This window comes from Micromonospora sp. NPDC048830, assembly GCF_043198215.1.
Taxonomy (GTDB): domain Bacteria; phylum Actinomycetota; class Actinomycetes; order Mycobacteriales; family Micromonosporaceae; genus Micromonospora.
Map to the genome: position 1 here is coordinate 1 of NZ_JBICUP010000033.1, position 82,568 is coordinate 82,568.

Below are 82,568 nucleotides of genomic sequence, written 5' to 3' on the forward strand. Positions count from 1 at the left end.
CTTCCGGGACGGTGGATCAGGTGCGGTCCGAGCTGGGAATCCAGGGCCTGGCCCCGGAGGAAAATCCCCCGGATTTATCCGTGGGGATCGTTAATACCGATTCCTCCCCGTGTGGCGGGATTGCCCCGGCAGCATGGCAGGTCGGTCCGGGCGCGGGGAACCCGGACGGCCCGGCCGCCGGGGGCGCCCACCGGCGGCCTCGTTCGACCAGGCAGGCTGGACCGTATGCGCGAACCATGGGTGGTGGGGGTCTCCGGGGCGTCGGGTACGCCGTACGCGGCGGCCGTCATCCGCGGGCTGCTCGACGCCGGCGAGCCGGTGGACCTGATCGTCTCCCGGGCCGCCCGGTTGACCGTCCTCGACGAGACCGGGCGGGGTTTCCGCGACGGCCACTGGGCGGACGACCTGGCGGCCTGGCTCGGGCGCGACCTGACCGGCGACGACGTGCGGCACTGGCCCGCGGGCGACCTCGCCGCCGGCCCCAGCAGCGGCTCCTACCGGGTACGCGGGATGGCGGTCGTCCCGGCCAGCACGGCGGCCTGCGCCGGCATCGCCATCGGGCTCTCGAAGGATCTGCTGCAGCGCGCGGCCGAGGTCAACCTCAAGGAGCGCCGGCCGGTGGTGGTGGTGCCCCGCGAGACGCCGGTGACCCGCAGCCACCTGGAGCACCTGATCGCGCTGCTCGACGCCGGGGCGGTGGTGCTGCCCGCGAGCCCCGGCTTCTACGGCGCCGGGGCCTCCGCCTCGGCCCAGCAACTCGTCGATTTCGTGGCCGGCAAGGTGCTCGACGCGCTGGGCGTGCCGCACACCCTGTTCCGGCGTTGGGCCGGCGAGTTGGGCGCGGGCCGCGCCTGAGCCGTCTGAGTTGGGCGCGGGCCGCGCCTGAGCCGTCTGAGTCGGGCGCGGGCCGCGCCCGAGCCGCCGCGCGTGGGCCGGCTGGTGAACCGCCGCGCGTGGGCCGGCTGGTGAACCGCCGCGCGCGGGCCGGCTGGTCAGTACATTCCGGCGTTGGCCGGGCCGCCGCCGGGCCCCGGGGAGGTGGCCGGACCGGCGTTGCGGGACCTGCCCATGTCGTCCGTCTCCTCCAGCATGCCCTCCCCCTCGAGCAATGCCCGCACCTCGGATTCCCGGAACCGCCGGTGCCCGCCTGGAGTGCGGATGCTGCCTATCCGGCCGGCCGCCGCCCATCTGGTCACGGTCTTCGGGTCAACCCGAAACAGCGCGGCTACCTCACCCGGTGTCAGCAGGCGATCTCCAGTGTCCACAGCCCCCTCCTCGCGTCGACGAAGCCCCCGGCTGAACACACTGCCCCCGGCCGGTGCGAGCCCAGAGCCGTCATGAGGGACGTATGGCAATTACAGCACCAGCGACCTGGCCTGTCCGCCAAACGCGAAAAACGCACTGAGTGGGAAGTTAGTCAATGGTACCGGCGCTGCTCCCTCTGTACACCTCGTCCGGGGACTCTCACCCGCTGTCATGTGCAACGTGAACCGAATGCCGAACGTTACGCGCGAACGACTAGGGTCACAGGACGTGGACGCGATCGACCTGAGCCTCGTGGAGCTGCTGCGTGGCAACGCCCGACTCTCGTACGCCGAGCTGGCCCGCCAGGTCGGCCTGTCGGCCCCGGCGGTGCACGAGCGGGTCGGCAAGCTGGAGTCCAGCGGGGTGATCCGGGCGTACCGGGCGGAGGTGGAGCCCGAGGCGATCGGCCTGGGCGTGACGGCGCTGATCGGCATCGTCGAGGATTCCGGCGGGGACACCGACGACGTGCTGGAGGCGTTCCGGCGGATGCCGGAGATCGAGTCCTGCTACTTCATGGCCGGGGTCGAGTCGTTCCTGCTCAAGGCCCGGGTGGGCACCATCGCCGAGCTGGAGCAGTTGATCGTCAGGCTGAACCGGACGCCGGGGGTGGCCTCCACCCGGACGGGGATCGCCCTGTCGACGAAGTGGGAGAACCGCCCCCAGCCGATCGAGCCGCCGTCCGCCTGACCGGGCCCGTCCCCGCGGCTGGTGGCTTCGTCCCGTCTCCCAGGGATACGGTGCGGCGATGACGAACCCACCGCGGGGTGCGGCCGTGGTCACCGGGGCTGCCGGCGGGCTCGGCGGGGCGATCTCTCAACGTGGTCTCCCTCGCCGGGCTGATCGCGCCGCCCGGCGAGACGGTCTACGCGGCGAGCAAGCACGCGCTGCTCGCGTTCAGCCTCGGCACCCTCGCCGACCTGCGGACGGCCGGCGTGCGCGACGTACACGTCTCGTGCCTGTGCCCGGACGGGGTCTGGACGCCGATGCTGCACGACAAGCTCGACGATGCCGGGGCCGCGGCCTCCTTCACCGGGTCGCTGCTCACGCCGGAGCGGGTGGCCGCACGGGCGGCGCGGCTGGCCCGCCGCCCGCGCCCGGTGGTCAGCCTGCCGCGCTGGCGCGGTGCCCAGGTACGGCTCCTCGACGCCTTCCCCCGCCTCGCCCTCGCCCTCACCCCGGTGGTGCGGGCCGTCGGGCGGGCCGGCCAGCGCCGGCAGGCCCGCCGGGGCCGACCGGACGCGAGTCCTCCTCGCTTGTAACGTTGCCGGCGTGACTTCTCTCGACCGGTGCGACGAGGCCCGCCGCACGTGGGTGACCGAGGCGATCGCCGCCGTCGACGCCGACGCCAACCGGTCCGCCGACACCCACCTGCTGCCGTTCCCGCTGCCCCGGGAGTGGGGGATCGACCTCTACCTCAAGGACGAGTCGGTGCACCCCACCGGGTCGCTCAAGCACCGCCTGGCCCGCTCGCTGTTCCTGTACGGGCTGTGCAACGGCTGGATCGGCCCGGAGACGACGATCGTCGAGGCGTCCTCGGGCTCGACGGCGGTCTCCGAGGCGTACTTCGCCCGGATGCTCGGGCTGCCGTTCATCGCGGTGATGCCCGCGTCCACGTCGCCCGAGAAGATCGCCCAGATCGAGTTCCAGGGCGGGCGCTGCCACCTGGTCGACGACCCGGCCAAGGTGGTGGTCGAGGCCCGCTGGCTGGCCGAGGACACGGGCGGCCGCTTCATGGACCAGTTCACGTACGCCGAGCGGGCCACCGACTGGCGGGGCAACAACAACATCGCCGAGTCGATCTACACGCAGCTCGCGCTGGAGCGGCACCCCGTGCCCGCCTGGATCGTGGTGGGCGCGGGCACCGGCGGCACCAGCGCCACCATCGGCCGGTACACCCGGTACCGCCGGCTGCCGACCAAGCTCTGCGTGGTCGACCCGGAGAACTCGGCGTTCTACCCCGCCTGGCAGGCGGGCGACTGGTCGGTGCGCACCGGCCGGGGCTCCCGGATCGAGGGGATCGGCCGGCCGGGCGTGGAGCCGTCCTTCCTGCCCGCCGTGGTGGACCGGATGGTCCAGGTGCCGGACGCCGCGTCGCTGGCCGCCATGCGGGCCGGCTCCGCCCTGCTGGGTCGGCAGGTCGGCGGCTCCACCGGCACCAACCTCTGGGGGGCGTTCGGCCTCATCGCCGGGATGCTCGCGCAGCGCCGTACCGGCTCGATCGTCACCCTGATCTGCGACCCCGGCGACCGCTACGCCAACACGTACTACGACGACCACTGGGTGGCCGAGCAGGGCCTCGACCTCGCCCCGCACCTGGCCACGATCGACCGCTTCCTCGCCACCGGCGCCTGGCCGGAGTGAAAGGAAGGGCCCCTTCCTAACGCCTGCGGTAGAAGAGGGCGCCCCTCTCACCGGGCGCCCGGGCGCGGCCCGGCGGCAGGGCGGGGAACGGGGGCGGGAGCGTCAGCGCGGATCGACGCGCTCGGCGAGACCGGGGTAGCGGATCACCCAGCCGTCCGGGTCGACGTCCAGGTCGGCGGTGAACGTGTCGCTGGCGAAGCGGATCCGCCCCGGGCCGAGGGCGGTGTAGACCTGCTCGGCGGCGACCACCGCCAGGCTGGGCACCAGCACCCACGCCACGGTGACCCGGCGGGCCGTCTCCGGCGCCGCAGGGACGAGCCCGAGCCGGCGTACCGGCAGGATGTTGAACAGCGGCGAACCGCCGAGGTCGACGTCGACGGCGTCGACCAGTCGGCCCGGGTCGTCGGTGCCGGGCAGCCCGGCCGGGGGGCGCCCGGCCGCCCGCAGCGCCGCGTCCAGGTTGCCCTGCTCCGACGCGGTCACCCGCCACCGCCCGTCGCCCGCCTCCAGCCGTACGCCACGCTGCCAGCCCGCGCCCTCCGCCTCCACCTCCAGCCGGGTGGTGACCCAGTCCGGGCCGGTCGTCAGCTGGTAGCGGCAGGTGTAGGAGACCGGATCGACGGCGAGCGCGACGCCCCGCGCCCGCAGCCCACCGCCCTCGTCGAGCACCGCGTGCTCCGTGCCGGCGGTGTCCGTCCGGGTCCAGAAGATCGACTTCGGCATGGTCGCCATGAACCGGACGTTACGCCGCCGGCCCGTCACCGGCAGCACATGCGGGAACGCCGCCGCGGAGCGCGGGCTCCGCGGCGGCGTTCCGGGTGTCGTGCGGGATCAGTGGGTACGCGCCGGCGGCCGCCCGCCGAACCCGCGCCGGTCCTCGCGCGGCCGGTCGTCCCGGCCGCGCCCCTCCGGGCGGAAGCCGCCCCGCCGGTCCCCCGTGGTACGCGGGTCGCCGCCCCGCTCGGGGAAACGCCGCTCGCCGTGCGGGCGGTCCCCGTAGCGGCGCTCGCCCCGCTCGTCGCGATCGCCGTAGCCCCGCTCGTCGCGGTCGCCGTAGCGGCGCTCGCCGTGCGGGCGGTCCCCGTAGCGCCGTTCGCCCCGCTCGTCGCGGTTCCCGTAGTGCCGCTCGCGGTCGGCGAAGCGGCGCTCGTCGCGATCACCGGAACGGCGGTCGCCCGCCGGCCGGTCGGCGTACCGTCGTTCGCCCCGCCCGTCCCGCTCGGCGAAGCGGCGCGGGCCGGACGGGCGGTCGCCGTGCCGGCGCGGGGCCGGGGGCTCGTCGCGCACGGGGACGCCGCTGGGCTCGCGGGCGCCGGTCAGCTCGGCCAGCGCCGGGTCGCCGGCCCGGACCCGGGTCTGCGCCGGCTCGACGCCGGCCTTCTCCAGCATGGCGAGGGTGGTCCGCCGCTGCTTGGGCAGCACCAGCGTGGCCACCGCGCCGGACTCGCCGGCTCGGGCGGTACGCCCCGCGCGGTGCAGGTAGTCCTTCGGGTCCTTCGGCGGGTCCACGTGCAGCACCAGGGAGACCCCGTCGACGTGGATGCCCCGGGCCGCCACGTCGGTGGCGACCAGCACGCTCATCCGGCCCTCACGGAACTCGGCGAGGGTGCGGGTACGCATCCGCTGGGTCTTGCCGCCGTGCAGCCCGCCGGCCCGTACGCCGACCGCGGCGAGCTGCTGGACCAGCCGGTCCACCCCGAGCTGGGTACGGGCGAAGATCATGGTCCGGCCGGCCCGGGCCGCGATGGACGCCGCCACGGCGAACTTGTCGTGCGGCGGGATCAGCAGCAGGTGGTGGTCCATGGTGGACACCGCGGCGGTCGGCGGTGCGGTCGAGTGGGTGACCGGGTCGGTCATGAACCGCTTGACCAGCGAGTCGACGTCACCGTCCAGCGTGGCCGAGAACAGCAGCCGCTGGGCGTCGGCGGGGGTCTTCGCCAGCAGTTCGGTGACCTCCGGGAGGAAGCCCATGTCGGCCATCTGGTCGGCCTCGTCGAGTACGGTCACCTCGACGTCGTCCAGGTGGCAGACGCCCCGGGCGATGAGGTCGGCCAGTCGTCCCGGCGTCGCCACGACGATCTCCACGCCCCGGTTGAGCGCGTCGATCTGCCGGTCGTACGGCACGCCGCCGACGGCGGTCTTGAGGAACACGCCGACCGCCTTGCCGAGCGGCATGAGCGCGTCGTTGACCTGCATGGCCAGCTCCCGGGTGGGCACCAGCACCAGGGCCTTCGGGCGCAGCGGGCGGGCCCGCCCGCCGTCGGCGACCCGGACGATCACCGGCAGGCCGAAGGCGAGGGTCTTACCGGAGCCGGTCTGCCCCCGGCCGAGGACGTCCCGCCCGGCCAGGGCGTCCGGGACGGTGGCCCGTTGGATCGGGAACGGGGTGGTGATGCCCTGCCGGTCGAGCGCCCGGACCAGCGGCCTGGGCAGCCCGAGCCCGGCGAAGTCGACGTCGGCTTCGGCTTCGGTCGTCACGTCGGCCTCGTCGACCCGGGCCGCCCCGGTCGGGGCGTCCACGGCCCCGTCGGGGGCGGTGTCGGCGCTTCCGCCGGTCGGGGCATCCACGGCCTCGGCGGGGACGGCGTCGGCGCTCTCCCCGGTCGGGGCGTCGAAAACGGACGGGAACGTGCTGGGATCAGCAAAGGTGGTCAAGAAATGCCTTTCGAGCGGGGCGCATCTTCGCGATGGCCTGCCGCAGCTGAACGCCGCCGAATCGCCCGCAAGACCGCCCATGGGCGCGCAACACACGCGCCGGGTCAGTGATCACGACAAGTGTACGGCGGCGCGGCGAACCCGCCACCTGACCGTCGGACGGTAGTGGGCGGGCTCACCTCCGCGTCGGGCCGGCGTCAGCCGTCGATGAGTCCGCCCATCATGCCGTGCATCGCGTCCCCGGCGACGAGCACGACGAGCAGCCCGATCGCGACCAGCAGGATCAGCGACGCCACCAGGACGACCACCACCCTCCGGGTGCTGGACGGGGGCGTGGGCGAGTCCGCCCAGCCCTGCGCCAGGATGTGCCCGGTCAGCGAGCCGGAAGTCTCCGCCGCGCCGCCGGTCGGAAGGGCGACCGTGGCGAACCCGGGCCCGTCCGTGTCGTACGCGGCGTTGGCCAGGTCCACCGACGCCGGGTCCGGCCGGCCGCCGGAACCCCGGGCCGGGGCGTGGACCGGCGAGGCTCCGCCGCTCGGCGGCGTCGACCAGGCGACGGTGGGGGACGCGCCGTACGTCGTGGGCCCGGGGGTGGCCGGGGTCGTGCCGGGGGTGGGGTCGTGCGTGGTGGGCGTGCTGCTGGTCGACCAGGCGACGGTGGGGGATGCGCCGTACGTCGTGGAGCCGGGGGTGGCCGGGGTCGTGCCGGGGGTGGGGTCGTGCGTGGTGGGCGTGCTGCTGGTCGACCAGGCGACGGTGGGGGACGCGCCGTACGTCGTGGAGCCGGGGGTGGCCGGGGTCGTGCCGGGGGTGGGGTCGTGCGCGGTGGGTGTGCTGCTGGTCGACCAGGCGACGGTGGGGGACGCGCCGTACGTCGTGGGCCGCCCGGAGGGGGCCGGGGCCGCGCCCGGGGTGGGGTCGTGCCGGGTGGCCGGGCTGCTGGGCGGCGGCCAGGTGGGCAGCGCGGGCGCCGGAACGACCGGCGCCGGTGAGGTCGGTGCCTGCGCCGACGCGGTCATCGGCGGCGGCGGGAACGGCGGGGCCGGCCTCGGTGCGGGCGGCGGTGGTGCCGGCGGTACCGGCGGCGCGGGCGGCGGGCTGGGCGGACCAGGCACCGGCGGTGGGCTGGGTGGCACGGGACCGGGGCCGGGCGGCGGCAGCGGCCGGGGGCCCGGCGGGTGCGGCCCGGGCAACGGCGGCGTCGGCTCGGGGACTGGCGGCTGCGGCGACGGCGGGACGGGCCCCGGCACGGGTGGCGTGGGCGGTACGGGGCCGGGCACGGGTGGCGTGGGCGGTACGGGGCCGGGCACGGGCGACGGCGGATGCGGCGCCGGGGCGGGCTCCGGTTCCGGGGTGGGCGGCGTGGGCGGCTCGGCGGGCTCCGGGGGCCGGGCCGGCTCCGGGGGCTCGGGGTTCACCGGGGTCGACCGGTACACCTTGGCGCCGCCGGCCACCCGCCCGGCGGCCCCGTCCGCCTCGGGGGTGGAGACGCGCAGGCCCGGTACGGAGGCGCTGGCCCGGGCCGCGCTGGCCGCGCCGGCTCGCTGGCTCGGGACGGCTGGGGCGGCCGCGCCACCGGGTGCCGCTGACCTGGCCGCGTCGGCGGATCCAGCCGGTGTGGACGCCGGGACCGCGTCCGGAGCTGGCGGCTGGGCAGAGTCCGGCGCGCCGGCACGGTACGTGGTGCCACCTCCGCCGATGGCCGGCAGCGCCACCCCTTCCGGTCGTGCGGTGACGGTGGCGACGCTGGCTCGGGCCCGGGCGGCGGTGGCCGGCACGGAGGCGCTCCCGGCCGGCTCGGCCCGGCCGTTCTGGGGCGCCCCGGCGGTCAGCGGACGGTCAGCCGAACCGCCGGCGAGCAGGGCATCGGCCGGGCCGGTCGTACGGTCGGCGGGGCCGGAGTCTGCTGTCCGCAGCGGAACGTCTTGCTTGCCCATGGTCGCCCTCCGTGCCCACGCTCGCCCCTCCGGCCACGGCGTCGGGCCAGAGGTGTCTCCGTGTCACGGTGCCACATCCCCGCCCGGCCGCACAGCCGGAGTGGACGGTTGCGGTCAGCTGGGGCTCGTCGAGGGGTTCGGCGACGGGCTCGGCACGGGGGTGCCGGACGTCCCGGCCGGCGTCGGCGACTGCGACTCCGACTCCGCCGGCGGTTCGCTGGACGACGACGGGCTCGGCGCCGAGGTGGACGGTGCGGTGGTCGGCGACCCGGTGGGCGCGGGCGTCGCGGTCGTCGGCCGTGGGACCGGCCTCGTGGGCAGACTCGGCTTCGCGGGAACGCTGGCGCTCGGGCTCGGCTGCGGCGGCTTCGTCGTCGTCGGCGAGGGGGTCGGCGTGGCCGGGGCGGGCACCGCCCCGACGACCCGGGTGGCGGCGTACATCCGGGACCAGGCGACCTGGGAGATCTTCACCCGCTGGCCGGTCGTGGGCGCCTGCACCATCTTGCCGCCGCCGATGTACATCCCCATGTGGTAGATGGTCGTCCAGCTGCTGCCCGAGGCGAAGAAGATCAGGTCGCCGGGGAGCATGGCGTCCCGGCTAACGGTGCGGGCGCGGGTGGCGTAGTACTGGTCGCGGGAGACCCGGGGCAGCCCGTAGTAGCCCGCCGACCGGTACGCCGCGTACACCAGACCGGAGCAGTCGAAGGTGTCCGGCCCCTCGGCGGCCCACTCGTACCAGTCGCCGAGCTGGGCCAGGGCGTAGCGGACCGCGGCCAGGGCGGTGGGGTGCGCGACGAGGCCGTTGGCGCTCTGGCCCTGGACGTACGACTCGCCGAGCCGCTGCTCCGCCGCCTCCTGCTGGCGCTCCAGCTCGATCAGCTGCTCGGCGTTGTCCCGGCGCAGCTTGACCAGCTTCGCCTCCTGCTCGTGGAGCGACTTCTCCACGGCGGCGTACTGCTCCCGGACGGTGCGTACCCGGGTGTCGGCGGCCGTCCACGCCTGGTTCGCGATCTGCTCGGCGGCGCGGGCCCGGCTCAGCTCGCCGGCGGCGGCGGTGGTGGCCCCGTCGGCCTGCTCGCCCCGGCTGAGCTGCTGGAGCATGCTGAGGCTGTGCAGGTCCCGGGCGAACTCGCCGGGCGGCAGGGCAGCGGCGGCCTTCAGCGCGGCGGCCGCGGCGGCGTCGGCGCCCTCCTGCGCCCGGGCCAGGTTGTCGCGGGCGGTCTTCAGGTCACGGTCGGCGGTGGCGAGCTGGGCCTCCGCCTCGGTGCGTTGCTGGCGCAGCCCGAGCAACTGGTCGCCGAGGAGCCCGACCTGGGCCTCGGCGCTCGCGATGGCCATGGCGAGCGGGCCGTTGCCCAGCGGCGACACGGGGGCTCCGGGGCCGGGGGTGCCGGTCAGCCCGCCCGGACCGTTCGCGCCGGGCAGCTGCACGCCGCCGACGGCCACCGGGCGGGACCCGGTGTCGGGCACGACGTTGGGCAGCGGCGGTTCGGCGTACGCGGGGGCGGCGATCGCCGCGGCGGCGACCGCGCTGAGCAGGGCGGACCAGAGCGCCGGCCGCAGCACCGGGGAGATCAGCGGCCGCCACCGTCGTTGCCGTCGTCGTCCCTGCCCGCTCTGCGCCATTCCGCTCCCCGTCCGGCGTGGTCCAGCCGCGCCACTGCCGCGCGGCGCGTCGCGGCGCCGACGAGATGCGGGCCGCCCCACCTGTCTTACCGCACCAAGGCAACGATGTCGATGCGCGGAGGGTAACGACCGGCTGAGAGTACCGGTGAAGTACGTCGCTGCGGCCGACCGGTCGGTGGGCCTGTCGGCGATCCGACGTACGCTCGACCCGGACCACAGGTGGAAGGGACGTGGCTTTCGATGGACGCCGGACTCAAGCGCGAACTCGAGGCGAAGGTGTACGCGGGGGAGCGGCTGACGCGCGAGGACGGGATCGCCCTCTACTCCAGCGACGACCTGACCTGGTTGGGCCGGCTGGCCCACCACCGGCGCACCGAGCTGAACGGCGACCGGGTGATGTTCAACGTCAACCGGCACCTGAACCTGACGAACGTCTGCTCGGCGTCGTGCGCGTACTGCTCCTTCCAGCGGAAGCCGGGCGAGAAGGACGCCTACACGATGCGTATCGACGAGGCCGTCCGCAAGGCGAAGGAGATGGAGGACGAGCAGCTCACGGAGCTGCACATCGTCAACGGCCTGCACCCGACCCTGCCCTGGCGCTACTACCCGAAGGTGCTGCGCGAGCTGAAGGCGGCGCTGCCGAACGTCAAGCTCAAGGCGTTCACCGCGACCGAGGTGCAGTGGTTCGAGAAGATCAGCGGCCTGCCCGCCGACGCGATCCTCGACGAGTTGATGGACGCAGGGCTCGAGTCGCTCACCGGCGGCGGCGCGGAGATCTTCGACTGGGAGGTCCGCCAGCACATCGTCGACCACGCCTGCCACTGGGAGGACTGGTCGCGCATCCACCGGCTGGCCCACGCCAAGGGCATGAAGACCCCGTCGACCATGCTCTACGGCCACATCGAGGAGCCCCGGCACCGGGTCGACCACGTGCTGCGGCTGCGCGAGCTGCAGGACGAGACCGGCGGGTTCGTGGTCTTCATCCCGCTGCGCTACCAGCACGACTTCGTGGACTCGGCGGACGGCAAGATCCGCAACCGGATCCAGGCCCGGACGACGATGGCCTCGCCGGCCGAGTCGCTGAAGACGTTCGCGGTCTCCCGGCTGCTGTTCGACAACGTCCCGCACGTGAAGTGCTTCTGGGTGATGCACGGCCTGTCGGTGGCCCAGCTCTCGCTGAACTTCGGCGTGGACGACCTGGACGGTTCCGTCGTGGAATACAAGATCACCCACGACGCCGACTCGTACGGCACCCCGAACACCATGCACCGGGACGACCTGCTGCACCTGATCTGGGACGCCGGCTTCCGGCCGGTGGAGCGCAACACCCGCTACGAGGTCGTCCGGGAGTACGACGCCGCCCCGTCGCCGGCGGAGCGGCGCGCCGAGCCGCAGCAGGTCTGGGCCTGAGCCGGCCCGACGACATGAGCGGGACGGATCAGCGCAGCCAGAGCGGGTTTCCCCGGCGGGACGCCGATGGGCGGGTCGTCGCGTTCGGCGACCTGCTCGGGGTGAGCCTCGCCGGCCTGGTCATCGGGCTGCTCGCCCTGCTGGTGCTCGACTGGGGCTTCGCCACGGTCGGGGCGGGCGAGTTCGGCCGGGCCAACGGCTGGCTGGCGATCATCCTGCCCGCGTGGCTGTTCTGGGAGGACTTCCGGGCCTGGGAGTTCGGCGCCGCCCGGGTCGTGGCCGCGGTGGCGGCCGCCGTGCTCGCCGTGGTCGGCGGGCTGCTGGTGGCCGACCTGGTCGCCGGGCTGCCGTCGCTGCTCTCCGGCGGGCTCGCGGCCGCGGCGTTCACCCTGGTGTACGCGGCGGTCTGGTTTCATGGCGTGCACTGGCTGGCCGGCCGGACGGGCTGAACGACGGGGCCAGGCACGCCCGCCGGCTGAACCATCCGCCCGGGCGGTCCCGGCGGGGAACGGAGAGGGAACGTGAGCGCGGCGGTCAAGTACACGCTGGGTCGGATCGGGCTGTTCGCGGTGATCATCGCGGCGCTCTGGCCGGTCGAGCTGGACATCTTCCTGAAGCTGATGCTGGCGCTGGTGTTCTCCGCCGCCCTCTCGTTCTTCCTGCTCCGCGGCTGGCGGGACGAGATGGCCGAGGAGATGGCCGGGGCGGCCGAGCGGCGCCGTGCCGAGAAGGAGCGGCTGCGCTCCGCGCTGGCCGGCGAGGACGAACAGCCGGGCCAGCGGCCGGCCGACGACGAGCGGTGACCGTGGCGCCGCCGCGGGCGGCGGCGCCACGATCGACCTTCGGGGCGACTACCAGTTGGTGGAGCCGGGGATCTGCGGCCACGGCCGGTTGTCCGGCTTGATCAGGTACGCGATGCCACCCGACCCGCCGGCGACGGTGCCGTTGGCCCGGTAGCGCTTGGTGCGCAGCCAGATCTGCTCGAACTGTTCGCGCTTGTAGACGTTGCGGACCTCGGCGTTCGAGGAGGACGCCGGGTCGTTGACGATCACGTCACCGTCGGCGGTGAAGCCGACGATCACGAAGAGGTGGCCGGAGGTGCCGTAGTTCGACCCGTCGAGCTCCTCGGCGAGGAACGACTGCGAGGTGATCACCGGGATGCCGGCCTTGATGAAGCGCTCGACCTCGTCCAGCGAGTGCAGGCGGGTGACCCGGGCGTCGATGCCGGGGAAGGTCGCCGCGTACGCGGTGTTGAAGGGCCAGTTGCCGGCGCCCTCGTACTCGCTGTCCCAGGTCATCCGGGCGGCGTGGGCGACCTGCGGATCGGTGTAGCCGGGGGTGATCCAGGACATCTCGCCGGCGGACGGCAGCTTGCCGTAGTACTCCAGCACCATCGTGGTCGACGTCGGGCTGCACCAGACCTGGCCGCCGCCGCCCCACTCCGGGTACTTGCCGCGGTGGATCATCTGGGAGCGCGGCGGCACGGGCAGCTCGGTGCCCCACGCGATCCCGCCCTGGCTCGGCGTGACGGTGAACCGGTCGGGCACGTTCGAGCTCATCGCGCCGAGCATCCAGACCCGGGGCGACGCGGCCTGACCGGGCTTGCGGTACAGGCTGAGCCGCAGCTGGTACGACCGCAGCAGCACCCCGGCGTCGGCGTCGTCGATGGAGAACGTGTCCGTCCAGATGGTCGACCAGGGGTCGCCCTGGCCGTCCAGGGTGGCCCGCTTGATGTCCTGGTCGCCGGAGGCCCAGCGACCCATCACGTACCACGGGGTCTGGTTGCCCGTGTTGTAGGTGCCCTGGAGCTCGACCTGGAGCCAGGTGCCGGCCGGGGTGTCGGCGTTCCAGGACGCGACCAGCTCCGTCGCGTCGAAGCCGACCTGCGTCTCGGGCGAGGTCCAGGTGGCGTACTCCCAGGTCCCGGTGGCGCCGCTGTGCTCGTCGGTGAACTCGGTGGTGCCGGCGGGCCGGTCGATGGTGATCCCCGTGCGGTGACCGGGGAGGGCCTGGGTGCCGAGGTGCTCCCCGGAGTGCCAGTCGGGGTACGCGGACCACTCCTGGAAGGTGATCTGTTCGTCGTGCGCCACGACCGGCAGGTTGTTGTCGGCGTGGGCCGGCACGGACGTGCCGGCGAGGGTGAGCGCGGCGACGCCGGCGAGGGCGACCGCGCGCAGAGATCTCATGGCCATGGCAGCTCCCCGGGGAAACGGCATCATTGCTGGTCACTATCCCGCTCGGCGGGAAGTTTCGCCAGATGCTTCCGGACGGAAAATGATTGCCGGCGGGAGGATCGGGTCGGGATGGATTGCACAATGAAAGATGTTGATATGACCATGTGACGGGTGGTGAAGTGTTCATCACGAAACGGGATCTCCCCGTGCCCAGAGGAGGTTGTCCATGGGCTTCCCCGCCCCCGTCCGCCTGCGTCGCGCGCTGGTGCTCGCCGCCGCCGCCGGCCTGGGTCTCGTCACTGTGGCCACCGGGCCGGTCTCCGCGCGGCCCGCCCCCGAGCCCGCCACCGACTCGGCTTCCGCCCCGTACCGGGTGCTCGGCCCGCGTACCCTGGCCGACCGCAACGCGGTCGCCCGCACCGGTGCCGCCATCGACTACGTCGAGCACGGCAAGCTGCATGTCACGGCCACCGGCGCCGAGGCGGCGGCGATCACCCGGCTCGGCTTCAAGCTGGAGAAGGAGGCCCTGCCGGCCCCCGGCGACGTCGGCACGTACGGCTTCCCGTCCGCCGACTCCAACTACCACGACTACGCCGAGCTGACCGCCGCGGTGAACAAGGTGGTCACCGACCACCCGGCCATCGCCCGCAAGTCCAGCATCGGCCGGTCGTACGAGGGCCGCGACCTGATGGCCGTGAAGATCTCCGACAACGTCGGCACCGACGAGAACGAGCCGGAGATCCTGTTCAACTCCCAGCAGCACGCCCGCGAGCACCTGACCGTCGAGATGGCGATCTACCTGCTCAACCTCTTCACCGACAACTACGGCACCGACACCCGGATCACCAACATCGTCAACACCCGGGAGATCTGGATCGTCCCCACGGTCAACCCGGACGGCAGCGAGTACGACATCGCCACCGGCTCGTACCGGTCCTGGCGGAAGAACCGGCAGCCCAACAGCGGCTCGTCGTACGTCGGCACCGACCTCAACCGCAACTGGGGCTACAACTGGGGCTGCTGCGGCGGCTCGTCCGGCTCCACGTCGTCGGAGACCTACCGCGGCCCGTTCGCCTTCTCCGCGCCGGAGACCCAGGCGCTGCGCAACTTCGTCAACAGCCGGGTCGTCGGCGGGGTGCAGCAGATCAAGGCCAACATCGACTTCCACACGTACTCGGAGCTGGTGCTCTGGCCGTTCGGCTACACCACGGCGAACACGCCCACCGGAATGACGCTGGACCAGTACAACACCTTCGCCACGCTCGGCCAGCGGTTGGCGGCCACCAACGGCTACACCCCCGAGCAGTCCAGCGACCTCTACATCACCGACGGCGACAGCCTCGACTGGATGTGGGGGGTGCACAAGGTCTGGGCGTACACCTTCGAGATGTACCCCAGCTCGTCCTTCGGCGGCGGCTTCTACCCGCCCGACGAGGTGATCTCGCGGGAGACCGCCCGTAACCGGGAGGCGGTGCTGCTGCTCTCCGAGTACGCCGACTGCCCGTACCGGGTCATCAACAAGCAGACCCAGTACTGCTGACCGGACGCCGGTGGGGCCCGGCCCGCGCTGACGCGGGACGGGCCCCACGTCGGCGAGGTGCGGCCGGGGGGTGCGCTACCGTGGCAGCGACCAGCCCGCAGCGAAGCCGGTGCGAACCCGGCGCTGTCCCGCAACTGTGATGCCCCAGCGGCGTCCGCCCTGCCCGGGGCGGGCGCGGGCGTCGGCCCGCGAGGGCCGGCCCCGACCCAGGCGTCGGCCGAGCGGCCGGCGCCGACGTGTGTGGGGACGAGCCAGGCCGCCTGCGGCGCGGTCGCGACACGCGCCTTCGAGGAAGGGCGCCTCGCGGACGGGCGCCCGGCGACGCGGCTCCTGTCGGCGAAGCACCAGGCTCCTCGACCGACAGGAGGACAAGTGTTCCGACGTACCCCCCGGCTGTTCGCCGCGACCCTCGCGGTGGCCGCGCTCGCGCTCGGCGCCTGTGCGGAGAAGGGCTCCGACGCTCCCGCCCCCGGCGCCAGCTCGGCCGGCGCCGCCTTCCCGGCCACCGTCGGCAACCTGACGCTGGAGAAGCGCCCGGAGAAGATCGTCTCGCTCTCGCCGTCCGCGACCGAGATGCTCTTCGCCATCGGCGCCGGCAAGCAGGTCACCGCCGCGGACGACAACTCGAACTACCCGCCGGAGGCGCCGAAGAGCGACCTGTCCGGCTTCCAGCCGAACGCCGAGGCGATCGCCGCCAAGAGCCCCGACCTGGTGGTGCTCTCCAACGACACCAACAAGATCGTCGGCCAGCTCACCACGCTGAAGATCCCGGTGCTGCTCACCCCGGCCGCGGCCACGCTGGAGGACACCTACCGGCAGATCACCGACCTGGGCACGCTCACCGGCCACCCGACCGAGGCGGCCGACGTCACCGCGCGGATGAAGGACGAGATCGCCAAGCTGACGAAGGACCTGCCGCAGCGGTCGAAGAAGCTGACCTACTACCACGAGCTCGGCCCCGAGCTGTACAGCGTGACCAGCAAGACGTTCATCGGTTCGATCTACGCCCTCGCCGGCCTGCAGAACATCGCCGACCCGTCGGACGCCGACGGCAAGAACGGCGGCTACCCGCAGCTGTCCCAGGAGGTCATCGTCAAGGCCAACCCCGACTTCGTCTTCCTGGCCGACACCAAGTGCTGCCAGCAGTCCGCGGAGACGGTGAAGGCGCGGAGCGGCTGGGCCGGCATCGCGGCGGTCAAGAACAACCAGGTGGTCGCCCTCGACGACGACATCGCCTCGCGTTGGGGCCCGCGCGTCGTCGAGCTGCTGCGGGCCGTCGTCGACGCCGTCGCGAAGGTGCCGGCGTGACCCTAGCCAAGGGGCTCGGCGTGACCCTCGCCAAGGGGCTCGGCGTGACCCTCGCCAAGGGGCTCGGCGTGACCCTCGCCAAGGGACGCTGACACCGGTGTCGAAGACGGATACCGCGGACGCCCCCGCGGGCCGGCCGGCTGGGCTCCGGCCCGGCTGGCTGGCCGTGGGGGTGGTCGCGGTGCTGGTCGCGCTGGTCGCCGGCGTGTCGCTCGGGCCGGTCAGCCTGCCGCCCGGCAGCGTCGCCGCCGAACTGCTCAACCTGCTGCCCGGCGTACGGCTGGAGAGCGGGCTGACCGAGCGCGAGATCGCCATCGTCACCGAGCTGCGACTGCCTCGGGTGGTGCTGGGACTGCTCGTCGGCGGGCTGCTCGCCCTGGCCGGCGGCTGCTACCAGGGCGTGTTCCGCAACCCGCTGGCCGACCCGTACCTGCTCGGGGTGGCGGCCGGGGCCGGGCTCGCGGTCACCGCCGTCATCTCCCTCGGCACCGGGGCGGGCGGCGCGCTGAGCGGGCTGCCGCTGACCATCCCGCTGGCCGCGTTCGCCGGCTCGCTCGGGGCGGTCGCCATGACGTACCTGCTCGGGGCGGCCGGCGGGCGGGGTCGCTCCCCGGCCACCCTGATCCTGGCGGGGGTGGCCGTCTCCGCGTTCCTCTCCGCCGGCCAGACGTACCTGCTCCAGCGCAACTCCGACAGCATCCAGCAGGTCTACTCCTGGCTGCTCGGCCGGCTCGCCACCGCCGGCTGGCAGGACGTCCGGCTGGTCCTGCCGTACTTCCTGCTCACCGCCCTGGTGGTACTGCTGCACCGGCGCGAGCTGGACGTGCTCTCCGTCGGCGACGACGAGGCGGCCAGCCTCGGCCTGCACCCGCAGCGGTCCCGGTACCTGCTGATCGCCGCCGCCTCGCTCGGCACCGCCGCGGCCGTCTCCGCGTCCGGGCTGATCGGCTTCGTCGGCATCATCGTCCCGCACACCGTGCGGCTGCTCGCCGGCGCCAGCTACCGGGTGATCCTGCCGCTGTCCATGCTGTTCGGCGGGGCGTTCCTGGCGCTGACCGACGTGGTCGCCCGGACCGCCGCCGCCCCCGCCGAAGTCCCGATCGGCGTGGTCACCGCGCTGCTCGGCGGCCCGTTCTTCGTCCTGGTCCTGCGCACCGCCCGGCGGGTGCTGACATGACCGGGTCGCCCGCCGTCGAGGTGCGGGACCTGCACGTCAGCCTGGACCGGACGCCGATCCTGTTCGGCGTCGACCTGACCGTCGCCGCGGGCGAGTGGGTCGCCGTGATCGGCCCCAACGGCGCCGGCAAGTCGACCCTGCTGCGCGCCGTCGGCGGCCTGCTGCCCGCGCCGGGCGCCATCTCCCTGTTCGGTACGCCGGCCGAGGCGCTGCGCCGCCGCGACCGGGCCCGGGTCGTGGCCACCGTCGCCCAGTCCCCGGTCGTCCCCGCCGGCATGTCGGTGTTCGACTACGTCCTGCTCGGCCGGACCCCGTACGTCCCGCCGCTCGGGCGCGAGTCCGCCGCCGACCTGGCCGCCGCGCGTGAGGTGCTGGACCGGCTGGACCTGGACGGCTTCGCGCGCCGGGAGCTGGCCACCCTGTCCGGGGGCGAACGGCAGCGGGTGTTCCTGGCCCGGGCGCTCGCCCAGGGCGCCACCCTGCTGCTGCTCGACGAGCCGACGAGCGCGCTGGACATCGGCCACCAGCAGGAGGTGCTGGAGCTGGTCGACCAGCTGCGCCGCGAGCACGGCCTCACCGTGCTCGCCACCATGCACGACCTCTCCCTCGCCGGCGAGTACGCCGACCGGATGGTCCTGCTCGCCGCCGGTCGGGTCGTCGCGGCCGGCCCGCCGCGCGACGTGCTCACCGAGGAGCTGCTGAGCAGGCACTACCGCGCCTCCGTCCGGGTCCTTCCCGGCGAGCACGGCCCGCTCGTCGTCCCGGTCCGCCCCCGGTGATCGGTCCTCAGCCGGGGAGCGCGATGACCGAGAACAGGGCGCCCCGCGGGTCGCGCAGCGCGGCGACGCGGCCCTGGGAGGTGTCGCGGGGCGGGACGAGGACGGTCCCGCCCAGCTCGGCCGCCCGGGTGGCGGTGGCGTCCGCGTCGGCCACCGCGAAGTACACCGCCCAGTACGCCGGCAGGTCGTCCGGGAAGTCGTCGGCCAACAGCGGCGGCATCATCCCGGCGACGATCCGCTCGCCCAGCCGCCATGCCGTGTACGTCACCGGCTCCGCCGACTGCTCCTCCGGGTGCCAGCCGAAGACCAGCTCGTAGAAGACCTTCGCGCCCTCCGGGTCCGGTGTGATCAGTTCGTTCCAGCTCATCGCCCCGGGCACGTTGAACACCTCGGCCCCCCGGTGGGCCATCGGCTGCCAGACGCTGAACACCGCGCCGGCCGGGTCGGCGAACACGGCCATCCGCCCCTGGTCGAAGACGTCGAACGGGGCCACCAGCACCTGCCCGCCGGCCTCCGCCACCCGGGTGCTGACCAGGCCGGCGTCGTCGGTCGCCACGTACGTCGACCAGATCGGCACCTGGTCCGGCGTGGCGGGTGGTCCGGCGCCGGCCACCGCCCGCCCGTCCCTCAGGAACGTGGTGTAGCCGGCGGCCTCCGGCTGCGGCGCGACCCGGTCGGTCCAGCCGAACAGCTCCGGGTAGAAGCGCCGCGCGCCCGCCAGGTCGGGCGTGGCCAGGTCGGTCCAGCACGGCGTACCCGACGGGACGCTGCTCACGGATGACCCCCCTCGGCAGGTGGCGACCCGGGAGGGACGCCCTGCCGGCATCCTGGCACCGCCGCCCGCCCGGCCGGGGCGGATTCGGGCAATCCGATCAGCGCAGCGGCTCGGGAAGCGGGGCGGTGTGCAGCACGGCGAGCCGGGAGACCGCCCGGGTGAGCACCACGTACAGCCGGTGCAGGCCGCGCGGCTCGGCGGCCACGATCGCGGCCGGCTCGACCACCACGACGTGGTCGTACTCCAGGCCCTTGACCACCGTCGCGGGCACCACCGTGACCCGCGCCCCGGCCTCCACGTCGTCGGCGGTCGCGGTGTCGACCCCGGCGTCGGCCAGCGCCGCGCGCAGGCCCGCGACCGCGTCGTCGGCGGCGATCACACCGACCGATCCGTCGTGGGCCAGCGCCGCGCGGACCTCGGCCACCGTCGCCGCGGGCAGGTCGGTCACCGTACGCACGTCCAGCGCCCCGTCGCGGCGCAGCGACTCGGCCGGCGGTACGTCGACCGCGAGCGCGGGCAGCAGCCGGTTCGCGAACGCCACCACGGCGGCGGGCACCCGGAAGCCGACACTCAGCGGCACCACTGCCGCGTCGGGCTTGCCCAGGTGGGCCAGGGACTCCCGCCAGTCCCGCGCGGCCCACGGGGCGGTGCCCTGGGCCAGGTCGCCGAGCAGGGTGATCGAGCCGTGCTCGCTGCGCCGGGCGATGGCCCGGCACTGCATCGGGGAGAGGTCCTGCGCCTCGTCGACCACGACGTGCCCGAAGCTGGCGGGCCGTTCGAGCAGCCCGGCCGCCTCGTCGATCAGCACCGCGTCGGCGGCCGTCCACTTCGTCGTCTTCGGGGTGCGGGCGGGCTTCGCCCAGGTCAGCAGCGCCTGCTCGGCCTCGGTCAGCACGCCGTCGGCCGCAGCGGCCAGCGCCGCGGGGTCGGCGAGCAGGGTGTGCACCAGCCCCTCCGGGGTGAGCGCCGGCCAGACCGCGTCGAGGAACTCGGTCACCGGCCGGCACCTGCCCATCCGGCGCAGCCAGGCGTCGCTGGGCGACTCCGCGCGGCGCGCCTCGGCCTGGCGCTGGAGCAGGCTCACCACCCGGGCCCGGACCCGCTCCCGGCCGGTGGCGTACGGCAGCCCCTCCCGGCGGGTCTCCTCGACCACGCGGTGCAGCGGCTCCAGCCCGATCCGCCAGCGGAACGACCCGTCGGAGACCATGATCGGCTCGGTCGGCGTGCCGATGCCGCCCTCGGCCGCCCGGCGCAGCACCTCGGCCATCCGCGCGTCGTGCTTGAGGGCCGCCACCGTGGGGTCGTCGACCGCGCGCACCGGCACCCGGGCGATCAGGTCCTCCACGGTCGCCTGCTCGACCTCGACCTCGCCGAGCGCCGGCAGCACCGCCGCGATGTACGACAGGAACGCCCGGTTCGGCCCGACGATCAGCACGCCGGACCGGCGCAGCCGCTCCCGGTGCAGGTAGAGCAGGTACGCCGCCCGGTGCAGGCCGACGGCCGTCTTTCCCGTGCCGGGGGCGCCCTGCACGCAGATGGAGTCGGCCAGGTCGGCGCGTACCAGTTCGTCCTGCTCGGGCTGGATGGTGGCGACGATGTCCCGCATCGGGCCGACGCGGGGGCGCTCGATCTCGGCGGTGAGGATCCGGCTGGCCGTGCCCAGCTCCTCGCCCCGGTCCAGGTGCTCGTCCTCGAAGCTGGTCAGCGCGCCGGCGCTGAACCCGAACCGGCGCCGGACCGACACGCCCTGCGGGTCGCGGGCGCTGGCCCGGTAGAACGACCGGGAGATCGGTGCCCGCCAGTCCAGCACCAGCGGCTCGCCGAGGTCGTCGGTGACGTGCCGCCGCCCGACGTGGTAGCGGGCGTCGGCGAAGGTCAGCCTGCCGAAGAAGAGCGGCGTGGTCGGGTCGTCGGCCAGCGCGGCGACGCGCCGGGCCATGTGCCGGCCGAGCTGCTCGGCGGTGTACCTGTCGCCGGCGACCTTGTCGCCGGTGGCGTACAGCGCCTCGGCGCGTTCCCGCATCCGGCGCAGGGCGTCCCGGGCGGTGGCCAGGTGCTCGCGTTCGGCGGTGAGCTGGTCGTCGAGGTCGTGACCAGCGGTGGCGTCGTTCTGGGCGGCAAGGGTCATCCGAGCGGCCTTCCGGTGCGTTCGTGTGATCGGTCGACCTGGGCCGCCCGGCGCTCCGTCGGCAGGTGTCGGCTGTGCCCGGTGGGAAGAAGGGCGCGGAATCCGCGCGGCGTTCGATCGTACGCGTCGGCGCGGTGCCCGGCGAGCCAATTCCAGGCCGCCACGACGCGAATGACCTGATCGGCCTCCTACCGCGCCGCAGTAGGGGTACTCGACCGGGCTGCCTGTGGAGCTGCCCCGTCGGTGCGCCCAGCCCGTTGCCGCGCGAGCGGTCGCGACGGCACCTGGAGGTAGGGCCACCGATCGCGACGCCCGCCCCGTCTGTGCGGGCAACTCCACAGGCGTTCCGCCGCACAGCTGCGGCGGGCGCGGTGACACTCCGGATCGAAGCCCGATGGCGTCTCACCCGGGCCGGCCGGAATCATTGGGCCATGACGCAGGCACGCCCCGAGCGGCAGCGGGTGACGATCAGCGATCCGCAGGTGATGCGGGCGCTCGCCCACCCGGCCCGGCTCGCGATCATGGAACATCTCAGCTCGCTGGAGGGCGGCGCCACGGCCACCGAGTGTGCGCGGATCGCCGGCCAGTCGCCGAGCGCGACCAGCTACCACCTACGGGCGTTGGCGAAGTTCGGCCTGATCGAGGAGGCGCCGAGCCGGGGCGACGCCCGCGAGCGCGTCTGGCGGTCGTTCAGCCCGTCGTACTACGTGGAGTCGGGGCAGGACGCCGACTCCGACGCCCGGGCCGCCGAATTGGCGCTGGTCGACGCGCACCTGACGCGCGACGGCCAGCGCACCCGGGACTGGATCCGCCGGGCACCGGAGGAGCCGGTCGAGTGGTACCGGGCCGCCTGGTTCAGCGACAGCCTGCTGCTGCTCACCGCGGAGGAGTTGGCCGGGCTCAACGAGGCGGTCCAGGGGTTGCTGGAGCCGTACCGGCGCCGGCTCCGGGTGGCCGATCCGCCCGAGGGCGCGCGGACCGTCGCGGTGCAGTACCGGGCGGTGCCCATCGACTGACGGGGCTTGCTCCGGCCAGGTGTGAAGGATTATTTTCGAAATATGTCCTTCGCGCCTGGCCCGTCGCGCTGGCCGGACGTCTGGCTCGCCACCACCGCCCGAGGCATCTCCACCTGCGGGGACTTCCTCGCCGCCAGCACCCTCACGTTGGCCCTCCAGTCCGCCGGGGCCGGCGGCCTGGCCGTGTCGGGTCTGCTGCTCGCGGCGAGCCTGCCGCTGGTCGCCCTCGCCCCGCTGACCGGCCGCCTGGCCGACCGGGTGGACTCCCGCGTCCTGCTCGTCGGGGCCGGGCTGGCCCAGGCCGCCGTCTGCCTCGCCCTCGCGTACGCCGGGCACCCGGCCCTGGTGATCGGCCTGGTGGCGCTGCTCGCGGCCGGCCTCGCGGTCACCCAGCCGGTGCTCTCTGCGCTGGTGCCGGCGATGGTCCGCCCGGCCGACCTGCCCCGGGCCAGCGCCCTGCACCAGACCGCCGGGACCCTCGGAGCGCTCGCCGGCCCGGCGCTGGCCGGGCTGCTGGTGGGGCAGTTCGGCGCCCGCCTGCCGCTGCTCGTGGACGCGGCGAGCTACCTCGCCCTGGTCGCCGCCGGCCTGCTGATCCGCACCCGGCGGGGCGGCGCGCGCAGCGCCGGGCCCGCGACCGCCGCCGCCGCGACCGCCGCCGCCTCGACCGCCGCAGACGCGACCGCCGGGGCCGGCTGGCGGCTGCGCCGGGATCCGCTGCTGTCCGCGATGGTCGTCTCGCTGGCCGGCGTGGTCGGCGCGGTCGGGGCGATCAACGTGGTCGAGGTGTTCTTCATCCGGGAGACGCTGGGCAGCTCCACCACCGTGTACGGGGTGGTCACCGGGGCGTGGACGCTGGGCATCCTGCTGGGCGCGTGGCTGTTCGCCCCGCTCGCCCGGCGGCTCACCGACGACGGGCGGCTCCTCGGGGCGGGGCTGGCCCTGCTCGGCTTCTGCTGCCTGGCGGTGCTGGCCTCCGCCGCAGTGCCGTCCGCGCTGCTGCTGGTGCCGATCTGGCTGCTCGGCGGCGTCGCCAACGGCGGGGACAACGTCCTGAACAACGTGCTGCTCGCCCGCCGGGTGCCGGAGGCGGCACGCGGCCGGGCGTACGCGATCTTCGGCGCCGCCAGCCAGGGCGCCGCGATGGCCGGCTTCGTGGCCGGCGGCGTGCTGCTGGAGCTGTTCGACCCCCGGCCGCTGGTGGCGGCGTGCGGCGTCGCGGGGACGCTGGTGGTCGCCGCGCTGGCCGTCCCGGTTGCCCGCGCTGCCCGGGTGGGGCGGGCGCCGGTGGCGGCTGCGGAATTCACCACTCCGGGGGCGACCCGGTGAGCACCGCTCGCCCCCCGGGGTTACGGTCGCGGCATGGCTGACCGCGCTGCCCGTCCCCGCGTCGGACACATCCAGTTCCTGAACTGCCTGCCGATCTACTGGGGGCTGATGCGGTCCGGCGCGCTGATCGACGTCGACCTGCACAAGGACTCCCCGGACCGGCTCAGCGCCGCACTGGTCGCCGGTGACCTGGACATCGGGCCGATCTCGCACATCGAGTACCTGCGTCACGCCGACGAGCTGCTGCTCCTGCCCGACCTGGCGGTGGGCAGCGACGGCCCCGTGCTCTCGGTCAACGTGGTGTCGACCCGGCCGCTGGCCGAGCTGGACGGCGCCCGGGTGGCCCTGGGCTCGACCTCGCGTACCGGCGTGCTGCTGGCCCGGCTGCTGCTCGGCGAGCGGTACGGGGTGAACCCCGAGTACTTCCGCTGCCCGCCGGACCTGACGCAGATGCTGCTGGAGGCGGACGCCGGGGTGCTCATCGGCGACGTGGCGCTGCGGGCGCTCTACGAGGCGCCCCGGCGCGGGCTGGAGGTCACCGACCTCGGGCAGGCGTGGCGGGACTGGACGGGCCTGCCGATGGTGTTCGCCGTCTGGGCGGTACGCCGGGACTTCGCCGCCGCGCATCCCGGGCTGGTGAAGGAGGTGCACGAGGCGTTCCTGCGCTCGCGCGACCTCTGCCTCGAAGAGCTGGACCAGGTGGCCGAGGCGGGCGCCCGATGGGAGCCGTTCGACGCGGACACCCTGGCCACGTACTTCCGGCGGCTGGACTTCTCGCTCGGCGAGCGGCAGGTCGCCGGGCTGCGGGAGTTCGCCCGCCGGGCCGCCGAGATCGGCGAGGCGCCGACGCTGCCCGAGGGCGGCCCGGAGTTCTTCGCGGGCTGACGCGGAGGCGGCGGCCGCCCCTGTGCCGTCGCCGCCGCCCCGCCCGGGCGTCAGGTCGGCGGGCGGAGCGCCGCCTCGGTGATCTTCTCGCAGTTCTTCATGCCGTACTCGTAGCCCATGCTGATCGGGTAGCGGACCATCACGCCCATCGTCCAGTTGTCGCCGATGGCCAGGCAGTTGATGTGCATCTCCTGCTCCCTGGTCCGGTCGATCCAACCGTTCTTGATCGCGATCTTCTTCTGCTCGGCGGCCGGGAACGCCTTGCGGATGCCGAAGTCACCGGTCCCGCGGACGAGCCGCATCTCGTTGAGCAGCCAGTTCGTCCACTTCGGCCCGGCCGCCCGGCCGTCCTTGATGCAGGCGCCGAGGCGGGCGGTGTCCCGGGGGGAGAGGTTCGTCCGGCTCCAGCCACCGTCGGCGGCCGGGCTGCTGTCGGTGAGGTCGCACATCGAGACCAGCCGCTTGATCGACGCGGACCGGCCGACGGAGTTGTAGAACTGCTCGGCCCGGGTGTTGTCGCTGTCCCGGATGATCAGGGTGGCGTCCGCCAGCTTGGCCTTGCTGGGCGTCTGCCCGGCGTCGGCGGTCCGGCGCAGGTAGTCGGCGACGATCCAGGACTTGATCAGCGACGCGGTGGTGCTGGTCTCGTCCATGTTGTCCGAGCCGAAGATCTTCCCGGTACGGGTGTCCAGGACGCTCCACGCATACCAGCCCTCGATGTCGAGGTCCAGCTCCTCGTCGACGAACGGCAGCGGCTCCAGCGACGCCGACGGCGACGGGCTGGGCGAGGGGGTCGCACGCGAGCTGCGGTTGGCCGGCTCGCCGGTCGTCCGGGCGGCCGGCTTGCCCCACTGGGCGGTCGCGTTCGAGGCGAGCGGGGAGCCGGGCAGCAGCCGCAGCGACACCAGCACCAGCCCGATCAGGACGGCCGCGACGGCGATCAGCCGCAGCGGCGACGCCTCGCGCCGCGAGCGGTTGTCCCGCCGGTTGCCGGCCATCAGAGCTTCCCGATCGGCTGCTGCGGCACCTTGAGCGCGGCGCCGGGCTGCGGGGTGACGAGTTGGGTGGCGACACTGGCGCAGACCTTCGCGCCGTACGACAGTCCCTTGCTCTGCGGGTAGCGCAGCATGACGGCGAGGCTCCACTTCTCGGTGACCGCGAGGCAGTTCACGTGCCAGTTCCCGTCGTAGTTCAACGGAGTCCAGCCGTTCTTGATGCTGACCGGGCCCTGGGCCTTGATCTCGGCGGGCAGGCCGTCGACGATCCCCCACTTGCCGCCGCCGGACGTGGCCTGCTGCTCCTTGACGCTGCCGCGGACCTTGCTCATCTCGTCGAGCACCCACTTGGTCCACTTCGGGCCGGCGGCCTTGCCGTCGCCGATGCAGTCGCCGAGCCGGACGGCGTCGCGGGGGGACATCCGGGTGAAACTCCAGTAGCCCTCGTACGGGGGCATGATGCCGCGCCTGGTGTCGGTGAGGCCGCAGATGGTGATTGCCCGCTTGAGCACCCGCCCCGGCTGGCCGTTCGGCGGGATGTCCCGGTACGAGCCGCCCGCCGCGGCGAAGACCCTGTTCGCCGCGCCGTCGTTGCTGTCCCGGATGGCCAGGCTGGCGTCCCTCTTCAGGCTGGCCGGCGGTTCCTTGTCGCCGAGTTGGCGCAGGTAGTCCGAGACGATCCAGGCCTTGATCATCGACTCGGTCGAGCTGGTCGAGGCCATGTTCTTCGAGCCGGAGATCTCGCCGCTCGCCCGGTCCATCAGCGCCCAGCCGAAGAACTCGCCGGAGAAGTTCACCGAGACCGGGCCGGCGGCCAGGGTCGGCGGCTCAGGGGCGGTCGGCTCGGGGGCGGCCACGCTTCCCGCGCCGCCCCCGCTGCCGCCGCTGTCGTCGCCGGCGAGGCGCGCGTACGCGGCGGGAACCAGCATGCCGCCACCGAGCAGGACCGCCACGACGGCGAGCACCATGGCCACGCGAGATCGCATGAGTGGGTGAACTCCAGATGTCCGGGCCGGGGGGAGCCGGCTGTTGTCAGAGATGATCGGCGGTCGCCGAGGCCGGGGGAGGTGGCCTCCGGTCGGGCTGGCGATCGTCGGCAGCCGATCGGTGTGACGGGCAGAAGTCTACGTCCGGACGACCCCGGTGCCAGGCACCCGCCGGCCGGCAACTTGGTGTGAAGGCGGGATAATGGACCGCTACGCCTGTCTTGGGGCGATTCGCTTCCGAAAAGTGACCCATGACACAGCCCGCGCGTCGCCGGGCGGCCGCCCGGCGATCGTCCGGAACCCGATTCCACCTCCCAAATCCTGTGACACCCCGCTGGTGTCACCGATGGCGAGCTGTAACACTTGCTGTCATGTACGGCAACGATTTCCCCGCCCCCGAGGACGCGCCCGGCGGCGGCCTGCTCGGCGAGGTGGAGGCGGCGGAGGCGGCCCTGCGCGAGGCGGCGGCCCGGCAGCGCGGCGGCGCCGCCGACGCGGGCGCCGATCTTGAGGCGTACTTCGCCGACGTGATCGCGGCCGACCAGAAGATCGAGCCCCGGGACTGGATGCCGGAGGCGTACCGGAAGACGCTGATCCGGCAGATCGCCCAGCACGCGCACTCCGAGATCATCGGCATGCAGCCGGAGGGGAACTGGATCAGCCGGGCGCCCTCGCTCAAGCGCAAGGCCATCCTGCTGGCCAAGGTCCAGGACGAGGCCGGGCACGGCCTCTACCTGTACGCCGCCGCCGAGACCCTCGGCGTCGGCCGGGACGAGCTGGTGGAGCTGCTGCTCGAGGGCCGGCAGAAGTACAGCTCGATCTTCAACTACCCCACCCTCACCTGGGCCGACGTGGGCGCGATCGGCTGGCTGGTCGACGGCGCCGCGATCGTCAACCAGGTCCCGCTCTGCCGCTGCTCCTACGGGCCGTACGCCCGGGCGATGATCCGGGTCTGCAAGGAGGAGTCGTTCCACCAGCGGCAGGGCTACGAGATCCTGCACACCCTCGCCCACGGCACCCCCGCGCAGAAGGCGATGGCCCAGGACGCGGTGGACCGCTGGTGGTACCCGTCGCTGGCCATGTTCGGCCCGCCGGACGACGACTCGACCCACTCCGCCCAGTCGATGGCCTGGAAGATCAAGCGCTTCTCCAACGACGAGCTGCGTCAGCGTTTCGTCGACATGTGCGTCGGCCAGGCCGAGATCCTCGGCCTCACCCTGCCCGACCCCGACCTGCGCTGGAACGAGGAGCGGCAGTCGTACGACTACACCCAGCCGGACTACGACGAGCTGATGCGGGTGATCAAGGGCGACGGGCCGTGCAACCGGCAACGGATGGAGCACCGCCGCCGCGCCCACGACGACGGCGCCTGGGTACGCGAGGCCGCCGCGGCGTACGCGGCGAAGCGGAGGAGCAGGGAGAAGGTGCCCGCATGAGCGAGCGCAGCGAGCGAACCGATGGAGTCAGCGTGAGCGAGCCTTCGCCTCTGTGGGAGGTGTTCGTGCGGGCCCGGCGCGGCCTGTCGCACACCCACGTCGGCAGCCTGCACGCCCCCGACGCGGAGCTGGCCCTGCGTAACGCGCGGGACCTCTACACCCGCCGCCAGGAGGGCGTCTCCATCTGGGTGGTGCCGGCCGGCGCGATCACCGCCTCCAGCCCCGACGAGAAGGACGCCTTCTTCGACCCGGCGGCGGACAAGGTCTACCGCCACCCCACCTTCTACGAGGTGCCGGACGGGGTGGCCCACCTTTGAACGGCCCGTTCGACTTCGCCCTCGCCCTCGGCGACGACGCGCTGATCGCGGCGCAGCGCCTCGCCGAGTGGACCAGCCGCGCGCCGGAGATGGAGGAGGACGTCGCCCTGGCGAACATCGCCCTCGACCAGCTCGGCGCGGCCCGCCTGCTGCTGACGTACGCGGGCGAGCTGGAGGGCGCGGGGCGGGACGAGGACGCGCTGGCGTACCTGCGCGACGACCGCGAGTTCCGCAACTGTCTCCTGGTCGAACTGCCCAACGGCGACTTCGCGGTGACCATGGCGAAGCTGTTCCTCCTGTCGGCGTACCAGCTCCCGCTGTACACGGCGCTGGCCGGCTGCGCGGACGAGCGGCTCGCCGCGATCGGCGCCAAGGCGCGCAAGGAGTCGGCGTACCACCTCGACCACAGCTCGCTGTGGGTGAGGCGGCTCGGCGACGGCACCGGGGAGTCGCACCGCCGGCTGCGGGCGGCCGTGGAGCAGGTCTGGCCGTACGTCCACGAGCTGTTCGCGCCGTGGCCCGGCGCGCCGGTCGACCCGGCGACCCTGCGGGCCGAGTTCGACGCGACCGTCGACTCGGTCCTCGCCGAGGCCACGCTCGACCGGCCGGCGGACGGCTGGGCCCCCGCCGGCGGGCGGGACGGCGTGCACACCGAGCACCTGTCGTACCTGCTGGCCGAGATGCAGGTGCTGCACCGCGCCCACCCGGGGGCGAAGTGGTGAGCGCGAGGAGTGCAGCGCAGCGGAGCCCCGCAGTCGCGAACGGAAGGTGGCTCTGGTGAATCCGAGGGCGGCCGTGGCGGCGGTGGTGGACCCGGAAATCCGGGTGCTCACCATCGACGAGCTGGGCATCCTCCGGTCCGTCGACGAGGACCCGGCCACCGGTCGGGTCGTCGTGACCATCACCCCCACATACACCGGCTGCCCGGCGATGGACGTGATCCGCGCCGACATCCGCCGGGCGCTCGCCGCCGCCGGCCACCCCGACGCGGAGGTCCGTACCGTGCACGCCCCGGCGTGGAGCACCGACTGGATCTCCGAGTCCGGGCGGGCCAAGCTGGCCGCCGCCGGCATCGCCCCGCCCGCCCCGGCCGCGCCCGGCGGCGTCGTGCCGCTGACCCTCGCCGTCCGCTGCCCGCGCTGCGGCTCGCCGGAGACCGAGCAGGTCAGCCGGTTCGGCTCCACCGCGTGCAAGGCCCTCTGGCGCTGCCGCGCCTGCTCCGAACCCTTCGACCACCTGAAGGCACTGTGACTGTCACCATCACCCGCCCGGTCCGCCGCCGGCCCGCGTTCCACCCGCTGCCCGTCGCCGCCGTCGACCGGCTCACCGCCGACGCCGTGGCGATCACGTTCGCCGTGCCCGAGGAGTTGCGGGCGATTTTCGCGTTCCGCGCCGGCCAGCACCTGACCGTGCGTCGTCCGGCCGAGGCGGCCGGGGAGGCGGGCGCGAGCGGTGCCGCTGGCGAGGACGTGCGGCGGTCGTACTCCATCTGCTCCACGCCGGACGAGCTGGCCCGGCACGGCCGGCTGCGGATCGGGGTGCGGGAGGTTCCCGGGGGCGCCTTCTCCGCGTACGCCTGCCGCGCACTGCGGGGCGGTGACACGGTCGAGGTGCTGCCCCCGCTCGGCAACTTCACGACGGCGTTCGCGCCGGACCGGACCCGCCACTACGGCGCGGTGGTCGCCGGCTCCGGCGTCACCCCGGTGCTGTCGCTGGTCGCCACTGCCCTGGCCGTCGAGCCGGCCAGCACCTTCACCGTCGTGTACGGCAACCGCACGGCGAACTCGGTGATGTTCGCCGAGGAGCTGGCGGACCTGAAGGACCGGTACCCGACCCGGCTGCACCTCGTGCACGTGCTCTCCCGGGAGATGGGGGAGTCGCCGCTGCTGTCGGGGCGGATCGACGCCGACCGGCTGACCCGGCTGCTGGACACCATCGTCCCCGGCGACGCCATCGCGGAGTGGTTCCTCTGCGGCCCGTACGGCATGGTGGTCGGCGCCCAGGCGGTGCTCGCCGCCCGGGGCCTGCCCGAGTCGGCGGTGCACGCCGAGCTGTTCCACGTCGACGCGCCACCGGAGCCGGTCCGCCGCCCGGCCGACGAGCGCGGTGCCGGCGCCGAGGTGACCATCGTGCTGGACGGACGCTCGTCGCGCTTCACGATGGGCCGCGAGGAGCGGGTGCTGGACGCGGCGCTGAGGGTGCGCGGCGAGCTGCCGTACGCCTGCAAGGGCGGCGTCTGCTCGACCTGCAAGGCGAAGGTGGTCGACGGCGAGGTGACGATGGCCCGCAACTACGCCCTGGAGCCCGACGAGGTGGCCGCCGGGTACGTCCTCACCTGCCAGTCCAGCCCGGTCACCGACACCCTGACGATCGACTACGACGCGTGACATGTAGAACGTTGCGTTCTCCACTTGCGCCGTGGAGCAGATCGCGGTTCGGGAGCTGAACCAGCACACGAGCAGGGTGTTGGCGCGGGTGCGCGCGGGCGAGACGGTCGAGGTGACCGACAGGGGCGAGCCGATCGCCCGTCTGGTGCCGGTGCTGGCGGGCGACGCGCTTCTCGGTCGACTCGTGGCCGAGGGCCGCGCGACCGCGCCGACCTCGGCCGGGCCGCTGCCGATGCCGCCGGTTCTCGGCGACCCCACCGTGGACGTCGCGGCCGTCCTCGCCGCGTCGCGTGACGAGGAGCGCTGGTGATCTACCTGGACTCCGCGGCGGTCATCAAGATTCTTCGCCGGGAGCAGGAGACCCCGGATCTGATCGGCTGGCTCAACGAGCGGACGGGCCTGTCCCTGGTCTCGTCCGCGCTGGTCGAGGTGGAGGTGCCGCGGGCCCTTCGGCGCGCCGCGCCACAGGCGTTGGTGGGGGTTCCGTCGGTGCTGGGGCGGCTCTACCGCGTCGAGATCGACGCCGCCGTCCGTGCCGCTGCCGGTGCCTACGCCGACCCCCTGCTGCGCGGCCTGGACGCGATCCACCTCGCGACGGCGGAGATCCTGGCCCGCCAGGCCGGTGCCGACTTCGCTGCCTTCGTCACGTACGGCCGTCGTCTGCTGGACGCGGCGAAGGCTGCCGGCTTGCCGGTGGCGAGTCCGGGCATGAACTGACGGCGGCAACCGGGACCCGTCGTGGTCGACGGATCGACGCCAGCGCGGTGCACTTGTGTGGCCTGAACTGCGGGTCCTCGACGGGGCAGTCGTCGATTCCGTGGTCCTGCCCGCACGTGTCGTCCAGGTTGGACGTCCAGCCGCCCTCGAGCGGAAGGACATGTCAATGGTTCGACAGGTGCGAAGGCGACGAACAGCCGTCGCCGTCGCCGCCGCGGCGATGGTGGCGGCGGGCGCCGTGGGGGGCGTTCCGGCCCGGGCGGTGAGCGGGGGCAGCCCGGTTACGGACAGCGCCTACGCCTTTGCGGCGAAGGTCGTCTTCGGGGAGGTGAGGGCGTGCTCCGGGGCGCTGGTGGCACCGCAGTGGGTGCTGACCGCCCGCTCCTGCCTGAGCGACGGCGGGCTGCCCGTGGTGGCGGGTCCGCCGACGGTGCCGACCACGGTCACCGTGGGCCGGGTGGACCTTCCCACCCACGCCGGCCGGGTGCTCCGCGCGAACCGGGTGGTCCCACATCCGGATCGCAACCTGGCGCTGGTCCGGCTCGTGGTGCCCGCGGTGGGCGTCACGCCGGCCGTGCTCGCGGCCAGCGGTCCCGTCCAGGGCGAGGTGCTCCAGGCGGTCGGGTACGGACGTACCGCCACCGAGTGGATTCCGGACCATCCACACGTCGCGCCCGTGACGGTCGGGGCGGTCTCGGCCACCGGGGCCGAGATCACCGCTCAGGACCCCGGCGGGGTCGCCACCTGCAAGGGTGACGCCGGTGGGCCCGCCCTGCGGGTCGTCAACGGCCGGCCGGAGCTGGTGGCGGTGCACGACACGTCCTGGCAGGGCGGCTGCCTGGCGGAGGCGGAGACCCGTCGCGACGGGACGGAGACCCGGGTCGACGACCTGGGCGGCTGGATCCGGCAGAACACGCCCAGCAACTGCAACGCCGGCGGTGCGAGCACCGGCACCGGGGACCAGGCCAGCGTCGTGATTCTCGGCGACTGGGACGGGGACTGCCGCAAGGACGTCCTCGCGCAGTTGGTCGACGGGCGACTTCGGGCGTACCGGTCGAGCGGCAACATCTCCGGCACCGCACCGCTCTTCCCGGCGCCCTACCCGTACGTCGGCACCAGCTGGGGCGCGACGAACATCCCGCGTGTCCTGACCGGTGACTTCAACGGCGACGGCCGGAGCGACATCATCGGCCAGACCGCCGACGGCAAGCTGACCGCCTGGGCCTCGACCGGCGACCTGTCCGCGGACTACCGGCTCTTCGCGGGGGCGACCGCGCTCGTGGGTACGGGTTTCAGCACGTCCTCCATCCCCCGGCTGATGCCCGGTGACTTCGACGGCGACGGGCGGACGGACCTGCTGGGCCAGCTGCTCGACGGCACGCTGCGGGTGTGGACGTCGACCGGGGACCTGTCCGCCGACGCGAAGCTCTTCGCGGGCCCCGCCCGGACCGTCGGGTCCGGCTTCACCACCACCGCGGTCCCGCGGATCCTGACCGGGGACTTCGACGGCGACGGGACGACCGACGTGATCGCCCAGTACGCGGACGGCTCGATGAAGGGCTACCCCTCCAGCGGCGACCTGTCCGCCGACAACAAGCTCTTCCCGGCCACCGCCGCGGCGAAGGTCGTCGGCACGGGCTGGAAGGCCACGTCCATTCCGCGGATCCTGCCGGCAGACGTCGACGGGGACGGGATGACCGACCTGGTCGCCCAGTTCGCCGACGGCCGGCTGCGGGCGTACCGGTGCAGCGGTGCGCTGACGGGCAGCGGCCTCACGTTCCCCGGCCCCTACCCGTACGTCGGAACCAGCTGGACCACGGCGGACCGCCCGCGGATCCTCCTCGGGGACTTCAACGGCGACGCCCTGACCGACCTGATCGGGCAGAACCCGGACGGGACCCTGCACGGTTTGCAGGCCACGGGCTACCTCAGCGAGGACCACAAGCTCTACCTCGCCGCGGTCAGCGCGGTCGGCTCGGGCTGGACGACCACCAGCATTCCGCGGGTGTTCTGACGGACGCCCGGCCCGGCTCCCCCATTCCGGGGAGCCGGGCCGGGCGGGGTGGGGCGCGCGTCACCGGAGCCGGAGCGGCGTGCCGGCGGCGCACCGCGCGTCGTAGGCTCGGAGGCGTGACGGTGAGCCGGGAGATCGACGACATCCTGCAGCGCGGCGCGGACGGCGGGCGGATCACGCCCGAGGAGGCACTGTTGCTCTACACCGAGGCGCCCTTCCACGCCCTCGGCGAGGCGGCCGACGCGGTGCGCCGGCGGCGCTACCCGGACAACATCGTCACGTACCTGATCGACCGCAACATCAACTACACGAACGTCTGTGTGACGGCGTGCAAGTTCTGCGCCTTCTACCGGGCCCCGAAGCACAGCGAGGGCTGGACCCACCCGACGGAGGAGATCCTGCGCCGCTGCGGCGAGGCGGTCGAGCTGGGCGCCACGCAGGTCATGCTCCAGGGCGGCCACCACCCCGACTACGGCGTGGAGTACTACGAGGAGCTGTTCTCCGCGGTCAAGAAGGCGTACCCGCAGCTGGCCATCCACTCGATCGGCCCCAGCGAGATCCTGCACATGGCCAAGGTCTCCGGCGTGAGCCTCGACGAGGCCATCGCGCGGATCAAGGCGGCCGGGCTGGACTCGATCGCGGGCGCCGGCGCCGAGATGCTGCCGGACCGGCCGCGCAGGGCGATCGCGCCGCTGAAGGAGTCGGGCGCGCGGTGGCTGGAGGTCATGGAGCTGGCGCACCGCCAGGGCCTGGGGTCGACCGCCACGATGATGATGGGCACTGGCGAGACCAACGCCGAGCGGATCGAGCACCTGCGGATGATCCGCGACGTGCAGGACCGCACCGGGGGCTTCCGGGCGTTCATCCCGTGGACGTACCAGCCGGAGAACAACCACCTCAAGGGCCGGACCCAGGCCACCACCCTGGAGTACCTGCGGCTGGTCGCGGTGGCCCGGCTCTTCTTCGAGACCGTGCCGCACCTGCAGGCGTCCTGGCTCACCACCGGCAAGGACGTGGGCCAGCTCGCCCTGCACATGGGCGTGGACGACCTCGGCTCGATCATGCTGGAGGAGAACGTCATCTCCTCGGCCGGCGCCCGGCACCGTTCCAACCTCCACGAGCTGATCGGCATGATCCGCACCGCCGACCGCGTCCCCGCCCAGCGGGACACCCTGTACAACCGGCTCGCGGTGCACTGGACGCCGGCCGACGACCCGAGCGACGACCGCGTGGTCTCGCACTTCTCCTCGATCGCCCTGCCCGGTGGCGGGGTCGGGAAGTCGCTGCCGCTCGTCGACGTCAACTGAGCGGGCGGGGCGACACCCGGGCCGTCCGGGGGAGGCCCGGGACGTACGTTCAGTGGGTATCCGCCGGCGCACAGTGGTCAGGGGCGGTACGTCCCGGCGTGGGCGGTTAGGGTCCGGTGGGCCTGCCAACAACGCCTCACGGGAGTGGCCCATGAAACGGCTCCGTCGATCCGTGGCCCGACTCGGCGCCGCCGCCCTGCTGGTCTCCGCCGGTCTCGTTCTGTCAGCGGCCCCCGCGCACGCGGAGGACCCGGTCGTCGACGTGGGAGTCGATGTCGTCGGCACCCGGCTCGCCGCCGGCACCAACGACAAGATCGCGGTGGTGAAGGTCAGCAACCACGGCACCTTCACCCCGGATCTCATCGCCGTCAACTACAGCGCGATGGACTTCGACTACCGGAAGGTGCGGATCGACCCGCTGCTGGAGGACTGCGACGTCGACGGCGACGAGAAGAACGACCGGTGGGACTGCCCCCTGCGCGGGGACCAGATCCCCGGGCCGGGCGAGACCGTCGAGCTGCCGCTCCTGGTCTTCAAGACCACGGACGAGCTGACCGAGCCGTACCGGACCACGCTGCGCGTCGCCGTCGTCCCCTGGCACGAGGGCAGGACGCTGACCGACGCCAACCCGGCGGACAACGGCGACGAGTACGAGGTGGAGTTGACCACCGAGAGCGGCGGCGACCTGAGCGTGGTGGCGCCGGACATCAAGCGGGAGATCGCCCTCTCGGACGCGCGGGAGGGCGACCTGTCGGGCGCGCCGCTGAACCCCGGCGACAAGACGGTGGCCGTCGCGTACCTGGCGAACCAGGGCGACCAGGTGATCAGCACGATCACCCTGCGGATGACGGTGCCGAAGGGCGTGACCTTCGACAGCCTGCGCACCGAGGAGTGCGGGTTCAGCGACGACAGGCGGACCTTCCACTGCCCGGTGGACGTCCATCTGGTGCCGCACGACCCGGTGGCCGTCATCCTCCCGGTGACGGTCTCGGCGGGGGTGAAGGCCCCGGCCACGCTGACCGGCGGCGCGGTGTCGGTCGCGGTGACGGGCGTGGGTGGCCCGCCAACCGAAGGGGACCGCAGCACCCTGCCGGGGTTCCTGGGCACGGCGTGGAACGGCCCGGCCACCCTCTCGGACGTCGACGAGAGCGACAACTCCGACGAATTCGCGGTCGTCGTCACCCGGGCCGCCGGTGGCGGGGGCGGGGGAGACGAGGACGGCGGCCTGCCCGTGACCGGTCCGCAGGCCGGTCTCCTCGGTGGCGTCGGCGCGGTCGTGGTGGCCGCGGGAGCTGTGCTGTTCCTGGCGGCCCGGCGGCGGCGGGTGGTCCTCGTGAACCCGGGCGACGAGAAGCCGACCGATTGACCTGGTCCCGACCCGCCCGGTCGGGTGGTGACCGGATCAGCGCTCCGGACAATTCTGTTCGGCCTGTCGGACGTGGTGTGCGTCTTGTCCCGTCGGAGGGTCGCGCGGATCATCCTCGGTCGCTAACGTCCCGGGCGTCATGGTCTTGAGCACCAGTCCTCCATCGGCCCGGGTGGGCCGTCCACATAACGCACCACGGCGGGGGCGGGACGGGCGACCGTCCCGCCCCCGCGACCCTTTCCGGCTTCCCCAGCACCCGCTTCCCTAGCACCCGGGGTATCGATGATCAGCTTCCACCGTTCGGCCCTGGTCCGCGCGGGCGCCGCGGCGCTGCTCGCCGCCGGCGGCCTCGCCACCGCGGCGGCCCCGGCGCAGGCGGCCGACCAGGCCGACCTGGCGCTCGTCCCGATCAGTCAGACGCTGGCGAAGGGCGTCACCGCGGCCAAGGCCAAGCCGTTCAAGTTCACCGTCGACAACACCCGCGCCTCGGTCACCGCCCGGGACGTCCGCGTCACGGTGGAGACCGCGGGTCTGACCGACCGGGTCGGCGTCGTCGTGCCCGAGGGCTGCGACGTGTCCGGTACCGCCTTCACCTGCCTGCTCGGCGACCTGGCCGGCGGCACCAGCGAGGACTTCGGCGTCCCGCTGTACAGCACCGGCAAGCGGGGCGACGGCGGCACGCTGAGCGTGACGATCGCCTCGGCCACCGCCGACCCGGAGACCGGGGACAACTCGGTCGACGTGGACGTGACCGTCGCCCGCGCCGGCTATGACCTCACCTCCTGGGTGCAGGACGTGTACGCCAACGTCGTGGTCGACGGCGCGCAGACCAGCGAGCCGGACCTGAAGCCGGTCGCGCCGGGCGGCACCGCCCCGCTCGACTGGGCGGTCTACAACGACGGCAGCCGCAAGGCGACCGGCCTGTTCTACGTCATCACCCTGCCGACCAAGGTGAGCTTCGTGGAGCTGCCCGAGGGCTGCGAGGAGCAGGAGATCGGCGGCCTGGCGCAGGCGCTCTGCGAGGACGCCGGCGCGGTGGTCCGGCCGGGCCAGTACTACACCGCCGACGTGCGGGTGAAGGTCGGCGAGGACGCGACCGAGCCCGTGTTGCGCGTCGGCGAGCTGTTCGCGTACGGGCTGGACGCGGCGGTCGGCGCGCCGGCCGAACTGCCGGCGGTGGCCTCCGCGACGCAGCGGCGCACCTTCACCGAGACGGACGGCGGCGACAACCAGGCCGTCTTCGACGTCTTCGTCGACCTGGACACCCAGCCGACCCCGACCCCGACGGCCGGCCCGACCGGGCAGCCGAGCGAGAGCCCTGCCCCGGGCGAGGGCGGCGGGCTGCCGGTGACCGGCGTGCAGGTCGGCCTGATCGGCGGCGTCGGCGCCGCCGTGCTGGTGGCCGGCGGGCTGCTGCTGGTGCTGTCCCGCCGGCGGCGGGTGGTGCTGGTGACGCCGCAGGACGAGAAGTCGGGCGACTGACCCGTAGGGCGTTGTGAGGCGGGCGGGATGGGCGACCATCCCGCCCGTTCGCGTACCCGGGCGGCGCGGCGCCGGCGGGGCGGGGCACCCGACGCCGGCCGGCGTGCGATCGGCTGGCAGAGTGGGGGCGTGAGCCGTACCCCGCAGGGCCAGCGCGCCAGCCTGGACAAGCAGCCGCACGAGGTCGCCGCGATGTTCGACGGCGTGGCGGAGCGCTACGACCTGACCAACACGGTGCTCTCGTTCGGCCAGGACCGGTTCTGGCGGCGGGCCACCCGGGCCGCCCTCGGGCTGCGCCCCGGCGAGCGGGTGCTGGACGTCGGCGCGGGCACCGGCGTGTCGACGGAGGAGCTGGCGCAGTCCGGCGCGTACGCGGTGGGCGCCGACCTCTCCCTCGGCATGCTGGCGGCGGGTAAACGGGCCCGCCCGGTGGTGCCGCTGCTGGCCGGGGACGCGCTGCGGCTGCCGTTCGCCGACGGCGTCTTCGACGCGGTGACCATCTCCTTCGCCCTGCGCAACGTGGCCGACCCGGACGCGGCGCTGCGCGAGCTGGCCCGGGTCACCCGGCCCGGCGGCCGGCTGGTCGTCTGCGAGTTCAGCACGCCGGTAAACCCCGCGTTCCGGACGGTCTACCTGTCGTACCTGATGCGGTCGCTGCCGGCGGTGGCCCGCGCCGTGTCCAGCAACCCGGAGGCGTACGTCTACCTCGCGGAGTCGATCCGTGCGTGGCCCGACCAGCCGGCCCTGGCGACGCGGGTCGGTGCGGCCGGCTGGAACCGGGTGGCCTGGCGCAACCTGACCGGCGGCGTCGTCGCCCTGCACCGCGCCGTCCGCGCCTGAGGCGCCGGGGCTCGGGGGAGGCGCGGCGCCCTGACCGAGGCGACGGACCTCGGGAAGACCGCAATGGTGCCCTTTTGTCGTATTTTTGCGAATTGCGGAAATTCCGTCTACTTTGCCCCTAGGATCGGGTCATGACGGGAGCAGACCGAGTGCCCGGTGCGGCGCCGGACGACGACGCCGCGGAACTCGTCGCACAGCTGAAGGAGTTGGCCGGCGCCGATCCCGCCGACGTCCGTCAGGTCGTCGCGGAGGTGCTCGCGGCGCTGGACCGGGTGGCCGGTGGGGCGCTGCGCGAGCACCTGCCGGAGGCGATCCGCGTCGATGCCGGGCTCGGCGGGCCTGCACATGCGCCACGCTGACGCCCAATGTGGACCTTGGCGGCTCTCACCTCGGCAAGTTAGGGTCGCCTAACCCTGCGGGGGTGTAACGCCGGTCATAGACTCCACCCGACTGGCTTGTGAAGCATTTCACGAGCGTACGGGAGGAGGCGCAGATGACCGCGGTGGAGAACGACGCCGACGTGATCGTCGTCGGCGCCGGTCCCGGTGGCTCGGCGACGGCGTACCACCTGGCTCGGCACGGCGTACGGGTACTACTGCTGGAGAAGACCGAGTTCCCCCGGGAGAAGGTCTGCGGCGACGGGCTGACGCCGCGCGCCGTCCGGCAGTTGATCCGGATGGGCGTGGACACCTCGCCCGAGGCGGGTTGGCTGCACAACAAGGGCCTGCGGGTGATCGGCGGTGGTGTCCGCCTCGAACTGGACTGGCCCGACCTCGCCAGCTTCCCCAACTACGGGCTGGTCCGCACCCGGCTCGACTTCGACGACCTGCTCGCCCAGCGTGCCGTCGCGGCCGGGGCGAAGCTGCGCACCAGCGTCAACGTGATCGGCCCGGTGCTCGACGCCGACGGCCGGGTGGTCGGCGTGGAGGCCGAGGTGGGCCCGGACGGCGAGCCCGGCACCTTCCGCGCCCCGCTGGTGGTCGCCGCCGACGGCGTCTCCGGCCGCTTCCCGCTCGCCCTCGGGCTGGCCAAGCGCGAGGACCGGCCGATCGGGGTGGCCGTCCGGCGCTACTACCGCTCGCCCGCCAAGCACGACGACGACTACCTGGAGTCCTGGCTGGAGCTCCGGGCCAAGGGCAGCGACGCCCTGCTCCCCGGGTACGGCTGGATCTTCGGCCTGGGCGACGGCCGGGTCAACGTGGGCCTGGGCGTGCTCAACTCGTCCTCGGCCTTCGGCAAGACCAACTACCGGCGGCTGCTGACCGACTGGCTGGCCAACACCCCCGAGGACTGGGGCATGACCGACGAGGCGAACGCCGAGGGCCCGATCCTCGGCGCCGCGCTGCCGATGGGCTTCAACCGGGTGCCGCACTACACCCGTGGCGCGCTGCTGGTCGGCGACTCCGGCGGCATGGTCAACCCGTTCAACGGCGAGGGCATCGCGTACGCGATGGAGTCGGGCGAGCTGGCCGCGGAGGTCGCGGTGCAGGCCCTCGCCCGGCCGGCGGGCGCGGAGCGGGAGCGGGCGCTGATGGCGTACCCGACGGAGCTGAAGGCGCGGTTCGGCGGGTACTACCGGCTCGGCGGGATCTTCGTGAAGCTGATCGGCCGGCCGGAGATCATGCGGATGGCCACCAGGCACGGCATGCCGCACCCGACGCTGATGCGCTTCGTCCTCAAGCTGCTGGCCAACCTGACCGACCCGCGCGGCGGGGACGCGATGGACCGGGTCATCAACGCGATGACGAGGGCGGCGCCAGCGGTCTGACACCACCACGGCCGCTGTCGACGACGACCGTGGCCAGCGAGATCGACCCCCGCCGACGGTGGTCGTGAGGGACGTGAATAGTGTGATTTTGGCCAACCACCGTCGCCGGCAGGGAAGGACGAGCAGGAGACAACGATGACGCTCTCGCCTTACGCACCCATCATCGGGCTGTTCGCCCTCGCCGCGGCGTTCGCGCTGTTCTCCGTGGCCTCCGCCCGCCTCGCCGGCCCGCGCCGGTACAACAAGGCCAAGCTCGAGGCGTACGAGTGCGGCATCGAGCCCAGCCCGCAGCCGGTCGGGGGCGGCCGGTTCCCGGTGAAGTTCTACCTGACGGCGATGCTCTTCATCGTCTTCGACATCGAGATCATCTTCCTCTACCCCTGGGCGGTCTCCTTCGACGCCCTGCCGATCTTCGGCTTCGTGGAGATGGTCCTGTTCATCGTCGCGGTCTTCGTCGCGTACGCCTACGTCTGGCGGCGCGGCGGCCTGGACTGGGACTGAGGGAGGTACGTCAGATGGGCATCGAGGAGAAGCTCCCGGCCGGCGTCCTGCTCACCAGCGTGGAGAAGCTGGTCAACTGGTCGCGGAAGACGTCCTTCTGGGGCGCCACCTTCGGCCTGGCCTGCTGCGCCATCGAGATGATGGCCGCCGGTGGCCCCCACTACGACCTGGGCCGCTGGGGCATGGAGGTGTTCCGCGCCTCGCCCCGGCAGGCGGACCTGATGATCGTGGCCGGCCGGGTCAGCCAGAAGATGGCCCCGGTCCTGCGGCAGATCTACGACCAGATGGCCGAGCCCCGCTGGGTGCTCTCGATGGGCGTCTGCGCCAGCAGCGGCGGCATGTTCAACAACTACGCCATCGTGCAGGGCGTCGACCACATCGTGCCCGTCGACATGTACCTTCCGGGCTGCCCGCCCCGGCCGGAGATGCTCATCGACGCGATCCTCAAGCTCCGCGAGAAGGTCATGCACGAGCCGCTGGGCCCGAACGGCCGCAAGATGCTGGAGGCCCGCCAGGCCCGCGGCGACGTCCCGGTCGTCCCGTACGGCTCGATGCCGTCGTCGTACCGCAGTGACAAGGCCCGCCGCGCCGAGTGGACCAAGGCCGTCCGCGAGGGGCGCGAGGAGCAGCTGCGGATCGAGAACTGGATGAAGGCCCAGAACCACCTCCACCCGCACGGGGGCATCAAGTGACCGCACCTTCCGACAAGCCGAACACCGGCGGCGTGCCGGTGCCGGTGACGCCGGCCGGCGCCAGCAGCGGCGCGCCGGCCGAGCACCCGCCGTCCAGCCCGGCCGGGCGCGGCATGTTCGGCATCCAGGGCACCGGCGACGTCTCCGGCTTCGGCGGCCTGGTCCGCCCGCGCAAGCCGGTCGAGGGTAGCCCCCGGCCGTACGGGAGCTACTTCGACGACGTCCGCGACGCGCTGGAGGAGGCGTACCCGGAGTTCGACGAGGCGATCGAGAAGGTCGTCGTCGACCGGGGCGAGCTGACCCTGCACGTCCGGCCGGAGCGGATCGCCGAGGTCTGCCAGGTGATGCGGGACGACCTCGCGCTGCGCTTCGAGCTGTGCTCCTCGGTGTCCGGCGTGGACTACCTGGGCGCCGACGAGCGGCGGCTGCACGTGGTCTACCAGCTCACCTCGATGACGTACCGCCGCCGGGTCCGGCTGGAGGCCGCGGTCTCCGTGGAGGACCCGCACCTGCCGAGCGTCACCGGCATCTACCCGACCGCCGACTGGCAGGAGCGGGAGACGTACGACATGTTCGGCATCGTCTTCGACGGCCACCCCAACCTGACCCGGATCCTCATGCCGGACGACTGGGAGGGCCACCCCCAGCGCAAGGACTACCCGCTCGGCGGCGTCCCTGTCGAGTACAAGGGTGCGGAGATCCCCCCGCCGGACCGTCGGAGGTCGTACCAGTGAGCGCGAGGAGTGCAGCGGAGCGGAGCCCCAGTCGCCTGCGCGAGGAGCGAGCGAAGCGAGCCCCGCAGTCGCGGGCTGAGATCTGCGCAGTCGCGAACGGAGGGCTGACACTGTGACCACGTCCAACTACGCGACCGAGCGTGAGACCGACGAGGGGAAGGTCTTCACCGTCACCGGTGGGGACTGGGACTCCGTCGTCTCCGGCACCGACCCGATCACCGACGAGCGGATCGTCGTCAACATGGGTCCGCAGCACCCGTCGACCCACGGCGTGCTCCGGCTGATCCTGGAGCTGGAGGGCGAGACCGTCCGGGAGGCCCGATCGGTCATCGGGTACCTGCACACCGGCATCGAGAAGAACCTCGAGTACCGCAACTGGGTGCAGGGCTCGACGTTCGTGACCCGGATGGACTACCTCTCCCCGCTGTTCAACGAGACGGCGTACGCGCTCGCGGTGGAGAAGCTGCTCGGCATCACCGACGACATCACCGAGCGGGCCACCACGATCCGGGTCCTGATGATGGAGCTGAACCGGATCTCCTCGCACCTGGTCTGGGTGGCGACCACCGCCATGGAGCTGGGCGCGGTCAACATGATGCTGTACGGCTTCCGCGAGCGGGAGTACGTCCTCGAGATCTTCGAGCTCGTCACCGGCCTGCGGATGAACCACGCGTACGTCCGCCCGGGCGGCGTGGCGCAGGACGTGCCGGACGACGCGGTCGTCAAGATCCGCAAGTTCCTCCAGGTGATGCCGAAGCGGCTCAAGGAGTACGAGAACCTCCTCTCCGGCCAGCCGATCTGGATCGAGCGCACCAAGAACGTCGCCGTGCTCGACGTGACCGGCTGCGTGGCGCTCGGCGTCACCGGCCCGGTCCTCCGCTCGGCCGGCCTCGCCTGGGACCTGCGCAAGACCATGCCGTACTGCGGCTACGAGACGTACGAGTTCGACGTGCCGACGCACACCGACGGCGACGTCTGGGGCCGCTACCAGGTCCGGCTCGCCGAGATCCGGGAGTCGTTGAAGCTGGTCGAGCAGGCGCTGGACCGGCTCGGCAAGCCCGGCCCGGTGATGGTGGCCGACAAGAAGATCGCGTGGCCGGCGCAGCTCGCCATCGGCGTCGACGGCATGGGCAACTCGCTGGAGCACGTCGCCAAGATCATGGGCCAGTCGATGGAGTCCCTGATCCACCACTTCAAGCTCGTCACCGAGGGCTTCCGCGTCCCGCCGGGCCAGGTGTACGCCGCCGTCGAGTCGCCCCGCGGCGAGCTGGGCGTGCACGCGGTCTCCGACGGCGGCACCCGGCCGTACCGGGTGCACTACCGGGAGCCGAGCTTCGTCAACCTCCAGGCGCTCCCGGCGATGGCCGAGGGCGGCCTCATCGCCGACGTGATCGCCGGTGGCGCCTCGCTGGACCCCGTGATGGGTGGCTGTGACCGGTGAGCGCGAGGAGTGAGCTTGCGAGCCCCGCAGTCGCGAACGGAAGGCGGCTCTGATGAGTGTGTTCACCGAAGAGACCCGGGCGCGGGCGCGTGAGATCATCGCGCGGTACCCGGCCGACCGGTCCCGGTCGGCGCTGCTGCCGCTGCTGCACCTGGTGCAGAACGAGGAGGGGTACGTCTCCCCGGCCGGCGTCGAGTTCTGCGCCGAGGTGCTCGGCCTGAACAAGGCCCAGGTCGGCGCGGTCGCCACCTTCTACACGATGTACAAGCGGCGGCCGACCGGCGACTACCTGGTCAGCGTCTGCACCAACACGATGTGCAACGTGCTCGGCGGGCAGGAGGTCTACGACACCCTGACCGAGCACCTGGGGGTCGGGCACGACGAGACCACCGCCGACGGGAAGATCACGCTGGAGCACGCCGAGTGCCTGGCGGCCTGCGACTACGGCCCGGTGCTGACGGTCAACTACGAGTTCTTCGACGGGATCGACCCGCAGACCGCGGTCGGGGTGGTCGACGAGCTGCGCGCCGGCGGCCGGCCGATGCCGACCCGGGGCGCCCGGCTCTGCACGCTGAAGGAGATGGCGGTCCAGCTCGCCGGCTTCGCCGACGAGCGCGAGGGCGCGGTCGCCGACAGCGGGCCGGGCGAGCCGACCCTGCGCGGCCTGCGCCTGGCCCAGCAGCACGGCATCTCGGTGCCGGGCTTCGACCCGAACACGCCGATCCGCAGCAAGGCGGAGGCCGAGCAGGCCGCGGCGGCGGCGAAGGCCGCCGCCGCCCGACCGGAGCCGGCGAAGGCCGACGCGCCCCCGGCCCCGCGCGACGCCAAGGAGGCCGAGGCCGCCGGCGCCGCCGCGAACCCGCCGGCCAGCGACGCCAAGCCGGCCGGCGACGAGGCCGGCCCGCAGGAGCGCTCCCTCAAGGAAGCATCGGCGAACGCGAGCCCCGCAGTCGCGAGCGAAGGGGGGACCCAGAAGTGACGACGCCCCGGCCGGAGACCCTGGCCAAGCTGACGCCGGTGCTGACCAAGCGCTGGCTGTCGCCGGACGCCTGGCAAATCGACACGTACGAGAAGCTGGATGGCTACGCGGCGCTGCGCAAGGCGCTCAAGGCCCACCCGGACGACCTGATCCAGCTCGTCAAGGACTCCGGCCTGCGCGGGCGCGGCGGCGCCGGCTTCCCTACCGGCCTCAAGTGGGGCTTCATCCCGCAGGGCGACGGCAAGCCGCACTACCTGGTGGTCAACGCCGACGAGGGCGAGCCGGGCACCTGCAAGGACCTGCCGCTGATGACCCACGACCCGCACTCGCTGGTCGAGGGCGTCATCATCGCCTCGTACGCGATCCGCGCCAACCGGGCGTACATCTACATCCGCGGCGAGGCCGTGTACGCCGCGCGGCGGCTGCGCAACGCCGTGCAGGAGGCGTACGCGAAGGGCTACCTCGGGCGGAACATCCTCGGCTCCGGGTTCGACCTGGACCTGGTGGTGCACTCCGGCGCCGGGGCGTACATCTGCGGCGAGGAGACCGCGCTGCTGGACTCGCTGGAGGGCTTCCGCGGCCAGCCCCGGCTGCGCCCGCCGTTCCCGGCGACCCACGGCCTGTACGCCAGCCCGACGGTGGTCAACAACGTCGGCACCATCGCGAGCGTGCCGTACATCGTGCTCGGCGGGGCCGAGTGGTGGAAGACCATGGGCACGGAGAAGTCCTCCGGGCCGATGATCTACTCGCTCTCCGGCCGGATCGCCAACCCCGGCCAGTACGAGTGCTCGATGGGCGTCACGCTGCGCGAGCTGCTGGAGCTGGCCGGGGGGATGCAGCCGGGGCACAACCTGAAGTTCTGGACCCCGGGCGGCTCGTCCACCCCGCTGCTCACCGCCGAGCACCTGGACGTGCCGCTGGACTTCGAGTCGGTGGCGGCGGCGGGCTCGATCCTGGGCACCACGGCCACCCAGATCTTCTCGGACCAGGACTGCCCGGTGTACGCGGTGTACCGGTGGCTGGAGTTCTACCACCACGAGTCCTGCGGCAAGTGCACCCCGTGCCGCGAGGGCAACTACTGGATGGTCCGGGTCTACCGGCGGATCCTCGCCGGCCAGGGCACCCACGAGGACCTGGACACCCTGCTCGACACCTGCGACAACATCCTCGGCCGCTCGTTCTGCGGTCTCGGTGACGGTGCCACCAGCTCGGTGACCTCCTCCCTCAAGTACTTCAAGCAGGACTACCTCGACTACATCGAGGGACGTACCGCACCCAAGCTGTCGGACAAGCAGCTGGTGGGAGCGCACTAATGCGAGCGCGAGGAGTGAGCGGAGCGAGCCCCGCAGTCGCGAGCGAAAGGCCAGCACTGTGACCGACGTAGCAAAGCAGACCGAGACCGTCACGCTCACCATCGACGGCGTCGAGGTCACCGCCCCCAAGGGCGCCCTGCTGATCCGGATCGCCGAGCAGTTGGGCACCGAGATCCCGCGCTTCTGCGACCACCCGCTGCTGGCCCCGGCCGGCGCCTGCCGGCAGTGCCTGGTGGAGGTGGAGGGCCAGCGCAAGCCGGTCGCCTCCTGCACCCAGACGGTCGCCGAGGGCATGGTCGTCCGTACGCAGCTCACCTCCCCGGTCGCCAAGAAGGCGCAGGAGGGGGTCATGGAGCTGCTGCTGCTCAACCACCCGCTCGACTGCCCGATGTGCGACAAGGGCGGCGAGTGCCCCCTGCAAAACCAGGCGATGTCCACCGGCCGGTCGGACTCCCGGTTCCACGAGCACAAGCGGGAGTACCCGAAGCCGCTGCCGATCAGCACCCAGGTGCTGCTCGACCGCGAGCGCTGCGTGCTCTGCCAGCGCTGCACCCGGTTCTCCGAGGAGATCGCCGGCGACAAGTTCATCGACCTGATGAACCGGTCGTCCGCCGAGGAGATCAACATCTACCGGGACGACGCGTACGGCGCGGACTCCGGGGATGCGGCGGGTGACGTCCCGTTCAACTCCTACTTCTCCGGCAACACCGTGCAGATCTGCCCGGTGGGCGCCCTGACCGGCACGCAGTACCGGTTCCGGGCCCGCCCGTTCGACCTGGTCTCCAGCCCCAGCGTCTGCGAGCACTGCTCGGCCGGCTGCGCCCAGCGCACCGACTGGCGGCGCGGCAAGGTGCTGCGCCGGTTGGCCGGCGACGACCCGGCGGTGAACGAGGAGTGGAACTGCGACAAGGGTCGCTGGGGCTTCCAGTACACCCGGTCCTTCGACCGGCTCACCACCCCGCTCGTCCGCGACGGCAAGCACGGTGAGCTGCGCGAGGCGTCGTGGAGCGAGGCGCTGGCCGTCGCCGCCGAGGGGCTGCGCGCCGCCCGGGACGCCGGCCAGGGCACGGCGGTGCTGACCGGCGGCCGGCTGACCGTCGAGGACGCCTACGCGTACGCGAAGTTCGCCCGCGTCGCCCTGAACACCAACGACATCGACTTCCGCGCCCGGCCGGTCTCCCGCGAGGAGGCCGACTTCCTGGCCAGCAGCGTCGCCGGGGTCACCGACGTGACCTACGCGGACGTGGAGAAGGCGCCGGCGGTGGTGCTGGTCGGCCTGGAGCCGGAGGAGGAGTGCCCGATCCTCTTCCTGCGGCTGCGCAAGGCGTACCTGAAGAAGAACCTCACGGTGTACGCGATCGCGCCGTTCGCGACCCGCGGCCTGGAGAAGCTCGGGGCCAAGCTGGCCCGGGTCGTGCCGGGCGAGGAGGCGAGCGTGCTCGCCGAGCACGCCACGGTGGCCGAGGCGCTCAGCGCCGAGGGCGCGATCCTGTTCGTGGGCGAGCGGCTGGCCGAGGTGCCGGGCGGCCTGTCGGCGGCGGCGGACGTCGCCCGGCGTACCGGCGCGAAGCTGGCCTGGGTGCCGCGGCGCGCGGGCGACCGCGGCGCGGTCGACACGGGCTGCCTGCCGAACCTGCTCCCCGGCGGCCGCCTGGTCACCGAGCCCGCCGCGCGGGCCGAGCTGGGCGAGGCGTGGGACATCCCCGCCGGGGTGATCCCGAGCCAGGCCGGCCGGGACACCGACGGCATCCTCACCGCCGCCGCGAACGGCCAGCTCGGGGCGCTCGTGGTGGCCGGCGTCGACCCGGCAGACCTGGCCGACCCGCGGCTGGCCGAGCAGGCCCTCGACGCGGTGCCGTTCCTGGTCAGCCTGGAGCAGCGCCTCAGCGCGGTGTCCCGCCGCGCCGACGTGGTGTTCCCGGTCGCCCCGGTGGTCGAGAAGGCCGGCAGCTTCCTGGACTGGGAGGGCCGGCTGCGCACCTTCGAGGCGGTGCTGCACACCGCCGCGATGACCGACGGCCGGGTGCTGGACGCGCTCGCCGCGCAGCTCGACGTGCGGCTCGGCACCGGCGACGTGCTCAGCGTCCGCCGCGAGCTGGCCTCGCTCCCGCCGACCCGGGCGGACCGGCCGTCCGCGCCGTCCGTCGCGCCGGCGGCACCGCCGCAGCCCGGCGCCGGCGAGGCGGTGCTGTCGACGTGGCACCAGCTCGTCGACCTGGGCAGCCTCACCGACGGCGACGAGCACCTCGCCGGCACCGCCCGCCCGCCGGTGGTCCGGCTGGGCAAGGGCACCGCGGAGGCGCTGGGCGTCGCCGACGGCGAGCCGGTGACGGTGGGCACCGACCGGGGGGCCGTGACCCTGCCGGCGGCGATCACCGAGATGCCGGACGGCGTCGTCTGGCTGCCGACCAACTCGCCCGGTTCCACCGTCCGGCGTAGCCTCGGGGCGACGTCCGGCACGGTGGTGCGGATCTCCACGCCGGTCTCGACCGGCCCGGCCGCCGCCGACGCGGCCGGTCGCCCGGGCCCGCTCCTCAACTCCGGGGGTGTCACCCAGTGAACGCGGTCTATCTGGCGCAGGACCCGACGCTGGCCGACTTCGGCAAGGACCCGTGGTGGCTGGTCCTGATCAAGGTCCTCTTCGCCTTCGTCGTCGCCGTGCTGGCCACGCTGCTCGGCGTCTGGTTCGAGCGGCGGGTCGTCGGCCGCATGGCGGTGCGGCCCGGCCCCAACCAGGCCGGCCCGTTCGGCCTGCTCCAGACCCTCGCCGACGGCCTGAAGATGGCCTTCAAGGAGGACATCCTCCCGCGGACGGCGGACAAGGTCGTCTTCTTCTTCGCGCCGACCATCTCGGTGATCTGCGCGGTCACCGCCCTGTCGGTGGTGCCGTTCGGCCCGATGGTGAGCGTCTTCGGTCACTGGACGCCGCTGCAGGTCACCGACGTGCCGGTGGCGGTGCTGGTGCTGCTGGCCTGCTCGTCGCTGGGCATCTACGGCATCGTGCTCGGCGGATGGGCGTCGGGCTCGACGTACCCGCTGCTGGGCGGCCTGCGCTCCAGCGCCCAGATGATCTCGTACGAGGTCGCGATGGGGCTGAGCATCGTGGCGGTGTTCATGACCGCCGGCACGATGTCCACCAGCGGCATCGTCGCCGCCCAGGGGGACGCCACCCGGCTGACCGTCTTCGGCACCGAGATCCCGGCCCCCGGCTGGTACGCGATCCTGCTGCTGCCGAGCTTCATCATCTTCTTCATCTCCACCGTCGGTGAGACGAACCGTGCCCCGTTCGACCTGCCCGAGGCGGAGTCCGAGCTGGTCGCCGGCTTCATGACCGAGTACAGCTCGCTGAAGTTCGCGCTGTTCATGCTCAGCGAGTACGTGTCGATGGTGACGATGTCCGCGGTCACCACGACGCTGTTCCTCGGCGGCTGGCGGGCCCCCTGGCCGATCACCCTCTGGGAGGGGGCCAACTCCGGCTGGTGGCCCCTGCTGTGGTTCTTCGGCAAGGTGCTGATCCTGGTCTTCGTCTTCATCTGGCTGCGGGGCACCCTGCCCCGGCTGCGGTACGACCAGTTCATGCGCTTCGGCTGGAAGGTGCTGCTGCCGATCAACCTGGTCTGGATCCTGGTCCTGTCCGGCCTGCGCTCGATCGAGGACTGGCAGACCCAGGACCGGCTGCTCGCCACCGGCATCGGCGCGGGCGTGCTGCTGCTGGCCACGCTCTTCTGGCCGAGCAAGAAGAAGGAGCCGAAGCGGACGCTCCAGGAGCAGGTCAACAGCCGTCCGCACGGCAGCTTCCCGCTGCCGCCGATGGACCTCGTGGTACCACCGAGCCCGCGCACCAAGCGCGTGGTCGCCGAGCGGGAGCCGGCCAACGTCACCGCCGGCTCCGACCCCAGGGAGGTGTGACGTGGGCGCGATCACCGGAACGTTCAAGGGCTTCGGGGTCACCTTCTCGCACATGTTCAAGAAGGTCGTCACCACCGACTACCCGTTCAAGCCGCCGGTTTCGGCGCCGCGCTACCACGGGCGGCACATCCTCAACCGGCACCCGGACGGCCTGGAGAAGTGCATCGGCTGCGAGCTGTGCGCCTGGGCCTGCCCGGCCGACGCGATCTACGTCGAGGGCGGGGACAACACCGAGGAGCAGCGCTTCTCCCCGGGTGAGCGGTACGCCAGCACCTACCAGATCAACTACGCCCGCTGCATCTTCTGCGGGCTGTGCATCGAGGCGTGCCCGACCCGCTCGCTCACCATGAGCAACGAGTACGAGCTGGCCCGGGACAACCGGCAGGACCTGATCTTCACCAAGGAGCAGTTGCTCGCGCCGCTGCTCGAGGGGATGGAGCAGCCGCCGCACCCGATGCGGCTCGGGGACAGCGAGAAGGACTACTACGTCGGCGCGCTGAGCAATCCGGGCACCTCGGCCGGCGCCGAGCACTCGGCCAACAGTCCGGGCCGGTACCAGGTGAGCCAGACCCCGGGGGTGACCTTCCCCGGCGCCGAGCAGCACGCCCAGCGGGCGGCGGCGGGCAAGGGAGACGAGGCATGACCACGCAGACGGTGCTCGCCGCGGCGGGTGAGGTCTCCGGCGGCGAGGAGGTCACGTTCTGGATCCTCGCGCCGCTGGCGCTGATCGGCGCGATCGGCATGATCGTGGCGCGTAACGCCGTGCACTCGGCGCTCTGGCTGGTGCTGACCATGCTCTGCCTGGGCGTGTTCTACGTGCTCCAGGCCGGGCCGTTCATCGGCATGGTGCAGATCATCGTCTACACCGGCGCGATCATGATGCTGTTCCTGTTCGTGCTGATGCTGGTCGGCCGGGACGCCTCGGACTCGCTGATCGAGACGCTGCGCGGCCAGCGGGTCGCCGCCGTGCTGCTCGGCCTCGGCTTCGCCGGCCTCGTCGGCACCGGCATCTACCGGGCGCTCGACGGCGTCCCGGCGGTCGGCCTGGACCAGGCCAACGCCGAGGGGAACGTGCAGGGCATCGCCCGCCTGCTGTTCACCAAGTACGTCTTCGCGTTCGAGCTGACCTCGGCCCTGCTGATCACGGCGGCGGTCGGCGCGATGGTGCTGGCGCACGTCGAGCGGCGCAAGCAGGACAAGCTCGACCAGCCGAGGACCATGCGGGCCCGCTTCGCCCCGGGCAACTACCCCGGCCCGAAGCCCGGCCCGGGTGTCTTCGCCACCTCCTCCTCGGTGGCCACCCCGGCCCGCCTGCCCGACGGCCGGCTGACCGAGCGCAGCATCCCGGAGATCCTGCCGGCGCGGGAGCTGGCCCCGGAGGAGACCTCGCTGAAGGGGACAGACAAATGACGCCCGACTACTACCTCGTCCTCGCCGCGGTGCTGTTCACCATCGGCGCGGTGGGGGTGCTCATCCGGCGCAACGCGATCGTGCTGTTCATGTGCGTCGAGCTGATGCTGAACGCCGCCAACCTGACCCTGGTCACGTTCAGCCGGATCAACGGTGACCTGAACGGCCAGATCATGGCGTTCTTCGTGATGGTGGTGGCCGCGGCCGAGGTCGTGGTCGGCCTCGCGATCATCATGTCCATCTTCCGGACCCGGCGCTCCGCGAGCGTCGACGACGCCAACCTGCTCAAGTACTAGAGGGGCCCTCCGGTGGAAGAGACTGTGGAATACGCCCAGGCCACGGGGTTTCTCGGCAGCGTCTGGCTGCTCGTGGCGATCCCGCTGGCCAGCGCGGCGATCCTGCTGCTGCTGGGCCGGCGGGCCGACCGCTGGGGGCACTGGCTCGGGGTGGTCGCCGTCGCGGCCTCCTTCGTGCTCGGCCTGACCTCCTTCTTCCAGCTGCGCGGCCTGGAGAACAAGTCGGTCGAGCTGAGCCTGTTCGACTTCATCGCCGTCGGCGACCTCAAGGTGGACTTCGGCCTGCTGTTCGACCCGCTGGCCGCGGTGTTCGTCCTGCTGATCACCGGCGTGGGCTCCCTGATCCACCTGTACGCGGTCGAGTACATGGCGCACGACGAGGGCCGGCGGCGGTTCTTCGGGTACTTCAACCTGTTCGTCGCCGCGATGCTCCTGCTGGTGCTCGGCAACAACTACGTGATGCTCTACTTCGGCTGGGAGGGCGTCGGTCTGGCGTCGTACCTGCTGATCTCCTTCTGGTACGGCCGGCCCAGCGCGGCCACCGCCGGCAAGAAGGCGTTCCTGATGAACCGGGTCGGCGACGCCGGCCTGGCCATCGGCATCTTCATCATGTTCGCCACCCTCGGCACCACCCAGTACGACGAGGTCTTCAACGGAGTCGGCTCGCTGACCGCGACGACCGTGCTGGTGCTCGGCCTGCTGCTGCTGCTCGGGGCGACCGGCAAGTCCGGCCAGTTTCCGCTCCAGGCGTGGTTGCCGGACGCGATGGAGGGCCCGACCCCGGTGTCGGCGCTCATCCACGCCGCCACCATGGTCACCGCGGGCGTCTACCTCATCGCCCGGTCCAACCCGATCTTCTCGGCCAACTCGACGCTCCAGCTCGTGGTGGTGAGCGTCGGCGCGCTGACGCTGCTGATCGGCTGTGTCATCGGCGCGGCCAAGGACGACATCAAGCGGGTGCTGGCCTGGTCGACGGTGAGCCAGATCGGCTACATGTTCCTCGGCGTCGGTCTGGGCGGCGCGGCGTACGCGCTGGCCATCGTGCACCTGCTGGCGCACGGCTTCTTCAAGGCCAACATGTTCCTCGGCGCCGGCTCGGTCATGCACGGGATGAACGACCAGGTCGACATCCGCCGCTTCGGCGGGCTGTCGAAGCACATGAAGATCACCTGGATCACGTTCATGACGGGCTGGCTGGCCATCATCGGCATGTGGCCGTTCTCCGGCTTCTTCTCCAAGGAGCCAATCATCGTGGCCGCGTTCGAGCGGGACGACTGGACGGCCTGGCTGTTCGGCGGGGCCGCGCTGCTCGGCGCCGGGCTCACCGCCTTCTACATGACCCGGCTGTTCGTGCTCACCTTCCACGGGCCGGCCCGCTGGACCGAGGACATCGAGCACCCGCACGAGTCGCCGAAGCTGATGACCATTCCGCTGATCCTGCTCGCGGTCGGCTCGGTCGCCGCGGGTGCGCTGATGGCCAGCTCCGTGCCGGACTGGCTGGAGGCGACCGCCGGGCTGGGCCACCAGGAGGAGGGTCACCACGCGGTGCTGTCGCACGGGGTGATCACCGCGCTCTCGCTGCTGGTCACCGCGGCCGGGGTCGGGCTGGCCTGGTTCCTGTTCCGGGGCGGCACGGCCACCGAGCCGCAGCCGGCGGGCGTGCTGGTCACCGCCGCCCGGCGCAACCTGTACACCGACGCCTTCAACGAGGCGGTCTTCGAGAAGCCGGGGATCTTCCTCACCCGGGCGCTGGTCTTCCTCGACAACCGGGGCGTCGACGGGCTGGTCAACGGCCTGGCCGCCGCGGTGGGCGGGGGCTCGGGCCGGCTCCGGCGGCTGCAGACCGGCTTCGTCCGGTCGTACGCGACGTCCATCCTGACCGGCGCGCTGCTGGTGGTGGCGGCGTTCCTGGCGGTGCAGGCGGGGTGGCTGGCGTGATCGACCTCTACCCGGCCGCCCCCGCCGGCGGACCACGCAGTGACGACGGAGGTAAGGCCGCATAATGTCCAACTTCCCGTTCCTCTCGGTGCTGACCGTGGCGCCGCTGGTCGGCGCGCTGGTCGTGGCCGTCCTGCCGCGCCGCCGGCCGGACCTGGCCAAGCTGGTCGCCCTCGGGTGGTCGCTGCTGGTGCTGGCCCTGTCGGTGGTCATGTGGATCGCGTTCGAGACCGACGGCGACCGGCTCCAGTTCCGCGAGTCGTACACCTGGATCCCGCAGTGGGATGCCCGGTTCACCTTCGCCGCGGACGGCATCGCGCTGGTGATGCTGATGCTGATCGCGGTGCTGGTGCCGCTGGTGATCCTGGCGTCCTGGCACGACGCCGAGTCGTCGAGGCGCTCGGTGCCGGTCTACTTCGCGCTGCTGCTCGTCCTCGAGTCCACGATGATCGGCGTCTTCGCCGCCGCCGACGTCTTCCTGTTCTACGTGTTCTTCGAGGTCATGCTGGTGCCGATGTACTTCCTCATCGGCAGCTACGGTGGCCACCAGCGGCAGTACGCGGCCGTGAAGTTCTTCCTCTACTCGCTGGTCGGCGGCCTGTTCATGCTCGCCGCGGTGATCGGCCTGTGGGTGGTCGGCGGGCACACCTTCGACTGGCAGGCGCTGACCCAGGCGGACATCTCCACCGGGACGGCGCGCTGGCTGTTCCTCGGCTTCTTCGTCGCGTTCGCGATCAAGGCGCCGTTCTTCCCGTTCCACACCTGGCTGCCGGACGCCGGTGGCGCTGCCCCGGCCGGCGCCGCCGCGCTGCTGGTCGGCGTGCTGGACAAGGTCGGCACCTTCGGCCTCCTGCGGTACTGCCTGCCGCTGTTCCCGGAGGCGTCGCGGTGGTTCGCCCCGTGGGCGCTGGCGCTCGGCGTGATCGGCATCATCTACGCCGCCCTGCTGGCCGTCGGCCAGAACGACCTCAAGCGGCTGGTGTCGTACACGTCGATTGCCCACTTCGGCTTCATCGGGGTCGGCATCTTCGCCTTCACCACCCAGGCCGGGACCGGCGCGGTGCTGTACATGCTCAACCACGGCCTCGCCACCGGCCTGCTCTTCCTGGTGGTGGGGATGCTGGTGGCCCGCCGCGGCTCGGCCCTGATCAGCGACTTCGGCGGCGCGGGCAAGCTGGTGCCGCTGCTGGCCGGGGTGCTGTTCTTCGCCGGTCTGGCCTCGCTGGCGCTGCCCGGCACCGCGCCGTTCGTCTCCGAGTTCCTGGTGCTGATCGGCACCTTCACGGTGAACAAGCCGATCGCGGTGATCTCGACCCTCGGCATCATCCTCGCCGCCGCGTACGTGCTGTGGATGGTGCAGCGCACCACGCAGGGCACGCTCAACCCGGCGCTGGCCGAGGTCGAGCCGATGCGCCGTGACCTGAACCTGCGCGAGAAGATCGTGGTCGCCCCGCTGATCGCGCTGATCGTGCTGCTCGGCTTCTACCCCAAGCCGGTCACCGATGTCATCAACCCCGCCGTCCAGGCGACCATGCAGGACGTCGGCAGGACCGACCCCGCCCCCACGGCGGGCACCGTCCAGGAGGCTGCAAAGTGACCGAGCTCAAGTTGCCGTCGATCGACTACGCGGCGCTCGCTCCGATCCTGATCATGCTGGGGGCCGCCCTGCTCGGCGTGCTGGTCGAGGCCTTCGTGCCCCGGCGGCACCGGCACTGGGCGCAGCTGTCCCTGGCGCTGCTGGCGGTGCTCGCCGCGCTGGTGATGGTGATCCGTAACGCCGACGACCGGCTGCTCACCGCCGGCGGGGCGATCGCCGTGGACGGGCCCACGCTGTTCCTCCAGGGCGCGATCCTGCTGCTGGCCGCCGTGGCGCTGCTGCTGATCGGCGAGCGGGCGGTGGAGCGGGGCGGCGCGTTCGTGGCCCACGCCGCCGTCACCGCCGAGTCGGCCGAGGACCGGCGGCAGGCCGAGGAGGCCAGCGGCGCCACCGAGGTGTACCCGCTGACCACCTTCGCGATCGGCGGCATGCTGATCTTCGTGGCGGCGAACGACCTGCTGACCATGTTCATCGCCCTGGAGGTCTTCTCGCTGCCGCTGTACCTGCTCTGCGCGCTGGCCCGCCGCCGGCGGCTGCTGAGCCAGGAGGCGGCGATGAAGTACTTCATGCTCGGCGCGTACGCCTCGGCCTTCTTCCTCTTCGGCGTGGCCCTGGTGTACGGCTTCACCTCCGGCATGCCGGGCCGGGCGGCCGGGGTGGACTTCGCCACCGTGCACGCGGCGGTGACCGAGTCCCCGTCCAGCGAGGTGCTGCTCTTCGCCGGCATGGCGCTGCTCGCCATCGGCCTGCTGTTCAAGGCCGCCGCCGCGCCGTTCCACGTCTGGACCCCGGACGTCTACCAGGGCGCCCCGACGCCGGTCACCGGCTTCATGGCGGCCGTCACGAAGGTCGCCGCGTTCGGGGCCCTGCTGCGGGTCTTCCACGTGGCGTTCTCCGGTGCGGCGTGGGACTTCACCCCGGTCCTCGGCGCGGTGGCGGTGCTGACCATGCTGGTCGGCGCGGTGCTCGCGGTGACCCAGACCGACATCAAGCGGCTGCTGGCGTACTCGTCGATCGCGAACGCCGGGTACCTGCTGGTCGGCGTGCTCGCGCCGAGCAAGGGCGGGCTCTCCGGCACGATGTTCTACCTGGTCGCGTACGGCTTCTCGGTGCTCGCCGCGTTCGCGGTGGTGACCCTGGTCCGCGACGCGGACGGGGAGGCCACCCACCTGTCCCGCTGGGCCGGGCTGGGCCGGCGCTCGCCGTTCTTCGCCGGGATCTTCACCTTCATCCTGCTGGCCTTCGCCGGTATCCCGCTGACCAGCGGGTTCACCAGCAAGTTCGCCGTCTTCGCGCCGGCCCTGGAGGCCGACCAGGCGTGGCTGGTGGTGGCCGGCGTGCTGACCAGCATGGTGCTGGCCTTCCCGTACCTGCGGGTCGTGGTGATGATGTGGCTCTCCGAGCCGGGCGAGTCCACCCCGACGGTCACCGTGCCCGGCGGGCTCACCTCGGCGGCCCTCATGATCGGCGTGCTGGCCACACTGGTTCTGGGCGTCGCCCCGGCCCCGTTGCTCGAGCTGGCCAACGGTGCGGCCGAATTCGTTCGATGACAGACCTTTCCCGACGACGGGGCCGGTGCGCGGCAGCGCGCCGGCCCCGTCGCCGTATCCCCCAGCAGGAGCAGGTCGAACGGGTGTGGCATGGTGGATAGCGTGGTGATTCCGGCTGGCGAGCGTTCAGGTGCCACCGGCTCCGGTCGGCGGAGTCCGGTCAGCGCCGGTCAGTTCGGCGCGCTCGGCCTCTACCTGGCCGATCCCCGCGTCGAGGCGTCCGTGCTGGGCCTGCTGGAGGCCGTAGAGGCGGAACTGCGGGCCGGCGTGGCGAGCGCCGACCCGTTGGTGGCCGAGGCCGCCCGGCACCTGGTGGACGCCGGCGGCAAGCGGTTCCGTCCGCTGCTGGTCGCGCTCGGTGCCCAGTTCGGCGATCCGACGAACCCGCAGGTCGTCCCGGCCGCCGTGGTGATGGAGCTCACCCACCTGGCGACGCTCTACCACGACGACGTCATGGACGAGGCGGCCGTGCGGCGGGGCGCCCCGAGCGCCAACTCCCGCTGGACGAACTCGGTGGCGATCCTGGTCGGCGACTACCTCTTCGCCCGCGCCGCGGACATCGCGGCCGGCCTCGGCCCCGAGGCCGTCCGGCTCCAGGCGCGCACGTTCGCCCGGCTGGTGCACGGCCAGATCGCCGAGACTGTCGGCCCGCGCGACGAGGACCCGGTCGCCCACTACCTGAACGTGATCGCCGAGAAGACCGGCTCGCTGATCGCCACCTCGGCCCGCTTCGGCGGCATGTTCGGCGGGGCGACCGTCGAGCACACCGAGGCCCTGGCCCGGTACGGCGAGACCATCGGCATCGCCTTCCAGCTCTCCGACGACCTGCTGGACATCGCGAGCGAGTCGGTGCAGTCGGGCAAGACCCCGGGCACGGACCTGCGCGAGGGGGTGCCCACCCTGCCGGTGCTCTACGCGCTCGCCTCGGACGACTCGGACGCCGCCTCGGTGCGGCTGCGGGAGATCCTGGCGACCGGCCCGCTGGTCGACGACGCCCTGCACGCCGAGGCGTTGGGACTGCTCCGCGAGTCCCCGGCGCTGAAGCGGGCGCGGGAGACGGTCCGCAGCTACGCCGAGGACGCGCGGGAGCAGCTCGCCCCGCTGCCCGCCGGCCCGGCCCGCCGCGCCTTCGAATCGCTCTGCGACTACATCGCCGACCGCACGAGCTGACCCACCTGGCCGACGCCCTCCGTAGCGTGCGGCCGCCGCGGTGCTGCCTGGTGATCAAGAGCTTTGTGTCATCGCGAGCCGGTTTCCCGACACATTTCTCTTGATCACCGGAATCGGCCGGCCGGAACTAGTCGGCCAGCCGTGGCAGGGAGGCGGGGGACGGGGTGCCCGCGAGGAGGCGGGTGGTCGTCAGCATGAGGGCGGCGGCCAGGAGCATGGCCACCGCCGCCGCCAGCCACATCGTCGGGTAGCCGAAGCCGGCGGCGGTCGCGCCGAGCGTGAGCGGGCCGAGGCAGCCGCCGGCGTACACCCCGGTCTGGGTGATCGAGGTGGCGGCGGCCGGGGCTGCCGGGTGCAGCCGGACCACCGCGAAGTTCATCAGGCCGGGCCACGCCCAGCCCAGGCCGAAGCCGAGCAGCACGCCCGCCACCAGCGGCGCCGTGCCGGACACGGCGAGCAGGGTGAGCCCGGCCGCGCCGACCACGAGCATGCCGGCGATGACCGCGACGTGCCCGCCGTCGCGCCGGTCCGCGAGCCAGCCGGCGCCGACCCGGGCGACCACGCAGACCGCGCTGCCGAGGGTCAGGGTCAGCCCGGCGAGCCCGGGCGACAGCCCCCGGTCGGCCGCCGAGTCGACCAGGAAGGTGCCCAGGGCGTTCGCGGCGGCGGCCGCGAGGGTGGCGGCGACTCCCACCACGACCAGGCCCCATGCGGCCCCGCCGGTCCGTCTCCCGCCCGTGGCCCGCGCGGGGCGGGCCTCCCCGCGCGGTGCGGCCGGCAGCGCGGCCAGGGCGGCCAGGGCGCCCGCCACGAAGGCCCACCGCCATCCGGCGGTCACCGCGACCGTCGGCACGGCCAGGCCGGCCAGGAGCGTGGAGACGGGGATCGCCGCCTGCTTCACGCCGAACGACAGCCCCTGCCGGCGGGTCGGCACGTGCCGCACCAGCGCGGCGTTGCTGGCCAGTTGGCCCAGCGCGTTGGCGGCGGCGCCGAGCGCCAGGAGGGCCAGCAGCATCGGGTACGACCGGGCCAGCGCCGCCACGGCCAGCATCGACCCGGCGGAGAGCAGGATGCCGGCGCGGGCGGCGAGGGCGGGACCGAGCCGCTCCACGAGGGCGCCGGACGGCACCGAGGCGAGCGCGCCGACGCCGAAGTAGACGGAGACCAGCAGACCCAGCCCGGCCGGAGACAGACCCAGGTCCGCGCCGATCTGGACGGCGAGGCCGCCGACGAGGAACACGGGCAGGACGCAGGCGACGGTGGTGGCGACGGCTCCCGCGCCGGCGCGGACCGGCCGGCGGGTGACGGCGTGGGGCGGGGGGTGCAGGGCAAGGTGGGTCACGGTCCCGCAAATCTACGTGAAGCCGACTCACGCAACTCATCGTGTCGCTCGCCGCACGCAACGTTTACGATGATCTGGCATTGTCGATCCGATCAGGCATTTCGCCGGACGCCTGGATTTCATATGGTGTAAGTCCCTGACGGCGGAGGTGGTTGTGCGCGACCCCTTGGCGGAACCTTCGGATCTCATCCGGAGCGTGTCCCGCGCGCTACGCGTGCTCGAGGCGGTCGGTCGTGCCCCGAAGGGCCTGACCGTCAAGCAGATCGCGCGGCGCTGCGAGTTGACTGTGGCCACGACGTACCATCTGGTCCGCACCCTCGCGTACGAGGGCTATGTGATCCGGCGCGAGGACGGCACGTACATCGTGGGGCTGGAGATCGCGGACCGCTACCGCGAGCTGGTCACGGCGTTCCGCGGGCCGGCCGCGGTCGGCGAGATCCTGCGGCGGGCGGCCCTGGACACCGGCTACAGCCACTACCTGGGCCGGTTCGTGGGCGGCCAGGTGGCGGTCACGGCGGTCGCCGAGGGGCACCGCTCGCCGTACGTGGAGGAGCTGGTCCCGGGCTTCGACGAGGGCGCCCACGCCACCGCGCTCGGCAAGGCCCTGCTGTCCACCCTCACCCCGGACCAGCGGCTGCGCTACCTGCGGGAGTACGGCATGCGGCCCTTCACCAGCGCCACCCTGACCAGCCCTGAGGCGTTCGAGGCGGACATCGCGGCCGGCGACCGGCGGGGGATGCACCTCGAACTCGGGCAGTTCCGTCAGGGCGTGGCCTGCGCCGCGGTCGTGGTCACCCCGGACAAGGACATCGAGCGCCGGATGGTGCTGGCGTGCGCGCTGCCGGCCGGCGAGATGATGACCTCCGCCCGGGTGGTCCGAGCGAAGCTGCTCACCGTGGCCCGGGCCCTCGCCGACAGCATCGCCGCCGCCGAGAGCTGAGCGACGTGGGGCCGGCGAGGGCCGCAAGCGGCGCCCGAGGCTGAGCAGTGGCCGGCCGAGGCCGAGCGGTGGCGGCCCGAGGCTGAGCGGTGGCGGCCCGAGGCTGAGCGGTGGCGGCCCGAGGCCGGGCGGCAGCGCCCTGAGGCCGAGCGGCGGCGGCACACGGGCCGGACGACGCAGGCCCCCTCCCCGGGGGTGGGGAGGGGGCCCGTCGGGCGGCGTGCCGGGTCAGCTGCCGATCGGGCCGCCGTCCAGCCGCCAGGCGACCACCACGCCAGGCTTGGCGTAGTCGCCGTCCGGCCAGGTCGAGGCCGGGTTCTCCACCGAGGCGCCGGTGACCTCACCCGGGTGCTGCACCGCCACGAACACCGAGCGGTTGTCGCCGGTGATGAACGGCCCGCAGGTCTCCGCGCCCAGCGGCACGGTGAGGAACTGCTTCAGGTGCCCCCGCTCCGGGCCCTCCACGGCGGTGGCGAACAGGCCGTCGTTGCTGCCCAGCGCGTTGCCGTCGGTCGAGATCCAGAGGTTCCCGGTGGCGTCGAAGGCGACGTTGTCCGGGCAGGAGATCGGGGAGACCGTCGTCTTGTCGTACCCCGCGAAGTGCGTCGACGGGTCGGCCGGGTCGCCGCAGACGATCGGCAGCGACCAGGCGAACGACTCGGCGGCGTTGTCGGCCCGGTCCTCCACCAGCTCCAGGATCTGACCGTGCTTGTTCAGGTTGCGCGGGTTGGCCTCGTCCGCGGCGGGCTTGCCCGCCTTGCCGCGGTCGGTGTTGTTGGTCAGCGCCACGTACACCTTGCCGGTGAGCTGGCTCGGCTCGACGTCCTCCGGGCGGTCCATCTTCGTCGCGCCGACCTTGTCCGCCGCCAGCCGGGTGAAGGTGAGCACGTCCGCCGCCGTCATCCCGTCCACGTACGACCGGTTGCCGCTGACCAGCTTGATCCAGCGGCCCCGGCCGTCGAACGCCCCGTCGGCGGGGAGCGTGCCGGACCCGTCGACCTCGGCGGCCGAGTTGCCCTCCAACTGCGCGACGTACAGGGTGCCGGACTCCAGCAGGGTCAGGTTGTGCTTGCGGGCCACCCACGAGTCGCCCGGCAGGAACTTCTTGTCCGAGACGAACTTGTACAGGTAGTCGAACCGCTCGTCGTCGCCCATGTACGCCACCGCGTGGCCGTTCCTGGCGATGATGACGTTCGCGCCCTCGTGCTTGAACCGGCCCAGCGCGGTGTGCTTGCGCGGCCGGCTCTCCGGATCGAACGGGTCGATCTCCACGACCCAGCCGAACCGGTGCGCCTCGTTCGGGTGCTTCGCCAGGTCGAACCGCTCGTCGGCGCGCTCCCACCGCCGGCTGCCGCTCGGGTACCGCGCGGTGGTGCTGATGCCGTACCGGGCGAGCTTCGGCTTCAGCTCCTCCGGCGCGCCGTCGCCGCCGACGAAGTACTGGTTGAAGTTCTCCTCGCCGGAGAGCACCGTGCCCCACGGGGTGACGCCGCCGGCGCAGTTGTTCAGGGTGCCGATCACCGTCCGGCCCTTCGGGTCGGCGGCCGTCCTCAGCCACGCCGACCCGGCGGCCGGGCCGGTCAGGTCGAACTTGGTGGCCAGCGCGGTGACCCGCCGGTTGTACGGCCGCCGGCCGTTGCCGGCCACCCGCCACCGCCCGGTGCCGTCGACCCGCTCCAGCTCCACCACCGACATGCCGTGCGCGGCCATGGCGACCTGCAACTGCTCGACCGAGAGCGCCTCCAGGCCGGTGAAGCCGGGGAACATCAGGTCCTCGTTGGTGTACTCGTGGTTGACCACGAGCAGCGCCCGGCGGCCCTGCTTGTCCAGCGGCAGCACGCCGACGAAGTCGTTGTTGTAGCCGAACTGCCTGGCCTGCTTCGCGGCGGTCTGCCCGTGCAGGTCGAACTCCGGCGCGCCCGGCACGACCGGGTCGCCCCAGCGGATCACCACCGCGTGGTCGTAGCCGTCCGGCACCACCAGGCTGTCGAGTCGGTTCGGCGGGATCGGCGCGAAGGTCAGGGCGCCGCTGCCCACGCCGCCGCGCGGGCGGGCGAGTGCGGTGGCCCCGGGCACGACCGGAGCGGCGGGCTCGGCGGCGGCCGGGGCGGCGCCGGCCAGCGCGCCGGCGGCGGCGCCGCCGAAGCCGAGCACGAGCGCGCCGACGGCCCCGGCCCGGACGACGCCGCGGCGGGACACCTCGGCGTCCACGATGTCGCCGAGGTACGGGTTGTCGGAGGGGTTCGGCACCGGATGGTCGCAGGCGTTGCCGCACCGGTACAGACAGGTCATGGCGTCGCGGCTGCCGTGGCGCTTGCCGCCCAGCAGGGGGAGCAGCCGGGGACGGTCGCTCATCGGGGGTGCCTCCTGGAGGTTCGGTGCACGCCGGCCCAGCCGGCCGGCGCGCGTACGTGGCGGACGCTAGGAGGAGACGGTGAGCACGGGTCGGCCCGCGCGTGAACCGCGTCTGAACACCTGTCCGTCGGGCCGCCGCCGACCTGCGGTGAACCGATCGGCGCGACCGCGCGTGTTTCCGGCCGGATGCAACGCTGGACCCGTCGGGTGAGAGGGAGGAGGCCGTCATCGGCGACGACGACGCCCAACTGCTGCGCGCGCTGCACTCCGAACACGCCGACGCGCTGTTCGCGCACGCCCTGCGGCTGGTCCACGGCGACCGGTCGCGGGCCGAGGACCTGGTGCAGGAGACGCTGCTGCGGGCCTGGCGGCACCCGGAGGCGCTGGACCCGGCGCGGGGCTCCGTGCGGGCATGGCTCTTCACCACCGCCCGGAACCTGGCCATCGACGCCTGGCGGCGACGCTCCACGCGGGTCGGCGAGATCTACACCGACGAGCTGCCGGAGCCCTCGGAGGCGGTCGACGAGGCGGAGCGGGCGGTGGAGGCGTGGACCGTCGCCGAGGCACTCAACCGGCTCAGCCAACCCCACCGGGAGGTGCTCATCGAGTGCTTCTACCAGGGGCGGTCGGTCGCCGAGGCGGCGGCCCGGCTGGGCGTGCCGCCGGGGACGGTCAAGTCCCGCACCCACTACGCGCTGCGCTCACTACGGTTGGTGCTGGCCGAGATGGGAGTGACCGAATGAGCCGCTGCGAGTTCGCGTACGACGACGGCGCGTACGTGCTCGGCGCGCTCGCCCCCGCCGAACGCGCCGCGTACGAGCGGCACCTGGCCTGCTGCACCTCCTGCCGCGAGTCCGTCGCCGAGGTCGCCGTACTGCCCGGCCTGCTCGGCCGGCTCGACCCGGCGGACCTGGAGCAGGTCCTGCCGCCAGCGCGGGAGGAGACCCGGGTGCCCGCGCTGCTCGCCGCCGCCCGGGACCGCCGCCGCCGCGAGCGGTGGGCCACCCGCCGCCGGTACGCCCTGACCGCACTCGCCGCGGCCGCCGTGGCGCTGTTCGCCGGGTTCGGCTCGGCCACCACGCTCCGGCCCGCCCCCCAGGTCACCGGTACGCCCGCCCCGCAGGTGCCCATGGCCGCCATGCGGCCGGTCGCCGCCACAGTGCCGGTGCACGCGGAGGTGGGGCTCACCGGCACGGCGTGGGGCACGGAGGTCACCATGCGCTGCGGGTACGACTGGCGGCCCGGCCACCGGGAGGCGTACACGTTCCGGCTGGTGGCGCACGGCCCGGACGGCGCGACGGAGCAGATCGGCTCGTGGCTGGCCGCCCCGGGCGACGACGTCCGGCTGACCGGCGCCACCCGCTTCACGGGATCGGAGTTGGTCCGGCTGGAACTCCTCCGCGCGGACGGCACCCCGGTCCTCACCTACGACGCCCGCTGATGACCCCGTTCCGCGCTGCTGCCCCGGCGTCTCGGACTAACGCCGCGTACCGGGGGTCGCAGCCGCAAGATCGCGGCCGGTGCGGGTGGGGGTGCGGCGGGTGCGACGGGTGTGGGCGAGGGCGTCGGCCGTGAAGACCAGCAGCGCCGCCCAGACCAGCGCGAAGCCGGCGAGGCGGGCCGGCGGCATCGGCTCGTGGAAGATCAGCACGCCGCAGGCGAACTGGAGGACCGGTGTGAGGTACTGGAGCATCCCCAGCGCGGTCAGCGGCAGCCGGTTGGCCGCCCCGGCGAACAACAGCAGCGGGATCGCGGTCACCGCCCCGGCCAGCACCAGCAGCACGGTGTGCCCGGCGGAGACGTGGCCGAAGGTGGCGTCGTCGGCGGCGGCGAGCCAGCCCAGGTACCCGAGGGCGGGCAGTGCCAGCACCGCCGACTCCACGAACAGGCCCTCCGCGGCGGGCAGCGCGAGCCGCTTCTTGACCAGCCCGTACGCCGCGAAGGTCACCGCGAGGGTGAGCGCCAGCCAGGGCAGCCGGCCGTAGTCGACCGTGAGCACGGCCACCGCCGCCCCGCCGACGCCCAGCGCCAGCCACTGCGCGGGGCGTAGCCGCTCGCGCAGCACCCCCACGCCGAGCAGCACCGACACCAGCGGGTTGATGAAGTAGCCCAGGGCCGTCTCCACCACCCGCCCGGAGTTCACCCCGTAGATGTACGTGGCCCAGTTCACCGCGATCAACGCGGCGGCGGCGGAGATCCCGAGCAGCGCCCGGGGCCGGCGCGCCAGCGCCCGCAGGAAGCCGACGTTGCGCAGCGCCGCGAGCAGCAGCGCGACGAAGGCCAACGACCAGACGACCCGGTGCGCCAGGATCTCCAGCGCGCCCGCCGGCCGCAGCAGCTTGAAGTACAGCGGGAAGAAGCCCCAGAGCAGGTACGCGCCGAGGCCGTAGAGGTATCCGAGGCGGAGCGGGCTCACGCCTCCACTGTAAGGTGCCCCGACCCGTTGGACTCCTTTCCGGTGAGCGGGGTCACCCGGGCGTCGTACTCCATCCAGCTGGCCGGGTTCGCCGGGGTGAAGCCGACCTTCGCGTACACGCCGTGCGCGTCGTTGGTGGCCAGCACGATCCGCCGTACGCCGAGCTCGGCCAGGTGGTCGCGGACCGCGCCGGCCAGCCAGGTGCCGAGCCCGCGACCGCGGACGGACCGGTCCACGTAGACGTCGCAGAGCCAGGCGAAGGTGGCCCGGTCGGTGACGACCCTGGCCACGGCCACCTGGCCGCCGTCGCCGGGCCGGTAGACGCCGAATGCCAGCGAGCCGTCGAACGCCCGCTCGACCGTCGCCCGGTCCCGCCCGATCGCCCAGTACGCGTCGGTGGAGAGCCAGCGGTGCACGAGGTCGAGGTCGAGCCGGGCCGGGTCGGTGCTGAGCTGGTAGCCGTCGTCGCGGGTCAGGATGAACACGTCCCGACGTTAGCCCTGCTCACTGATGTGCTCGCCAGCCAATTCCCGCTTCCTGGCCCGCCCCGTCACCAAGGACGCCTGCCCCCGCGCGGCCCGGCGCGCGGCCGGGCCCCGCACGGCGCGTGCCGCACCATCGAGATCTTGGACAGTTACCGTCTCGCGCTGACGGCAACTGTCCAAGATCTTCCTCCGGAACGTCAGTCCCGGTCGAGGACGGCGCCGAGGAGCCAGGTGACGATGCCGACCAGGAGTGCGCCGAGCACCGCCTCCGGCCAGAAGCCGGCCACGTGGAACGGCAGCCCCGCCTCGCCGGCGATCCAGCTCGTGAGCAGGAACAGCAGGCCGTTGACCACCAGCGCGATCAGGCCGAGGGTCAGCAGGTAGAAGCCGCAGCCGACGGTCTTGATGATCGGCTGGAGTACGGCGTTGACGACACCGAAGATGGCCGCGACGAGGATCAGCGCGGTGACGGCCTCGGTTGCCGAGTCCGTGTCGAGCGTGATGCCCGGAATGAGCAGCGTGGCCAGCCAGAAGGCCAGCGCCGTGCTGCCCAGCCGGATCAGGAGACCCTTCAGGAATTCCATGGCCCCGGATCGTGCCATGGACCCGCCAACCGCGGAACCCGCCGCGGCCCTGCCCCTGACGCTTGAAGGCGGCCGATCGCAGGCAGGGGACGCATCCGGCTCCGTGGCCTCGTCCCGGTTCCGTGGCCTCGTCCCGGCTCCGGGGCCGTCCGGCTTTGCGGCCTTGTTCCGGGTGCGGAGGCCCATCCTCGGCCCGTCCCCGGGTCTGCGCCTCGGCCCGGGGCTCCGGGGGCCTCATCCCCGGCGGGGATGGCCGATCAGCTGCGACTCGATCGGCGTCGGCGAGAGCAGCGCCCAGCGCAGCGCCCGCCGGTTCACCACCGCGACCATGTCCTCCCGGATCCGGGTCAGCCAGTCCGCCGAGCTGCCGAGCCCCAGCGCGGCCCCGGCCAGCGCCGCCTCGCCGGGGCGCAACGGTTGCAGCACCGCCAGGTCGGCGCGCGCCAGCGGGTCGGCGTCGGCCGGGGTGAGATCGTCCCGGACCACCACGGTGGACTGCCACGCCGGCACCGGTACGTCGTCCGCCGGCACCGGACCCGTGTCCAGCACGAGCAGCAGCGGCCGCAGCGGCGAGCCGGGCGCACCGCCCGGCGGCCGGCCGGGCGGCAGCACCGAGATCGGACCGCCGGGTGCGTTCACCCCTCGGACGAAGGGCTCCCAGGCGCGCGGCCGGGTCGTCCGCACCGCCACCCGGGCGCCCAGCGCCATCGCCCGCAGGGCCACCAACTGGGCGACGCTAACCCCGCCGACCAGCATCAGCCGCGTACCCTGCGGCCGGAACAGCCTGATCGTCACCGCGCCGCCGTGCCGGTTGGCGCCCACCATCAGCCCGGCGTCGCCGACCGGCAGCTCCAGCCCGTCCAGCGCTGCGGGGCCGACCGTCGCGCCCGGGGCCGCCAGGGCGAGCGGCAACGTGCCGGCCAGCGCGGGAAGCTGCTCGCCGTCGAGCCGGTCGACCTCGCCGCCCGCGCCGCCGACCAGCCGCCGCAGCGCCTGCGCGGCCACCGACAGCTCGGCGGGGGTCCAGGCGGCCAGCCGTACGGCCAGCTCGGCCGGCGCCGCGCCGCCGTCGCGCCCGGTGTGCGGGCCGACGCACAGCGAAACCGTGGTCGCGGCCGCCGGCAGGGTGAGCAGCCGGGGCACCAGGCGGCGCCCGGCCTCGCTCCGCGCGTCCGGCCCGCGCCGCAGCCGGAACGTGGTCTGCAGCAGCTCCCCGGTGCGCACGGTCGGCCAGGACTCCCGCACCGGGCCCGCGCCGTCGTGGTGGGCCAGTTCCCCGAGTACGCGCAGCGCGGCGTGCTCGCCGAGCGGTCGGGCGGCCACCGGCCGGAGCCGGCGGACGATCCGCCGGACCACGCCGGAGAGCGCCGCCCGCAGGTCCTCGTCGGTCCAGCCGTCCACCCGCAGCGCCCGGACCGCGAGCAGCGCCCGATCCCGGCCGGCCAGCCGCCCGTCGGTCAGCTGCCGGTAGGAGGTGGCCACCGTGCTCCCGCCCTCGGCACCGACGGGGGCGGGGCTGCCGCAGAGCAGCAGTTGGAGGCGGACCGGGGGCAGCTCCGACGATGCGGGCGGCAGCAGCGTCGACGGCGCCGGAAGCACCCGGGGGCCGTCGCCGAGCAGGTCGCCGGGATCGCCCAGTTCCAGGATCGCGATCAGCCCGCCGGCGTCGTCGACCACGGCGGCGGGGCCGCCGGCCAGTTCGGTCGCGCGTACCGCCGCGCCCGGGGCGAGCAGGTCGAGCAGCGCGTCCGGGCCGGCGGGCGGGGCCAGGGCGCGGCGGCGGGCGAGGTGATCCACGGCGACGGCGAGCCAGGCGGAGAGCCAGCGGCCCCGCACCCGTACCCACGCCGTGGCCAGCAGCGGCACGGCCACCAGCAGGGCGGCGGCCGTCCAGCCCACGCCCCGCCCGGCCGCGGCGGCGACCAGCGCCACCGCCACCTGCGCGGCGACCACCTGGCCGGGGCGCACCCCGGTGGCCGGCCGGGCCGCGGCGGGGATCCACTGTGCCGGCAGCGGCTGCCGGTGCGCCGGCTGAACCGGTGCCGTGGTGGTGCTGGCCGTCACCGCGCCTCCTCAGCGCTCACCCGGTGACGTCGCGCGGGCGGAGACACGACGCCGTGCGGTCGGTGCCGCTGCGTCATGGTATGACTTCGGACCGACGCGGCGGGAACCGGTTCGTCCACAGGGGAGCGGGGCGGGGTAGCACGACGGCCACGGGGCGGCTACCGTCAGCGACGAGTTTGGCCGCCCCGACCCGATCCGGCGCCGTTTGCCGGGCGAGGCGGAGGATGCGTCCGCCGCGGGCGCGTCGACGGCCAGCCACGACAGGGAAGGCGAGGTGACGTCCGGGGTGTCCCAGACCCAGGCAGAAGCCGCGGTGATGCAGCAGACCGCCGCGAAGTTCGAGCAGGTGGACCAGTCCCTGCAGAGCATGCTGTCCGGCCTGCTGGCCGAGCTGGAGGTGTTGCAGCAGGCCTGGCGGGGCGCCGGTGGGCGCTCGTTCGAGCAGGTCAAGCAGCAGTGGGCGCAGGACCAGGCGGCGTTGCAGCGGGCGCTGCGGGAGACGGCCACCGCGATCCGTACCGCCGGCCAGCAGTACGACGTCTCCGACAACGAGGCCGCCAGCCGGATCACCGGCACCAACCGCGGCATCCAGTTGCCGCTGTAGCAACCGTCCCGGAAAGGGGAACATCCGATGGACCACGGTGTGCTGGTCGTCAACTTTGCCGCGTTGCAGCAGGCCAGCGCGGACATCCAGCGGGCGCTGAACACGCTGGACACCCAGCTTGGGCAGCTCGAGCGGGACGCCGCCCCGCTGGTGACGAGCTGGGACGGCGAGGCCCGCCAGGCGTACGAGCAGCGCCAGGCCCGGTGGCGCTCGGCCTCGCAGGACCTCCAAACAATGCTGCGCGACATCAAGGTCGCGGTCGACGACTCCGCGTCCGACTACCTCGACACCGAGAAGCGCAACGTCAACCTGTTCCAGTGACGCCCCGGCGGCGGCGCCCGTCCGACCGGTCGTCGCCGCCGGAGGCGTGCCGCCCACGGTCGGCGGGTGTGGCTTGGGCGGTCAGGCCGCCGGGCGCCACCGCCGACGGATGCCGCGGGGTAGCAGCACGGCCAGCAGCACCGCGCCCGCGACCACCGCTCCGGCGACGGCGGCGACAGCCAACGCCCGCTCGCGGGCCGCGGCCCGTCGGGCGCGCCAGGCCAGCTCCGCCGGGTCGGCGCGGTCCACCGGCAGCCCGGCGGCCTGGCTGACCCGACCGGTGGGCTCCGCCCCGGTCTCGGTGACCGCCCGGTACGGGTTGAGCACCCCCGCGCCGTACCCGCCGCCGGAGCCGTCGCCGGGCGCCGGGTCGGCCGTGGCGAGGATCCGCTGCGCCACCTGCGCGGCGGTCAGCCCGGGCCGGTACTGCCGGACGAGGGCCGCGGTCGCGGTCACGAACGGGGCGGCGTAGCTGGTCCCCTCGGCCTGGCGGTGGCCCTGCCCCGGGGCGGCCATCAGCACCTCTCCGCCGGGGGCCACCAGGTCGACGTACGGGCCGGTCTGGGAGAACTGGGCGCGCCGGCCGTCGGAGCCGATCGCGCCCACCCCGAGCACCCCGTCGTACGCGGCCGGGTACGGGCGCGGATCGCCGCTGTCGTGGAGGTTGCCCGCGGCGGCGACCACGACCACGTCCCGCGCGAGGGCGTAGCCGACCGCCGCGCGGACGGCGGAGTTGTCGGCGTACAGCACGACGGAGAGGTTGAGCACGTCGGCGCCGTGGTCGACGGCCCAGCGGATGGCGCGGGCGAAGCCGGCGGCGCTGACCGTACGCCCCGACTGCTGCCCGTCGACCACCTGCTGCTCGCTGACCCGCACCGGCAGTACGCGGACCCGGGGCGCCAGGCCCTGGAACGCGACGCCCGGGTGCGGGACGGCCGCGATGATGCTCGCCACCCCCGTTCCGTGTCCCGCGCAGTCCCGGCTCCCGTCGCCACCCGCGTCGAGGAAGTCGGCGCCGTCGAGGACCCGCCCGGACAGTTGCGGGTGTTCGCGGTCCACTCCGGAGTCGATCACGGCCACGGTCACCCCGGCCCCGGTGGCCAGGGCGGACAGCCGCTCGGGGGCGTATCGCCGCTGGGGCCACGGGACGGACGCGACCGGCCGGGCCGGGGCGAGCGGTGCGGAGCAGCCCGGCACGGCCCGCGCGGCGGCACCCGGAGCGACCGCGCGTGTCGCGGCGGCGGGTGATGCGGTGGCCGGCGCGGCGAGCAGGGTCGCCGCCAGCGCGGCGAGGGCCGGGCGCGCGGTGGACCGGGGCATCGACGCCCTCCGTATCGTGTCGAGTCCGGAACGGGATGTTATCTCCATCTGCGCCGTCCGGTGGGCCGCCGCACGCCAGCCATTGTGATCTTGAAACTACCTTGTAGGTTGTACGCGATGCCTATGGCCTGTTCGCGGGAGGAGAGGTGGCCGTGACCGACTGGGAGCCGGCTACCGAGGCCGAAGCGGCGATGCGGGACGCGCTCCGCGCCAACGACCAGGAGCTCTACTTCCGGATCCTGGCCCGTATCGAACTGCTGCTGCCGGTCCCTGCGGAGGTGCTGGCCGGGCAGGCGTCGACCGGGTGGGGCACGTGGACCACCGGCGGGCGGACGCACGTGCTGGCGTTCACCTCGCCCGCCGCGCTGCGCGCCTGCCTGGGCGAGAACTCCACCCCCAGCCGTCGCAGCGCGTACGCCGACCTCGCTGGCGACTGGCCGAACCACGAGTGGTGGCTGGCGGTGAACCCGGGCCTTCCCATCGAGGGGTACCTGCCCGCCTGGTTCGTCTCCCAGTTGTCCCGGGGCGACGTGCGGTTGCCCGGGCGCACCATAGGTGCCCGGGCGCGCCTGGAGCGCGCCGAGACGGCGGCCAGGGCCCGGGCCAGCGCCGCGGTTCCCGGGTGGGACGGGCGGGAGCCCGGTGCGCCCGAGTCGTCGCCTGCCGGGGCGGCGCAACACGACCCGGCGCTGTACGACCCGGCGCAACGCAATCCGGCGCAACGCAATCCGGCGCAACACGACCTGGCGCAACACGACCTGGCGCAACACGACCCGGCGCAACACGACCCGGCGCAGCCACCGCCGACGGGCCCCGCGCCCGGCCCGACCGTCGCGTCGGCGGCGCCCGTCTCGCCGGGGGCGGCCGGGGCGAGGACCGTGTCCCGGCCGGTCAACCCGCCGTACCGCCGGCCCGCCGAGGCGGTCCCGGGGTCGCCGGTCCCGCCGTACGGGGACCCGCAGGGCGCCGCGCCGGGGCCCCGACCCGGTCCGGTCGAGGTCGGCCCGGGCCGACCTGCCGACGGCCGCGGCGTGTCACCTCCGGCCGAGCCGGCCGCCAGCGGATCGGCGTGGCTTACCGTGCCGCGACGGCGGCCGTTGGCGGAACTCTCGCCGAGCGGGCCGACAGCCGAGCCGGCCGATCGGCCCGCCACCCCGCCCGCGTCCTTCTTCGAGCCGGCGTCGAGCCGGAACCGAGCCGCCCGTCCGGTCGGTGAACCACATCGACCCGCCGACCGGGCCGTTCCGCCGGCCCGGTTCGCCGGCGTCAGCCAGGCGTTTCCCCGGCGTACCGCGCCGGACCAGGTCGGCGAGCAGACGACGCCCACCGTCCGCCCCGCCGGACCGGAGGTGGAACCGCCGACCGTGGCGTTCCCGCCCGCCGCCGTCGAGTCGCGGACCGTCGCGTTTCCGGCTGCCCCGGCCGAGTCGCCGACGGTGGCGTTCTCGTCGGCCGCGGCCGAGTCGCGGACCGTCGCGTTTCCGCCTGGCCCGGCCGAGTCGCCGACCGTCGCGTTTCCGGCTGCCCCGGCCGAGTCGTCGACGGTGGCGTTCTCGGCTGGCCCGGCCGAGTCGTCGACGGTGGCGTTCTCGCCCGCTGCGGCCGAGTCGCCGACCGTCGCGTTCTCGCCTGGCCCGGCCGAGTCGTCGCAGGCGACTCCCGGCCCTGGCGACGGGGCCGCCCGAAGCCCGCGGCCCGGCGCGGCCGCCGAGCCGCCTCGGCCCGCTTTCGACGAGGAGGCGACGCGGGCGTTCCGGCCGGTCACGCCCGCCCGCCCCGTCGTACCCTCGGGTGGCACGGCGGGGGAGGAGGCCGGCCGGCCGGCCGGGACCCGCGACGAGTTGCCCCGCCGCCGTCCGGTGTCCGGTCTCGCTCAGGCGTTCCCGAGCTCTCGGTCCGCGCCGGGCGACGCGAGGGCCACGGAGCCGCGCCCGGCGAGCGGCGAGCGGCGGGAGGAGTTGGCTCCCTCGGCCGCCGAGCCGGTCTCCGGGCCGCCCGCCTCGCGTCGCTCCTTCTCGCCCATCGTCATCGAGGGCACCGTCATCGAGTCGCGGGAGCTGCCCGCCGTCGACCCGATGCCTGAGGGGGCCGTTCCGCCTGCGTCGTCCGCCGCCGGGCCCAGCGCCCAGGCAGCCGCCGGGCCTGGCACCTCGGCAGCCGCCGGGCCCGGCGCCCCAGCCGCCCCCGGGCGTACGACTCTCCCGGCGGACGCCGTGGCCAGGCCCGCCCCGGAGCAGCCGGCGAGTACGGCACCCGCCGAATCGGGGCCCGGCGGGCGGACGCCGCCTGCCGCACCGGCCGAGGACCTCTTCCGTCCGGCCCCCCGGTCGTCCGTCGCGCCGGCCGACGAACTGTTCCGCCCGGCCACCTCCGCCGCCGACGTGCCTCCGGCCATAGTGGACCCGGCGCCCGAACGGGTCGCGCCGCCTGCGCCCGAGCCAGCGGCGCCGCCTGCGCCTGAACGGGTGGCGCCGCCTGCGCCCGAGCCCGTGGCGCCGCCTGCGCCCGAGTTCCGGCCGGCCAACGAGGTCGAGGAGAACCTGCTGGTCGCCGCCGGGGCGGGCAGCACCGACAGCTTCCTCAGCACCCTGCTGCTGGCCCGGGTGCTGCTGCCGGTCGCGTGGGACTCGGCGCCGGACAGCGGCCCGGGCGACCCGGGCTTCGTGTGGCGCACCGAGCAGTTGGACGGCGACACGTACGTGGTGGTCTACACCTCCCCGGAGCGGATGGCCGACCACCTCGACGACCCGGTCGAGACGGTACGGGTCAGGTTCGTGCAGCTCATCCGGCGCTGGCCCGACGCCGCCTGGTCGTTCGCGGTGAACCCGAACACCCCCGTCGGCGCGAAGCTGCCCGGCGAGCAGATCGTCGCGTTGGCCAACTGGGCCGCCGAGGTGGGGCTCGGCGACGACGCGGGCAGCGAGCCGGAGCCGGAGCCGGTGCCGACGGTCGGCGGACGGTCGGCGAACGCCCCGCGGCCGGCCCCGCCGCCCGCCGACCCGAACCGCCCGGTCGTGATGCAGAAGGTGATCTCCCCGAGCCAGCTCTCGTACTACCTCGAGCGCGGCTACGACCGGGTCTCCGGCTTCGTGCACCGCGCCAGCGAGCTGGCCCACCTGAACACCCCGGCCCAGCTGTACGGCGCACTCGGGCTCGGGTATCCGGGCTCGTCGTTCTCCCGTGACGCGGAGGAGATCCACGTGCTCCGCTGGCCGGCCTACCGGCCGAGCCTCTACCGCATCCCCTACGGCGGGCAGAACGAGGCTGCCATGCGGGCCATGGAGGGCTGGGTCATCGAGCGTCCCCCGTTCCGGGGCAACGGCTTCGCCCCGGGCGAGAGCAGCGACATCGTGGCCGAGTTCAAGGTGGACAGCGCCCGGCTGCCGCACGGCGCGCAGCTGTGCCGGATCGGCGCGGACGGCACCGAGCGGACGATCGCCGTCCTGGACACCGACGCGCTGCACTGGCGACGGGTCGGGGGAGCGTGATGCGCGACGGCTACGTGGCCCGCTGGCGCGGGCGGGAGTACCAGGCCAGCCCGGACGGCGACGACGTGCGGCTGTACCAGCCGGAGCCCGGCGACGGGTTCGCGGAGGTCCGCCCCGGCCGCCACGTCCGGGTGGTGCCGGCGACGGAGCTCGACGACCTGGCGTACGTCCGGACCACCTGCACCTGGCAGGGGCAGCCGTTCATCGTCCTCGGCGAGCACGACGGCTGGCTGCGGGTGGAGTACACCGGTGGGCGCTGGCCGGTCGCCCAGGCGATGGGGCTGGAGGTCTTCGACTTCGGGGTCTACCAGGGCTGGGCCCCGGCCGCCGAGGTCGCCGACCTGCGCGAGAAGCGCCTCTGAACCCGGGCCGACCGTCAGGACTTCGCCCAGCGCAGGATCTCGCCGAGCACGACCTCCCGGGCCTCGACGTGCGGGAAGTGCCCCACGCCGTCCAGCAGCCGCCACTCGTACGGGGCGACGACGTACCGGCCGGACCCCTGGGCGGTACGCGGCAGCGAGGCCTCGTCCAGCGCGCCGTGCAGTTGCAGCGTCGGAGTGACCAGGGGCTTCTGCATCAGCTTGACGAACCGGTAGCCGTGCAGCCGCAGCACCGACCGGAACGCCCAGCGGTAGCCCTCCAGCGCGCAGAACGCCGCCTGCGGGATGCGCATCGCCTCCCGGCAGCGCCGGGCGTACGCCTCGAAGTCGGGCCCGTGCACCCAGCGCGGCCCGCCCCAGCGGCGCAGCATCTCCTCGACCGCCGCCGCGCCGTCGCGGGTGAGCACGTGCTCGTACCGGGGAAGCTGGAACTTCAGGGTCGGCGTGGAGGCGGCGAACTGCCCACGCGGGTCGGCGAAGATCGCCGCCCGTAGCCGCAGCGGGTGCGGGGCGCCGAGCACCACGAGCCGGCGCACGAGCTTCGGGTGGAACGAGGCGGCGGTCCAGGCGATCAGGCCGCCGGCCCCGGAGCCGACCAGGGTGGCGGAGCGCTCGCCGAGGGCCCGGATCAGGCCGGCGACGTCGGCGGCGAGGGTGTAGCCGTCGTACCCCCGGGGTGGCTTGTCGCTGGCGCCGTAGCCGCGCAGGTCGACCGCGACCGCCCGGAACCCGGCGTCGGCCACCGCCGGCAGGATGTCGTGCCACGCCCACCAGTGTTCGGGGAAGCCGTGCAGGAAGAGCACCATGGGGCCCGTGCCCGCCTCGACGACGTGGAAGCGGCTGCCGTTCGCGCCGACGAACCGGTGCGTCCACGGCCCCTCGGTCAGGACGCAGGACTCGTCGACGGCGCCGCCGCGCTGCTGGCTCATGGCCCCAGCCTAGGTCCCCGGTGCCGGTGGCCGCCCCGCCGGCCGCGAAGGGCGATGCCCGGGCAGGTCACCTGCCCGGGCATCGCGGTGGTACGGGTTGTCGCGTGGATCAGGAGAAGCGGACCTTGATCGAGGTCCCGTCCTGCTCCAGCACCCTGATCTTCGTACCGGTGGCCGGCACCTTGACGCCGTGGTTCGGCAGCTCCGGGTACCAGTACTGCTTGGTGTCGTCGAACAGCGGCTGCGCGGCCTGGCCCCGGATGTACTGGGGCTGGCTGTTGATGTGCAGCGTGAACGAGTCCGCCTTCGTCAGGCTGAACGGCGCGTCGTAGACCTGGACGCGGGCCCGCCAGGGGTTGCCGGTCAGGTTGTAGATCGGCCGCGGGTGGGCGTCGATGATGAGGTTGCGGCCCTCACCCGGGTGCACGAACGTGTCGTTGTCCGCGTACCGGAGGTTCCAGTACGAGATCAGCAGGCCCTCCTGGTACGCGTAGTGGTCCACGTAGTCCGGGCGGGTGTTCGCGTAGCCGAAGTAGTACGGGCCGGTCTTCAGGTACTTGTCGTACGAGACGTACGACCGGTGGCCGGCGATGTAGTAGTTGTCGAAGAGCCGGGTGTACGTCGCCTCGACGATGCTCCAGCCGTTGAGGGCCCAGCCGTTGGCGCCGGCCTCGGCACCGTCGCTGAGCAGGGTCTGCCCGTCGGCGGTGACGGTGATGGCGTCACCGTAGAAGCCGCCTTCGGAGACGCCGCCGTCGGTCTGGTAGCGCAGCCGGAACTGCACCGTCTGACCGGCGAAGGAGTTCAGCGGGACGTTGACGTCGACCCACTCGCCGCCGCTGGAGCCGTCCAGGGCGAAGCGCCCGGCCGAGATCTCCTTGAAGGCCGTGCCGCCGGCCGTGCCGGGCTGCGGGTTCCAGGTCTGGCCACCGTCGGTGGAGACCTCGAAGAAGAGGTAGTCGTAGTCCGCCTCGATGGCGTAACGGCCCTTCATCGTGACCGCGGCGCTGGTCTTCCCGGTGAGGTCGATCGTCCGCGACATCGACGTGTTCAAGTCGTCGTCGTTGCCCGAGAAGAACTGCTTGGTGCCCTCGAACGGCGCGCCGTTGTCGAACGTGTACTCCCGCTGCGGGAGCACCACCACCGCGGCCTGCGCCTTGGCGGAGTTGTACTCCTGCGGGCCGAGCTCCAGGGTGCGCTTCTGGCCGGCCTTGACGACCTCGTAGTCGAGCCAGCCGAGCTGGAGCTTGTTCCAGGCGCCCAGGTCGCCGCCGCGCTCGCCGATGCCGGCGTCGTCCTTGGCGCCGAGCCGGCTCTGGGCCATCAGGGTCCAGTGCTCGTTGTTGTTGTCCCCACCACTGGTGACGTTGTAGTCGTCCGGCAGACCGAGGTCGTGGCCGTACTCGTGGTAGAAGACGCTCCGCCCGCCGTTCTCCGGCTGGATGGTGTAGTCGCCGATCCAGATGCCGGTGTTGCCGATCTGGGTGCCGCCGAGCGGGTTGCCGGCCGGGCCGGTCCGGCCCTGGTCGGAGGCGAAGGCGTACCAGCGGTGGCTCCAGATGGCGTCCTCACCCTGGTGCGGGTCGCCGTCGGCCTCGTCGCCACCCGCGTGGACGATCTGGAAGTGGTCGATGTAGCCGTCCGGCTCGTTGAAGTCGCCGTCGCCGTCGTGGTCGTACCGGTCCCATTTGTCCATCGCCTGGAGCTCGGCGGCGATCTGGGCGTCGGTGCGCCCGGCGGCCTTCTGGCCGGCGACCCACTGGTTGGCGGCGTCGCGGACCAGCGCCCAGGTGTTGGTGCAGACGTTCGAGCCGCAGGGGTAGCCGCCGGATCGGCCGTACCGGGCCTCGTTGTACTGGACCTTGACCCAGTCGGTGACGACGCCGTCGACGCTGTACCGGCCCGAGGACTGGGCCTCGTAGTACTGCTTCAGCGACTCGTTGCCCTGCCCCGTGCCGAAGTACAGGTTGCGGAAGTAATCGGCACTGAAGTCCGGCTGCCAGACGGTGGAGTTGTCCACCGCCCGGTTGGGCTGGGGGATCTGGTTGCGCACCGGACCGTCGAACGTGGTCGGGCCCGGGGTGTCCGGGTCGGTGTCCTGGTCCGGGTAGTTCGGGTGCCGCTCGTTGCCGAACTCGGCGAGGATCACGAAGATGTGGTCGGTCTGCTGGCGGGACAGCTCGACGTACTGGTCCTTCGTCTGAGCGGTGGCCCTGGCCGAGCGGGCGCCCGCCCCCTGGACCTGGGTCTTGCCGACCTTGACGACGGTGCTGCCGTTGATCTTTTCCGCCTTGGCCCGGCCGGAGAGGACCTCGCTCAGGCCCTCCTGGCGCAGCGCCCGCCGCTTGTCCTCGAGCGGGTTGGGCAGATCATGATCAGTCTGTGCGGGCTCGCCGACCGACGGGGCGGTCGCCGGGAGCTTCGGCGTCGGCGCGGCGCTGGCGGCCGTGCCCGCCACCAGTCCCGTCGCCGTCAACGAAAGCCCGATCAGACCCACTGCGACTTTGCGCACGTGGTACCTCCGGTGTGAAGGAACCGGCCCAACGGGGGTACGGGCCGGTGAGACGTCCACCAATGGGACTCATGGTGAACATAGAGTCTCCTGGGACGGGTGGGAAGATGCGCGCGTCGATTTGTAGCAAGTTTTTGAAGGAAATGCTTCGCGACGTCACAATCACACCCGTCGTTCGGTCGGCGGAGGCCGCCCGAACGACCGACGGAGCATCCCGATCCGTGGTCGGTGGACGCGGACGCGGAAGGGGCCGGTGGCGTCACGCCACCGGCCCCTCCAGTTGATCCTCAGATCAGTTGCTGACCCTCACGACCATGTCGTCGGTCGGGTTGGTGCCCTGCTGCACGATCTCGATGCGGGTGCCGGTGCCGGCCACCTTCACCGAGTTCCAGGCGTTGCCGCTCGTCCAGTACTTCGACAGGCCGCTGTCGCTGAACACCGGGTTCGGAGCCAGCTCCGGAACGGTGACCGCCACCCCGTTGAGGTGGAAGGTCTGCGCCGGCTTGGTGTACAGGCTGAACGTCGCGTCGTAGCCGTTACGACGGTTGGTGATGTTGTTCTGGCCGGGAACCTTGATCTTGTCCGGGCGGACGTCGACCGGCAGGTTCAGGCCGTAGCCCGGGTGCTGCGAGGTGTTGTTGTCGCCGTAGGCGTAGTTCACGTACCAGACCAGCATGCCGGGCTGGACCGAGAACCGCTCCACCCAGTTCGGGCGGGTGTTGTTGAAACCGTAGTTGTACCCACCGGTGCGGAGCGTGTCGTCGTACCCGAAGTACGTCCGGTTCTCCGCGATGTAGAAGCGCGGGTACGTGTCGGTGACCGTGCCGGTCATCCGGGTGAAGCCCTTGGCGGTCCACGCCGCGTCCAGGGTCTCCGCGTCGTCGGTCCAGGCGGCGGCGCCGTTCTTGACGAGGGAGATGTTGTCCAGGAACGCGCCCGCGAGGTGCACGCCGCCGTCGGTGGCGTAGCGGTAGCGGAACTGCACGGTCTGCCCGGCGTACGCGGACAGGTCGTAGGTCAGGTCGACCCAGTTGCCGCTGGTGGAGCCGTCGACACCGGTCTCGCCGGCGTCGATGAGCGAGTTGCTCAGCTGGGCCCAGCTGGTGCCGCCGTTGGTGGACACCTCGGCGTAGAGGTAGTCGTAGTCCTCTTCGATGTCGTACCAGGCCTTCGCGGTGATCGACGCGGAGGTCGCACCGGTCAGGTCCAGGCTGCGGGTCAGCGAGGTGTTCAGGTCGTCCGCGCTGCCGCCCCACCACTCGTTCGCGCCGGCGAACGGGGTGTTGTACGAGGTGCTCTGGGTGGTTGGCGGCAGGTTGACCACGACGGCCTGCGCCTTCGGGCCGTCGCTGTCACCCGCCGGGCCGAGGGTCACCTGGGTGGTGCCCTTGCCGTACTCGACCGTCGAGTAGTTCAGCCAGCCGAGGAACAGCTTCGAGTACGGGTCCATGTAGCCCGGGGTCGAGCCGATGTCGTCGGTGCCGTGGCTCAGCCACGAACCCGAGGCCATCAGGCTCCAGAAGCCCACCCCGTTGTCGCCACCCGCGGTGTCGTAGTAGTCCGGCAGACCGAGGTCGTGGCCGTACTCGTGGGCGAACACACCGAGGCCACCGTTCTCCGGCTCCGTGGTGTAGTCACGGATCCACATCCCGGTGTCGCCGATCTGCACACCGCCGGCCAGGTTGCCCGCCGGACCGGCGACGCCGGCCAGGTTCGGGAACGCGGCCCACCGGTGCGACCAGATGGCGTCCTCGCCCTGGGCACCGCCGCCGGCCTCTTCGCCCTCACCGGCGTGCACCGCCTGGAAGTGGTCGATGTAGCCGTCGGCCTCGTTGAAGTTGCCGTCGCCGTCGAAGTCGTACCGGTCCCAGATGTCGAACTGCTTGAGGTAGTCCTTGATCTGCTCCGGCGTCTTGCCGGCGGCGACCTGCGACTGGTACCACGACGTCGCGGTGTCCTTGACGAAGTTCCAGTACCCGTCGGCCTCAGAGATGGCGTTGCTGCCGTACCGGGTCTCGTTGTAGGGAACGGTGACCCAGTCGCTCACGTCGCCGCCGACGGTGTACCGGCCGCCGGACTGCTTGAGGTAGAAGTCCCGCATCGACTCACCCTGGCCGTAGAACATCTCCAGGTAGTGGGCCCGGTCGAAGTTGGACCGCCACAGGGTGCTGTTGTCGTCGGTGGCGCTGCCGTCCCAGTTGCGGTCCGGCTGGGGGATCTGGTTGACCTTCGGGCCGGCGGTCCCGCCGGTCCGCGGGTCGGTCTGGTTGCCGAACTGGACCAGCATGGTGAAGATCGGGTCGGTCTTCGGAGCCTGCTGGTACTCGACGAAGAGGTCGTCCTTGACCTGGATGACCTTCGAGCCGTTGCGCGTCTGAAGCTTGGCCTTGCCGTTCAGCAGGTCGGCAATCGCCTGCTTCCGGACCTCCCGCCGCTGATCCGCCAGCGGATCGGGGAGGTTGTCCTTGCCGTGCTTCGCCTTGTCGGCGCCGGAAGCCGGCTCCGCCGTCGGAGCGGCGGACGCCGGGGCCGTGACGACACCGGCCGCCAGCAGCGCGGCTGCGGCCGAGGCCAGGCCCGCTGTGACTCGTCTCCTCAAAGGTCCTCCTCCTTTGTGGATCTGTTACATGACGGGCGCGGCCGAGGCCGGCCCTGTCACGCGATGCGTTCCTCACCCTGGCAGAGCCAACGACGGTTGTCACGAGGCAATACGGTCAGGAAAACGTTGAACGGACGTGCGGAAAGCTTTCAAATCAGGTGCAATCGGCGCAGCAATCCGGCTCTGGTTCGCGTTACGTTTTGGCCACGATCACGCGGGCCGGGCGACGTTGTGGAGCCCCGGCAGGGAGCGCCGGCGACTTCGAAAACGTCGCATGGATCGATGGGAAGAGGGCCCGAGACGACGAACGGCGGGACCCGCCCGGAGCAGTGTGCTCCGGTCAGGCCCCGCCGGGTGTTCCGACGCGCCGGTGCGGGGTCAGGGCGTCGCGGCCGTGACCTTCACCTGGGCGTACGAGTTGTCCTTCGCCGCCTTCGTGATCGTCAGCGTGACGCCGTAGTTCACGCCCTGGTCACCGGGGTTGCCGGTGCCCAGCACGATCGCGCCGCCACCGAGGACGGCCCCGTAGTACGCCGTGCCCGGCGTCCCGTCCGGGTTGGTCACCCGGGTGGTGTACGGGGCGTTGCCCCGCGACGGCAGCACCACCGAGGCGTCGCTGTCCCGGGCGAACGCCGAACCGTTGCGGATCTCGATGCCCGGGTACCAGGTCTTGGCGTCGGTGAACGCCGGCACCGGAGCCTGCGTACCGAAGTCCGTGCAGTACTCGCTGTACGGCTCGTTCGCCGCCTCCAGGCACTCGCGGAACGGGTACGTCGGGTTGAGGCCGAACGCGGCGTTCGCCGACTGCGGACGGCTGGGCAGGTTGTCCAGCGTCGACGGGTCCTTCACCGCCGCCTCGCCCTGCCGCCGGTACGGGTCGAAGTGCGAGTCCACGATCAGCAGGCCGCCCTTGGCGCCGTAGCTCGGCAGCGCGGTCAGCTGCGCGGTCACGTGGTTCACGTCGCCCAGCGCGGTGTCCCGATACCAGACCAGCATGCCCGGGGCGTTGTACGAGACCCGGTCGACCTTCCACGCGTCGCGCGAGTACACCGTGTCGTACGTGTACTTCAGGCCGGCGTCGAAGCCGTCGAAGTTGCGCCACTCGGCCAGGTAGTAGTGCGCCCGCACCTCGGTGCCGGAGTTGGCCCGCCAGCCCGCGCCCGTGGTGTCGGTGAAGGTGCCGACGGTGGCGGTCCAGCCGTTCGCGCCGCCCTCGACGTCGTCGCTCCAGGTGGTGGCGCCGCCGCCGGTGACCGAGAAGTCGTCGGCGAACCAGCCGCGCTCCACGAACGCCTCGTCGGTGGCGTAGCGGAGCCGCACCTGCACCGTCTGGCCCGCGTACGCCGAGAGGTCGACGTAGTCGTGGCGCCAGCCGTGGGTGTCACCGGTCAGGCCGTACTTCTTGTTGCCGAAGTCGACCATCCGGCCGTTCGGGTCGGAGTAGTTGTCGGGCGTGGTGACCACGGCGCCGGAGGCGCCGTAGACCTTCTGCTCGGACCACGTCGCCCCGCCGTCGGTCGAGACCTCGACGAAGCCGTAGTCCCAGTCCGCCTCGATGACGTAGTTGTTCCACATCCAGAACTTCGCGTCGGCCGCCGCCGGCACCGCCACCTGGCGGGTCAGCCGGACGTCCGCCCAGTTCTGGTCGGCGCCGCTGTGCCACATGTTTCCGCCGCTGTGCGGCGTGGCCAGGGTGATCACCTTGTTCGGCAGGTCGACCTTGATGCCGTCCGCGGTGCCGACCGGGGTGCGCGAGGTCTGACCGAGCTGGACGGTGCGCGGGTCGGAGCCCGGGGCGATCGTGACGGGGTCGGCCCAGCCGAGCACCCACTTGTCCCACAGGCCCATGTGCGTCGGCAGTGCCTGGAAGATCTCCCCGCTGTGCGACCCGGAGGCCATCAGGTCCCAGAAGTCGACGTCCGAGTCGGCGTTGCCGGAGGTGTCGTACAGGTCCGGCAGGCCCAGGTCGTGGCCGTACTCGTGGGCGAAGACGCCGACGCCGGCGTCCTCCGGCTGCACGATGTAGTTCGCCACCTGGAGGTTGGTGCCCGGGATGGGGTAGCCGCCGGCAACCGTCGAGGAGTGCGCCCAGACGGCATAGACGCCCTCGGCGCCACCGCCGCGCGACTTGCCCTGGCCGGCGTGCACCAGCACCAGGTGGTCGATCACGCCGTCCGGCTCGAAGAGGTTGCCGTCACCGTCGCGGTCGCCCTGGTCCTCGATGTCGTAGTCGGCCCACGGGAAGTTCGGGTCCGTCTGCGCGAGGGCGTCGATGGCGTCCGTGGCCAGCCGGCTCGCGCCGGCCGGGTTGTCCGGGTGACCGTTCATCGACTGCTGCCGGCCCGCGACCCAGTTGCCGTTCTCGTCCTGGAAGCAGCGGGAGGCGGCGTACCAGCCCTCCGAGTGCGGCACGGTGATCCACGGGCTGGCCTGCCCGTCGACCGTGTACGCGCCCTTGGACATCTCCAGGTACATGTTGTGCATGGTCCGGCCGGCGAGGCTGATGCCCGGCTTGCCGTCCGGCCCGGTCAGGTCCGTGCGGACCCGCTCGGTGATGCCCTCCTTGGTGTAGAGCATCTTGTCGTAGGGCGTGTCTCGTGGATCTTCGGGGCGGGTTTTGCTAGATAGATTGGCGTGTCTCGACGACATGAGCTGACCGATGACGAGTGGGCGCTTCTG

The 82,568-nt window shown here is 73.0% G+C and carries 70 protein-coding genes and 1 pseudogene; 50 read left to right on the plus strand and 21 right to left on the minus strand.

Annotated features, from left to right (window positions below; all coding sequences use genetic code 11):
• Positions 1-225 precede the first annotated feature (225 nt).
• A complete protein-coding gene (locus tag ACGFIZ_RS24390; protein WP_347666615.1) occupies positions 226-855 on the plus strand; it encodes a UbiX family flavin prenyltransferase in 630 nt (209 codons plus the stop codon).
• A gap of 137 nt (positions 856-992) precedes the next feature.
• Here the strand turns inward: ACGFIZ_RS24390 and ACGFIZ_RS24395 are convergent, their stop codons facing one another.
• Positions 993-1,265: a BldC family transcriptional regulator gene (locus ACGFIZ_RS24395; protein ID WP_347666616.1), complete on the minus strand. Its 273-nt coding sequence runs from the start codon at positions 1,263-1,265 to the stop codon at positions 993-995.
• A 268-nt stretch (positions 1,266-1,533) separates the two neighbouring features.
• Between ACGFIZ_RS24395 and ACGFIZ_RS24400 the strand changes: the two genes are divergently transcribed.
• The 3 genes from ACGFIZ_RS24400 to ACGFIZ_RS24410 all read left to right on the plus strand — a co-directional run bounded on the left by ACGFIZ_RS24400 (position 1,534) and on the right by ACGFIZ_RS24410 (position 3,666).
• Positions 1,534-1,992, plus strand: a complete 459-nt coding sequence (locus ACGFIZ_RS24400) for an Lrp/AsnC family transcriptional regulator (RefSeq protein ID WP_347666617.1) — start codon at positions 1,534-1,536, stop codon at positions 1,990-1,992.
• Between the two features lie 77 nt (positions 1,993-2,069).
• A complete protein-coding gene (locus ACGFIZ_RS24405; RefSeq protein WP_393422814.1) occupies positions 2,070-2,564 on the plus strand; it encodes an SDR family NAD(P)-dependent oxidoreductase in 495 nt (164 codons plus the stop codon).
• 10 nt (positions 2,565-2,574) lie between these two features.
• The gene (locus ACGFIZ_RS24410) at positions 2,575-3,666 is read left to right on the plus strand and encodes a PLP-dependent cysteine synthase family protein (RefSeq protein ID WP_393422816.1); all 1,092 of its coding nucleotides are present in this window, start codon (positions 2,575-2,577) and stop codon (positions 3,664-3,666) included.
• A 102-nt stretch (positions 3,667-3,768) separates the two neighbouring features.
• Here ACGFIZ_RS24410 and ACGFIZ_RS24415 read toward each other — a convergent pair whose 3' ends face one another.
• The 4 genes from ACGFIZ_RS24415 to ACGFIZ_RS24430 all read right to left on the minus strand — a co-directional run bounded on the left by ACGFIZ_RS24415 (position 3,769) and on the right by ACGFIZ_RS24430 (position 9,884).
• Positions 3,769-4,389, minus strand: a complete 621-nt coding sequence (locus ACGFIZ_RS24415; RefSeq protein ID WP_393422922.1) for a putative glycolipid-binding domain-containing protein — start codon at positions 4,387-4,389, stop codon at positions 3,769-3,771.
• 108 nt (positions 4,390-4,497) lie between these two features.
• Positions 4,498-6,144, minus strand: coding sequence for a DEAD/DEAH box helicase (locus ACGFIZ_RS24420; RefSeq protein WP_393422924.1), 1,647 nt, complete (start codon positions 6,142-6,144; stop codon positions 4,498-4,500).
• A gap of 374 nt (positions 6,145-6,518) precedes the next feature.
• On the minus strand, positions 6,519-8,258 hold the full coding sequence (locus tag ACGFIZ_RS24425; RefSeq protein WP_393422818.1) for a hypothetical protein: 1,740 nt from the start codon (positions 8,256-8,258) through the stop codon (positions 6,519-6,521).
• Between the two features lie 114 nt (positions 8,259-8,372).
• Positions 8,373-9,884, minus strand: a complete 1,512-nt coding sequence (locus ACGFIZ_RS24430; protein WP_393422820.1) for an NlpC/P60 family protein — start codon at positions 9,882-9,884, stop codon at positions 8,373-8,375.
• 240 nt (positions 9,885-10,124) lie between these two features.
• Between ACGFIZ_RS24430 and mqnE the strand changes: the two genes are divergently transcribed.
• From mqnE to ACGFIZ_RS24445, 3 genes are all read left to right on the plus strand, one after another.
• Positions 10,125-11,294, plus strand: a complete 1,170-nt coding sequence (gene mqnE / locus ACGFIZ_RS24435; protein ID WP_347666623.1) for an aminofutalosine synthase MqnE — start codon at positions 10,125-10,127, stop codon at positions 11,292-11,294.
• Between the two features lie 14 nt (positions 11,295-11,308).
• Entirely contained in the window at positions 11,309-11,743 is a 435-nt protein-coding gene (locus ACGFIZ_RS24440; protein ID WP_393422822.1) for a hypothetical protein, read from the plus strand.
• Positions 11,744-11,815: 72 nt separating this feature from the next.
• Positions 11,816-12,097: a DUF4229 domain-containing protein gene (locus ACGFIZ_RS24445; protein WP_393422824.1), complete on the plus strand. Its 282-nt coding sequence runs from the start codon at positions 11,816-11,818 to the stop codon at positions 12,095-12,097.
• Positions 12,098-12,145: 48 nt separating this feature from the next.
• On the opposite strand, the gene ACGFIZ_RS24450 is transcribed toward ACGFIZ_RS24445, so the two are convergent.
• Positions 12,146-13,486, minus strand: coding sequence for a C39 family peptidase (locus ACGFIZ_RS24450; protein ID WP_393422826.1), 1,341 nt, complete (start codon positions 13,484-13,486; stop codon positions 12,146-12,148).
• 208 nt (positions 13,487-13,694) lie between these two features.
• On the opposite strand from ACGFIZ_RS24450, the pseudogene ACGFIZ_RS24455 reads away from it, so the two are divergent.
• The 4 genes and pseudogenes from ACGFIZ_RS24455 to ACGFIZ_RS24470 form a co-directional block, all read left to right on the plus strand.
• Positions 13,695-15,005 (plus strand): annotated as a pseudogene (locus ACGFIZ_RS24455) (M14 family metallopeptidase); the annotation flags it as partial.
• A 375-nt stretch (positions 15,006-15,380) separates the two neighbouring features.
• Positions 15,381-16,316 carry an ABC transporter substrate-binding protein gene (locus ACGFIZ_RS24460; RefSeq protein WP_393422828.1) on the plus strand — a complete coding sequence of 312 codons (936 nt, stop codon included), beginning with the start codon at positions 15,381-15,383 and terminating at the stop codon, positions 16,314-16,316.
• Positions 16,317-16,404: 88 nt separating this feature from the next.
• Positions 16,405-17,493 (plus strand): FecCD family ABC transporter permease, encoded by a 1,089-nt coding sequence (locus ACGFIZ_RS24465; RefSeq protein ID WP_393422926.1) that lies wholly within the window; start codon positions 16,405-16,407, stop codon positions 17,491-17,493.
• Positions 17,490-18,272 carry an ABC transporter ATP-binding protein gene (locus ACGFIZ_RS24470; RefSeq protein ID WP_393422830.1) on the plus strand — a complete coding sequence of 261 codons (783 nt, stop codon included), beginning with the start codon at positions 17,490-17,492 and terminating at the stop codon, positions 18,270-18,272. Before ACGFIZ_RS24465 ends, ACGFIZ_RS24470 begins: the two co-directional genes overlap by 4 nt.
• Positions 18,273-18,279: 7 nt before the next feature.
• On the opposite strand, the gene ACGFIZ_RS24475 is transcribed toward ACGFIZ_RS24470, so the two are convergent.
• Together ACGFIZ_RS24475 and ACGFIZ_RS24480 are read right to left on the minus strand one after the other, a co-directional pair.
• On the minus strand, positions 18,280-19,047 hold the full coding sequence (locus ACGFIZ_RS24475; RefSeq protein ID WP_393422832.1) for a VOC family protein: 768 nt from the start codon (positions 19,045-19,047) through the stop codon (positions 18,280-18,282).
• A gap of 97 nt (positions 19,048-19,144) precedes the next feature.
• Positions 19,145-21,175: a HelD family protein gene (locus ACGFIZ_RS24480; RefSeq protein ID WP_393422834.1), complete on the minus strand. Its 2,031-nt coding sequence runs from the start codon at positions 21,173-21,175 to the stop codon at positions 19,145-19,147.
• A 431-nt stretch (positions 21,176-21,606) separates the two neighbouring features.
• On the opposite strand from ACGFIZ_RS24480, the gene ACGFIZ_RS24485 reads away from it, so the two are divergent.
• The 3 genes from ACGFIZ_RS24485 to ACGFIZ_RS24495 are packed head-to-tail and all read left to right on the plus strand — an operon-like array spanning position 21,607 to position 24,405.
• Entirely contained in the window at positions 21,607-22,191 is a 585-nt protein-coding gene (locus ACGFIZ_RS24485; protein WP_393422836.1) for an ArsR/SmtB family transcription factor, read from the plus strand.
• A 42-nt stretch (positions 22,192-22,233) separates the two neighbouring features.
• Positions 22,234-23,520 (plus strand): MFS transporter, encoded by a 1,287-nt coding sequence (locus tag ACGFIZ_RS24490; RefSeq protein ID WP_393422838.1) that lies wholly within the window; start codon positions 22,234-22,236, stop codon positions 23,518-23,520.
• 33 nt (positions 23,521-23,553) lie between these two features.
• Entirely contained in the window at positions 23,554-24,405 is an 852-nt protein-coding gene (locus ACGFIZ_RS24495; RefSeq protein ID WP_393422840.1) for a menaquinone biosynthetic enzyme MqnA/MqnD family protein, read from the plus strand.
• 50 nt (positions 24,406-24,455) lie between these two features.
• Here ACGFIZ_RS24495 and ACGFIZ_RS24500 read toward each other — a convergent pair whose 3' ends face one another.
• Positions 24,456-25,403, minus strand: coding sequence for a hypothetical protein (locus tag ACGFIZ_RS24500; protein WP_393422842.1), 948 nt, complete (start codon positions 25,401-25,403; stop codon positions 24,456-24,458).
• Positions 25,403-26,386, minus strand: coding sequence for a hypothetical protein (locus ACGFIZ_RS24505; protein ID WP_393422844.1), 984 nt, complete (start codon positions 26,384-26,386; stop codon positions 25,403-25,405). Before ACGFIZ_RS24505 ends, ACGFIZ_RS24500 begins: the two co-directional genes overlap by 1 nt.
• A 371-nt stretch (positions 26,387-26,757) precedes the next feature.
• On the opposite strand from ACGFIZ_RS24505, the gene paaA reads away from it, so the two are divergent.
• The 29 genes from paaA to ACGFIZ_RS24650 all read left to right on the plus strand — a co-directional run bounded on the left by paaA (position 26,758) and on the right by ACGFIZ_RS24650 (position 57,550).
• The gene (paaA, locus tag ACGFIZ_RS24510; protein ID WP_393422846.1) at positions 26,758-27,822 is read left to right on the plus strand and encodes a 1,2-phenylacetyl-CoA epoxidase subunit PaaA; all 1,065 of its coding nucleotides are present in this window, start codon (positions 26,758-26,760) and stop codon (positions 27,820-27,822) included.
• The gene (gene paaB, locus ACGFIZ_RS24515; RefSeq protein WP_393422848.1) at positions 27,819-28,139 is read left to right on the plus strand and encodes a 1,2-phenylacetyl-CoA epoxidase subunit PaaB; all 321 of its coding nucleotides are present in this window, start codon (positions 27,819-27,821) and stop codon (positions 28,137-28,139) included. Before paaA ends, paaB begins: the two co-directional genes overlap by 4 nt.
• A complete protein-coding gene (gene paaC, locus ACGFIZ_RS24520; protein WP_393422850.1) occupies positions 28,136-28,861 on the plus strand; it encodes a 1,2-phenylacetyl-CoA epoxidase subunit PaaC in 726 nt (241 codons plus the stop codon). The genes paaB and paaC overlap by 4 nt, the downstream gene beginning before the upstream one ends.
• Positions 28,862-28,913: 52 nt before the next feature.
• On the plus strand, positions 28,914-29,390 hold the full coding sequence (paaD, locus tag ACGFIZ_RS24525; protein WP_393422928.1) for a 1,2-phenylacetyl-CoA epoxidase subunit PaaD: 477 nt from the start codon (positions 28,914-28,916) through the stop codon (positions 29,388-29,390).
• Entirely contained in the window at positions 29,387-30,526 is a 1,140-nt protein-coding gene (gene paaE, locus ACGFIZ_RS24530; protein ID WP_393422852.1) for a 1,2-phenylacetyl-CoA epoxidase subunit PaaE, read from the plus strand. The genes paaD and paaE overlap by 4 nt, the downstream gene beginning before the upstream one ends.
• 31 nt (positions 30,527-30,557) lie before the next feature.
• Entirely contained in the window at positions 30,558-30,836 is a 279-nt protein-coding gene (locus ACGFIZ_RS24535; RefSeq protein WP_393422854.1) for a type II toxin-antitoxin system Phd/YefM family antitoxin, read from the plus strand.
• The gene (locus ACGFIZ_RS24540) at positions 30,833-31,243 is read left to right on the plus strand and encodes a type II toxin-antitoxin system VapC family toxin (protein ID WP_393422856.1); all 411 of its coding nucleotides are present in this window, start codon (positions 30,833-30,835) and stop codon (positions 31,241-31,243) included. The genes ACGFIZ_RS24535 and ACGFIZ_RS24540 overlap by 4 nt, the downstream gene beginning before the upstream one ends.
• A gap of 178 nt (positions 31,244-31,421) precedes the next feature.
• Positions 31,422-33,257 carry an FG-GAP-like repeat-containing protein gene (locus ACGFIZ_RS24545; protein WP_393422858.1) on the plus strand — a complete coding sequence of 612 codons (1,836 nt, stop codon included), beginning with the start codon at positions 31,422-31,424 and terminating at the stop codon, positions 33,255-33,257.
• A gap of 116 nt (positions 33,258-33,373) precedes the next feature.
• Positions 33,374-34,564, plus strand: coding sequence for a cyclic dehypoxanthinyl futalosine synthase (gene mqnC, locus ACGFIZ_RS24550; protein WP_393422860.1), 1,191 nt, complete (start codon positions 33,374-33,376; stop codon positions 34,562-34,564).
• 151 nt (positions 34,565-34,715) lie between these two features.
• On the plus strand, positions 34,716-35,930 hold the full coding sequence (locus tag ACGFIZ_RS24555) for a hypothetical protein (RefSeq protein WP_393422862.1): 1,215 nt from the start codon (positions 34,716-34,718) through the stop codon (positions 35,928-35,930).
• Between the two features lie 282 nt (positions 35,931-36,212).
• Positions 36,213-37,412: a cell wall anchor protein gene (locus ACGFIZ_RS24560; protein ID WP_393422864.1), complete on the plus strand. Its 1,200-nt coding sequence runs from the start codon at positions 36,213-36,215 to the stop codon at positions 37,410-37,412.
• A 129-nt stretch (positions 37,413-37,541) separates the two neighbouring features.
• Positions 37,542-38,252: a demethylmenaquinone methyltransferase gene (locus ACGFIZ_RS24565; protein WP_393422866.1), complete on the plus strand. Its 711-nt coding sequence runs from the start codon at positions 37,542-37,544 to the stop codon at positions 38,250-38,252.
• A 131-nt stretch (positions 38,253-38,383) separates the two neighbouring features.
• A complete protein-coding gene (locus ACGFIZ_RS24570; protein ID WP_347666651.1) occupies positions 38,384-38,611 on the plus strand; it encodes a hypothetical protein in 228 nt (75 codons plus the stop codon).
• 134 nt (positions 38,612-38,745) lie between these two features.
• Positions 38,746-40,020, plus strand: coding sequence for a geranylgeranyl reductase family protein (locus ACGFIZ_RS24575; protein WP_393422868.1), 1,275 nt, complete (start codon positions 38,746-38,748; stop codon positions 40,018-40,020).
• Positions 40,021-40,155: 135 nt separating this feature from the next.
• Positions 40,156-40,521 (plus strand): NADH-quinone oxidoreductase subunit A, encoded by a 366-nt coding sequence (locus tag ACGFIZ_RS24580; RefSeq protein WP_393422870.1) that lies wholly within the window; start codon positions 40,156-40,158, stop codon positions 40,519-40,521.
• A 14-nt stretch (positions 40,522-40,535) separates the two neighbouring features.
• On the plus strand, positions 40,536-41,213 hold the full coding sequence (locus tag ACGFIZ_RS24585) for an NADH-quinone oxidoreductase subunit B family protein (protein WP_347666654.1): 678 nt from the start codon (positions 40,536-40,538) through the stop codon (positions 41,211-41,213).
• Positions 41,210-41,947 (plus strand): NADH-quinone oxidoreductase subunit C, encoded by a 738-nt coding sequence (locus ACGFIZ_RS24590; protein WP_393422872.1) that lies wholly within the window; start codon positions 41,210-41,212, stop codon positions 41,945-41,947. Before ACGFIZ_RS24585 ends, ACGFIZ_RS24590 begins: the two co-directional genes overlap by 4 nt.
• A gap of 112 nt (positions 41,948-42,059) precedes the next feature.
• Positions 42,060-43,388: an NADH-quinone oxidoreductase subunit D gene (locus tag ACGFIZ_RS24595; RefSeq protein WP_393422874.1), complete on the plus strand. Its 1,329-nt coding sequence runs from the start codon at positions 42,060-42,062 to the stop codon at positions 43,386-43,388.
• A 52-nt stretch (positions 43,389-43,440) separates the two neighbouring features.
• The gene (gene nuoE / locus ACGFIZ_RS24600) at positions 43,441-44,367 is read left to right on the plus strand and encodes an NADH-quinone oxidoreductase subunit NuoE (RefSeq protein WP_393422876.1); all 927 of its coding nucleotides are present in this window, start codon (positions 43,441-43,443) and stop codon (positions 44,365-44,367) included.
• On the plus strand, positions 44,364-45,680 hold the full coding sequence (gene nuoF / locus ACGFIZ_RS24605) for an NADH-quinone oxidoreductase subunit NuoF (RefSeq protein ID WP_393422878.1): 1,317 nt from the start codon (positions 44,364-44,366) through the stop codon (positions 45,678-45,680). Before nuoE ends, nuoF begins: the two co-directional genes overlap by 4 nt.
• 58 nt (positions 45,681-45,738) lie before the next feature.
• Positions 45,739-48,240, plus strand: a complete 2,502-nt coding sequence (locus ACGFIZ_RS24610) for an NADH-quinone oxidoreductase subunit G (protein WP_393422879.1) — start codon at positions 45,739-45,741, stop codon at positions 48,238-48,240.
• Entirely contained in the window at positions 48,237-49,589 is a 1,353-nt protein-coding gene (gene nuoH / locus ACGFIZ_RS24615; RefSeq protein WP_393422881.1) for an NADH-quinone oxidoreductase subunit NuoH, read from the plus strand. The genes ACGFIZ_RS24610 and nuoH overlap by 4 nt, the downstream gene beginning before the upstream one ends.
• A gap of 1 nt (position 49,590) precedes the next feature.
• Complete coding sequence (gene nuoI / locus ACGFIZ_RS24620; protein ID WP_393422883.1) at positions 49,591-50,232, plus strand: NADH-quinone oxidoreductase subunit NuoI; 642 nt, start codon at positions 49,591-49,593, stop codon at positions 50,230-50,232.
• Positions 50,229-50,999, plus strand: coding sequence for an NADH-quinone oxidoreductase subunit J (locus ACGFIZ_RS24625; RefSeq protein WP_393422885.1), 771 nt, complete (start codon positions 50,229-50,231; stop codon positions 50,997-50,999). The genes nuoI and ACGFIZ_RS24625 overlap by 4 nt, the downstream gene beginning before the upstream one ends.
• Complete coding sequence (nuoK, locus tag ACGFIZ_RS24630; protein ID WP_145774797.1) at positions 50,996-51,295, plus strand: NADH-quinone oxidoreductase subunit NuoK; 300 nt, start codon at positions 50,996-50,998, stop codon at positions 51,293-51,295. Before ACGFIZ_RS24625 ends, nuoK begins: the two co-directional genes overlap by 4 nt.
• Positions 51,296-51,307: 12 nt before the next feature.
• Positions 51,308-53,233, plus strand: a complete 1,926-nt coding sequence (nuoL, locus tag ACGFIZ_RS24635) for an NADH-quinone oxidoreductase subunit L (protein WP_393422887.1) — start codon at positions 51,308-51,310, stop codon at positions 53,231-53,233.
• Between the two features lie 64 nt (positions 53,234-53,297).
• Positions 53,298-54,830 (plus strand): NADH-quinone oxidoreductase subunit M, encoded by a 1,533-nt coding sequence (locus ACGFIZ_RS24640; protein WP_393422889.1) that lies wholly within the window; start codon positions 53,298-53,300, stop codon positions 54,828-54,830.
• Entirely contained in the window at positions 54,827-56,380 is a 1,554-nt protein-coding gene (gene nuoN, locus ACGFIZ_RS24645; RefSeq protein WP_393422891.1) for an NADH-quinone oxidoreductase subunit NuoN, read from the plus strand. The genes ACGFIZ_RS24640 and nuoN overlap by 4 nt, the downstream gene beginning before the upstream one ends.
• 90 nt (positions 56,381-56,470) lie before the next feature.
• A complete protein-coding gene (locus ACGFIZ_RS24650; RefSeq protein WP_393422893.1) occupies positions 56,471-57,550 on the plus strand; it encodes a polyprenyl synthetase family protein in 1,080 nt (359 codons plus the stop codon).
• 127 nt (positions 57,551-57,677) lie between these two features.
• On the opposite strand, the gene ACGFIZ_RS24655 is transcribed toward ACGFIZ_RS24650, so the two are convergent.
• Positions 57,678-58,892: an MFS transporter gene (locus ACGFIZ_RS24655; protein WP_393422895.1), complete on the minus strand. Its 1,215-nt coding sequence runs from the start codon at positions 58,890-58,892 to the stop codon at positions 57,678-57,680.
• A 154-nt stretch (positions 58,893-59,046) separates the two neighbouring features.
• Between ACGFIZ_RS24655 and ACGFIZ_RS24660 the strand changes: the two genes are divergently transcribed.
• A complete protein-coding gene (locus tag ACGFIZ_RS24660) occupies positions 59,047-59,832 on the plus strand; it encodes an IclR family transcriptional regulator C-terminal domain-containing protein (RefSeq protein WP_347666668.1) in 786 nt (261 codons plus the stop codon).
• Positions 59,833-60,060: 228 nt separating this feature from the next.
• Here the strand turns inward: ACGFIZ_RS24660 and ACGFIZ_RS24665 are convergent, their stop codons facing one another.
• On the minus strand, positions 60,061-62,187 hold the full coding sequence (locus ACGFIZ_RS24665; RefSeq protein WP_393422897.1) for a PhoX family protein: 2,127 nt from the start codon (positions 62,185-62,187) through the stop codon (positions 60,061-60,063).
• A 248-nt stretch (positions 62,188-62,435) separates the two neighbouring features.
• Here ACGFIZ_RS24665 and ACGFIZ_RS24670 point away from each other — a divergent pair, with 248 nt between their 5' ends.
• Positions 62,436-62,930 carry a sigma-70 family RNA polymerase sigma factor gene (locus tag ACGFIZ_RS24670; protein WP_347666743.1) on the plus strand — a complete coding sequence of 165 codons (495 nt, stop codon included), beginning with the start codon at positions 62,436-62,438 and terminating at the stop codon, positions 62,928-62,930.
• The gene (locus ACGFIZ_RS24675) at positions 62,927-63,628 is read left to right on the plus strand and encodes an anti-sigma factor family protein (protein ID WP_393422899.1); all 702 of its coding nucleotides are present in this window, start codon (positions 62,927-62,929) and stop codon (positions 63,626-63,628) included. The genes ACGFIZ_RS24670 and ACGFIZ_RS24675 overlap by 4 nt, the downstream gene beginning before the upstream one ends.
• Positions 63,629-63,664: 36 nt before the next feature.
• Here ACGFIZ_RS24675 and rarD read toward each other — a convergent pair whose 3' ends face one another.
• The 4 genes from rarD to eccE all read right to left on the minus strand — a co-directional run bounded on the left by rarD (position 63,665) and on the right by eccE (position 67,736).
• The gene (gene rarD, locus ACGFIZ_RS24680) at positions 63,665-64,603 is read right to left on the minus strand and encodes an EamA family transporter RarD (protein ID WP_393422901.1); all 939 of its coding nucleotides are present in this window, start codon (positions 64,601-64,603) and stop codon (positions 63,665-63,667) included.
• Entirely contained in the window at positions 64,600-65,088 is a 489-nt protein-coding gene (locus tag ACGFIZ_RS24685) for a GNAT family N-acetyltransferase (RefSeq protein ID WP_393422903.1), read from the minus strand. The genes rarD and ACGFIZ_RS24685 overlap by 4 nt, the downstream gene beginning before the upstream one ends.
• A gap of 197 nt (positions 65,089-65,285) precedes the next feature.
• Positions 65,286-65,672 carry a phage holin family protein gene (locus tag ACGFIZ_RS24690; protein WP_347666673.1) on the minus strand — a complete coding sequence of 129 codons (387 nt, stop codon included), beginning with the start codon at positions 65,670-65,672 and terminating at the stop codon, positions 65,286-65,288.
• A gap of 234 nt (positions 65,673-65,906) precedes the next feature.
• Positions 65,907-67,736, minus strand: a complete 1,830-nt coding sequence (gene eccE / locus ACGFIZ_RS24695; RefSeq protein WP_393422905.1) for a type VII secretion protein EccE — start codon at positions 67,734-67,736, stop codon at positions 65,907-65,909.
• Positions 67,737-68,022: 286 nt separating this feature from the next.
• Here eccE and ACGFIZ_RS24700 point away from each other — a divergent pair, with 286 nt between their 5' ends.
• Complete coding sequence (locus ACGFIZ_RS24700) at positions 68,023-68,340, plus strand: WXG100 family type VII secretion target (RefSeq protein ID WP_393422907.1); 318 nt, start codon at positions 68,023-68,025, stop codon at positions 68,338-68,340.
• Between the two features lie 27 nt (positions 68,341-68,367).
• The gene (locus tag ACGFIZ_RS24705) at positions 68,368-68,661 is read left to right on the plus strand and encodes a WXG100 family type VII secretion target (RefSeq protein ID WP_393422909.1); all 294 of its coding nucleotides are present in this window, start codon (positions 68,368-68,370) and stop codon (positions 68,659-68,661) included.
• An 81-nt stretch (positions 68,662-68,742) separates the two neighbouring features.
• Here the strand turns inward: ACGFIZ_RS24705 and mycP are convergent, their stop codons facing one another.
• On the minus strand, positions 68,743-69,981 hold the full coding sequence (gene mycP / locus ACGFIZ_RS24710) for a type VII secretion-associated serine protease mycosin (protein ID WP_393422911.1): 1,239 nt from the start codon (positions 69,979-69,981) through the stop codon (positions 68,743-68,745).
• Between the two features lie 152 nt (positions 69,982-70,133).
• On the opposite strand from mycP, the gene ACGFIZ_RS24715 reads away from it, so the two are divergent.
• Both ACGFIZ_RS24715 and ACGFIZ_RS24720 read left to right on the plus strand, forming a co-directional pair.
• Positions 70,134-73,469 (plus strand): SseB family protein, encoded by a 3,336-nt coding sequence (locus ACGFIZ_RS24715; RefSeq protein WP_393422913.1) that lies wholly within the window; start codon positions 70,134-70,136, stop codon positions 73,467-73,469.
• Entirely contained in the window at positions 73,466-73,831 is a 366-nt protein-coding gene (locus tag ACGFIZ_RS24720; protein ID WP_393422915.1) for a hypothetical protein, read from the plus strand. The genes ACGFIZ_RS24715 and ACGFIZ_RS24720 overlap by 4 nt, the downstream gene beginning before the upstream one ends.
• A 14-nt stretch (positions 73,832-73,845) precedes the next feature.
• On the opposite strand, the gene ACGFIZ_RS24725 is transcribed toward ACGFIZ_RS24720, so the two are convergent.
• The 4 genes from ACGFIZ_RS24725 to ACGFIZ_RS24740 all read right to left on the minus strand — a co-directional run.
• The gene (locus ACGFIZ_RS24725; RefSeq protein ID WP_347666679.1) at positions 73,846-74,778 is read right to left on the minus strand and encodes an alpha/beta hydrolase; all 933 of its coding nucleotides are present in this window, start codon (positions 74,776-74,778) and stop codon (positions 73,846-73,848) included.
• A gap of 109 nt (positions 74,779-74,887) precedes the next feature.
• Positions 74,888-77,275 (minus strand): immune inhibitor A domain-containing protein, encoded by a 2,388-nt coding sequence (locus ACGFIZ_RS24730; RefSeq protein WP_393422931.1) that lies wholly within the window; start codon positions 77,273-77,275, stop codon positions 74,888-74,890.
• 307 nt (positions 77,276-77,582) lie between these two features.
• Positions 77,583-79,889, minus strand: a complete 2,307-nt coding sequence (locus ACGFIZ_RS24735) for an immune inhibitor A domain-containing protein (protein WP_393422918.1) — start codon at positions 79,887-79,889, stop codon at positions 77,583-77,585.
• Positions 79,890-80,267: 378 nt separating this feature from the next.
• A partial coding sequence (locus ACGFIZ_RS24740) for a M6 family metalloprotease domain-containing protein (RefSeq protein ID WP_393422920.1) occupies positions 80,268-82,568 on the minus strand: 2,301 nt, incomplete at its 5' end.

Bases quoted from the DNA above. Each gene is read 5' to 3' on its own strand.
- paaB (WP_393422848.1), top strand. From the start codon at position 27,819: ATGAGCGAGCGCAGCGAGCGAACCGATGGAGTCAGCGTGAGCGAGCCT.
- ACGFIZ_RS24485 (WP_393422836.1), top strand. From the start codon at position 21,607: ATGACGCAGGCACGCCCCGAGCGGCAGCGGGTGACGATCAGCGATCCG.
- ACGFIZ_RS24625 (WP_393422885.1), top strand. From the start codon at position 50,229: ATGACCACGCAGACGGTGCTCGCCGCGGCGGGTGAGGTCTCCGGCGGC.
- ACGFIZ_RS24390 (WP_347666615.1), top strand. From the start codon at position 226: ATGCGCGAACCATGGGTGGTGGGGGTCTCCGGGGCGTCGGGTACGCCG.
- ACGFIZ_RS24560 (WP_393422864.1), top strand. From the start codon at position 36,213: ATGATCAGCTTCCACCGTTCGGCCCTGGTCCGCGCGGGCGCCGCGGCG.
- ACGFIZ_RS24425 (WP_393422818.1), bottom strand. From the start codon at position 8,258: ATGGGCAAGCAAGACGTTCCGCTGCGGACAGCAGACTCCGGCCCCGCC.
- ACGFIZ_RS24505 (WP_393422844.1), bottom strand. From the start codon at position 26,386: ATGCGATCTCGCGTGGCCATGGTGCTCGCCGTCGTGGCGGTCCTGCTC.
- ACGFIZ_RS24500 (WP_393422842.1), bottom strand. From the start codon at position 25,403: ATGGCCGGCAACCGGCGGGACAACCGCTCGCGGCGCGAGGCGTCGCCG.
- ACGFIZ_RS24675 (WP_393422899.1), top strand. From the start codon at position 62,927: ATGAGCCGCTGCGAGTTCGCGTACGACGACGGCGCGTACGTGCTCGGC.
- ACGFIZ_RS24430 (WP_393422820.1), bottom strand. From the start codon at position 9,884: ATGGCGCAGAGCGGGCAGGGACGACGACGGCAACGACGGTGGCGGCCG.
- ACGFIZ_RS24450 (WP_393422826.1), bottom strand. From the start codon at position 13,486: ATGGCCATGAGATCTCTGCGCGCGGTCGCCCTCGCCGGCGTCGCCGCG.
- ACGFIZ_RS24665 (WP_393422897.1), bottom strand. From the start codon at position 62,187: ATGAGCGACCGTCCCCGGCTGCTCCCCCTGCTGGGCGGCAAGCGCCAC.
- ACGFIZ_RS24585 (WP_347666654.1), top strand. From the start codon at position 40,536: ATGGGCATCGAGGAGAAGCTCCCGGCCGGCGTCCTGCTCACCAGCGTG.
- ACGFIZ_RS24690 (WP_347666673.1), bottom strand. From the start codon at position 65,672: ATGGAATTCCTGAAGGGTCTCCTGATCCGGCTGGGCAGCACGGCGCTG.
- ACGFIZ_RS24470 (WP_393422830.1), top strand. From the start codon at position 17,490: ATGACCGGGTCGCCCGCCGTCGAGGTGCGGGACCTGCACGTCAGCCTG.
- ACGFIZ_RS24415 (WP_393422922.1), bottom strand. From the start codon at position 4,389: ATGCCGAAGTCGATCTTCTGGACCCGGACGGACACCGCCGGCACGGAG.
- nuoE (WP_393422876.1), top strand. From the start codon at position 43,441: ATGAGTGTGTTCACCGAAGAGACCCGGGCGCGGGCGCGTGAGATCATC.
- ACGFIZ_RS24555 (WP_393422862.1), top strand. From the start codon at position 34,716: ATGAAACGGCTCCGTCGATCCGTGGCCCGACTCGGCGCCGCCGCCCTG.
- nuoK (WP_145774797.1), top strand. From the start codon at position 50,996: ATGACGCCCGACTACTACCTCGTCCTCGCCGCGGTGCTGTTCACCATC.
- ACGFIZ_RS24640 (WP_393422889.1), top strand. From the start codon at position 53,298: ATGTCCAACTTCCCGTTCCTCTCGGTGCTGACCGTGGCGCCGCTGGTC.
- ACGFIZ_RS24725 (WP_347666679.1), bottom strand. From the start codon at position 74,778: ATGAGCCAGCAGCGCGGCGGCGCCGTCGACGAGTCCTGCGTCCTGACC.
- ACGFIZ_RS24570 (WP_347666651.1), top strand. From the start codon at position 38,384: ATGACGGGAGCAGACCGAGTGCCCGGTGCGGCGCCGGACGACGACGCC.
- ACGFIZ_RS24480 (WP_393422834.1), bottom strand. From the start codon at position 21,175: ATGACCCTTGCCGCCCAGAACGACGCCACCGCTGGTCACGACCTCGAC.
- mqnE (WP_347666623.1), top strand. From the start codon at position 10,125: ATGGACGCCGGACTCAAGCGCGAACTCGAGGCGAAGGTGTACGCGGGG.
- ACGFIZ_RS24440 (WP_393422822.1), top strand. From the start codon at position 11,309: ATGAGCGGGACGGATCAGCGCAGCCAGAGCGGGTTTCCCCGGCGGGAC.
- ACGFIZ_RS24575 (WP_393422868.1), top strand. From the start codon at position 38,746: ATGACCGCGGTGGAGAACGACGCCGACGTGATCGTCGTCGGCGCCGGT.
- ACGFIZ_RS24495 (WP_393422840.1), top strand. From the start codon at position 23,554: ATGGCTGACCGCGCTGCCCGTCCCCGCGTCGGACACATCCAGTTCCTG.
- ACGFIZ_RS24705 (WP_393422909.1), top strand. From the start codon at position 68,368: ATGGACCACGGTGTGCTGGTCGTCAACTTTGCCGCGTTGCAGCAGGCC.
- ACGFIZ_RS24490 (WP_393422838.1), top strand. From the start codon at position 22,234: ATGTCCTTCGCGCCTGGCCCGTCGCGCTGGCCGGACGTCTGGCTCGCC.
- ACGFIZ_RS24580 (WP_393422870.1), top strand. From the start codon at position 40,156: ATGACGCTCTCGCCTTACGCACCCATCATCGGGCTGTTCGCCCTCGCC.
- paaA (WP_393422846.1), top strand. From the start codon at position 26,758: ATGTACGGCAACGATTTCCCCGCCCCCGAGGACGCGCCCGGCGGCGGC.
- ACGFIZ_RS24650 (WP_393422893.1), top strand. From the start codon at position 56,471: ATGGTGGATAGCGTGGTGATTCCGGCTGGCGAGCGTTCAGGTGCCACC.
- mycP (WP_393422911.1), bottom strand. From the start codon at position 69,981: ATGCCCCGGTCCACCGCGCGCCCGGCCCTCGCCGCGCTGGCGGCGACC.